General features: G+C 35.0%; 127 protein-coding genes and 5 pseudogenes (1 of these 132 running past the window's edge). 90 read left to right on the top strand and 42 right to left on the bottom strand.

The window, feature by feature from the left end; genetic code table 11:
- Both OK414_RS19765 and OK414_RS19760 read left to right on the top strand, forming a co-directional pair.
- Positions 1–445: the 3' portion of an alpha-glucosidase gene (locus tag OK414_RS19765; RefSeq protein ID WP_205661796.1), read on the top strand. The gene continues 1,265 nt to the left of window position 1, outside the view; only the last 445 of its 1,710 coding nucleotides appear in the window; its start codon lies off the left edge, out of view; its stop codon occupies positions 443–445.
- 54 nt (positions 446–499) lie between these two features.
- Positions 500–2,008, top strand: a complete 1,509-nt coding sequence (locus OK414_RS19760; RefSeq protein WP_205661795.1) for a glycoside hydrolase family 32 protein — start codon at positions 500–502, stop codon at positions 2,006–2,008.
- Positions 2,009–2,148: 140 nt separating this feature from the next.
- Here OK414_RS19760 and OK414_RS19755 read toward each other — a convergent pair whose 3' ends face one another.
- Entirely contained in the window at positions 2,149–2,559 is a 411-nt protein-coding gene (locus OK414_RS19755; RefSeq protein ID WP_034649771.1) for a YvaD family protein, read from the bottom strand.
- 4 nt (positions 2,560–2,563) lie between these two features.
- Positions 2,564–2,926: a DMT family transporter gene (locus OK414_RS19750; RefSeq protein ID WP_016765090.1), complete on the bottom strand. Its 363-nt coding sequence runs from the start codon at positions 2,924–2,926 to the stop codon at positions 2,564–2,566.
- Positions 2,927–3,107: 181 nt separating this feature from the next.
- On the opposite strand from OK414_RS19750, the gene OK414_RS19745 reads away from it, so the two are divergent.
- Positions 3,108–3,740, top strand: a complete 633-nt coding sequence (locus OK414_RS19745) for an esterase/lipase family protein (protein ID WP_205661794.1) — start codon at positions 3,108–3,110, stop codon at positions 3,738–3,740.
- A gap of 218 nt (positions 3,741–3,958) precedes the next feature.
- Here the strand turns inward: OK414_RS19745 and OK414_RS19740 are convergent, their stop codons facing one another.
- The 4 genes from OK414_RS19740 to OK414_RS19725 all read right to left on the bottom strand — a co-directional run bounded on the left by OK414_RS19740 (position 3,959) and on the right by OK414_RS19725 (position 5,166).
- Complete coding sequence (locus tag OK414_RS19740; RefSeq protein ID WP_013084443.1) at positions 3,959–4,117, bottom strand: hypothetical protein; 159 nt, start codon at positions 4,115–4,117, stop codon at positions 3,959–3,961.
- An 83-nt stretch (positions 4,118–4,200) separates the two neighbouring features.
- Positions 4,201–4,410, bottom strand: a complete 210-nt coding sequence (locus OK414_RS19735) for an alpha/beta-type small acid-soluble spore protein (RefSeq protein ID WP_034649774.1) — start codon at positions 4,408–4,410, stop codon at positions 4,201–4,203.
- 342 nt (positions 4,411–4,752) lie between these two features.
- A complete protein-coding gene (locus tag OK414_RS19730; protein ID WP_016766362.1) occupies positions 4,753–4,959 on the bottom strand; it encodes a hypothetical protein in 207 nt (68 codons plus the stop codon).
- A 42-nt stretch (positions 4,960–5,001) separates the two neighbouring features.
- Positions 5,002–5,166: a hypothetical protein gene (locus OK414_RS19725; RefSeq protein WP_016766361.1), complete on the bottom strand. Its 165-nt coding sequence runs from the start codon at positions 5,164–5,166 to the stop codon at positions 5,002–5,004.
- A gap of 186 nt (positions 5,167–5,352) precedes the next feature.
- On the opposite strand from OK414_RS19725, the gene OK414_RS19720 reads away from it, so the two are divergent.
- The 8 genes from OK414_RS19720 (at position 5,353) to OK414_RS19685 (ending at position 9,163) form a co-directional block, all read left to right on the top strand.
- Entirely contained in the window at positions 5,353–5,559 is a 207-nt protein-coding gene (locus tag OK414_RS19720) for a hypothetical protein (protein ID WP_016766360.1), read from the top strand.
- 132 nt (positions 5,560–5,691) lie between these two features.
- Positions 5,692–5,874 carry a hypothetical protein gene (locus tag OK414_RS19715; RefSeq protein WP_025749972.1) on the top strand — a complete coding sequence of 61 codons (183 nt, stop codon included), beginning with the start codon at positions 5,692–5,694 and terminating at the stop codon, positions 5,872–5,874.
- 220 nt (positions 5,875–6,094) lie between these two features.
- On the top strand, positions 6,095–6,838 hold the full coding sequence (locus OK414_RS19710; RefSeq protein ID WP_016766358.1) for an HAD family hydrolase: 744 nt from the start codon (positions 6,095–6,097) through the stop codon (positions 6,836–6,838).
- Positions 6,839–6,968: 130 nt separating this feature from the next.
- Positions 6,969–7,157 (top strand): hypothetical protein, encoded by a 189-nt coding sequence (locus tag OK414_RS19705; RefSeq protein ID WP_013084436.1) that lies wholly within the window; start codon positions 6,969–6,971, stop codon positions 7,155–7,157.
- A gap of 186 nt (positions 7,158–7,343) precedes the next feature.
- A complete protein-coding gene (locus tag OK414_RS19700) occupies positions 7,344–7,682 on the top strand; it encodes a CotD family spore coat protein (protein WP_053215337.1) in 339 nt (112 codons plus the stop codon).
- A gap of 201 nt (positions 7,683–7,883) precedes the next feature.
- A complete protein-coding gene (locus OK414_RS19695) occupies positions 7,884–7,991 on the top strand; it encodes a YjcZ family sporulation protein (RefSeq protein ID WP_016766356.1) in 108 nt (35 codons plus the stop codon).
- 287 nt (positions 7,992–8,278) lie between these two features.
- Positions 8,279–8,431 (top strand): YjcZ family sporulation protein, encoded by a 153-nt coding sequence (locus tag OK414_RS19690; RefSeq protein WP_013058439.1) that lies wholly within the window; start codon positions 8,279–8,281, stop codon positions 8,429–8,431.
- A 261-nt stretch (positions 8,432–8,692) separates the two neighbouring features.
- Positions 8,693–9,163 carry a DinB family protein gene (locus OK414_RS19685; RefSeq protein WP_013084435.1) on the top strand — a complete coding sequence of 157 codons (471 nt, stop codon included), beginning with the start codon at positions 8,693–8,695 and terminating at the stop codon, positions 9,161–9,163.
- Positions 9,164–9,532: 369 nt separating this feature from the next.
- Here the strand turns inward: OK414_RS19685 and OK414_RS19680 are convergent, their stop codons facing one another.
- Entirely contained in the window at positions 9,533–10,723 is a 1,191-nt protein-coding gene (locus OK414_RS19680; protein WP_095378562.1) for a DHH family phosphoesterase, read from the bottom strand.
- Between the two features lie 326 nt (positions 10,724–11,049).
- Here OK414_RS19680 and OK414_RS19675 point away from each other — a divergent pair, with 326 nt between their 5' ends.
- Entirely contained in the window at positions 11,050–12,765 is a 1,716-nt protein-coding gene (locus OK414_RS19675; RefSeq protein ID WP_034649780.1) for an NAD-dependent malic enzyme, read from the top strand.
- 240 nt (positions 12,766–13,005) lie between these two features.
- On the opposite strand, the gene OK414_RS19670 is transcribed toward OK414_RS19675, so the two are convergent.
- Together OK414_RS19670 and OK414_RS19665 are read right to left on the bottom strand one after the other, a co-directional pair.
- Positions 13,006–13,140, bottom strand: a complete 135-nt coding sequence (locus OK414_RS19670) for a hypothetical protein (RefSeq protein WP_258357258.1) — start codon at positions 13,138–13,140, stop codon at positions 13,006–13,008.
- 187 nt (positions 13,141–13,327) lie between these two features.
- Positions 13,328–13,738 carry a YndM family protein gene (locus tag OK414_RS19665; protein WP_013084432.1) on the bottom strand — a complete coding sequence of 137 codons (411 nt, stop codon included), beginning with the start codon at positions 13,736–13,738 and terminating at the stop codon, positions 13,328–13,330.
- Between the two features lie 236 nt (positions 13,739–13,974).
- Between OK414_RS19665 and OK414_RS19660 the strand changes: the two genes are divergently transcribed.
- Entirely contained in the window at positions 13,975–14,388 is a 414-nt protein-coding gene (locus tag OK414_RS19660; RefSeq protein WP_013084431.1) for a general stress protein, read from the top strand.
- A gap of 88 nt (positions 14,389–14,476) precedes the next feature.
- Here OK414_RS19660 and OK414_RS19655 read toward each other — a convergent pair whose 3' ends face one another.
- The 4 genes and pseudogenes from OK414_RS19655 to OK414_RS19640 form a co-directional block, all read right to left on the bottom strand.
- Positions 14,477–14,758, bottom strand: a complete 282-nt coding sequence (locus tag OK414_RS19655) for a YrhK family protein (protein WP_013084430.1) — start codon at positions 14,756–14,758, stop codon at positions 14,477–14,479.
- 235 nt (positions 14,759–14,993) lie between these two features.
- Positions 14,994–16,163: an MFS transporter gene (locus tag OK414_RS19650; RefSeq protein WP_095378561.1), complete on the bottom strand. Its 1,170-nt coding sequence runs from the start codon at positions 16,161–16,163 to the stop codon at positions 14,994–14,996.
- A gap of 81 nt (positions 16,164–16,244) precedes the next feature.
- Positions 16,245–16,537 (bottom strand): annotated as a pseudogene (locus OK414_RS19645) (cyclophilin-like fold protein).
- A 50-nt stretch (positions 16,538–16,587) separates the two neighbouring features.
- Positions 16,588–16,758, bottom strand: coding sequence for a hypothetical protein (locus tag OK414_RS19640; RefSeq protein WP_234943460.1), 171 nt, complete (start codon positions 16,756–16,758; stop codon positions 16,588–16,590).
- A 178-nt stretch (positions 16,759–16,936) separates the two neighbouring features.
- On the opposite strand from OK414_RS19640, the gene OK414_RS19635 reads away from it, so the two are divergent.
- On the top strand, positions 16,937–17,839 hold the full coding sequence (locus OK414_RS19635) for a LysR family transcriptional regulator (RefSeq protein WP_205661793.1): 903 nt from the start codon (positions 16,937–16,939) through the stop codon (positions 17,837–17,839).
- A 154-nt stretch (positions 17,840–17,993) separates the two neighbouring features.
- Here the strand turns inward: OK414_RS19635 and OK414_RS19630 are convergent, their stop codons facing one another.
- Positions 17,994–18,245 (bottom strand): hypothetical protein, encoded by a 252-nt coding sequence (locus OK414_RS19630; RefSeq protein WP_141235302.1) that lies wholly within the window; start codon positions 18,243–18,245, stop codon positions 17,994–17,996.
- On the opposite strand from OK414_RS19630, the gene OK414_RS19625 reads away from it, so the two are divergent.
- Complete coding sequence (locus OK414_RS19625; protein ID WP_205661792.1) at positions 18,229–18,576, top strand: aldo/keto reductase; 348 nt, start codon at positions 18,229–18,231, stop codon at positions 18,574–18,576. The genes OK414_RS19630 and OK414_RS19625 overlap by 17 nt on opposite strands.
- A gap of 529 nt (positions 18,577–19,105) precedes the next feature.
- On the opposite strand, the gene OK414_RS19620 is transcribed toward OK414_RS19625, so the two are convergent.
- Positions 19,106–19,639, bottom strand: coding sequence for a hypothetical protein (locus OK414_RS19620; protein ID WP_095378553.1), 534 nt, complete (start codon positions 19,637–19,639; stop codon positions 19,106–19,108).
- Positions 19,640–19,752: 113 nt separating this feature from the next.
- The gene (locus OK414_RS19615; protein ID WP_234943459.1) at positions 19,753–20,517 is read right to left on the bottom strand and encodes a hypothetical protein; all 765 of its coding nucleotides are present in this window, start codon (positions 20,515–20,517) and stop codon (positions 19,753–19,755) included.
- A 510-nt stretch (positions 20,518–21,027) separates the two neighbouring features.
- Here OK414_RS19615 and mreC point away from each other — a divergent pair.
- The 9 genes from mreC to OK414_RS19570 all read left to right on the top strand — a co-directional run bounded on the left by mreC (position 21,028) and on the right by OK414_RS19570 (position 29,026).
- The gene (gene mreC / locus OK414_RS19610; RefSeq protein WP_170943765.1) at positions 21,028–21,819 is read left to right on the top strand and encodes a rod shape-determining protein MreC; all 792 of its coding nucleotides are present in this window, start codon (positions 21,028–21,030) and stop codon (positions 21,817–21,819) included.
- 187 nt (positions 21,820–22,006) lie between these two features.
- Complete coding sequence (locus OK414_RS19605; protein WP_095378548.1) at positions 22,007–22,702, top strand: response regulator transcription factor; 696 nt, start codon at positions 22,007–22,009, stop codon at positions 22,700–22,702.
- Between the two features lie 261 nt (positions 22,703–22,963).
- Positions 22,964–23,647 (top strand): response regulator transcription factor, encoded by a 684-nt coding sequence (locus OK414_RS19600; RefSeq protein ID WP_205661791.1) that lies wholly within the window; start codon positions 22,964–22,966, stop codon positions 23,645–23,647.
- Entirely contained in the window at positions 23,648–25,066 is a 1,419-nt protein-coding gene (locus OK414_RS19595) for a HAMP domain-containing histidine kinase (RefSeq protein ID WP_263044954.1), read from the top strand.
- Positions 25,067–25,205: 139 nt separating this feature from the next.
- A complete protein-coding gene (locus OK414_RS19590) occupies positions 25,206–25,874 on the top strand; it encodes a phosphatase PAP2 family protein (protein ID WP_095378542.1) in 669 nt (222 codons plus the stop codon).
- A gap of 728 nt (positions 25,875–26,602) precedes the next feature.
- A complete protein-coding gene (locus OK414_RS19585; protein WP_034649788.1) occupies positions 26,603–26,932 on the top strand; it encodes a PadR family transcriptional regulator in 330 nt (109 codons plus the stop codon).
- Entirely contained in the window at positions 26,919–27,482 is a 564-nt protein-coding gene (locus tag OK414_RS19580) for an HAAS signaling domain-containing protein (protein ID WP_095378541.1), read from the top strand. The genes OK414_RS19585 and OK414_RS19580 overlap by 14 nt, the downstream gene beginning before the upstream one ends.
- Positions 27,472–28,335 carry a DUF4097 family beta strand repeat-containing protein gene (locus tag OK414_RS19575; protein WP_095378539.1) on the top strand — a complete coding sequence of 288 codons (864 nt, stop codon included), beginning with the start codon at positions 27,472–27,474 and terminating at the stop codon, positions 28,333–28,335. The genes OK414_RS19580 and OK414_RS19575 overlap by 11 nt, the downstream gene beginning before the upstream one ends.
- 304 nt (positions 28,336–28,639) lie before the next feature.
- Entirely contained in the window at positions 28,640–29,026 is a 387-nt protein-coding gene (locus OK414_RS19570) for a hypothetical protein (RefSeq protein ID WP_034649794.1), read from the top strand.
- 152 nt (positions 29,027–29,178) lie between these two features.
- Here the strand turns inward: OK414_RS19570 and OK414_RS19565 are convergent, their stop codons facing one another.
- Positions 29,179–30,291, bottom strand: a complete 1,113-nt coding sequence (locus OK414_RS19565) for a type II asparaginase (RefSeq protein WP_205661789.1) — start codon at positions 30,289–30,291, stop codon at positions 29,179–29,181.
- 259 nt (positions 30,292–30,550) lie between these two features.
- Between OK414_RS19565 and OK414_RS19560 the strand changes: the two genes are divergently transcribed.
- From OK414_RS19560 to OK414_RS19550, 3 genes are all read left to right on the top strand, one after another.
- Positions 30,551–30,814, top strand: coding sequence for a hypothetical protein (locus OK414_RS19560; protein WP_013084420.1), 264 nt, complete (start codon positions 30,551–30,553; stop codon positions 30,812–30,814).
- Between the two features lie 1,197 nt (positions 30,815–32,011).
- Complete coding sequence (locus OK414_RS19555; RefSeq protein ID WP_263044953.1) at positions 32,012–32,932, top strand: CPBP family intramembrane glutamic endopeptidase; 921 nt, start codon at positions 32,012–32,014, stop codon at positions 32,930–32,932.
- A 43-nt stretch (positions 32,933–32,975) separates the two neighbouring features.
- On the top strand, positions 32,976–33,122 hold the full coding sequence (locus OK414_RS19550) for a hypothetical protein (protein WP_016766343.1): 147 nt from the start codon (positions 32,976–32,978) through the stop codon (positions 33,120–33,122).
- 53 nt (positions 33,123–33,175) lie between these two features.
- Here OK414_RS19550 and OK414_RS19545 read toward each other — a convergent pair whose 3' ends face one another.
- The gene (locus OK414_RS19545) at positions 33,176–33,889 is read right to left on the bottom strand and encodes a hypothetical protein (protein ID WP_016766342.1); all 714 of its coding nucleotides are present in this window, start codon (positions 33,887–33,889) and stop codon (positions 33,176–33,178) included.
- 226 nt (positions 33,890–34,115) lie between these two features.
- On the opposite strand from OK414_RS19545, the gene OK414_RS19540 reads away from it, so the two are divergent.
- The 3 genes from OK414_RS19540 (at position 34,116) to OK414_RS19530 (ending at position 35,561) form a co-directional block, all read left to right on the top strand.
- Entirely contained in the window at positions 34,116–34,718 is a 603-nt protein-coding gene (locus OK414_RS19540; protein WP_013084414.1) for a type 1 glutamine amidotransferase family protein, read from the top strand.
- A 95-nt stretch (positions 34,719–34,813) separates the two neighbouring features.
- On the top strand, positions 34,814–35,197 hold the full coding sequence (locus OK414_RS19535) for a hypothetical protein (RefSeq protein ID WP_205661788.1): 384 nt from the start codon (positions 34,814–34,816) through the stop codon (positions 35,195–35,197).
- Between the two features lie 196 nt (positions 35,198–35,393).
- A complete protein-coding gene (locus OK414_RS19530) occupies positions 35,394–35,561 on the top strand; it encodes a hypothetical protein (protein ID WP_165572880.1) in 168 nt (55 codons plus the stop codon).
- A gap of 399 nt (positions 35,562–35,960) precedes the next feature.
- Here OK414_RS19530 and OK414_RS19525 read toward each other — a convergent pair whose 3' ends face one another.
- Entirely contained in the window at positions 35,961–36,152 is a 192-nt protein-coding gene (locus OK414_RS19525) for a hypothetical protein (protein WP_016766338.1), read from the bottom strand.
- A 683-nt stretch (positions 36,153–36,835) separates the two neighbouring features.
- Between OK414_RS19525 and OK414_RS19520 the strand changes: the two genes are divergently transcribed.
- The 3 genes from OK414_RS19520 (at position 36,836) to OK414_RS19510 (ending at position 39,216) form a co-directional block, all read left to right on the top strand.
- Positions 36,836–37,177, top strand: coding sequence for a hypothetical protein (locus OK414_RS19520; RefSeq protein WP_205661787.1), 342 nt, complete (start codon positions 36,836–36,838; stop codon positions 37,175–37,177).
- Between the two features lie 234 nt (positions 37,178–37,411).
- Complete coding sequence (locus tag OK414_RS19515; protein ID WP_047933132.1) at positions 37,412–37,921, top strand: GNAT family N-acetyltransferase; 510 nt, start codon at positions 37,412–37,414, stop codon at positions 37,919–37,921.
- Positions 37,922–38,013: 92 nt separating this feature from the next.
- Positions 38,014–39,216, top strand: coding sequence for an iron-containing alcohol dehydrogenase (locus OK414_RS19510; RefSeq protein WP_034649808.1), 1,203 nt, complete (start codon positions 38,014–38,016; stop codon positions 39,214–39,216).
- 357 nt (positions 39,217–39,573) lie between these two features.
- Here OK414_RS19510 and OK414_RS19505 read toward each other — a convergent pair whose 3' ends face one another.
- From OK414_RS19505 to OK414_RS19495, 3 genes are all read right to left on the bottom strand, one after another.
- Complete coding sequence (locus OK414_RS19505) at positions 39,574–40,374, bottom strand: DUF2935 domain-containing protein (RefSeq protein WP_205661785.1); 801 nt, start codon at positions 40,372–40,374, stop codon at positions 39,574–39,576.
- 425 nt (positions 40,375–40,799) lie between these two features.
- On the bottom strand, positions 40,800–41,573 hold the full coding sequence (locus tag OK414_RS19500) for an alpha/beta fold hydrolase (protein ID WP_034649813.1): 774 nt from the start codon (positions 41,571–41,573) through the stop codon (positions 40,800–40,802).
- A gap of 649 nt (positions 41,574–42,222) precedes the next feature.
- Positions 42,223–43,170, bottom strand: a complete 948-nt coding sequence (locus OK414_RS19495) for a DMT family transporter (protein WP_034649816.1) — start codon at positions 43,168–43,170, stop codon at positions 42,223–42,225.
- Positions 43,171–43,327: 157 nt separating this feature from the next.
- Between OK414_RS19495 and OK414_RS19490 the strand changes: the two genes are divergently transcribed.
- The 4 genes and pseudogenes from OK414_RS19490 to OK414_RS29925 all read left to right on the top strand — a co-directional run bounded on the left by OK414_RS19490 (position 43,328) and on the right by OK414_RS29925 (position 47,493).
- A complete protein-coding gene (locus tag OK414_RS19490) occupies positions 43,328–44,170 on the top strand; it encodes a TrmB family transcriptional regulator (protein WP_034649819.1) in 843 nt (280 codons plus the stop codon).
- Between the two features lie 447 nt (positions 44,171–44,617).
- Entirely contained in the window at positions 44,618–45,508 is an 891-nt protein-coding gene (gene murQ / locus OK414_RS19485; protein WP_263044951.1) for an N-acetylmuramic acid 6-phosphate etherase, read from the top strand.
- Positions 45,509–45,540: 32 nt separating this feature from the next.
- Positions 45,541–46,932: pseudogene (locus OK414_RS19480) on the top strand (PTS transporter subunit EIIC); the annotation flags it as partial.
- Between the two features lie 78 nt (positions 46,933–47,010).
- Complete coding sequence (locus tag OK414_RS29925; protein ID WP_053215331.1) at positions 47,011–47,493, top strand: PTS glucose transporter subunit IIA; 483 nt, start codon at positions 47,011–47,013, stop codon at positions 47,491–47,493.
- A gap of 108 nt (positions 47,494–47,601) precedes the next feature.
- Here OK414_RS29925 and bioC read toward each other — a convergent pair whose 3' ends face one another.
- The 4 genes from bioC to OK414_RS19460 form a co-directional block, all read right to left on the bottom strand.
- A complete protein-coding gene (gene bioC / locus OK414_RS19475) occupies positions 47,602–48,426 on the bottom strand; it encodes a malonyl-ACP O-methyltransferase BioC (RefSeq protein ID WP_095378524.1) in 825 nt (274 codons plus the stop codon).
- Complete coding sequence (locus tag OK414_RS19470) at positions 48,419–49,165, bottom strand: alpha/beta fold hydrolase (RefSeq protein WP_205661784.1); 747 nt, start codon at positions 49,163–49,165, stop codon at positions 48,419–48,421. Before OK414_RS19470 ends, bioC begins: the two co-directional genes overlap by 8 nt.
- Positions 49,162–50,340: an 8-amino-7-oxononanoate synthase gene (gene bioF, locus OK414_RS19465; protein ID WP_016766327.1), complete on the bottom strand. Its 1,179-nt coding sequence runs from the start codon at positions 50,338–50,340 to the stop codon at positions 49,162–49,164. Before bioF ends, OK414_RS19470 begins: the two co-directional genes overlap by 4 nt.
- A gap of 309 nt (positions 50,341–50,649) precedes the next feature.
- Positions 50,650–50,787, bottom strand: a complete 138-nt coding sequence (locus OK414_RS19460; protein ID WP_013084380.1) for a hypothetical protein — start codon at positions 50,785–50,787, stop codon at positions 50,650–50,652.
- Between the two features lie 218 nt (positions 50,788–51,005).
- Between OK414_RS19460 and OK414_RS19455 the strand changes: the two genes are divergently transcribed.
- Positions 51,006–51,239, top strand: a complete 234-nt coding sequence (locus tag OK414_RS19455) for a cyclase (protein WP_095378520.1) — start codon at positions 51,006–51,008, stop codon at positions 51,237–51,239.
- 270 nt (positions 51,240–51,509) lie between these two features.
- Here the strand turns inward: OK414_RS19455 and OK414_RS19450 are convergent, their stop codons facing one another.
- Positions 51,510–51,989: a hypothetical protein gene (locus tag OK414_RS19450; RefSeq protein ID WP_016766325.1), complete on the bottom strand. Its 480-nt coding sequence runs from the start codon at positions 51,987–51,989 to the stop codon at positions 51,510–51,512.
- Between the two features lie 164 nt (positions 51,990–52,153).
- Between OK414_RS19450 and OK414_RS19445 the strand changes: the two genes are divergently transcribed.
- From OK414_RS19445 to OK414_RS19435, 3 genes are all read left to right on the top strand, one after another.
- Positions 52,154–52,969, top strand: coding sequence for a DUF2935 domain-containing protein (locus tag OK414_RS19445; protein ID WP_013084377.1), 816 nt, complete (start codon positions 52,154–52,156; stop codon positions 52,967–52,969).
- A 495-nt stretch (positions 52,970–53,464) separates the two neighbouring features.
- Entirely contained in the window at positions 53,465–54,097 is a 633-nt protein-coding gene (locus tag OK414_RS19440) for a TetR/AcrR family transcriptional regulator (protein ID WP_034649830.1), read from the top strand.
- A gap of 135 nt (positions 54,098–54,232) precedes the next feature.
- Entirely contained in the window at positions 54,233–55,918 is a 1,686-nt protein-coding gene (locus OK414_RS19435; protein WP_263044950.1) for an MFS transporter, read from the top strand.
- Positions 55,919–56,478: 560 nt separating this feature from the next.
- Here OK414_RS19435 and OK414_RS19430 read toward each other — a convergent pair.
- A complete protein-coding gene (locus tag OK414_RS19430) occupies positions 56,479–56,673 on the bottom strand; it encodes a hypothetical protein (protein WP_034649834.1) in 195 nt (64 codons plus the stop codon).
- Between the two features lie 563 nt (positions 56,674–57,236).
- Between OK414_RS19430 and OK414_RS19425 the strand changes: the two genes are divergently transcribed.
- From OK414_RS19425 to OK414_RS19335, 19 genes and pseudogenes are all read left to right on the top strand, one after another.
- Positions 57,237–58,682, top strand: coding sequence for a DHA2 family efflux MFS transporter permease subunit (locus OK414_RS19425; RefSeq protein ID WP_216874618.1), 1,446 nt, complete (start codon positions 57,237–57,239; stop codon positions 58,680–58,682).
- 95 nt (positions 58,683–58,777) lie between these two features.
- Positions 58,778–59,227: pseudogene (locus OK414_RS19420) on the top strand (hypothetical protein).
- Positions 59,228–59,735: 508 nt separating this feature from the next.
- Entirely contained in the window at positions 59,736–60,749 is a 1,014-nt protein-coding gene (locus OK414_RS19415; protein ID WP_216874620.1) for an SIS domain-containing protein, read from the top strand.
- A gap of 302 nt (positions 60,750–61,051) precedes the next feature.
- The gene (locus OK414_RS19410; RefSeq protein ID WP_051975562.1) at positions 61,052–61,888 is read left to right on the top strand and encodes a YitT family protein; all 837 of its coding nucleotides are present in this window, start codon (positions 61,052–61,054) and stop codon (positions 61,886–61,888) included.
- 160 nt (positions 61,889–62,048) lie between these two features.
- Positions 62,049–62,846 (top strand): substrate-binding periplasmic protein, encoded by a 798-nt coding sequence (locus OK414_RS19405; RefSeq protein ID WP_095378514.1) that lies wholly within the window; start codon positions 62,049–62,051, stop codon positions 62,844–62,846.
- Positions 62,847–62,867: 21 nt separating this feature from the next.
- Positions 62,868–63,542: an amino acid ABC transporter permease gene (locus OK414_RS19400; protein ID WP_034649845.1), complete on the top strand. Its 675-nt coding sequence runs from the start codon at positions 62,868–62,870 to the stop codon at positions 63,540–63,542.
- Complete coding sequence (locus OK414_RS19395; RefSeq protein WP_034649848.1) at positions 63,520–64,287, top strand: amino acid ABC transporter ATP-binding protein; 768 nt, start codon at positions 63,520–63,522, stop codon at positions 64,285–64,287. The genes OK414_RS19400 and OK414_RS19395 overlap by 23 nt, the downstream gene beginning before the upstream one ends.
- A 150-nt stretch (positions 64,288–64,437) precedes the next feature.
- The gene (locus OK414_RS19390) at positions 64,438–65,280 is read left to right on the top strand and encodes a PfkB family carbohydrate kinase (RefSeq protein ID WP_034649850.1); all 843 of its coding nucleotides are present in this window, start codon (positions 64,438–64,440) and stop codon (positions 65,278–65,280) included.
- A 284-nt stretch (positions 65,281–65,564) separates the two neighbouring features.
- Positions 65,565–66,296 (top strand): GntR family transcriptional regulator, encoded by a 732-nt coding sequence (locus OK414_RS19385; protein WP_034649852.1) that lies wholly within the window; start codon positions 65,565–65,567, stop codon positions 66,294–66,296.
- Between the two features lie 92 nt (positions 66,297–66,388).
- A pseudogene (locus OK414_RS19380) lies at positions 66,389–66,484 on the top strand (DUF2262 domain-containing protein); the annotation flags it as partial.
- A gap of 225 nt (positions 66,485–66,709) precedes the next feature.
- Complete coding sequence (locus OK414_RS19375; protein WP_034649855.1) at positions 66,710–67,075, top strand: DUF2089 domain-containing protein; 366 nt, start codon at positions 66,710–66,712, stop codon at positions 67,073–67,075.
- 11 nt (positions 67,076–67,086) lie between these two features.
- On the top strand, positions 67,087–67,476 hold the full coding sequence (locus OK414_RS19370; RefSeq protein WP_016766321.1) for an SHOCT-like domain-containing protein: 390 nt from the start codon (positions 67,087–67,089) through the stop codon (positions 67,474–67,476).
- Between the two features lie 10 nt (positions 67,477–67,486).
- On the top strand, positions 67,487–67,768 hold the full coding sequence (locus OK414_RS19365; protein WP_263044949.1) for a hypothetical protein: 282 nt from the start codon (positions 67,487–67,489) through the stop codon (positions 67,766–67,768).
- Between the two features lie 535 nt (positions 67,769–68,303).
- Complete coding sequence (locus OK414_RS19360; protein ID WP_205661777.1) at positions 68,304–68,702, top strand: DoxX family protein; 399 nt, start codon at positions 68,304–68,306, stop codon at positions 68,700–68,702.
- A 142-nt stretch (positions 68,703–68,844) separates the two neighbouring features.
- Positions 68,845–69,783: a ring-cleaving dioxygenase gene (locus OK414_RS19355; protein ID WP_263044948.1), complete on the top strand. Its 939-nt coding sequence runs from the start codon at positions 68,845–68,847 to the stop codon at positions 69,781–69,783.
- A gap of 155 nt (positions 69,784–69,938) precedes the next feature.
- On the top strand, positions 69,939–70,505 hold the full coding sequence (locus OK414_RS19350) for an NADPH-dependent FMN reductase (protein ID WP_029323469.1): 567 nt from the start codon (positions 69,939–69,941) through the stop codon (positions 70,503–70,505).
- A 174-nt stretch (positions 70,506–70,679) separates the two neighbouring features.
- Positions 70,680–71,324 (top strand): isochorismate family cysteine hydrolase YcaC, encoded by a 645-nt coding sequence (ycaC, locus tag OK414_RS19345; RefSeq protein WP_025753100.1) that lies wholly within the window; start codon positions 70,680–70,682, stop codon positions 71,322–71,324.
- Between the two features lie 258 nt (positions 71,325–71,582).
- The gene (locus OK414_RS19340) at positions 71,583–72,674 is read left to right on the top strand and encodes a low temperature requirement protein A (RefSeq protein WP_263044947.1); all 1,092 of its coding nucleotides are present in this window, start codon (positions 71,583–71,585) and stop codon (positions 72,672–72,674) included.
- 36 nt (positions 72,675–72,710) lie between these two features.
- Entirely contained in the window at positions 72,711–73,547 is an 837-nt protein-coding gene (locus tag OK414_RS19335) for an alpha/beta fold hydrolase (RefSeq protein WP_263044946.1), read from the top strand.
- 353 nt (positions 73,548–73,900) lie between these two features.
- Here the strand turns inward: OK414_RS19335 and OK414_RS19330 are convergent, their stop codons facing one another.
- Both OK414_RS19330 and OK414_RS19325 read right to left on the bottom strand, forming a co-directional pair.
- A complete protein-coding gene (locus OK414_RS19330) occupies positions 73,901–74,518 on the bottom strand; it encodes a methanogen output domain 1-containing protein (RefSeq protein ID WP_095378509.1) in 618 nt (205 codons plus the stop codon).
- Between the two features lie 303 nt (positions 74,519–74,821).
- Positions 74,822–75,721 (bottom strand): alpha/beta hydrolase family protein, encoded by a 900-nt coding sequence (locus tag OK414_RS19325; protein ID WP_095378508.1) that lies wholly within the window; start codon positions 75,719–75,721, stop codon positions 74,822–74,824.
- A gap of 208 nt (positions 75,722–75,929) precedes the next feature.
- On the opposite strand from OK414_RS19325, the gene OK414_RS19320 reads away from it, so the two are divergent.
- From OK414_RS19320 to OK414_RS19310, 3 genes are all read left to right on the top strand, one after another.
- Positions 75,930–76,712 (top strand): GNAT family N-acetyltransferase, encoded by a 783-nt coding sequence (locus OK414_RS19320; RefSeq protein ID WP_263044945.1) that lies wholly within the window; start codon positions 75,930–75,932, stop codon positions 76,710–76,712.
- A gap of 155 nt (positions 76,713–76,867) precedes the next feature.
- Complete coding sequence (locus OK414_RS19315; protein WP_258357235.1) at positions 76,868–77,299, top strand: terpene synthase; 432 nt, start codon at positions 76,868–76,870, stop codon at positions 77,297–77,299.
- A 151-nt stretch (positions 77,300–77,450) separates the two neighbouring features.
- Positions 77,451–77,969 (top strand): GrpB family protein, encoded by a 519-nt coding sequence (locus tag OK414_RS19310; RefSeq protein WP_028409911.1) that lies wholly within the window; start codon positions 77,451–77,453, stop codon positions 77,967–77,969.
- A gap of 622 nt (positions 77,970–78,591) precedes the next feature.
- On the opposite strand, the gene OK414_RS19305 is transcribed toward OK414_RS19310, so the two are convergent.
- Positions 78,592–79,176 carry a LysE family transporter gene (locus OK414_RS19305; RefSeq protein ID WP_034649876.1) on the bottom strand — a complete coding sequence of 195 codons (585 nt, stop codon included), beginning with the start codon at positions 79,174–79,176 and terminating at the stop codon, positions 78,592–78,594.
- Positions 79,177–79,232: 56 nt separating this feature from the next.
- Between OK414_RS19305 and OK414_RS19300 the strand changes: the two genes are divergently transcribed.
- Positions 79,233–79,844: a helix-turn-helix domain-containing protein gene (locus tag OK414_RS19300; RefSeq protein ID WP_080743151.1), complete on the top strand. Its 612-nt coding sequence runs from the start codon at positions 79,233–79,235 to the stop codon at positions 79,842–79,844.
- A 748-nt stretch (positions 79,845–80,592) separates the two neighbouring features.
- On the opposite strand, the gene lepB is transcribed toward OK414_RS19300, so the two are convergent.
- On the bottom strand, positions 80,593–81,147 hold the full coding sequence (lepB, locus tag OK414_RS19295; RefSeq protein WP_034649879.1) for a signal peptidase I: 555 nt from the start codon (positions 81,145–81,147) through the stop codon (positions 80,593–80,595).
- 569 nt (positions 81,148–81,716) lie between these two features.
- Positions 81,717–82,121 carry a hypothetical protein gene (locus OK414_RS19290; RefSeq protein ID WP_016766301.1) on the bottom strand — a complete coding sequence of 135 codons (405 nt, stop codon included), beginning with the start codon at positions 82,119–82,121 and terminating at the stop codon, positions 81,717–81,719.
- A 704-nt stretch (positions 82,122–82,825) separates the two neighbouring features.
- On the opposite strand from OK414_RS19290, the gene OK414_RS19285 reads away from it, so the two are divergent.
- The 8 genes from OK414_RS19285 to OK414_RS19250 all read left to right on the top strand — a co-directional run bounded on the left by OK414_RS19285 (position 82,826) and on the right by OK414_RS19250 (position 87,399).
- A complete protein-coding gene (locus OK414_RS19285; protein WP_205661768.1) occupies positions 82,826–83,038 on the top strand; it encodes a hypothetical protein in 213 nt (70 codons plus the stop codon).
- 384 nt (positions 83,039–83,422) lie between these two features.
- Positions 83,423–84,094: a hypothetical protein gene (locus OK414_RS19280; RefSeq protein ID WP_051975564.1), complete on the top strand. Its 672-nt coding sequence runs from the start codon at positions 83,423–83,425 to the stop codon at positions 84,092–84,094.
- Positions 84,095–84,111: 17 nt separating this feature from the next.
- Positions 84,112–84,411, top strand: a complete 300-nt coding sequence (locus tag OK414_RS19275; RefSeq protein ID WP_034649883.1) for a hypothetical protein — start codon at positions 84,112–84,114, stop codon at positions 84,409–84,411.
- A 61-nt stretch (positions 84,412–84,472) separates the two neighbouring features.
- Positions 84,473–84,772 carry a hypothetical protein gene (locus OK414_RS19270; protein WP_051975565.1) on the top strand — a complete coding sequence of 100 codons (300 nt, stop codon included), beginning with the start codon at positions 84,473–84,475 and terminating at the stop codon, positions 84,770–84,772.
- A gap of 181 nt (positions 84,773–84,953) precedes the next feature.
- On the top strand, positions 84,954–85,274 hold the full coding sequence (locus OK414_RS19265) for a PadR family transcriptional regulator (protein ID WP_028414817.1): 321 nt from the start codon (positions 84,954–84,956) through the stop codon (positions 85,272–85,274).
- A 70-nt stretch (positions 85,275–85,344) separates the two neighbouring features.
- The gene (locus OK414_RS19260; protein WP_095378486.1) at positions 85,345–85,698 is read left to right on the top strand and encodes a DUF1048 domain-containing protein; all 354 of its coding nucleotides are present in this window, start codon (positions 85,345–85,347) and stop codon (positions 85,696–85,698) included.
- Positions 85,699–85,887: 189 nt separating this feature from the next.
- Entirely contained in the window at positions 85,888–86,649 is a 762-nt protein-coding gene (locus OK414_RS19255) for an ABC transporter ATP-binding protein (RefSeq protein WP_263044944.1), read from the top strand.
- Complete coding sequence (locus tag OK414_RS19250; RefSeq protein WP_034649887.1) at positions 86,650–87,399, top strand: ABC transporter permease; 750 nt, start codon at positions 86,650–86,652, stop codon at positions 87,397–87,399. It begins immediately after the preceding gene.
- Positions 87,400–87,437: 38 nt separating this feature from the next.
- Here OK414_RS19250 and OK414_RS19245 read toward each other — a convergent pair whose 3' ends face one another.
- Positions 87,438–87,980 carry a hypothetical protein gene (locus OK414_RS19245; RefSeq protein ID WP_252342881.1) on the bottom strand — a complete coding sequence of 181 codons (543 nt, stop codon included), beginning with the start codon at positions 87,978–87,980 and terminating at the stop codon, positions 87,438–87,440.
- A 332-nt stretch (positions 87,981–88,312) separates the two neighbouring features.
- Here OK414_RS19245 and OK414_RS19240 point away from each other — a divergent pair, with 332 nt between their 5' ends.
- From OK414_RS19240 to OK414_RS19220, 5 genes are all read left to right on the top strand, one after another.
- The gene (locus tag OK414_RS19240; RefSeq protein ID WP_034649889.1) at positions 88,313–89,071 is read left to right on the top strand and encodes an IclR family transcriptional regulator; all 759 of its coding nucleotides are present in this window, start codon (positions 88,313–88,315) and stop codon (positions 89,069–89,071) included.
- A 17-nt stretch (positions 89,072–89,088) separates the two neighbouring features.
- Positions 89,089–90,042 (top strand): sugar kinase, encoded by a 954-nt coding sequence (locus OK414_RS19235; protein WP_047933474.1) that lies wholly within the window; start codon positions 89,089–89,091, stop codon positions 90,040–90,042.
- Positions 90,043–90,059: 17 nt separating this feature from the next.
- Positions 90,060–90,722 (top strand): bifunctional 4-hydroxy-2-oxoglutarate aldolase/2-dehydro-3-deoxy-phosphogluconate aldolase, encoded by a 663-nt coding sequence (locus OK414_RS19230; protein WP_095378485.1) that lies wholly within the window; start codon positions 90,060–90,062, stop codon positions 90,720–90,722.
- On the top strand, positions 90,709–91,857 hold the full coding sequence (dgoD, locus tag OK414_RS19225; RefSeq protein ID WP_028409932.1) for a galactonate dehydratase: 1,149 nt from the start codon (positions 90,709–90,711) through the stop codon (positions 91,855–91,857). The genes OK414_RS19230 and dgoD overlap by 14 nt, the downstream gene beginning before the upstream one ends.
- A gap of 94 nt (positions 91,858–91,951) precedes the next feature.
- Positions 91,952–93,271, top strand: coding sequence for an MFS transporter (locus OK414_RS19220; RefSeq protein ID WP_221778069.1), 1,320 nt, complete (start codon positions 91,952–91,954; stop codon positions 93,269–93,271).
- A gap of 452 nt (positions 93,272–93,723) precedes the next feature.
- Here the strand turns inward: OK414_RS19220 and OK414_RS19215 are convergent, their stop codons facing one another.
- The gene (locus OK414_RS19215) at positions 93,724–94,293 is read right to left on the bottom strand and encodes an MEDS domain-containing protein (protein WP_263044943.1); all 570 of its coding nucleotides are present in this window, start codon (positions 94,291–94,293) and stop codon (positions 93,724–93,726) included.
- A 547-nt stretch (positions 94,294–94,840) separates the two neighbouring features.
- Between OK414_RS19215 and OK414_RS19210 the strand changes: the two genes are divergently transcribed.
- The 3 genes from OK414_RS19210 to OK414_RS19205 all read left to right on the top strand — a co-directional run bounded on the left by OK414_RS19210 (position 94,841) and on the right by OK414_RS19205 (position 96,473).
- The gene (locus OK414_RS19210; RefSeq protein WP_263044942.1) at positions 94,841–95,215 is read left to right on the top strand and encodes a hypothetical protein; all 375 of its coding nucleotides are present in this window, start codon (positions 94,841–94,843) and stop codon (positions 95,213–95,215) included.
- 178 nt (positions 95,216–95,393) lie between these two features.
- Complete coding sequence (locus OK414_RS29980; protein ID WP_404932047.1) at positions 95,394–95,576, top strand: hypothetical protein; 183 nt, start codon at positions 95,394–95,396, stop codon at positions 95,574–95,576.
- A 78-nt stretch (positions 95,577–95,654) separates the two neighbouring features.
- Positions 95,655–96,473 carry an STAS domain-containing protein gene (locus tag OK414_RS19205; RefSeq protein WP_013084325.1) on the top strand — a complete coding sequence of 273 codons (819 nt, stop codon included), beginning with the start codon at positions 95,655–95,657 and terminating at the stop codon, positions 96,471–96,473.
- A gap of 381 nt (positions 96,474–96,854) precedes the next feature.
- On the opposite strand, the gene OK414_RS19200 is transcribed toward OK414_RS19205, so the two are convergent.
- Genes OK414_RS19200 through OK414_RS19180 form a run of 5 tightly spaced genes read right to left on the bottom strand, consistent with a single transcriptional unit; the run spans position 96,855 to position 99,170 of the window.
- Positions 96,855–97,154 carry a spore coat protein gene (locus tag OK414_RS19200; protein ID WP_016766281.1) on the bottom strand — a complete coding sequence of 100 codons (300 nt, stop codon included), beginning with the start codon at positions 97,152–97,154 and terminating at the stop codon, positions 96,855–96,857.
- Positions 97,155–97,172: 18 nt separating this feature from the next.
- Positions 97,173–97,367 (bottom strand): hypothetical protein, encoded by a 195-nt coding sequence (locus OK414_RS19195; protein ID WP_013084323.1) that lies wholly within the window; start codon positions 97,365–97,367, stop codon positions 97,173–97,175.
- Between the two features lie 17 nt (positions 97,368–97,384).
- Positions 97,385–98,521: a zinc-dependent alcohol dehydrogenase gene (locus tag OK414_RS19190; protein WP_016766280.1), complete on the bottom strand. Its 1,137-nt coding sequence runs from the start codon at positions 98,519–98,521 to the stop codon at positions 97,385–97,387.
- Positions 98,522–98,539: 18 nt separating this feature from the next.
- The gene (locus tag OK414_RS19185) at positions 98,540–98,908 is read right to left on the bottom strand and encodes a spore coat protein (RefSeq protein WP_013084321.1); all 369 of its coding nucleotides are present in this window, start codon (positions 98,906–98,908) and stop codon (positions 98,540–98,542) included.
- Positions 98,909–98,924: 16 nt separating this feature from the next.
- Positions 98,925–99,170 carry a spore gernimation protein GerQ gene (locus OK414_RS19180; RefSeq protein WP_263044941.1) on the bottom strand — a complete coding sequence of 82 codons (246 nt, stop codon included), beginning with the start codon at positions 99,168–99,170 and terminating at the stop codon, positions 98,925–98,927.
- A gap of 258 nt (positions 99,171–99,428) precedes the next feature.
- Here OK414_RS19180 and OK414_RS29920 point away from each other — a divergent pair.
- The 9 genes and pseudogenes from OK414_RS29920 to OK414_RS19135 form a co-directional block, all read left to right on the top strand.
- Positions 99,429–99,708: pseudogene (locus OK414_RS29920) on the top strand (arsenate reductase); the annotation flags it as partial.
- 309 nt (positions 99,709–100,017) lie between these two features.
- On the top strand, positions 100,018–103,005 hold the full coding sequence (locus tag OK414_RS19170) for a substrate-binding domain-containing protein (protein ID WP_263044939.1): 2,988 nt from the start codon (positions 100,018–100,020) through the stop codon (positions 103,003–103,005).
- Positions 102,980–103,690 carry a LytR/AlgR family response regulator transcription factor gene (locus tag OK414_RS19165; RefSeq protein ID WP_034649929.1) on the top strand — a complete coding sequence of 237 codons (711 nt, stop codon included), beginning with the start codon at positions 102,980–102,982 and terminating at the stop codon, positions 103,688–103,690. The genes OK414_RS19170 and OK414_RS19165 overlap by 26 nt, the downstream gene beginning before the upstream one ends.
- Before the next feature lie 193 nt (positions 103,691–103,883).
- Entirely contained in the window at positions 103,884–104,885 is a 1,002-nt protein-coding gene (locus OK414_RS19160) for a LacI family DNA-binding transcriptional regulator (protein ID WP_263044938.1), read from the top strand.
- 353 nt (positions 104,886–105,238) lie between these two features.
- Positions 105,239–106,060 (top strand): sugar phosphate isomerase/epimerase family protein, encoded by an 822-nt coding sequence (locus OK414_RS19155; protein WP_034649933.1) that lies wholly within the window; start codon positions 105,239–105,241, stop codon positions 106,058–106,060.
- Positions 106,061–106,191: 131 nt separating this feature from the next.
- Positions 106,192–107,373: a Gfo/Idh/MocA family protein gene (locus tag OK414_RS19150; RefSeq protein WP_263044937.1), complete on the top strand. Its 1,182-nt coding sequence runs from the start codon at positions 106,192–106,194 to the stop codon at positions 107,371–107,373.
- 187 nt (positions 107,374–107,560) lie between these two features.
- A complete protein-coding gene (locus tag OK414_RS19145; protein ID WP_016766272.1) occupies positions 107,561–108,739 on the top strand; it encodes a Gfo/Idh/MocA family protein in 1,179 nt (392 codons plus the stop codon).
- The gene (locus OK414_RS19140; protein WP_047933505.1) at positions 108,736–109,707 is read left to right on the top strand and encodes a sugar phosphate isomerase/epimerase family protein; all 972 of its coding nucleotides are present in this window, start codon (positions 108,736–108,738) and stop codon (positions 109,705–109,707) included. Before OK414_RS19145 ends, OK414_RS19140 begins: the two co-directional genes overlap by 4 nt.
- 129 nt (positions 109,708–109,836) lie before the next feature.
- On the top strand, positions 109,837–111,114 hold the full coding sequence (locus OK414_RS19135; RefSeq protein WP_263044936.1) for an MFS transporter: 1,278 nt from the start codon (positions 109,837–109,839) through the stop codon (positions 111,112–111,114).
- A gap of 780 nt (positions 111,115–111,894) precedes the next feature.
- Here OK414_RS19135 and OK414_RS19130 read toward each other — a convergent pair.
- Positions 111,895–112,383, bottom strand: coding sequence for a CBO0543 family protein (locus OK414_RS19130; RefSeq protein WP_034649939.1), 489 nt, complete (start codon positions 112,381–112,383; stop codon positions 111,895–111,897).
- Between the two features lie 374 nt (positions 112,384–112,757).
- On the bottom strand, positions 112,758–113,543 hold the full coding sequence (locus OK414_RS19125; protein ID WP_016766268.1) for an SDR family NAD(P)-dependent oxidoreductase: 786 nt from the start codon (positions 113,541–113,543) through the stop codon (positions 112,758–112,760).
- Between the two features lie 425 nt (positions 113,544–113,968).
- Here OK414_RS19125 and OK414_RS19120 point away from each other — a divergent pair, with 425 nt between their 5' ends.
- On the top strand, positions 113,969–115,069 hold the full coding sequence (locus OK414_RS19120; RefSeq protein ID WP_263044935.1) for a major royal jelly family protein: 1,101 nt from the start codon (positions 113,969–113,971) through the stop codon (positions 115,067–115,069).
- The last annotated feature ends 274 nt before the right edge of the window (positions 115,070–115,343 follow it).

The following is a 115,343-nucleotide window of genomic DNA, read 5'->3' as shown; positions in this document are numbered from 1 at the left end:
CAGTCGTGATAATTCTCGAACACCTATGCAGTGGAATCATTCTGAATATGCAGGATTTAGCCAAGGTACACCGTGGCTAGAGATAAATTCTAATTACTCTTTTATTAACGTCGAGAATGCTTTAAAAGATCGTAATTCTTTATTTTATTTCTATAAAAAGTTAATTAGTTTAAGAAAAAGCAGTCCATATTCAGATGTTATTGCTTTTGGTAAATACGAAGACATGTTTAAAGATAGCCTGCAAATCATGGCCTACACGAGAGAGTTGAACGATAAAAAAATAGCGGTGATTGCTAACTTTGATAATAAAGAGTTGACTCTAAACTTAGATTTTAATATAAAAAATGTTATTTTATCCAACTATGATTATTTAGAATTACACCTAAACCAGATAAAATTACGACCTTACGAGTCCATCGTTTGTGAAGTCGATTTATCATTTTAATCTGTTTTTATCACAATTGACTGATTCACGTATAGAAAGGCAGGGTGAAATCTTTTGAAAACATTAAGAAATCAACATCAAGAAAAAATCTCAAAGGCAATAGAATCTGTGTTAAACGAGCAGGAGTCTGTTGATCAGAATCATTGGCGACTACAATACCATGTGTCTACACCAGCATTCTGGATGAATGACCCAAACGGATTCAGCTTTTATAAAGGTGAGTATCATTTGTTTTATCAACATCATCCTTACTCTCCCGAGTGGGGGCCAATGTATTGGGGGCATATAAAAAGTAAGGATCTTACTTACTGGGAACACCTTCCTATCGCTCTTGCTCCGAGTGAAGAATACGATAGGGATGGATGTTTTTCAGGAAGTGCAATTGAAAAAGACGGGAAGCTTTATGCAATGTACACAGGGAATGTGTGGATAGGGGATAACTATGATACGGACTTACGACAGGTTCAGTGTCTTGCTGTAAGCGAAGACGGCGTTCATTTTAATAAAGTACCTCAAAATCCAGTTATTGATTTAGCGCCTGAAGGAGATATTCACCCTTATCATTTTAGAGATCCAAAAGTATGGAAGAAAGACGACTATTATTATTGTGTTCTTGGATCACGTACAAAGGATCATGAAGGGCAAGTTCTTTTGTATTGTTCAAGAGATCTGTTGAATTGGGAGTTTATGAATGTAATGGCCAAAAGCCAAGGAAATCTTGGTTTTATGTGGGAGTGTCCAGATCTTTTTAGTCTTGATGGACAAGACGTGCTTGTCATGTCACCTCAAGGAATGAAATCAGAAGGGGATCTCTACCATAACTTACATCAAGCTGGATATGTAAAAGGGAAATTGGACTATAAAACAGGGCTGCTTCAACACGAAGACTTTCAGCTTTTGGACTACGGGTTTGACTTTTATGCTCCTCAGACGGCAGAAGATGAACATGGCAGACGCATTATGATAGCGTGGATGGCTATGTGGGAAAGCAGCATGCCTGAACAAAAACACAATTGGGCAGGCGCAATGACTATTCCGCGTGAGCTTTCTACTAAACAAGGGTATATAATTAGTAAACCAATTCCAGAGCTTAAGCAGCTTCGTCAACATCACGTGCAGTATAAAAATATCACGGTTAACGGAGAACAAGAACTTGCAGGTATTTCAGGTGATTGTTACGAACTTGAAGTGGAAATTAACGCAAAAGCTGCTTCACAGTTCGGAATAAAAGTGAGAACAGATAATGACACTCACCAGGAAACGCTCTTAACTTATGATAGGCTAGAAAGTTTGTTTATCTTTAATCGTGATAAATCAGGTGAAGGTGATGGGGGAATAAGAAAAGCACCTGTTGGATTAAATGATAATCACTTGCATCTTCATCTGTTTGTTGATAAATCTTCCATCGAAGTTTTTATTAATGAAGGCGAGAAAGTGATGACAAGCAGAATCTATCCCGCAGACAATGCAAAAGGTATTTGTTTCTTTGCAGATCAAGAAATTGAATTGATTACCTTAAATAAATGGAACTTAAGCAAGGGCGTTTCTCCACTGATTTTTTAAAGGCTAATAGGAATTGGATAAAGATAGTAGCCAAGCAACGTAAAAGAAAGAAATTACAACAATTTATGTAACTAGATTAACTTGAAGAACAGATCCCCTTAAGGGGATCTGTCCCTTTTATATGTACATTAATATCTTTATTACATGGAAAAGTGCTTTTTTTGATTACTGTTATCTTTTATAAATAGTTTTATAAAGAATAGAGGGTAAATCATCAAGTATAAATTAAAAGCCCACCATGTTAAATCGAAATCCTTAATAAATGCCCAATATGCGATGGCTTGTAGTCCTGAGCAAAATGTTAAAACTAAAGAAATTAAAGCGTATCCCTTCCATGATTCCTTATTTAACTTATATAAATATAGACTAAATAATCCAGTGAATGAAATAAGAATATCTAGAGGGAAGAACGACCAATTCCAAGCTATGATTATGCGATTATTATAATCTTTAAAAGCCGCACTTTGAGGTATAAGCTGAAAATAAGTAGCAATCCAATAGATAATAAATCCTATATCTGTGACGAGAAAAAAAGGTTTTAAATATTTCATCTTTTTATCTAATGTGTTCTTCTAAAGTGGATTTACTAGCATTAGCTTCTTTTTCCCCAGTCATATTTAATGTCACTACACCGATAATGATGAGAGCTATAGCAACGATCTTTAGCAGACTTACACTTTCATTGAAGTACATAAATCCAATTAGCGTAATAATTATAATCCCCATACCTGACCAAATAGCGTAAGCAATTGAAACTTCTATACTTTTTAACGTTAATGTCAAAAAGTATAAACTACAAATGTAAAAAAGTATAAGCAATACACTTGGTATAACTTTGGTAAAACCTTCTGATAATTTCATGGTCGTAGTTCCAGCAACTTCAAAAAGAATAGCTAAACATAGATAAATCCAATACAACTTTCTTCGCCTCCTTATTTTTTACAAAAAAGCTTAGGTGATGATTTTTGTCATAAAAATACTCATAGATAACAAATAAATATAACTTTAAACACCTTATAAGTATAAGTTTACCATATTAGGATTTTTATATATAATCTATAGATGTTGTTACTTATATATTTTGAGGAGGAGAAAAGAAATGAAGAAAACGTTTGTCGCATTAATTCTTGCTTTATCCCTGGTTGTATCTGCATTAGGAATTCAGCCTTCGAATGCTAAAGCTGAATCAAATCACAATCCGGTTGTTCTTGTTCATGGAATCAGCGGTGCGTCCTATAACTTTATTGCTATCAAAAACTATTTAATTGCTCAAGGTTGGGATCGCAATGATCTTTATGCTATTGATTTTGTAGATAAGACAGGCAACAATTTAAATAATGGACCTCAGCTTGCTCGATACATTGATCAAGTGTTGAAAGAGACGGGAGCTAAGAAGGTAGATATTGTTGCTCATAGTATGGGCGGAGCAAACACGCTGTATTATATTAAATATCTAGGGGGAGGGAATAAGGTTGAAAATGTCGTGACGTTAGGAGGAGCGAATGGTTTAGTTTCTTCGACAGCACTCCCAGGTACAGATCTCAATCAAAAAATTCTTTATACGTCGATCTACAGCATAAATGATCAAATTGTTGCTAATAGTCTCTCTAGGCTGCAAGGAGCAAGAAACATTCAACTTTATGGCATTGGACATATTGGATTGCTTTCAAATAGTCAGGTTAACGCGTACATAAAAGAAGGGCTGAATGGCGGGGGACAAAATACAAACTAGTTATTTTTCAGGTGAACAAGGCAGGATCGACTTTTACATATTTAGAATCAGAATGTTTGCCTTTGTGTTTCACCAGCATGTACCCGATGAAACAATCGAAGTCAAAGCAGCTCCCGCGCCGAAATAGAATAGAGTGCTAAAAGTACCTCAGTTAATCAAGGTACTTTTTTAGGTTTTTGTACAAAGAATCGATGATTAAAAAGCGCTCAAATTGATTTTTAATCGCGCATTGCGCCTGCTTCTCGAGAAGTCATTGCGCCTTGTCCTTCATTTACGTCTCTTTGGATTTCTTGTTTTACTTTTTGTGCATTTGTTGCAGAAGCTGCTGGTTTCTCAGTAAAACCCGCATTTTCTTTAGCTGATTGATGTTGCTGCATATGATCTCTCCTTCCTTTTTTATTCGTACAAAAAGGAAGAATGGAGCCCCATTCTTCCTTCAGCCATCAATTATAAAGTTGTCTTAGAAACGTCCGCCGCCAAGTTGTTGCTCAGCCATTTGTACAAGACGTTTTGTGATTTCGCCACCTACTGATCCGTTTGCACGTGCAGTTGTATCAGCACCAAGGTTTACACCAAATTCGCTAGCGATTTCATATTTCATTTGATCGATTGCTTGTTCAGCACCGTTTACTAATAATTCGTTACGGCTACCACTGTTGTTGTTTGCCATGTTGTGTCACCTCCTTGTTTTTCTTAAGTTTCCTATTGTGGAAGAGATGTATTCGTGGTAAATAATGGATGTATATTTTCTTGTTAGGATGACATACTAATTTTTAGAAACAACCGACACTGTAAAAAGTGGGATTAGATGTTTCATTTCCTTGTGACTAAAAACTAAAAGCTTGCCATGTGTAGGAGAGAGAATGACAACTCGTTTGTCATTCTTTTTTCATGTCCATGGGTATATTATTTGAAGGACAAAAGACTAACTCTATAAAGAGTTAGTCTTTTGCTTGATGAAAACGATCAATATTCAAAAAGCTGCCTCAAAGGATTGCTTTTTATATCTATTTTAAGAGTTAGGTTTATTGATTCTATCCATTGCTTCTTGAACTGCATTTACAACAAAAGGATCTTTTTCCTTCAAATCATTCACGCTGATTTCACCTGATTGTAAACCTCTGCAGATTTCATGGATATCTTCTTCAATTGTAATCGGCAGCTTATTTTCTGTAAGCATGTTACTTAATTCATTTGCTAACATTTTTTGTTGATCCATGGGATGCCCTCCTCGTCATGTAAAAGTATAAAATGATCAAGCTTATTTCTTTTCTTTTCCTTCTTGCTGATTCTGTACTTTTTCAATTCCAGTGTTTGATTCAAATCCAACTCGATAAGTTCCAGATTTTTGTTGTTTTACTGAATCTGGCATTTGATACTGCTTTAAATCATCCTGAAACTGTCTTGTGCTTGGATTTCCTTCCACTTATATTCCTCCTCAGTAAAGTAAGTTTTGACGATTTAGTTTCCCCAGTTCGTAAAACAATTAAGCATGTTGTACATGGCTCTTTGCAACAAGTATCTAATTAATTCTCGGGAAATAAAAATATAACTTAACCTTCCACTTATTTTATCTTCAAATTTTCAAACAATAGGGCTAGGAGGTGTTTTTATGCCAAAGAAAGACTTTAAAGGCGTTGATAATTCAGGAATTGCAGAAAGAGTTGATTATAACAACTATAAAAATAAAGATAGCAATAATGACCCTACGCTTAACCGTATTGTCGAAGAAGATGGGCGTGCTCTTGATCCGAGGGAAACCTTAGAAAATTTCTTCACTGACCTTGAAGGCGAAGATCCACAAGAAATTACAACTTAATAAAAAAAGTAGAAAACGGCGGTCTTTTTAAGCGAAAAGACCTATGAAACGCAGATATTTTCATTAAAGAACCTGCTGTAAACGAGTTAACATGATTTAAAAAAATGAGGACTATTAATAGAGGTGAAGTTAATGTCGCACACAGAAACTGAACGAACAACGTATATGTATGATCCTTTCACTATACAAGGTCTTGAAATGAATATACCTAAAGAAGGCGAAGGCAGCCAACCGCTAATAAATCGTTCAGGACTGAGTACCTCTACGTTCAAAACGAACATGAATAGAAAGCATTTTGAACGTTATATTTATTAGCAGGAATATCCTGCAGCTTTTTACCTTATAAAAAGATCCTTCTATTTTATACGCTAGAAGGGTCTTTCCACTAAATATTTTCATTTCAGTATAGTAATCAATTGCTTGTGCCTAACGTATTGGGAAATTCACCTTCGTGTTAGGTGTGGATAGGTAATAAAAATGGTTAGTGTTTTTTCATATATTGTCTGTACATCCATTGTAGAAAGGATTTAACGAAATGCAGAAGCAAACCCTACTTTTTAATTTAGACGATACGCTTGTTCACTGTAATAAATATTTTAGAGACACCATAAATGCTTTTGTGGCTCAATTGCAGGAATGGTTTGAGAATCTGACTAAGGAAGAAATAAAACAAAAGCAGTTAGAGATAGATTTAAAAAGTATCGAAAAGCATGGCCTTCACTCTTCCCGATTTCCAGAATCATTAGTAGCTACTTATTTATTTTTTAGTGAACAAAATCATCAAGATATCCATGAAGATAGAGTCCAAAGAGTCAAAAAAATTGGTCAAAGTGTATTTGAAGTACCGATAGAGCCTTTGCCAAATATGTATGAAGTATTAGATAAGCTTAAAGAACAAGGACATGATCTCTACTTACACACAGGTGGAGACGAGGAAAATCAAGGTAGAAAAATTGTTCAGCTAGAGCTAGCTAAATACTTTGAAAAAAGGGTATTTATTTCTGAACAAAAAGATACAGCTGCATTAAAAGAAATACTAAACCAAATTAAGTACGATCCAAAAAAGACTTGGATGATTGGCAATTCATTAAAAACCGATATAAGACCGGCAGTAGAAGCTGGAATACATGCGATTCACGTACCTTCTGAACTGGAGTGGAGCTACAACCAAGTTAAAATTGATGTTGCGCCAAAAGGTAAATTGATAACCGTTAATTCGTTGCTGGAAGTTCCAGAAATCATTCAAAAGCATGCTCAAGAAACGGTTGTGTCCACCTAATATTAGGTCATATGTAAACACAATATATAGAAACAGCTAACCGTTGATTAAACCTTACCCAACGGTAGCCAGATAAAGTTCTTATGTTTTTTCTAATCAACTCACATACTATACAGAGGAGGTGACTGATATGGCAGATCACTCTAAAGAATCAGAAAAAATGATATGTGAAGATCATAATTCTCCAGTTGATGAAAGAAGCTACGATTTATACGAAGCGACGCGTAATTCACTTTTACGTAATGAATTAGACGATAAAAACAAAACCATTTTAAATAATATTGATAACGGAGCGATGGATGTTAATCTTGAGGAATAATGGGCATTAAAAAACCTTTTATTTCTTAGTCTCATAGCTATGTTACTAAGGATACACATTTCTTTTTCTCTTAGTAGAAAAGACCCTAAATAATTAGGGTCTTCTTTAGGTATTTGTCCAAACATTCTATGGTTGTTTCACATACAGTAAGAGGAGTCTACTAACAGAAAGGAGAAGATTTTTAATATGAGAAACAACTATCCTTATCAGCACTCTAATTATGGTGGTTATCAAGGGGCTATGTATCCTCAGCAAGGTAACTGCGGTTATCCTCCAGCTAAACCATGTGGCCAATTACCTCCTCAAACTATGCCTGCTCAGTATGACCCAGTTAAACAAAATACATCTTTTACTGGTCAAGATGTGTTTGTGCCAGTGGTGCATCCTAGTCATACCACAAATGTTTATCAAAAAAATTATAAATATATGCACTCATTCCCGCATACAGAATCCGTTGTATGTCAGGAAACGCATCAACATTTTTGTGCTCCAAGCTGCCCTCCTAGACCTCGTCCTTGGTGCTGATAGCCAAAAAAGCCCCTTCATTTTAACAATGAAGGGTTTTTACTATGTGAAATTTATAATGTTATCTAGCAATCGTTAAACAAAGTAGCCTATTTTTGACCAAAATCCAATCGATATGAGCTATGTCTACATATAATACCTTAACCCATGTATATTTAAAGTCTTTTCCTTTAGTTAAATACCACGAAAAGAGGTGTTTGTATGTCTAGTTATGGTGGAGCTGGTTCTGGTTTTGCTTTATTAGTTGTCCTGTTTATTCTTCTTGTCATTATTGGATGCAGCTGTTACGGCCGCGGATTTGGCTATTAATAAGAATAAAAAAGTCTTTCTCTAATGTGAGAAAGACTTTTTTATTCTAGGTTGTGCGGGGCAGCTTTTATACGCAATAGAACTGATTGGGCGGAATACAAACAATCTATTGCAGAGGGAGTAAAACTCATATATGGGATCTGAGGATGCTTCATTGTATGTAAAAGAAACTAAAAGGTTATTATTTTTTTATTTATAGTGATATAAAACGTAGTCTATCCACTTCGTGGAGCAAATTTCGTTTTTCATCATATGCTAAATGTATGAACGAGAAGGAGGTGAAGTTTATGTTCTTTGGCGGTTATGGCGGAGGTTGTGGCTATGGTTATGGCGGCGGCTGCGGTTACGGCGGTGGCAGTGGTTTTGCTTTAATTATCGTGCTGTTTATCTTATTAATCATTATTGGCTGTGCTTGTTGGGGAGGATTTGGCGGTTGCTAATTATTAGCCTGCCTTTCTCTCTAACTTAAAAAAGTTAGCTTTATGCTAGCTTTTTTTATTTGTTAAATAGGGACATGTATAGTGATTAGTACTAATACCTGCTGTTTTAACCAATGGTATACAGCTTGTTATTAAGCGTTTAAGGATGAAAGTTATTATACTCAGCATAAGAACCATGAATATTTGAAATAAGTTTAGTTGAAAATTCACCTCTTTGTTTTGGGGAAATGATGTAAAATGATGATAAGAGGAGGTATGGAAATGAATGGAACAGATGCGATAGTATTAAATATAAAAGAGATTAGAAGAAGAAGTATAAAGGTTTGGCAAGCAATTCCTGATGATAAACTCGATTGGAAGCCGGATAAAGAAGCTATGACATGCATAGAAATGGTTCGTCATGTCTTGGAGTCAGAATACTATTATCATCTAGCTATCGAAAATTTGGGCAGCTTAAAGGAATTTGATTCTCCTTTTGAAAAAAGACCCTTACAATCTATAAAGGATGAATTGGAGTTTGCAGCATCCTACCATCAACAATTTTTAGACATGATTACTACTTTTTCTGAAGAAGATTTAACTAATATTAAAATAGACCGTTCAGATGTTGGTTATATTCGTTCTTTAGGGGATATGTTGATGCGGATAGGCTATCATGAATCCGTACACGCTGGACAACTCTTACAGTATTTGAGAATCATGGAGGTTGATCGACCTAGGATATGGGATTAAACCAATTAGATAATATGTATATCATAGATAAAACTAGTTACCATAATGTCCCTATTTTCTAAGAAACATTTTTGGGCATTTATAGAAAGCTCAGTGTTTGCAATCTGTGAATTTGACCAAACATCACTGCAATATCTTTCCGAATAGACGAGCCAATTAATTAGCTATAAGCAACTATACCAGCGGCTATCTCCATGAAGATAGCCGCTGCGACTTCTGGATCTTGAAAACATGCTCCGCATGGAATATTATCCAAACCTGATCCTGAACGTTCAAGCGGAGCTGGGGGAAAGGAAAGCTACTTCATTTTCGTTTAATAGCTTTTCTGGGTCTTTCATTCATTAGATGAATCAAAATATGTTTCGGTGCTTATTCTCCGTGCTTTAGTTTTTTTATATACCTTATTAAATACTTTACAAAGATATCATCTCTTACTAACCAGGCGGCATAATTCCTTTTTAAAAAGATTTCTGCTTCCTTAAAGCTTTTAAATGTATGAATCGATAGCCCTTTGCTATTTTCAATTATCCATTCATCTTCATTCTGAAGAGAAACAAGGAACATATCATCATTTTGAGTTTCGTAGAGAGAACCAGATGAAGATTCTTTCAAATTATATCGGTTTCTTCTTGCATCCTCTCGTACAGAATCTAGATGAAATGTATCTGTTACAAACTGGTTATAAGCTTCATTAGTTAACGAACATCCAGCAGCTTTTGCGTGACCTCCGCCTCCATAGTGACCAGCAACTTCTGATACATCCACATGATCATGAATGGTCCGAAGACTAATTCGTTTTCCTCCCATATTTAACATGGCAATGTAATCAAGGTGAGGATATTCTTTTCCTAATTCGTTTCCAAGTTCTGAATGATACGATTCAGCGTACACGATCCCTGCCAAATAGTCATCTATAGAGGTTTGCACCAATTCTCGTCTTTTCCGACGAATATAACGTTCTACTTTATCTTCTTCCATATCTAATATCTTCTGTTCAAACTCGTCAAAAAAGAAGTGGTCACTGTTTTGAAGTCTGTTAACCATTTTTTCTTCAAACTCGTCAATAGATATTAAAAAGAAGAGAGCATTTAGCCTGTGTGCTTCTTGGTTGTTGTTCTTTTCCCATTCCCAAGTATCATACTGCCTTACTAGTTCTACAAATTCATCAACCGCATTGGAAGTCTGGATAAGTTCATTTTCTATAAGGTATTCATAAAACAAGGACGTTCCCGAGGCTAAGCTCCCTTCGTTGTCTTCTACGACAACGTGTCCCCATTCATATTCGTTGAAATGAAGAGCTGTTTTATGATGATCAAGCAGCTGGACTTTTCCTCCTGTTTGATAAAACTCTTCAAGTCTTTTTTCATTCTCTTCGTTTACTGATAAATCCGTGATAAATAAATGTGTATTTCTTTCTTCATTTTCTAAAAACCATTCTACTTCACGGTTAAGCGATGCAATAGAGTTATAACGAATTTTTATTCTATCTCCAAAAGCTAACTTTGCTAAAACTCCGCATCCAACTCCATCTAAATCCGTATGTGATAACAGTTTATACATATCTTTCACCTCGAAATTATTATGATACGAGAGAAAGGTTTTTAACCGCTGAAGCTTTAGTTTGCTGAAGAGGACTATGGTAAAACTAATTTTTCTTTAGGTAACTATGTTAACGTCCAAAAAGCATAACATATAAAGCTTCTTTCCACTTGACCTATCTGAATACAAACTAGAGTGCTGCCTTAATTATATGTTTAGGGAAGAGCATCTTCGTTTAAAGGTATTGTATGTAACAAGAAAACATCTTGGTTACCCATAATGAGATCTATGATATAAGAAAAACATTGGTTTTTTACATTCTTTTAAGAACAGAAAGGGGATAACATATGAGATCTTCTGCTGAAGCACAAAAGAGTTTCGTTCAAACACCATTAAAAGGGAAAAATATTTTATCGAGACCTTATCTAAACAAAGGATCTGCATTTACAAAAAGAGAAAGAGAAGAACTCAAGTTAGATGGATTATTACCGCCCACCGTACTGACATTAGAAGAACAAGTACAGCGTGCTTATCAACAGTTTAAGAATGCATCAAATGATTTGCAAAAAAATAATTTATTAAACGATTTGCATAATCGAAATGTGGTATTGTTTTATCGATTATTAAAAGATCATTTAAGTGAAATGCTACCGATTATTTACACACCAACCGTTGGAGAAGCTATTCAAGAATATAGCCATCAATATCACCGTCCTGATGGTCTATATTTGTCTATTGACGAAGCGGACAAAATGGACAAAGCGATAGAAAATGTAGAATTAAGCTCAGAAGATATTGATTTAATCGTAGTTACAGACTCTGAGAGCATTCTTGGAATAGGAGACTGGGGAGTAGGCGGAATTAACATTGCAGTGGGTAAGTTAGCGGTATATACAGCAGCTGCCGGTATTGATCCGAGCCGTGTTCTTCCCATTGTGTTAGACGTAGGAACCAATAATAAAGAATTACTTAAAGATCCGCTTTATTTAGGTAATCGCCATGAGCGTGTAACAGGCGAAGCTTACAATCAATTTATTGATCAATTTGTAAATAAAATAATAAATAAGTTCCCAAAAGCATTGTTACATTGGGAGGACTTAGGGAATAAAAATGCCAGACGCATTATAGAAGAGTATGGAGATCATCTTTTAACATTTAATGATGATATTCAAGGTACGGGTGTGATTACATTAGGGGCTGTATTGACTGCTTTAAAAATTACAAAGACCTCCCTAAAAGATCATCGTATTGTTGTCTTTGGACCAGGTTCTGCCGGTATTGGAAACGCTGATCGAATCCACAGTGCGATGGTTCTTGAAGGTCTTTCAGAAGAGGAAGCATATGATAGGTTTTGGGCCTATGATTATAGAGGGCTGTTAACGGAGGAGATAAATGATTTAGCTTCATTCCAGCAGCCTTATGCCCGTAAAGTAGAAGAAATAAAAAATTGGAAAAAAGATAATGACAATAAAATACCTTTGTTAGAAGTAATCAAACAAGTAAAGCCTACTATTCTAATTGGAACATCGGGAGTAACAGGGGCATTTAAGGAAGAAATGATTAGAGAAATGGCTCGCCATGTAGAAAGACCTGTGATTATGCCTTTATCTAACCCTACTAAGTTAGCTGAAGCTATCCCGAAAGATATTATACATTGGACAGATGGCAAAGCATTAATTGCAACAGGAAGTCCCTTTGATTCAGTGGAGTATAGAGGAACAACATATGAAATTGGCCAAGCTAATAATGCATTTGTATTTCCCGGTCTTGGTCTGGGCGCAATTGCTGTAAAAGCTGAAAAATTTACAGAGACGATGTTCGCTGAAGCTGCAAATGCAGTCGCCCATATGGCCGAAACTCAAACCAAAGGTGATACGTTACTTCCTCATATTAAAGATCTTCAAAACGTATCCAAAACAGTGGCTATAGCTGTTGCAAAAGCTGCTATTAAAGATGGTGTATCGAAATTTCAAGAACAGGATGTAGAAAGGTTAATAGAAAAAGCTATGTGGAAACCAGAATACAAGACTATCCGACCAATAAGTAAGGCAAAAGCGAATTGATCTCTTAGTGAATTTTTTCAAGGTTATTCCTTTCTCGAGTTGATGTAAACATATACATCCAACGTTAAGAAGAGCCCATCTCTTTCAACTGAAAGGGAGTGGGCTTTTTCTTAATATAATATATGAATTCTCTACCATAAATACATCTCTCAGAATTAAAAAAAGAAGGTTGAGACATAACTAAATCACTTCAATCTAAAGACGAACAACTCGGATGAATGCTTTGGTATGAATTACTTATTACAGCGCTGTTAATTTCCGTGCAAGGCTTCGCTTTTCGCGGGCGGCCGGTGAGCCTCCTCGTTGCTTGCGCTCCTGCGGGGTCTCATCTGTTCCGCTTTTCCCGCAGGAGTCTTCGCCTTGCCCTTCAATCAACAGCTAGAAGCAAATATATATATGAAATCTACGTTCAACATACCCATAAAAAAATCCGAACGAAGTTGATTCTCTATCAAGAATCTCAATTCATCGTTCGGATCTTCCTTTGACTACAATACTTTTATTCCAGTCTTTCTTTTTACTAATTTGTCTATTTTTGATATTTGCTCTTCTTGTTAATAAGTTATTTATTATATGTCGCATCGGTATGTTTATCGTTATCGGTGTTAAGAACATGTTTATCTAGATACTTATGGAAGAACCATTCACTAACGGCTATAACAATAGCTGATACTACAGAAGCCTGAATAACGGTTATGGTATTTCCAAAAAAGGATGCCCCCATTATCCAGATGACTAAAAAAGATAAAATAAGATCAGAAATTGTAGCGACAATGTTTCTTTTTTTATAGTCTGAATCATCAGCAGCATTGCGATATACTAACAAATCGCCAAGGGCATAAGCGACAACTGTGAGGACTAAACCGATTAGTATAGTGTCACTAAAATTGTAATTATAAATGCCTGTAAATACTATGCCTAAGACTACAGCGCTCATTACAAACTTTATAATAAGAGCCTTTACATGTTTCATCTTTTTTCATCTCCCTTTTATTATCTTTTAATGAATATATACCCAGTATTAGGGGAGGTAATCTTTTTTAGATAAACGTTTTGCCTTAAGCAAGCTAGCATTTATTTAATCGAATTCCTTAAAAAGGGAAAATCATTTGATTCACTCCTTTAACTACGGCTCCATTGTTAAGAAGGGTAGAATAGCGGGTACATAAAAAATGAGGAGAAAAGATCTTAATGAAGGAGGAAGGTTTTATGAGTAAAAGTATTATAGGTGTATATGAGTCGCCGGAAGAAACATTAACTAGAATTGAGAAATTAAGAATGATAGGGTATGAGGATAATGAAATTACAGTTCTAACTAATCAAGAGACCGCAGCGGGCAACCTAGCTTATAGAACGAATGTAAACGTGGATAAGCTATCTGCTGCTGACCAAGATAAGGTCACTCAGGAAGATATGACTGGAGGGGCCCAGCCGGATTCTTTTTTAGATAAATTAAAGAAATTTTTTGTGGTCCAAAATTACTCAAATGAAGAAGACCGTGCAACAAATTTAGGTATTCCCACAGAGGAGCTAACCTCTCATAAAAAAGATTTGGATGATGGAAAGTTTGTAATTGCTGTGACTTCTCATAAATTGAATGAAAAAGGGTTAGACCTAGGGTGATATATTTGATTTAAAAGAGGGTGTACGCTAACGCGTACACCCTCTTTTGATATATAGAATTCACAAGAAAAATTGTTTGCAAAGAAGATTATTTATTGCGATAACCTTCCTTTAAATATTTTCGTAAGTGAAAATCGTGTACTAATTTAATCGTTGGACGAATGAGCAATTGCACGCTTCCAAGAATAAATAACCAAATCCCTATATTTTTTAAGGAATCATAGAAGAATAAAATACTGCCAATTAGGAACCAGATGCCTATCAAGAAGTCATTAATCGTATTTATAACTTTATAACTCTTTTTAAAGAACAATTCGTATTTACCTATTTCAATCTCCCCGTAGTCTTCTTTTCTTCCCATTTCTGACATTGTAACTCCCTCTTTTTCTTGAATTTCCTTTTTTTTATTCCCTTAGCAAGTCATAAAAAAACGTCTTTTGTAACAGGTATATGATGGTAAGGAAACAAGCGTAACTTTAGTGTATTTTTCCATCTCAAATCTCCATTTTTATCTATTAATGGTGTAAGCATTGATTAGAATAGATTTCTGCTCTTCATAGATGCAATAAAAGAAAACACAGGAATCCCTAAAAAGAATTGATGCCTTATTTAGAAAGCTGTTTTATAGGACGATTCATGTAGCTTCTTGGTAAAATAAATACTACGCTCAATACTAATGACAAGATCCCCACTAGTACGACGTATTCTGTACCCAGCCCTGATATAAATAGTCCACCTACAGCTGTACCAATCGTTGTTCCTAAGTTAACGGATGATAAAAATAGTCCGTTTGCGAAATCAGGAGCTTTTGGAGCTGCTGATGAAATCCAATATTGATTAATATTCGTTCCTATCCCAGCGAATATTCCCCAAACTAAAGTCATAATAGCCATAGGCCAAGTGAACTGTCCGGTGAAGAATAAAATGATGTAAACCACTCCCAATGCAAAAGGAAAAACTACTACCGTTTTGATGGCATTTTTCGTAAGCAGCTTCCCTGCGATAATGTTTCCAATAATATTGGCCACACCGAATAGAATTAATATAAAGCTAATTAGTTTTCCAGAGATGTTCGTAACGGTTTTAAGATACTCAGCAAGATAGCTGTATACTCCAAATACTGCTGAATTCAGTAAAAGGACGGCCATAATGGAAAGCCAAGTAACGGGGTTTTTTAATACGCTGAGCTGCGCTCCGTAGGAAAGTCTTTCTTTAACAGGCATAGAAGGGAAGAATGCCCATGTAGCAATAAATACTATAGCGTTAATAACAGCGAAAAATGCCATTGATAGTTGAAACGAAACTGTGCTTGCAAGAAAGCTTGCGATTGGTACACCAAGTACCATACCTGCAGATACGCCAATAAAGACTTTGGAAACAGCTTTTGGAGCGTCTTCCTCGCTGACGGAGTTCGCAGCCATTGTAAAAGCTGCTGAAAAATAAATTGGATGAAAGATAGCTGGAATCACACGCGCAATTATGGCAACAGCAAAGTTAGTGGTGAATATAGAGATAATGTTACCTAAAACGAAAATACCAAGTACAAGCAACATCGCTTTCTTGCGATTGAATCCTGAAAATAATAACGGCATAGTTGGACCGGATATTGATACAGTAAGAGCAAAAAGACTTACCAGCCACCCGGCCTTCGATACACTGATATGAAAGTGATCCGCAATGTAGGGCAATATCCCTATAACCCCCATTTCGGTATTTATAATCCCGAAAGCTCCTAAGGTTAAGACAAATATAAGTAGCTTATGTTGTTTAGACATACAATCAATTTCCTTCTTTCTAAAAAGTGTTCTGTTCTAGCTGCTTCAAAGCGGGCTGTTTAAAGACCAATTGTCATGTTTTTACTTAGTCACTTTTTCAATGGTAACTGTAAAATCACCATGAATATTTTCAACGTTTTCTTTTCCTGATTCAATCTGACCTAGTATGATAAGGTCATTTGTGGCATCCTCAAAACCTTTATAAAAAATAGCTACATTTCCCCAAGGAGCGTAATAAGCAAAGTCGCCTTTTTTGATGGATCTCCAGCTTGTACATCATCTGCTGATAATCTCTTTTGTAAAATACTAATTTTTTCTTTACCTATATAATCTTCAAAAGTTATGGTTAAAGGCAGTTGAGCTAAAAAAGCCATACTTCCTGAGTTATCGTACATCCTAATCAAGACTTCTTTATCGTTAAACGTTAATTTGATTCTTGTAGCTGAAATAGAATCTTTTTTGGTTGTTCTGGTGCTTGGTTTGAAGGATTACTTGCATTATGATCTCTGTCCGCTGCAGATGAATTATTGTTGCTGCAAGCAGAGAGGCAAAGGCTTGTTACTAAGATAGAAGACAGACATAAAAATTTTTTCATTTTAAGCTCCTTTCAATTTTGAATAATTAAAAATGGTGCTTTCGTGATATGAACTTCGTTGCTATTTATTCTAATGGCTCCTTTTAAATATAGAAAATACTTATATCTTATATCATGATATGCTTGATAAGCATTTCTGGGATGTATATACTAAAGCTTGTGAAAGGAGAAGCGGTATATGGAAGTTCGAGTTTTGCGCTATTTTCTTACGGTTGCAAGAGAAGGAAACATCACGAGAGCTGCTGATTTTTTGCATGTGACACAGCCAACTTTGTCGAGACAATTAAAAGATCTTGAACAAGAGTTAGGTAAAAAACTATTTATTCGCAGCAGTCACAGTATCATTCTGACAGATGAAGGAATGCTTCTGCGAAACAGGGCAGAGGAAATCGTTAATATGATGGATAAATTAGAGGCGGAATTTAGTTCGATGGAAGAAACAATAGGTGGTGATGTCTATATAGGCGGCGGGGAAACTGAAGCTATGAAACACATTGCACGAGTAGCAAAAGATGTACAGGTACGTTATCCCAATATACGATATCACCTTTACAGCGGAAACGAAGAAGATATAACAGAACGGCTAGACAAGGGTCTGCTTGATTTCGGTATTTTAATTCAGCCGGCCGATATTTCAAAATACAATTATCTTAATATGCCTGCCAAAGATGTTTGGGGCGTCGTTATGAAAAAAGACAGCTCTCTTGCCGTCAAAGAAAGCATTCAAGCTGCGGATTTAGTAAACGTTCCACTGATTTGTTCACGACAGGCCATGAAACAGACGTTTTCAAAAAATGAATTTGCGGATTGGTTTGGCGAAGATTTTCATAAATTAAACATCGTCACTACATACAATCTTGCATATAATGCGGGCATTATGGTTGAAGAAGGCGTTGGATATGCCATAACACTTGATAAAATAGTCAATACATCTACTACTAGCAACCTTTGTTTCAGGCCGTTACAGCCAAGACTTGAATCAGGTTTAAATATTGTGTGGAAAAAGCATCATGTTCTTTCAGCTGCGGCGGCTGCGTTTTTAAAAGAACTGCAGGAGGAATTTTCACACATTCGAAACTAACAGGGCATCGGTCTAGCTCAAACAAGTGGAGTAAAACAGCTGTAATTGCCCGGGACATGTTAAATAGAGTGAAAGTTGAAAAACGAGGATAGTAAAAGGGCGTATCTATGCGGTATGATAGATACGCCTTTTTGCTGCTGATATAGAGGTGATGTTAAGATCCTTGGAATGGTTTATTATATAGCAGCTCCCATTCGCCAGGATTCGTATCATCTGGAGATAAACCGTTCATAATGTCAAGATAGTGATTTACTTTCTCTTCCATATATTTTACAGTTTTTTTCGCTTCCTCTAACTGAGCTTGAGCGATCTCTTTTTGCTTTAAAATGATCTCATAGCGCTCACGGATGGTACTTCCACCTTCTAAACACAAATTTACATAGGTTTTAATGTCTTCTACTGTCATTCCACATTGTTTTAAAAATTTTACACCTGTAAGATTTGCAGAAGGCCAGAATAATATCTTTCAAAATGAATTACTTTCCGGTATTGGGGCGAAATACGGAAAAACAGTCGCACAAGTTATTTTGCGCTGGCATATTCAACGCGGTGTTGTGACCATTCCAAAATCTGTTCGCAAAGAACGTATTGCGGAAAACTTTGACGTCTGGGATTTCACTTTAAGTGAGGAAGACATAGCCGCAATTACTGCTATGGACAGCGGGAAAAGTGAAATCATTGGCCATTTTACCGCGGATACGGCTAAAGCCTTGAATGGATGGAAGATTCATCGATAACTAATAATGAGAAATTTGCATAGCTGCATATCTAATACGGGTAGCTATTGAAAATAAAAGAGACGAAGCGAAAAAGAGCGGGATTGAACGAGTAAGCGATGATTATAGACCGGTTAACTTTCATAGATCTTAATGGAATATAGATGTATAAAAGCGTGGACTGTCACGAGTTCATGCTTTTATAGTGAGAGCTTAAAACGTAGATTTCATTTTTAAAAGAAGAAATTTTTAAAAGATAAGTGTGACGAACATTTCATCAATTTTTCACTATTAGATGCTAGTATATATATCAGTAATGCAATACAACATTTTCTATAAAACTCCCCTATTTAGGCTGACCTTTTAAGGTGAGCTTTTTTTGTGTCTGCAATCTCCATAGAATATTGTACATACAGGAAATAAAACAAACGACTAACATTCATATTAGTCGTTTGTTTTAGGAGAGGAGCCTACTTGTTTGGGTTTAATATATAGTATATCTTTCTGCTATTCATTTATTCATATAGAGCAACAGTCATTAAGAAATATGCTACTTTTGTTGACTAGAGTAGACAAAATCACTAATAACTTTGATGAACAATCCAATGGGGTAGACGGTTATAAATGCCTTCCATGTATTCCAATGATTCAAATCATACAAATGGAAAAAAGTAAATATAGGAACTCCAATAAAAGCAATAAAAGCGGAAGCAATAAGAGAAGCGATCCAATAGAACTTCCATTTGCTAAAGAATTGGTATACTAATGTAAGAATAATCGGGATAACTGCAAAATCAACGGAATTAAACCGATGGGTAAAGATTAAGAATTGGTGAGGGTAGCTCCACTTCCCAAAGAACTTCCCGAATTCATCCACAGTACCGACTAAAACAAAGCTAATGAAAAATACTAAGAGAATAAATACCATTCGCTGTCGGTCAATGAGCAGATAAAAAACGAATAGAAAGAGCGCACTTAGAATTACAATTAGCCACCATTGAATACTAAATAAATCGTGATGAAGCCAGTAATCGTATTGTTTATCATTGACATGCTGGCTAAGAATTTCTAATTGATTAACCATAAACACCACCTCGCTACGAGTATGTGCGAAAAAGAGGGAATTCATGCAATCAGTCACTTCATTAGATTATTTCTTTTTATGAATTTTATAATGTATTAAATAAAAAAGAAAACCTACAGCGCTTGTTCTGAGCTTACGTTATTTTGTTTAAATGTCGTATAAATCATAAAGGCAATAAGAATAGAAGCTAGGACTAGAGAAGAGCCTGTCGTACCCAAGTCTAAACCACCTTTTTCATGTGGCTTTGTCAAAAGATCTCCAAATGTTGCTCCGAAAGGGCGAGTCAAAACGAATGCTATCCAAAATAAAAATACACGAGAAATCTTTGTATAGTAGGTACATATAACGATGAATGCTAGTAAGCTGCCGATTAAAATAGCTCCACCTATATATCCAAGGCCAGACGTATCAGACAAAAAATCTCCTAAAGCTGTACCTAATGTGTTTGAGAAAAGGATGGCAATCCAATAAAGTACTTCAGCCTTGCGGCTTCTAATATAATTGATATTTAATGAACGCTCGCTAAAATACCAATATGCAAATATCGACAACAATATAGTGATTAATATCATCGAGCCTTTTGCGTAACCTAATGCCAGTGTACGATCCATAAAATCAGACATAGTTGTGCCAGCTACGCTAGTTGACAGAATAACAGTCCAATAAAGGGCCGGAATATACCTCTTAGAGCTTAGTTGAGCTCCAAGTGTAATTAAAAATATGCTAAAAAAGATCAGCGTACTAACTGCATATCCAACTCCTAATGTTTGTGCTAATAAGTCACCTGCGGTTTCACCCAGTGTCGTAGCAGAAATCTTCATAATCCAAAAAACAAGTGTAATTTGTGCAATTTTATTCATTGGCGAAGATGCTTGCATTTTTAATTTTTCTCTCCTTCTTGTGCTAACTGTTTATTCTCTTAAATAAACGGCACACTTGCCTAACGTTTTTCTTAAAGAAATTCTTTAAAAGCTTCATCGCTGCAATTCAAACTGTACAGTCTTTTTCTAAAATCAAAATGAAAAATAAATAAGAATTTAATGAGATTTTTATAAAAAACTTTTTATTAATGTTTTAATTAAATGTTTTATCAACTCTGTTGCACCATGATGTTTTTATAAAAATAAAATATTTATTTTTTATCGAATTCTCATTTTAATTTCATTTAAATTTCATTACACAGTATTAAATTTAAATTATGTGAGCCAAGTTTTTTAAACATAACGTTATGCCTTCAGCTTTTGAAACTAGAAAATAAGTACAATTCATTAAAAGAAGGAGAACGTTGAACAGTTGTTAAGAGGTCAAAGATGATGATACTTAAGAAATTTTTAAGAAACAGCTAGTAATATTATAAATAGCATGACTATTGGTAGGAAGGTGCCATTTTGATACGTTTTCAAAGAAAGAAGAAAAGACATACATATATTTTGATAGGAGGGATTCTTACTGTAGGAGGACTTATTTTTGTTGGAACCTTGTACAAAGGTAGCTTACCTTCTTTAGACAAGCTTTCTTGGAGTGTACCTCAACAAGTGAGTCAATTATTTTCCACTTACAAAGAAAACTCTATCTTAAAGAATAAGCTAGCCACTGAAAACCAGGAGGAAGCAAATGCTTATAAGTGGGAATATGAAAATAAAGTATTAAAAGAAATTTTAAAAGCAGAAGATAAGGTGAAAGCCTATAACCCTTTAACAGCTACTGTAATTGGCCGCTCAACGAATAATTGGAACAATGAAATAACAATTGACAAGGGAAAGAAGCAGGGGATGAAAGTAGACATGAATGTGCTTGGAACAAATGGAGTTATTGGGAAGGTATCGAAAGTTTTTTCGTCAACCTCTATTGTAGAACTAATTAGCTCAAACCTTAGGACAAATCGTATGGCGGTAATGTTAAAGGATAGGAAAAGCGTGAATGGAACATTAGAAGGCTACGATGATAAAAAAGGTAATTTAATTATTAGAAACATCCCTAGTGAGGCTGAGGTTAATGTAGGAGATAAAGTTCAAACCTCTCCTATCAGCTCGATCTTTCAAGGGGAATTAGCCTTAGGAAAAGTCATCAAAGTAAAGCCTGATGAATATGGACTAACGCAATTGGCCGTTGTGAAACCCTCATCCAACTTTAATGATATTAGTGAAGTAATTGTTATTAAAGCACGGAACAATGGGTAGGGAATTTGATATCATACCTTAATAGAAATAGAAGTCTTTTACCTTATATTTTTATGTTCAGCACTTAAAATTTCTTATTGTCCACTGAGATGTTGGTTTGTGATAGCTATACACTTCTCTTTATTATTGGAAAGAGCGATCGATATGGAAAGCAAAAATATAGAGATTGAAAAAAGGGGTTAGTTAGATGAAAGAAAGTATTTTAATTGTGGAAGATGAAGTAGAAATAGGAAATATATTAAAAATGGAACTTGAACATGAAGGTTACCAAGTGAAAATTAAAAACAATGGAAGAGATGGTCTCGAAATGGCCTTATCAAATATGTTTGATTTAATTTTACTTGACATTATGCTACCGGAAATGAGTGGTATAGAGGTCTTGCGTAAAGTAAGAAAGAGAGAAAATTACGTGCCTATTATTCTTTTGACAGCTCGCAATTCAACTCTAGACAAAATACTGGGGTTAGATCAGGGCGCAAATGATTATATAACTAAACCATTTAAAACTGAAGAATTGCTGGCTCGAATACGTTCTTTACTACGTTATAAGCACCTTGTTATTAGGAATAAGGTAGAAAAAGACTCGTTATTATTAATTAAAGATATGGTTATAAATACTGAATCAAGAGAAGTAACTAGAGCTGGGCAAAAAATCAGCTTAACCCCTAAAGAGTATGATTTATTAATTTACTTAGTCATCCATAAAAATAAGACGGTTACTCGTGAAGGAATCTTACTAAATGTATGGGGATATGAATACGAAGGAGATACAAATATACTTGATGTTTATATAAGTTATTTGAGAAAGAAAATTGAAGAAGGATTTAGTCCCTCACTTATTGAGACTGTTCGAGGTATAGGATACAGTATTAAAGAAAGTTAAAGGAACAAGGAAAGCAACTTTATATGATTCATTAAAGAAGATTAAGAAATAAATTCATTTATTCTTAATCTCTTTTTTATTCAAATCTAATTTTTATTTGATAAATTGAAGAAAAGCCTATAAAGAAGAAAGTCATAGAAAACTTATTTCATATTTTTTCTTATTATCTTTCGAAATTGAGGGATATAGTATTAGTATTCATATTCATTTGTAGAAGAAGTTTTTACGTTTTTAATTTTTAAACAAAGGAGAGTACTTTATATGCAAAAGGTACTAATTGTAGAGGATGAAGAAGGATTAGTAGAATTTTTAGAATTAGAACTAAAATATGAAGGATATTTAGTTGACATAGCTTACGATGGTCGTACTGGTTTAGATAAAGCAACCAAGCAGGATTATGACATTATATTACTTGATTTAATGATGCCCGGACTAAATGGAATCGAAGTATGTAGAAGGCTAAGAACAACTAAGAATACCCCTGTTATTATGTTAACGGCCAAGGATAGTGTTATGGACAGAGTAATGGGTCTTGATAATGGCGCTGATGATTATTTGTCTAAGCCATTTGCGATCGAAGAGTTATTTGCAAGGATGCGAGTCATTTTTAGACGCCAAGAGAACAACAAGATACTGGATCAAAAACGAATATTAGCATTTAAAGAGATTGAGCTTGATATGGAATCAAGAATAGTGATAAAAGAAAAAAATCTGATTGAACTCACGAATAAGGAATTTGAACTTCTAGCCATTTTTATGCGTAACATTAATAAAGTATTGACAAGAGATATACTCCTAGAGCAAGTGTGGGGATACGATTCAGTTGTTGAAACGAATGTTGTAGATGTATATGTTAGATACCTAAGAAACAAATTAAGTGCAGAGGATAAAGAGTTATATATTCAGACCATCAGAGGGGTTGGATACGTGATGCGTGATGTTTAAATGAGAAAATGGATAAAATATATGAAAGACTTACCTATAAGGTGGAAGATAACTCTATGGTCTTCCATGTTTTTATTTTTTCTTTTTCTTTCTTATAACCTCTTTCAATATCTTGTGATTGATAACAGTATTTTAAATTATGAGAAGCAAAATGGTATTCATCAATTAAAAGAAGTTCTCGCTTTTATTCAATCTGATGATGAACCTTTATCTTTGAACCAAATTAAAAACAGTGAAGGGTACTTATCAAAAATTAATGAAAAAAATCAGTTGATTCGTATTCTTGATAGGAAAGGAAACGTCATAACTAGTACCACAAATAATGTTTCACCAACCTGGCAACAACCAAAAACGGTAAAACACCAAGAGTATAAAGTGATTCGAAATCATGATGAACGTCTACTTGTTCTTCGTTCTCCAATTGTCACCGCCAACTTCACTGGAACTGTTGAAATTGTCAGAAACATGGAGATGTCCGATGCTTTTATGGATAAGATTTTTTTATTAATGCTTGCTGCAGGAGTAGGCTCACTAATCTTTAGTATTCTAGGTGGAACCATTCTAGCAAAAAAAATACTATCCAACATTCAAGCGTTAACATTAACGATGAAAAAAATAAAAACAAATGGCCTTGAGGAACGAGTTCCAGTTAATGAAAAAAACGATGAGTTTGCTCAATTAGGCAGTTTATTTAATGAGTTAATGGATAGCCTAGAAGACTCCTTTTTACAGCAAAAACAGTTCGTAGAGGATGCTTCACATGAATTAAGGACTCCGTTAGCCATTATTCAAGGCCATTTGACATTGTTAAATCGCTGGGGGAAAAATGATGCGGCAGTATTAGATAAATCCTTGAGATCTAGCCTAAAAGAAGTAGAGCGTTTAACGAACCTGGTGCAAGAATTATTAGAGTTATCCCGAGCTGAAAATAGTCTGATAAACACTGTAGATGTTGAACCTATCAACGTATGGACGACTGTCCAACATGTTGTAAGAAATTTTGAAGTAGTGTATAGCGATTATGAGTTTAAAATAAAACATTTTCATGAAAATCTTTATGTGAATATTTCTTCTCGCCATCTAGAACAAATATTAATCATTTTGTTAGATAATGCAGTCAAATATTCTAAGAAGGAAGAGAAAGAGGTAGTTATAGACTGTTCTCTAATCAATGAAAAGGTATCTCTTAAAGTAATGGATAAAGGAATTGGAATTCCAAAAGAAGATATACCCTATATTTTAAATAGATTTTATCGAGTGGATAAGGCAAGGAGCAGAAAGCAAGGGGGACTTGGCTTAGGACTGGCTATAGCCAAACGATGGGTTGAAAAGTACCACGGCACCATTAACATCGAAAGTAAAGAAGGCGAAGGAACAAATGTAACAATTGTACTCCCTCTGTTTGATAACTCTTTGTAAATGTGGGTATAAAACAAGCTCTTTATTTTTAATGCTCCTAAGTTTAAAAGCAAAGAAGCATCAAAATCTAAAAATAAAAAAACTTTATCACACTTCACAAAGGTAGCTTGATAAAGGACAGAAATTAGAGGTATCTAGTATGAAGTTGAAATTTCAATTTACACTTGCTTTTATGTTAAGCGTGTTGTCTCTGGTTTGTTTTAGTGGGATGGCTATTTTAATTAATGGATCAAAAATTGCGGCATTTGATCATTCTATTATAATGTTTATTCAAGGATTCGAATCTCCTGGCTTAACGACTATTATGAAGTGCTTTACTTTCATTGGCTCTACACCATCCGTTGCAGTTATCTCTCTCTTTAGTTTATTTTTTCTTTATAAAGTATTAAAACATCGAACGGAGCTTATTTTATTTATCGCGATTATTGTAGGGTCTCCAATCCTCAATAAGCTGCTAAAACTAATTTTTCATCGTGCACGTCCTGATTTCCATCGATTAATCGAAATCAATGGTTATAGTTTTCCGAGTGGACATGCCATGAGTGCCTTTGCTGTTTACGGCGTCCTTTCATTCTTGATCTGGCGTCATATTCCGGCTCGCTGGGGACGGACACTTTTAATGGTTATTAGCATTACAATGATTGTAGCAATAGGTATTAGTCGTATTTACTTAGGTGTACATTATCCTAGCGACGTTATTGGAGGATATTTTGCTAGTGGTTGCTGGCTAGCTATTGCTATTTGGTTCTATCAACGCTATCAGGAGAAGAAGTTTGAACAAAGAAGATCTACTCAAAGTAAAAAATAAATACAATTATATATCAACGCTGAAACAAACCTATAGTCTAAGGCTGCAAGTGACTGGATTCATAATTAAGTGGGTGAGAGGGTGGATCATCTAAAATACTGATATTAACAGGCGACGGTTTTAAAATCAGCAAAAATATAGTTCGGTACATATTCATTTTATTTTCGAAACAGGCTATAAAAGACGCTGTAAACCTTCAGTTTGTGAATGTTCACTGTTTTGAGGCGATAACATCTTGAAAGCCTGCATTGGTTTACCAACGTTTTCTCAGTAGGGGGAATGAAAAACTAATGTATAAAAAAATATCGTTTATACAGGTAATGCATCACCTAGAGATTTAAATGTTTTGTAGCATTCTACTTTAAAACAGTCATAAAATTGACTGTTTTTTATGATTTAAAAATGTAAAATAACGGTTTTCTTTTTATTTATCCAACAAGCAAAAGAAAAATAGCCTGGCATGATCGCTGCTGTGTAGTCTATAGCTATAGGCTGCTTTTTCTTTTGGGTACGTTAAAATAATTTTATCTACAAGCTAATTAGAAAAGAAGGTTGAACCTTGCTTTATAAAAAACACCTTACGACTGTAAAAATGGCTAAAATTTAAAAAATATTAAACAGTACCTTGCAATAAACAATAGTTGGTGATATATTGTAATTATTAGGAAGAAATTATAAATCAGTACTATACAATAAATAGTAGTGGACTGTGAAAAGGGTGAAGAACAGTGAACGTACAATTTAAAAAAGGAGTTTTAGAGCTTTGTGTCCTTGTGTTGCTTGATAAAAAAGACCGCTATGGATATGAATTAGTTCAAAAAATCTCCGATCAAATTGAAATATCAGAAGGGTCAGTATATCCTCTTCTGCGCCGATTAACAAAAGAAGAATACTTCACAACGTACCTAAAAGAATCTACAGAAGGTCCCTCAAGGAAATATTATCAGCTTACCGATAAAGGAAGAGATTATTTATACAAGCTTGTCGATGAATGGCACGAGTTTTCAAGAGGTGTTAATCAATTAATTAAAGAAGGTGTGAACAATGTCGAAGAGTAAATTTTTACAGCAATTAAATGAATCCTTAAAACCATTATCCGCAAAAGAACGGGCAGATATTTTACAAGATTATGAAGAACATTTTTCCATTGGCTTAGAAGAAGGAAAAACAGAAGAAGAAATTGTAGCGTCGCTAGGTTCTCCGAATCAAATAGCTAAAGAATTGCTGGCGGATTACCATGTTGAGCAAGCAACAGCTAAGGCAACAACTCAAAATATCTTAAGAGCCACGTGGGCCGTAATTGGTTTAGCTTTTTTTAATGTAGTGATTGTTCTTGGACCCGCCGTCGCATTAGCTGGCTTCATTTTGTCAGCTTGGGCCATAGGTCTATGTTTCTTGCTATCTCCGATTCTAGTTCTTGGTGAGGCTATTGTACATTCGAGCGGCTTTTTTCTCTTTAATTTATTTATGTCTTTAGCATTTTGCGGAATTGGCTATTTTATTATGTTAGGTATGTTAGTTGTAACGAAGCTAGCTATAAAAGGCTTTGTACGTTATCTAAAATACAATGTATCACTTGTGAAAGGCGGTTTAAAACGTGCTGAATAAAAAGAAACTCTCCATTCTTGCAGGTATTCTCATCCTTATTGGGATTATAGGAGGCCTCCTTACGTATCGTGCTATTGATCCTGAACCTATTTCAAAAGAGAAAGTTATTAAAAGCAATCAAGTATCAAAGGTAAACATCGATACGGATAATACTCGTGTTCATGTATACCCTATCAAAGGCGATAATATCAAAGTAACATTAAAAGGCGAAACATCTCCTAATATAAAAAGAGACTTCACTACTGACGTTAGAAATTCAACGCTTTTTGTCTTTTATAGTGAAGAACAGCGCAGCTGGGTCAATTTTGACATTGTTAGTGTATTAAAACCGCTATCTATCAACGTTTATCTGCCTGAAAAACAATATAATTCATTGGGGATTTCCAGCAACAATGGGTATGTGTCTGTTGAAAAATTACGCGCAGCAGATGTTTCCATTCGTGCAAACAACGGACGTGTAGAATTAGAGAACATTGATTCACAAAACTTGAACACCAGCGTACACAATGGATTTACAAGCATAAAAAATGCTGCAGCAAAAACGGTTCAAGCAAAAGGAAATAACGGGAAAATAACGCTCAGTAACGTGGAAGGTAGTTTAGAAGGCGAAACGCATAATGGAAGTATCGCTTTAGAAACAGAAGAACTTGATCGAGATATTGACCTTAAAACGAACAATGGAAAGATTAAAATTAAGACGGAAAAAGAACCAAGTAACGTTCAATTTAATGTTTCCGTGGACAATGGAAAAGTCGATATTCTAAATAAATATGATAGGGACGCTGTTATTGGAAAAGGAAAGAATATTATTAAACTAGCCACTCATAACGGCAGTATTTCTGTAACAAAGTAGCCTGTTAGCTCTACGGCACAAAGCTCATCTGCAAAAAAGCAGAGGCACAGCTAGCAGCAGATAATCAAAAAAAGGTTTCACTCATTGAACGTTGATGAGTGGAACCTTTTTTAATTTAGTTTATGGTAAAGTAATAATGGCAGCTAAAAATGAGCCGTATACAAATCTCTCTTGGTTCTTGTAATTTGAGCATGGAAGGTCTAGAAAAAATATATCTTCTTTTATGCTAAAAAAGGAATATTTCTTTAAATGAAACGATACTATTTTCTGATACAACCTATTCCTGCGAAAGGAGCAAAAATAAATGAAACGATATGTTGCCTACGGTTTGTTACTCACAGTGTCTTTAGTATTTGCGGTTTTTTTAATTGTTGATTGGCGCCAATACGAAACTGGGTTAGAACACGCTATTAAGCCTGCTGCTAAGAACTATGAGAACAGCAAAAACTATGTTTCTGACGAACGTATGATAAATGTCATTGTAAAGCTAACGGAAGAAAGTCCTGCAACATTTGGAACAAGATTAAAAAGTGCGCAAAGAATAGATGAGGGGCGTGTCCATCTGAATACCAATAAGCTAGAGGGCATTATGGAGTTAAAAGATATAGAAGGCAAGACCTTGGTATGGCGTGTACTAGACAACACATCAAATCATTTAATTATAGAAAGCAAGAACTGGGGAAATGAATAAGGGACCTGCTGATAGTTTCTTTCATTTTTAAAAGAGGGTGAGGCAAAAGTATGTTAGTGATGTCTCAACCTCTTTATGTCCTTCTTATAAGCTGTCGTTACCAATTGTTCTTAAAAAATTTAGTCAAAATAGAGAATGAAAGATATTTTTGATTAATACTCATTAAAATATTCTTGAATCTTTTTAGGGTCCTTTGTTTTCGTTAAAGCAAGCATTAAAAGAATACGGGCTTTTTGTGGGTTTAGCGAATCGGATGTAACAAACGTATCTTTATCATCTGATTCTTCATGTGTCACAACTCCGCTTCCTACCCGGCTAGATCTAACAACAACTATGCCTTTTTTTACCGCATCTCTAGCACCTGTTAGGGCAGCATCGGATAGCAGTCCATTTCCTGCTCCTGCAACGACGATTCCTTTTGCTCCAGCTTTTACGGCTGTGTCATAAAAGTTCCTAGAATCGTTTTGATACCCATATATGATGTCTACTTGAGGAAGCTTATCTAGTTTTGATACATCGAATATTGATTGTGTGGTATGCTTGCGAGTTGGTTTGTTATAAAATATTACCTTATCTCCAGCTATTTCTCCTACATATCCTTGTTCAGGGGATTTAAACGTATCTACTGCCGTTGTATGTGTTTTTGTTATATAACGAGCTGCACCAATTCGATCGTTGAGCGCTACTAAAACACCGGTATTTCGTGCTTCTTTTGTAGAAGCAATTTTCACTGCATTATACAAGTTTAGCGGTCCATCTGCACTTATAGCGGTAGCTGGTCTCATTGAACCAACCACAACCACAGGTTTGTCACTCTTTACTACTAAATTTAGAAAGTAAGCCGTTTCCTCCATCGTATCAGATCCGTGTGTCACGACAATTCCATCAATCTCCTTAGAAGCTAATAATGTATTAATTCGCTTCGCTAACTTTAACAAAATGCTGTTATCTATATTTTGACTTCCGATATTTACGACCTGTTCTCCGCTTACATTCGCTATTTTTTTCAACTCAGGAACAGCTTTGATAATTTTTTTAATGTTAAGAGCTCCTGATTCATATCCAGTGGTGTCTGTGGTGCTTTCAGAAGAGCCTGCAATCGTACCTCCAGTGGCCAAAATCTTTATATTGGGCTGCTCTGCTTTCACTGAATTTTTTACAGTCATTTTAGAATCATTTACCGATGCATTGACCAATGATAAAGGCCCCGAAAATAAGATAACGCTTGATAAAAAGGTGATGCTTACTATTCTTTTCAGTTTCATCGCTACTTAGCTCCTTTTAGGCAAAAGACATGTAACGGTATTATGAGTAATTTGAATTCAAAATATCCAAGGTGCTGTTTTATTAAGATCTGCATTTGAAATATCTTTCTCCAAACAAATAAAGTAGAACAAAAGGTACACGCTGTATGGTAAAATGAGTCAATAATGTAACAAATGAAGAAATTTATGGAAGTGAACTATTCTAATATAGATGATGGAAATATCTAAAATACATAAGGGTTAAAAGGGAGCGGTTAAAGTGAAGCCGATCATTGTAGATGAACTAATAAAGAAGTTTTCCTTACTTGATTCAAAAAAAGAGTATGTGGAATTAGCAGTTGATTTAAACGACATTTACGAAAGCAGTAATAAACTTGATCGCTTAATTAGAGAAACTCTTCGTTTTTCACTAAATCAAGAAAAGCTAATCGAACAATTAATTGAAATAGAGATAGAACTTGATCATATTCATTGGCATTATAAAAGCTTAAAAAAAGAATTAAAACAATTACTTAATACTTAAGATGGTAGGAACCTTTCTAAATACAATGAATTATTAAGGGTTATTTCTTATAATAAAATAAATCCCGCTATTAATAAAACAGCACCAAGCATAACCCGGAATCCTGAAGATAACACTGGATCAGTTGCTATATCCGATGCTACTGCTAAAAAAACTAAAGCTTTTTTAGTTTTTCCTTTTATATTTTTATCCCTTATGAAGCTAACAGATACAAACCAATTATTAAAGATAATATAGGTATAAAAATCATTTTATTTCCACCTTCTTCTAAAGTCCTATAATATAGTTGTTTTCTATGCTTTTTTGTTACGGTCTAAACTTCTGGACTGTGGCATTAGTACTTTGCACCGCTAACATATTCAACCATATTAAATCCACCTTTTTCACCAGCCTCTTTAGTTCACCTTCACTATTATAGAATATAAAACCAAAAATTCAATTAAAATCCAAAATTATACTATATCAGTCCATAATGGGATGAAAAGAGTTAAAAACACTTTTATTTAATATTTAAATATTCCTACCAGAAAACGTGTGCACTTTTGCATAATGTTTTGATTTATTTAGATGCATTATAGTAATCTAGCAATTTTATTTGTGTTACTAAACACTTCATATTGATTATCCTCTTTTTCTTCGTTATAATGTAATTGTTACATTTGTAATAATGATGTAATATATTTGTAACCTATATCATTTTTTCGATGTTAGATAGAATGGTAGCTAATTTAAAAAAATGAAAAGCTGTTTATGGATAAGCTCTTAGCGGTTGTGGTAGCAGCCTTGAGGGGAAAACTTTAGATAAAAAGGTGAGGACGATGTTGAAAAAAATATTTATTTTAGTTGTTCTAGGATATATATTCTTGAGTAGCAAGTATTTTCTTCAAAATTATGTGTATGCGGGCACGTATGAGCAAGATATAAAGGTTAACGATGACTTGGTGTCGAGTCTTCTTTTAGAAAAAGCTGTTTTTTAACGGCTTTTAAGACGCTAAATTTTATATAAACAGGTAATGGGTAGAGTTGTGATTTCTTAATATTGTCAGTCTCTTTCCTTATCTTCAAAGGTGAAAAGCAGGCGGTAGTTAAAATGATTGCAGGACTTCGGGTCCTAATATATTTTTACATTGTCTAGACAATAACGAAGTAGAGAAGAACGATGCAATTGAGAAGAGAAGGCTGAGGGAGTAAGAAGAAATGAAAAACTATTTAAATGTGGAAGAAGGAAAAAATAGCTGGAAGCGTTATGTAAGTACAATAATCCTTGCTTCTGTGTTTATGCTGTTAGGATCAGTTATATATATTATTGCTGATATGATAATGGTTGCAGCTGATGAAAGCGGAAAATCATATGTTGATTTTGATAGCGGAGTAGCTGTAGGAATCAATGCTAATCTTGATTTTCTGTTGTCTCATATTATGTACATATGCTGGATTTTTGGTTTATGGATCGGGATTCGTTTTATTCACAAACGAAGAATGAAATCATTAATCACTGCTAACAAACGTGTAAATTGTAAAAAAATAATATGGTCTTTTGGAGCTTTTAGCCTGTTACTAATCGTTTCACAATTAATTGATGTTGTGTTTAACCATTCGGATTATTCATGGAACCATGTAAGTGTGAAAGAGTATGTACTATTAATACTTATTACATTTTTGTTAGTACCTATTCAAACAACAACGGAGGAGCTTTTCTTTAGAGGACTTCTTCTTCAATGGGTGAGTAAGAAAGTGAAGCGTCCCATTTTACTTGCGATTATTGTTGGACTAATGTTTTCAATAGGTCATTTTGCTAATCCTGAAATGAATAAATCCATTATATTGGTGGGACTAGATTATATTGTAGCTGGTTTTGCTCTTACATATATCGCGATTAAAACAAAAAGCTTAGAAATTACCATTGGCGCACACGCAGCCAACAACATGTTTCTCGCTCTGTTCCTTACAACGGACGATTCTGTTTTCGGATCTATACCGAGTTTGTTTAAGGTAGCTGACACTGAGCCAGGAGCTAATCTTATTTGGTCGATTGTTATGTTTAGTGTTTTCTATATCTTATGTAGAGGGAAGATAAAAAAGGAAGAAGCAGCTGACAAAGATCAGCTTATTGCTTAAATTAGCAGAACCAATAACTAAACAGGATAGGAGATGTAACGGAGTGAGTGGAAATCACGATGAAAATAAACCATTGACTCGTGCAGAAATGAAGCGAGGCCACTTAGCTACTCAACATCGTATTTTGAATGTACTTATCGTTCTTGCATCGATTGCTGCAGTATATCTAGTAATAAAAACCATATTTTAAAAGAGCAGCCTTTAAGGCTGCTCTTTTTATTTTGTAAAAACACGCGCACGCAACTACCAATTAAAAAAAGCTTTTAACGAAATCATTGTAGCCGCGTAGATAAGAGATGAGATTAAAAAGGTAGGCAAATGCGCATGCTTTTCAAAAGGGAGCTCTTTACTGATCACGTTGAATAACATTGCACCTGAACTAAAAGCAATCATAGATTCAATAAGCAGTCCTGATGAAGGTCCAAAGACGCCCAGAATGGACCCAAGAAAAGTTGCTCCGGCCAGCATATAGCGGCCTCTAGTTTTGTGTAAGCGCGGATGTTTTTTTCCAAGATGGTAAGACCACCCGATAAAATGAAGGCTGATAGCCAGTCCGTAGAATACTGATTCAACTCGTTTAACATCGGTTGAAAATACGACATAAGAAATGATAAAAGAATAAACCATAAAAAAACTAGCCTGTACCATGTACACGGTCAGTTCCGTTAGGTGTGTGGCTGCTTTTGTCTGAGCAAATGAATACACAGAAAAATAGACGAGTAAGCCGAGAAGACCAAGAAAATATAATTCAGTATCAAGGGCTAGCGATCCTCCAAACTCTTCTTGTTTCTTGTGAAGCGTCGGTAAGATATAAATAAATACATAGGCAATAGCTACACCGCCTGATAATGAGAGCAGCTTTTTCTCCCCGATTGGAGAACGTTCGACGATCGTTAATGCGTATAGTTGAATGAGGATAAAAACAATACCTATTATGATTGATTCAATTGTAACCATGGTGGTCTCCTTTTAAGGTTCACTTTTAGGGTTTAATTCCCTTTAACAGAAGAAGAGAAACCATGATTTAGATGGAAACATTGTTCAATTATAGATAGATGTGTTTAAACGTAATAGTTTAATATTGGTTTTATTTTACACTATATATATATAGTGGTAAATTAAAATAGGTGATTGATCATGTGCTTAGTTATATTTCTAATCAAGAATTAGGGGTGGTATGTGTATGAAAAAAGTGATGGTCTTTATTACAGATGGTTTTGCTGATTGGGAAGCCAGTTATGTGACAGCTGAGTTAAATAAACAGGGAACAGGATTTCAAGTTCAGACAATGGCAATCGACAAACACCCTAAAACTTCGATGGGAGGATTGACCGTTCTTCCCGATTACAGCCTAAAAGACTTTCCTTTTAAACTTGACTTTGCGATGTTAATTATACCTGGGGGAACGGGATGGAGAGAAAAGAAAAATCATCAGGTAAAGAAACTGGTGAGCTTTTGTTTTGAACATAACATTCCGGTTGCAGCGATTTGTGATGCAACGACCTTTTTAGGGAACTATGGGTTTCTTGATCAGAATAAACATACAGGTAATTCATTAGCTTATTTGAAAGAAGGAGCACCTAATTATCGAGGGGATGAAAATTATATAGAAAAACAATCTGTTAGTGATGGCTGTCTAATTACAGCTAATGGAAGCGGTGCATTAGAATTTTCGAAAGACATTTTAAATAAATTAAATGTTTTAAAGAGTAAAGAACTGGAAGAATGGTACGCTTTATTTAAAAATGGTTTTATTCCGATAACAGGAGAACATATCGAAAAATAACTCACTTTAAATTACTTAAAAAAAGGCCAGATAGTAATAAAAATTTACTCAATAGGATATATGGCTGCTTTTTTACCGTGTAGGAGGATTCAAAATTGAAAAGAAATTTGTTGTTTTTAGGATTCATGTCTATTCTTTTATTAGTATTGAGCAGCTGTGGTAGCAAGGAAGAAAGTGTGCGTTTCGAAGGTGAAGGAGATCATTGGAAAGCTTTATATCTTTTAACTAAAGGAGAGAATACTCAAAACGGGCAAGGCAGTATCATCTATAAAGGAAAAGACAAGGAGAAAGTAGGAAAAGTTTCTTATGTTGTAGAAGGGGAAACAAGCACATTGTCAGGTACGGATGACGAGACAGAAGGGGAAATTAATTTAAATGGGAGCTGCAGCGGATGCGCGACTCAAAGCAGCAACGCTCCTTTTCATGTGACAATAAAATGGAATGGGAAAGAAGATAAATTTGATTTAACATCAAAGTAGAACGATAAAACGTTGTATGTATATGAAACTGAAAATCTAACCACATTAATAACCTATTCTCCTTATTCCAATAAAGTTAAAAATCCTTTGCCTACACCAGGGAAGGATTTTTTTTATAAATCTTGCTTTTATCGGTTGTTAATCTAAATAAAGGGGAATTACATCTATTAAGAGCATACAAAGGGGATAAATCTTAGTGACAAATTATAGGTACTATACGGGATCCCTGTTCGTCAGGGAATTAGAACGTTTAAAAGAAGAATATATTCAACTTGATCTCGATGATATGAAAAGAATGGTTGAAGAAGATATTTTACTCTTAGAAAAAGCGGTGAATATGTTGTCTATAAATACTGTTTCTTAAATTAAGCAACTTACTTAAAATGCAATAAAGTATTATCTAACGACTACTGTTAATTCAATTTTAAAAAATGCTACCTCTTGTAACTGGGAAGAGGTGGTCTTTTTCAATTTCCAGACTGGATAGGGCACACTAAGTAAAAAAAGCGTTTGAAAGTATTTTATAACATTTCCTAGTTTCTAAGAAATGTTGCCCAAACAAAAAAGGACATTTCTTCTATGTCCTGTTCCCTCGTATCAGCCCCGCCTACGCTAAATACTATGACAGCCACTCATGCCATCCAACCTATACTTAGTATAAACGAAAGCGTTTACAAAATAAAGATATTAATGAAATATTCTGTCTATTATTTATATGAAACTTATCTATCTCGAAAAATATCAAAAAGGATAGGTGACGTTTTTAATGTCTAGAGATTAACTCACTCATTAACCTGTTTAAAGCAATGTGTAATATATCATGTTCTGTATACTCTTGTTCAAAGGCTAGACTTCTTTTTTCTTTTTTCTTCAACAACTTTCTAATTTCATCACATAAATAAATTTGAGAATCCAAAAGCTTTATTTCTTTTCTATCTTTTATTTGTTTAGACATGAAATCAACTCCTTTATGACTCTTTAAGAAACTATTCTATCTTAAAAAGTAAAAATCCTTCTTCATATTATATCGGATTGGGGTAGTGGGATTTGTCAGAAGTAAGAACTTTAGATTAGAGGAAAATTAATCCTGTTTTTTGAGAAACAATGTGTCAACGATGCTACAAAAGGATTCTTTTTCTATTTAAATATTTTTTAAGGTGCAAATCCTTAAAAGGTAACTTCCTTTAATTATAATTAATGGTAAAATAATCAATATAAAAGGAGGTTACCATGCATTCCCCACAGAAAGCCTTATTGGCTGGTTCTCTTTATTCTGTATTCATTATTCTATCTTTCATAATTAGTTTCTTTACTTGAAAAATACTTATTATAAATTCTTATAGATCAGTAGGAGAAGTTCAGGCAATTTCTCTTTTTATTCATTTCGTTTTGTTCGGAACGGATTTTAGATATTGGTGGTGGGGACACGCTATGTCTATTCTTAACATCTTTGAGTTTTTAGCGACTACGTTTATAAGCGTTCTTCTCTTTATAATTAGCGAATGTATTCTTTATTCCTGTTTGAAAAAGCTATATAGGACGAATGTACAAAAAGGTGCTTAAATCTAAAACAAAAGGAATCTTAATGCAATAAGATCCATCTCATTGTAAAAATGTCATTGAAAGAAAGGCAATAAGTTGAAAAAAGCCGTGACGACTGTTTTAGCAATTCTACTAATGGGAGCAGCGATTTTTTATTTTGTTGCATTCTTTGCCTATATCCCATCTAATAAATTTTTCAGTTTTCCTGTCCCTAAAAATGCAAAGCTAGTAAAAGGAAAAGAACGTGTAAACATATATGATTGGTCTAAAGCTTCTGAAGAAAACGGCATCCCGTCAGGATATAAATTAGTAATTAAATCAAAAGGGTGGAAGGAAAGGAACCGAGAAGGGGCCTCTACTTATTATGAAAAAGGAAATAAGATAATTGATTTAATATCTCAAACCGATAAATTAACCCTAATTAAAGACAAAGATTAAGTATACGTAAAATGTAAGAGAGGGTTTTTTTATTGATTCCAGAATTACATACAAAAGTGTTCTATTTAAACAGATTAATGGTTTCATTCAATTATGTATCTACTTATTTCAATTTGACTGTTAAGTATATTGTAATCAGAAATGTATATTTGCTTTCGCTAGCGATATTTATTGAATCAAGTATGGAATGAATTATAGTTTGTGGTTAACTTTTTAGAAGGAGTAGATAAATCAATGAGTACAAAAAGAATACACCTTACCCCATTTGAAACAACTCACATTCAATACTTACATAAATGGTTAAATGATGAACGGGCAATACGAATGATAGGCAGAACACCTTTAACTTATGAAGAAGTAGTACAAGAAGTAGAAAAGAAAAGATTGAACAGCGATTTAATTTTAGGAATTGAAAGCGATGAACAAGAATTAGTTGGATGGGTATTTCTGAAGGATATAGACTACGCACATGGAAGAGCTAGTATAGGAATTCTCCTATCTTCAGAATCTAGAGGTCACGGGTACGGTCGAATGGCTATGGAGCAAATGATTGATTTAGGATTTAAACAGCTTCGTCTAAATAAAATCTATTTAACTACAAGAGGAATAAACAAACAGGCCATTGCACTATATGAAAAAATTGGTTTTGTCACCGAAGGGAAATTAAGAAATCATGCTTATGTGGATGGGAAGTACGTAGATACATATTTTATGGGTATACTAGCTTCGGAATGGAATAAGTAAGCTTATTTTTAAAATTCATTTGCTATTATGAAATTAAAAAGCTAGTACTTCTTAAGATAGGCATTTAATTTTAGACAAAGGGAGAGATAGAAATGAAATCCTATAACTATTTTTGTTCTACTCAAATCGAGGTAGGGATGGGCAAAGCTAAAGAATTACCAGACATGCTAACATCTTTAAATATTGGTTCATCAATTTTAGTCGTTAGTGACCCTGGTGTAGTTCGTGCGGGATTAGTTTCACCAATTGTAACTGCCTTGGAGGCTTCTGGTTATCGAGTGTCGGTATTTGATTCAATTGAACAGAACCCTCGAGATACAAATTGTTTGGCAGGTGCTAAATTATTTTGTGAATTTGGTGCAGATGCAGTTGTTGCCATTGGTGGCGGAAGTGCAATGGACACAGGAAAAGCTATCGCACTGTGCGGCCCAAACGGCGGGGAACCATCTGACTATGCAGACGGTCGACTTCTGTATTCAAACATTGCACCAGTTATTTGTATTCCAACTACTTCAGGTACAGGCTCAGAAGTTACTCGTTCTGCCGTTATCACGGAAGCAGCTACACACCGAAAGATGACGCTCAAACATAGTACATTAAGGCCTGTCTTGGCGATTCTTGATGCTGAACTAACATTAAGTCTTCCTCCTTCTGTTACGGCTGCGACTGGCATTGATGCATTAGTTCATGCGATTGAAGGCTATACCTGTAAAGTCACAAATCCTATTTCACAAGCGCTTGGGGCTCAAGCAATGAGAACCATTGTTTCGGCATTGCCTATCGTTTTCCGCGATGGTAAAAATGAAGCGGCTCGTCAAGATATGCTGGAAGGAAGTCTCTTAGCTGGCCTTTGTTTTGGATCTGCAGATGTTGCCTCAGTACACTGCCTAGCAGAAGCGCTTGGAGGACTTTATGATACCCCGCATGGAGTTGCTAACGCAGTATTTTTACCATACGTATTACGATTTAATTCTACGGAGAATAAGCAGCTGCACGCAAAATTAGCAAGGTATATGAGCTTTGCTAAAGATTCAGATTCAGACGAAGTAGCTGTTGGAAAATTAATTCAAGGAATTATAGACTTAACAGAATTATTAAACATTCCTAAATTAAAAGATTTAGCGGGTGTAAAGAAAGAAGACTTTCCGAGTATTGTAAGGTTGGCCATGGAAAACAACTCATCGTCAAGTAACGTCCGTTTAATTACCGAGGCTGATTATATGCAAATTCTTGAACAAGCCTATTTTAACCATGTAGATAGAAATTGGAATTCTGAAGTAGAGAGCTTAAATTAAAAGATAAAGATTAAATACTGGCTCCCAATTGTCAGGCTGTGTCTAACAATTGGGAGCCAGTTTATAATCAGCAAAGGATTCTTTTTAGGTGCTTTTTAATCATCGCTCTCTTAATGGTTTATATTCTTCTTTTATATCTTTCACTTCTTTGTGTGTTAATCAGTAAAAGTACTCCAGAAATCAGGATAATAATACATACTAACTTTTTAATAAGTGCACGTGGCAGATGCTCAAACCATCGTCAAGCATTTCAAAGCTATCCTTTTTGTAAAATAATCAAAGGGATAGCTTTTCTTATAAAATCGGATATATTTCTCCGTTTAAATCGTTCACAAATATAAAGGGTAAAATTGGAACCTATTTGTAATGAGATGACGTAGGGTCACAAGGTGGTTTTGCAGTATTGGTTGATTGTGCTAACTTAGTTAAATAGTAGCATTCTTCCCTCATCATATGATCAGCCATTAAAGCAGAAAATGTACTAAGCATTTCGTTCGATAGTTCTAATTCTTCGATCTCATGAAGAAATACTTGAAATAACTCTATTTCTAACTTGACGTCTTTGTTCATTCTCTTTAATGCTGGAAAGGATTCAAGGTTCGTTCTTAAATAACCAGTTAATTCTACAGCCTTCAGATAAAAATGTTCAAAATGGGTAGAAAATTGCATACTCTTTTGTTTTAGTTGCTTTTCTACTGCATCAAGACTATCGGAAATAGCTCCAGCATGTCCCGCAGCATCTAATATCCATAACAAATGATGGTGAAGCTCATGAAAGATGGGTGGAATTTGTTGTTGTTCTAAGTAGCTAAGAATTAATAAATACTCATCCAGCTCATTGACCATATGGTTTAGAAAAGTAGGTGTAAGGTGAATCGTGAAGTCAGTTGTTAAATGCTTTCTTAATAAGGAAAGTTTAAATTCTTTGAGTGCTATTGTTTGAGCTTTAGCTTTCATTGTAATGCTTTCTAGGTTGTTATGGTCTGCTTTAACTTCTTCTAACAAACTATTAAAATTTTGGATGAAAGTTTTAGCCGCCTGGATTTCTTCTTGCTCTTTTTCAGCCAAGGCATCTAAGATAAATTGGGAATGGTCTTTCAAAATTTGCATCCAAAATGTATGTTCAAAAATTGCATTTTGAGTAAAGCTACTATTCATTGTTTTCCTCCTTTAATAAGATAGTCACTTTCCATACATATTAAAGAAAACTTATTTATATTAATATATAAGAGAAAATCTAGCACATTTAAGGTAAATGTTTTATCAAAACCAAACTACATTTTATAAAAAACAGTTATATTTCATTTTTCATTTCCGATTATAAGAGTAAAGTAGAAAGAGATTCTCTAATCCCATTGCTTCAAGTGGACAATACGCTAAAGGAAAAGCCTACTGATTCATTTCGTATCAGTAGGCTTTCTAATTTATAATCTTTTAAGCAAATTACTCTAGACGAACGATTACCACTATAACTACCTTTCAACAAACAGAAGAACCGCTGATTAAGATCAATAGTTTTTTCTGTTTGTTATGTATTTTATAATAGTTAAAAAACACTTAAAGAAAGGGCTTTTCGCTTTGTTTTATAAATGAGATCTATTTAAGACAAATCCTGTAATTAACTCATTAAACTGAGTCCATTGTTTGGTAGGCAGTTGGTGACCTTGATTGGGTAAAACAAAGAATTCAGCATGCTTACACTTATTTTTATACTCTTTCATATAGTGAGCAGTCCAATCCTTTTTTCCACCATATATAAACAATAAAGGCATCGTTAAGCGATGAAGCTTGTCTACACAGTTATAGTGTAATGAATGATTATAATACTGATACCAGGATTCCTGGTCTGATTTCCTCATGTAACTAACTAGATTCTTTCTTAATGTTTTGTCTCGAGTATGACTTATAGCAAGGCTTGTTGTTAGTATATTCGGATGTTCTTTTACCATATACATTCCTGTTTTATGTAATAGCCGTCCAGGTACATCTCTTACTATAGGATAAGCTCCTGAAAGTATTAATAATTCAATTCGATGGCGATAATGAATAGCTAGCTCTTGAGCAATTAGACAACCAGCAGAGTAACCACATATAATCACCTTGTCTAGATGCAGCGAATCCATAAAACGTACTAACTCGTTTGCATAAAAAGAAATTGATACAGGCTGTTTAGGTTTTGAGCTTCTTCCATGACCACTTAAATCTGGAAAGATGACTCTCATATGTTTGGATAACTCGTGTTGATATTGGAATACTTTATAGCCAAGTCCAGGGGGATGAATAAAGATGACAGGGGTGCCTTGTCCATACTCTTCATAATACAAATAGTGATTAGTGTTTGTTTCAATAAAAGCCATTATTTTTCACTCCAAAATTAGTTGATGAGTACTTTTTAGTTAAGTCTAATCTAATTTACAAAAGATATAATCCTTTACTATCTTACAGTTAATTCAATATAGTCCCTTGTTGATTCTCGACCGTTTGAGATCAACAAAATTTTTATTATTTATTATGAAGAAACTACGTTCACTATAAAAAAGTCCTGTATTCTTGCTAATAAGAATTCTAGTAACGTGAATGGTGATGACTAAAAATGTATGAAATATATCATATAAAGAGAAAAACTTCCCCGGTCTGCCGAAGGGAAGCTCTTTTTATAGGTTGCTTATACTACATAATGAGAAATTGAGAATGAACATCTCTCCATTTATTCCATAGTTTGATCAAGTTTTCATACTTTATTCATGTTAAGTGTATTTGTTGGCTTATTTCGTATAAGTGTGAGTACCCTAACTAAATCTATATATTATATACAGTTTAAAAATAGAAAAAGACCACCTCTTACCAGTCAAAAGAGATGGTCTTCTCCCATTCATTGAATTGTAGTCGTAATTGACTCTATCATAGCGTCTTTTTTAGTTTGTGCAAGCTATTGATAACTTATATATATAAAGAAAAGCTTCTGGTGCTTAATCAAGAATCTTTTGTGTACATAGTGCATATTTTTTACTTGTTTTCTAAAACATGCTTTTTACTCGGTTCTCTCATACTCAAAACTACACCTAAAAGGACAATGATTCCACCAATAAATTGGTTTATGCCTACCACTTCATTAAGGAGCAGAACAGAAAATAACACACCAAAAATAGGAACAAGATTCATTAACGTCATCGCAGAACTAGAAGATAATTTGCGTAATCCAAAATTATATAATAAAAAAGCGATAACCGAGCAGAAAACGCCTAGGTACAATAAGGTTAGAAATGATCTTATATCTGGTGTTTGCCAACTTGACTTCTCTATAAAGGCTAATGGAATAAAGGTAATGGCTCCTGCCAAAGTTTGATAAAAAGAGATCGTAATCATGGAATATTTTTTGACAACTTTACGAGTTGTGAAGTTATAGAGAGCAAAAATAAAACCTGCCGCAATTAATATAATATTGCCAATTAATTGTTTATCATCTGTCTGAGTTTCAGGACTATAGGATATTTGATATACACCTATCATCGCTACTCCAATTCCTATGGCCTTTACCCATGATGTCTTTTTTCTAAAAAAGAGAAATTCCATTAAAACCGTTATAGCAGGATACGACGCTACAATAATAGCGGCATTGGATGCTGTTGTTAATTCAACTCCTATGTTCTCCAGAGAAAAATAAAGGGTAGTGCCTAGTACACCGCTTATAGACATTAATCCTATATCCTTGAATGAAGGCTTTGTTTTATCTTTCCTGATTAAGAGAATAAGTCCTAAAATAACAGCAGCTATAACAAAACGAGCTGCTCCTAATGTAAGGGGTGGAAAAGAGGTATAGGCTATTTTTGTCCCCACAAACGATGTACTCCATAAAAGGACGGCTATTACGGAAGCACTTATGTATAAACCATTTCCTCTTCTAACCTTTCTTATTTTTAAGCTTTCTTGTTGTTTCGCTATCATTGTATCCATTAGTACACCTCCAAGCAGTATTAGAAACTATTAGGTAGCTACTTTTGTAGCAACTAAAATTAAATTATAATTTTTAAACCCAACTGTCAAGGGCACTAATGGTATACTTAGTTTGAAATTATTGACTCTATCCCGGTATTATCAAGGAGGACCAATCATGACACTAGATATAATAAAAATTTTGAAAGATGTTAATTTTACTGAATATGAGGCAAAAGCATATTTAGCTTTACTAGAAAAATCTCCTCTTTCAGGGTATGCTATTTCATTAAATTCTGGAGTGCCCAGATCTAAAATTTATGAAGTATTGGGAGGACTAGTAGATCGAGGAGAAATCATGGTCAGTCATGAAAATCCTGCTCTGTACACACCGTTACCTCCTAATGAATTAATCAACTTGAAAAAACGTAAAGCTGAATCCTCGTTGGAAGTAGCTGAGGAAGCTCTCGAAAATTATTCTTATGTATCTTTAAACAGAGAAAATATTTGGAACATTACAGGGTATGAGCCTATATTAAATCGCACAAAGGAAGCTATAAAAGAAGCTACAGGGCGTATTCTATTGGAAATATGGTCAGAAGATGCCCAGGAATTAAAAGAAGAATTACAAGCAGCAGCCAAAAGAGGCGTAGAAATTTTAATTGTGTCTTATGGAGATTTAGTATTTGATTTTGCGCAGGTTCATCAGCATGATGCAAGCGAAGAAATAACCAATGAATATGGGGGACGATGGATTGTTCTAAGCGCTGATGATCGAGAGGTAGTTGCAGGTATACTATCACTTGGTAAGGACAGCCGTGCTGCCTGGACGATGCATCCAGGATTAGTTATGCCAATTACAGAAGTAATCATTCACGACTTGTATATCTATGAAATGATGAAAAAACATCGAGAGATCTTAGAGTCAAGCTTTGGACCGAACCTTATTGAACTTCGTAATCGATTTAAATTTAACTCATCAGGTTATAGCGTAGCAGCAAAATTAGGTTTGATTAAATAGCCAGTATTAATGCATATATACTAATAATAAAATTACTTATCATATGATTTTTGGATAACTACTCAAGATGGATGAAGCATTATTTGACTACTTTTTAATAAACAGAAAAACCACTGATTGAGGTCAGTTGTTTTTCTGTTTTTAAGCGATGTATCGTATACATCTTTAGTTACCATAATGGCCTATTTAGGAACGTATGTAAAAAAGAATCCTTCCTACAGTAGGCAAGGAGTCAGTATTGGTATAAGAAATGCTTGATCTTTATACAGCGAAACTTGTCTTATTTACTAAGATTTAGTCATATGATGTTTGTTAAAAGTCACATATTACTATAGTTTTTGAAATTTAATTTTAACATTTTAAAATAATTGTTGAAATTAAATTTCAAACACGTTATTCTGTACTTGAGAACGATTTCAAACAAAAACAAAGATAGGATGATAAGAAATGCTTGAACATTTAACTACTGAGACTCGTAATGAAAAAACAATGAATCTGGATGAAATGTCCATTTTTGATTTTCTTACAACCATGAATGAAGAAGATGAAAAAGTTGCGAGTGCGATAAAAAAAGAACTTCCTTCTATTGCAAAAGCTGTAGAAGCTATTATAGAAGCTAAGAAACAAGGGGGGCGCCTTATTTATATAGGTGCAGGAACCAGTGGACGCATCGGCTTGCTTGATGCTGTTGAGTGTCCGCCTACATTTGGTACAAGTCCAGATGAAGTAATAGGTTTAATTGCCGGCGGAGAAAAAGCCTTTATTAAAGCAGTAGAAGGAGCAGAAGATAGTAAAGAGTTAGGCATGGAAGACTTACAAAACATTCGACTTACTAAGGCGGACATCGTTGTGGGGATTGCAGCAAGTGGTCGTACACCTTATGTCATTGGAGCATTAGAATATGCGAACTCAATTGAAGCTCAGACAGTAGCTGTTAGTTGCAATAAAGGTTCTGATATTGGAAAGGTAGCAAACATTGCAATTGAAGTAATAAATGGTCCTGAAGTATTAACAGGTTCGACTCGTTTAAAAGCTGGAACAGCACAAAAATTGGTTTGTAACATGCTTTCGACAGCTTCCATGGTAGGTATCGGAAAAGTGTATGGAAATCTAATGGTAGACGTTCAGCTGACGAATGAAAAGCTCGTAGAACGCGCAAAACGAATTGTGATGGAAGCAACTTCATGCACGTATGATACGGCAGAAGAGTACTTAGCAAAAGCAAATTGTAATTCTAAGCTTGCTATAGTCATGATTTTGACAGGCCTTTCATGTGAGGAATCTTTACATCGCTTAGAACAAACACAAGGATTTATCCGTCAAGCGATCGTGAATTAAGTAGCGAAACTATAAGGGAGATGGAAACAACTATGAGTAAACATCATCAAACAGCTAAAGAACTGCTTCAAGCTCTTGGAGGCAGTTCTAATATAGCGAATTATACACACTGTATGACAAGACTCCGTGTCACTCCAGTGGATCATAATAGAATCGATGAAGCAAGTATAAAACAAGTGAAAGGAGTGGTAGGAGTTGTCAATGATGATACGTATCAAATTATCCTAGGACCAGGAGTAGTTACGAAAGTTGCTGAACAATTTGGTATTGTACTTCAAGAAGATTCTGCAGCTCCTTCATCTGAAGATTTGACTTCAAAAGGTACAGATATGAAGTCTGAGCTAAAAAAGAAAAACAATACGCCATTCAAAAATTTTTTACGAAAAGTTGGAAGCATTTTCATACCTTTAATCCCAGCATTCGTAGGTGCAGGTTTAATAGCTGGTATTGCCTCTATTTTAGCCAATAGCATAACCGCGGGAGATCTTGATAAAGATACTTGGCAACAATACGTGACGATTCTTAATGTAATTAAAAATGCAATCTTCAGCTATTTAGTTATTTATGTAGGTATTAACGCAGCAAAAGAGTTTGGAGCTACTCCAGCCCTAGGTGGAGTTATCGGGGGTATCACCCTTTTAACGGGAGTTACAGAAGAATTTCCTATTATGAATATCTTTACTGATCAGCCTCTAACTGCTGGGCAAGGCGGGGTTATTGGGGTTTTGATTGCTGTATGGTTACTCTCATTTTTAGAAAAATTCTTACGTAGGTTTATTCCCGATGCAATCGATATTATTGTAACTCCAACAATTGCTCTTCTGATTGTCGGATTGTTAACGATTTTCTTTATTATGCCTTTTGCAGGTCTCATTTCTAGTAATTTAATTGGTGGAATAGATTGGACACTTGAACGTGGAGGGGTTTTTGCAGGTTTTGTACTAGGAGTGGCATTTTTACCATTGGTGATGCTAGGTCTGCATCAAGTATTAATCCCTATTCATATTGAAATGATTAACACAGCCGGTATGACCATCTTGCTTCCGATTCTTGCAATGTCTGGTGCTGGACAAGTAGGTGCAACTTTAGCACTTTGGGTTCGTTGTCGTAAAAATAAATCACTTGTTACCATTATTAAAGGGGCTCTTCCTGTCGGAATATTAGGTATTGGAGAACCACTTATTTATGGAGTTATTCTTCCATTAGGACGCCCGTTCATTACTGCTTGTATCGGTGGAGGAATTGGAGGAGCTGTAATTGGAATGTTCGGAAATGTTGGTTCCATTGCTATCGGTCCATCTGGCCTAGCTTTAATTCCATTAATTGCTCATGGTTTATGGCTGAAATATATCATCGGCTTACTTGCAGGATATGCTGGAGGGTTCATCTGCACATATTTATTTGGCATACCAAAAGAGGCTATTACAGAAGGCTCTAATAACAAAGAAGTACCTGAAGCGAAGACAAAAACTGAAGTTGCTGCAACAGGTGAGAAAAAAGAAATGAACGATACAACTTTAGGAAGCGCATTCAACCTTCCGTTTGACGGATATATTGTGCCTCTAGAAGAAGTTCCTGATGCCGTTTTTTCTTCAAAGATGATGGGAGACGGTTTTGCCATCGAACCAACTAATAATACTCTTGTTTCTCCTATCAATGGGGAGGTTGTTAGCATCTTTCCTACAAAACATGCCATAGGTCTAAAAACAGATCAAGGTCTAGAGTTATTAATTCACGTAGGGTTAGAAACAGTGAACTTAAATGGGAAAGGGTTTACATGTCTAATTAAAGAGGGAGAAAAGGTTAAACAAGGAACCCCGCTTTTAAAAATAGACCTAAACTACATTAAACAAAGTGCTAAATCACTTGTTACACCAATCATTTTTACAAATTTATCTGAACATAATCAAATACAGTTATTAAAAACAGGGTACAATGAGCAAGGTATAACAAATATTATTGAGTTAGTTTCTAAAAAACAGTAAGTTAATTAAATCTAATTGATTATTTAAGGGTACTTTTCTAAATAGAAGAGTACCCTTTTTTACGGGCGGAAATTCATCACTTCTAGAGAGTAACCAGGGCTGGATTGGCTATTGGTTCGTTTTTGTAATATTAAACATTAAGCAATGATAGGTTACTTTTACGCCATTTTCGTCACGATGATTATTTTCATATAAATTGATTAACTGACGAAAAAATGAAGGACGTTGACAGTAGTTTTCCTCGTTACTGTTACTTGCTCCAATTTTTTTTATTGATGTAAAAAATGCCTGAACGGTCGGAAAGTATTGAACCTCTAGTTTCTCCATTTTTGATAGTTTAAATGGATGCTCTCTCAATGGAACTAATGCTTGTTCACAAATTTGAGACAACTCTTCAAGAGAAAAAAACGATTGACCAGGTGAACTGTTACTGAAAAGACCAAGCTTTTGTTTCGCATGACTGTAGCATGAATGAAGCTCTTGAAATGTACCATTACCAAAGGTTGAAAATAGCAGGCTGCCTGCAGGCTTAAGTTGTTTATACAATTTTTTGATTGTCGTATGGAGACTATTAAACCACTGAAATGTTGCATTCGAAATAATAAGGTCATACTGCCTTTCTATACTTAGTTCCTCGATATCTCCGCATATGAATGAAACTCGATCTTCCGTTACTTTTTTCTTTGCTAACTCAATCATTCCTGATGACAAATCAACTGCTGTAATAGCAGCCTTAGGAAATTTTTTGCACAATAATTGTGTTAAATAACCCGTACCGCAGCCAATTTCAAGAATAGCTATTTCCTGGTTAAAGAAGTTGGTGGAAAGTTGATCTATTAACTGGTGTGCCATGCTTTTTTGTACATCGGCATAAGCATCATAAGTTTTAGCATGATTATTGAACCTTTTCTTTAAAAGTTGCTTATTAATCATAAATGAGCTCCTTTTCGAGAAATTTTTCTATAAGTTGCGTACAGTGCTGAGGCTTTGTAAAAAAAGGAATATGGCCAGCTTTTTCTAGAATACACAGCTGCGCTTTTCCACCAATTCTTTCAGCTATGAAAGAAGAAGACTCAGGTAAACATATTTGATCATCTCCTCCATGGATCAACAAACAAGGAGTTTGAATTTGATCGAGTTGCATTCTAACATCTTTTTGGAGTAAATAATCCAGCCCTGTAAGGAGGGAGTGCGTACTGTCTCCTTGATAATTACGCTGAGCAAATTCCATAAATTGATGATGAAACTTCTCTTCTTTTTCAGATTTAGTGAACATAGCGTTATAAAATGAAGTGAGGGTTTTTTCTTTATTACGCTGTAGCTGTTTTTTCATACGTTCAACGATGCGTTGCTCCCATCCAAATGTATTATGCACGTCATTTGTAAAGCGACTAGTTCCGCCAATCAATATGAGTCCTTCTATCTTGTTAGGGTATAAACTTGCAAGTTCAAGCGTTACAAGGGAACCTAATGACCAACCCATTAAATAAACAGTACCTTGAGTGGAAGTAAGCAATTGGATTGCTCGCTCTCTAAAGTCACTTAGTTCTTTTACACCTCTCCAGTCTGTACATAAAACGTTACATATAGTAGACAATGATTTTCTGATTGGGTGAAACGCTGCTTTTTCCATTCCCCATCCAGGAAATATTATAATAGTGGATTGTTTCATTGAATCACACTCATTTCTTTTCCAATTAGAGAAACTTTTTTTATGGCCCAATCTAAATCTTCTCGAGTATGATCTGCTGTTACAGTAAAACGAATTCTTGCTTTGTTTTCAGGAACAGTAGGGGGCCTAACTGCAATAGCAGCAATTCCTTCTTTCTGTAAACGCTCTGCAAACTGCATTGTTCTTTTGTTTCCTCCCGTTAAAATTGGAATGATTTGAGACTGACTTTTGCATGTGTTAAATCCTTCGTATGTAAGTGCTCTTCTAAAAAATAATGCATTTTCTTGAAGAAGTGTGCGACGCTCTATGTCTTGTTGTACCTTTTTAATCGCAGCCGTTATTGCACCGAGTATAGCAGGGGGAAGAGCAGTTGAATAAATGAATCCTCGCATTTTATTTTTTAAATAAGCTATGAGCCACTGTTTTCCAGTAACATAAGCTCCAAATGACCCTAGCGCTTTACTAAACGTTCCCATTTGAATATCAATTTTATCTTGCAGATCAAGAAAATGCGTATATCCTTCACCATTTTTCCCGTATATACCGCTTGCGTGAGCCTCATCAACCATTAGTAGGGCGTTATACTGCTCTTTCAATTTAACAAGCTCCTTGAGCTTGGCGAAGTCACCATCCATGCTGAAAACAGTATCTGTTACAATTAACTTCCGTGACTCTAAGGGAACTTTTTTTAATAAATTTTCTAGGTGGTTCATATCGTTATGGCGATAGCGTTGCAGCTTTGCACGGCTCAGCAGGGCCCCATCAATGATACTTGCATGATTTAACTTATCGCTGAAGATGAAGCCATTACGCGGAACCAAGGCTGAGATGATTCCTAGGTTTGCATTATAACCACTATTGATAATAAGTCCTGCCTCAGCTTTCTTCCAATTAACAAGTGCTCGTTCTGCTTTCTCATAAAGAGAGTGATTTCCTACTATTAAGCGTGAAGCCGTTGCTCCTATTCCATATGTCATCACAGCATCACTCATTGCTTTCTTCAGCCCCTTATCTCCTGCGTAGCCTAAATAGTTATTAGAGGCAAGGTTTAACATCCTATGGCCATTGACTGTAAGCCATGGTTGTTCAGCAAATTCTGTAGTAACAAGGTGCCGTTTTTGAAAAATCTCATCTAAATAGGCAAGTTCTCTCTTAATATCTTCTTCCCAATTCAATACACTTTCACCACCGAAATAAATATATGTTAACTTAATTATATTTAAAGTTAACAATTATATCTAATCACGCCTTTAGAACAGTGTCAAGATAAAATAGTTTAAAGAGGAGATACTAGATAATTGTCGCCACATAGCTTCCTACAGTTCATTTTTTAATCTCATGAGTAGACGTGCAACCTTACTTCAGTACTCAAATAAAACCTGAAAAATCAATACTTTGTTCACTACTCGTATTTATTAATTAACTTCTTTTCTTAATGAAAAAGCTGCCAAATAGGCAGCTAATAATACAGCTCTAATTTTTATTTAAGGTTTTGCATTGCCAGGAGGCTTGTTAGTTGGAAAAATTGCTTTTTCCACGTCTTCTGCTGCGATTACTGGATCTACCGTATTGCTAGTTGATTTGCCTTTTTGACTATTGCCTTTATCGCGTTTCTGACTCATTTTTAAATCTCCCTTCAAATATAGTTACACTGTTAAGATGAGTTAATAGAGCGGAGCTTATTCAACCCATTGTCCTTTTTAAATAACATTCTAGAACTTAAAAGTTCTTTTATCAGGACTTATCAGACAATATGCTTCCTTAGATAGTTAGATCGGGAATTTGTTTTCATAAACCGAATATATATTAGGTAATTAAAATAAAGTAAGGTGGATTAGACATGGATAAAAGAGTCATTTTTGACTTTGAAGTCGATTTTACTAATGGCGGTGGAATACAAGGGCAGGAATTTCGTCTCGATATTGAGGGTGATGATATCTCTGATGAAGAATTAGCAAAATATATTGTAAAAGATATGAGGCTGCTGATGGTGGATGAGGTAAGGATACTGAACAAAAAAATTATTAGTGAGAAACATAAACGAAAACCTGCTGAGGAAGATAGTGAAAAATAAAACACTTATATGTTATTTGTTTTAATCACATATGCATAGTAAAAAAAGAAGTTACCAAAAGGTGACTTCTTTTTTTATTTAACCTTATTTTCACTCTTTTTAAGCCTTAAGACATAGGATTCATTAGCTTCCTGAGGTAACTACAACTACATAGTATCTAAAAAATCATAATTCCACTTAGCAATTAGTATCTATTTCATTAATGTTCTTCTTTAATGTACTCCCATTTATAGACATTTTGTTTTGTTTTTTTATCTTAGACTGCAAAATTTATAAAGACGAATTCTTTGATAGGTGGCAACACTTTTCATAAACAATCTGAAACCCATACAGCACAAACGTTTTTATTAAAAAAACAATGGATAATTGAAATCTAGTCAACCGGGCTAAAGAGACGTATCCTATTTTTTTTAACCATTTTAGTCCGAAGTAAGTAAAAAAAGAATCAATAAGTATATTTACTAAAAGATATAAGTTGAACTTTCCGTAAGTATATTTTAATATCCACAAAGCTCCAACTAAAAAGGGGCCAAATATTAATGGTAATTCTGCTAGAACATTCGGCTTGATTGAGTACGGAAACCACCACCATTTTTTCTTCTCTGCAAACCTGCCTTCGGCAATAAGATACAAACTCATAAAAAGACTCCCTGGAAGGAATCTTTTTAGCGCTTTTTTACCAATAAACGGAATACTAAGCCAAGGTAAAATCGTCATTAAAATGATTAGCAATTTATCTTTTTTCTTCAACTGATATACTCCCTTTTTAAAAATATGGATATGTATATATATTCCCTTTTTTATGAGTGTTTATGTGATGAAATAAGAGATCCTGTTTTTTATTACTTTGGTTCATTTCTTCTAAAGCTTCTAATAAACATGTAGTAGTAAGGAAACCGAAGGGAGAGCTAGTAATGATTTCATTATGGGAGGAACATTTATTTTGGTTAGAAATAATTCAGGACCATGCTTATTTTGTACGAGATCACTTATCGGTGAAGGAAGTCGAATACGTCCGAACAGCTAAGCAATATATTCATTTGTTTGATGACTTGCTAAAACAACTGAACTATTTATCCCCTGATGTTATGCACAACGATCCTGCATTAATAGAATTCTCGAGAAAGGCCTGGCCAATTACCAAAGGATATTTTGATTTTGAAGGGTCTCTTCAAGCTCTTCGAATTGAAAACGCAGTGAATCTAAACTTATCTCCAACCTATCTTAATGGTACGTTAAGTGAAAATCAGGAATATTTAAGATTTTTATCTTATCTAGTAAAAGGAAAGGAGCCGGTTCCCCTTAGCTTAGTCGAATTAATGGATTTATGGCTCGAAGATCAGCTTGGACATGCTGTTTTGTTTAAAAACCTGCTTGATCCGATTGAGATTATGATATCTAAACAAGCAGATTTATATATCGGGAAATTTCAGGCATTCATTGTACAGAATCATCATTTAAAAGGTTATTTGCGGTTTAAGCAGCCAGGTTTTGCAAGACAAACAGAATTTGCTTTAGAAGTGGGGAAAACAACTATTGAGATGAGCCAGTTTGTTTATGCTATGACTGAAAAGTACAAGGAGAACAAGCTATTAAATAAGGAAACGTTAAGGTTTCTGATACATCATTTTCCTGAGACTTGTTATTTTATTAAAAAATTGAGTTACTATGCTCCGGAATTGCAGCAAGAAGCCAACCAATGCTCATTACGAAGAATTTCTTATCTTTAAGATATGGTAAACCATTTCATAGAATCTAGATTCGTTTCTATATTATATTGTACTTCTGTATGCGTTATTTATATGGATATAAAAAAGAAAGGTCTACCTTAGAAGGTAGACCTTTCTCGAGAAGAATTAATTACTGAAAACAAAGAAGATGTGGTTTGTATTTTATTAATTTGCTATATAAAAGCTAAGCAGATCTTACATCACTGGTTACAACCTTCAGTTCTTTTTCTTCATACAAAAGATTTCACTCTCAAGTTCACGCAATCCATATATAACGATCAAAAGATTTGTTCTTAACCAATTTTCGATATTGACAGATTGGTTATACTTTGTAAAACTTAATATACATAATGTTCATTAGTTTACATCGTGTATAGAATGTACATTGATGATACAGGATAGTTTAAATAGTCAATCATCAGAAAAGGTCTCAATGACTGCAACTATGCAAGTTACAATCATATATTTAATAAAAGTTATACAAGGAGACGAACGATGTCTAAAAAAACAAAAGTAGATCCTAGGATAAAAAGAACAAATAAATACTTAAGAGACGCTTTAGTCGAACTTCTTAAAGAGAAAGACGTCACATCCATTACAATTCAAGAAATTACGGAAAAAGCGGAATTAACGCGGGGAACCTTTTATTTGCATTACCAAGATAAGCAAGACTTTCTCATGCAGAGTATGAATGAAGTTCTAGAAGAGCTAATAGAGAAAGTAAAGCCTAAACAAAATAATGAGGATCCCGCAGCAGTAGAAGAAAATGATGAATCCGTTTCTTTCTTAAAGCTTTTTGAATTCATCTATGACCATTCCGATTATTTTAAAGTTATGCTAAGTGATCGAGGGTTGCCTCAATTTAGAAGTCATATGACGGAAATTGTAAAGAAAAGAGTGTATGGAGAGCTGATCTCTTCAATTGGAGAAGCAGAGGATGGACTTGATATCCCTGAAGATATTCTGATTAGCTATATCACATCAGCTCATATAGGTGTCATTTGTTCTTGGTTAGAAAGTGATATGAAATTTAGCCCTGCATTTATGGCTGATAAATTAACCAGCCTAACACTTTTAGGGCCAATTCGAGTGGCGGGTTTAGAAAATAAAATAAAGCTTCCTTACTGAAGCTTTATTTTTTAGTTTGTTCAAATGCGGATAAATATCTTTCTTCTTTATCATAGCTACCGTGATGGTTTGAAGAAACATGAACGCCGCATTTTTAGTTTTTTACAATCATGAAAGGCAGAAAGGAATTGTAGTATGAAAATAGAAAAACATCGGGGGCTTTCCTTACTGGCAGTTTTAGCTATTGGTCCTGGTTTAATGTTAAACACTTCATTAAATTCTATACGTGAAATTCTCCAACAAACGTTTAATAATCAATCTTATATTTCGATAACACCGGTTTTAATAGGGGTTATGAGCTTTGCATTTTGTATTCCGTTTGGACCTATTCTTCGACATAAGTTAGGGGAGAGAAGGACGTATGTTCTTTCGATGTGTCTGTTTTTTATAGGAGCTATTGTAAGCATTGCTTCTAACAGCTTCTTAGGAATGGGCATTGGTCGTTTTTTACAAGGAACAGGAACAGGTTTAGCACTTATGATGATGATTCCAATGCTGGTTCTTTCTTTTCCGATTCAGAAACGGAACTTGGCATTACTAATTCTTATCGGCGGATTTTATGGATCTAGCGTTGTGGGCATTTTTCTCGGAATGTTAGTGAACAGCTACGGACACTGGAGATGGTTATTCTATATAGCGGCCGTCCTTTCCTTACTGGGAATATGCTTCAGCTACAAATTTTTAACAAATGATCATGCCAAGCAACAGCACAAGCATCATGAACCATTTGACATCATCGGTGTAGCATTAATGTTTATGGTTACTGCATTTATTACGTTTACATTACTTAATCTCCAAAAATCAGGGTGGACATCTACTTATGTATGGATAGGCATAGTGGGAAGCATCATTTTTCTATGCTTTTTATTCGCCGCAGAATGGCATATTAAAAATCCTTTAATTCCCTTTCGATTAGTGGCTTCTCGAAAACCAGCTCTCGCTATCTTAATTGCTGTTATAGGCAATGTTAGTATGAGTTTAACTCTTTTATCTCTACAAGGATTGCTTAAAAGTAGATCTAGTTTTGATAAAGGAGACACTTCACTGATCTATATCGGGCTTTTTGCTGGAATAGTAATTGCCGCCATATTAAGTGCCGTATTATATGATAAAGTTGGACCGGGCGTATTAGGTATTATAGGAGCGGTCATTATTATGGGAGTGAACATACAATGGATTTATTTAGACGGTCATGCTTCAGCTTTTCTCTTTGTTAGTAGCTTTGCCGCTTTAATTGCAGGAGTGGGTTTCACAGTTGCTGCAGGTCTTATGGGTGCAGCTTTAGGCGGACCACTACCAAGTTTAGTCCCTCGGATGGTCACGGTTCAATTTATAAGAGTTACAGTATCTGCGGTCATCCCTGTAATCAGCAGTATTGTCTTTGCAAAGGTGTATAAAGGTCACTTTGCAACGGTAAGCGGAGAGAGCCAGGTGGCTAGTAAAGAAAATTTCACTCAGTCTCTACATGTAAAATCTGAAATCATTACTTATCATACATTTTCTACGTTTTCATGTGTATTAAGCATTTTAGTATTCATTCTTTCGTTTTTGATGTTCCTAACAGGTAAAGGCCACAAGCTGGCTCATAAGCCGCATGATAAAGAAAAGCAGAGTACCGAAGAGGTTCACATTAAAAAAGATACTCCCGTTTTTGAGCGTTCGCCTAAAGAGGCTGTTTCGAATCGAGTCATTGGTGACAGCGAGTATAGAGCAGCTTTAAAAAAGTTTGGTCAGCCTAAACCTTCTGCTGATAAAATGCTGCGTATGAGAGATCAAGAATATAGAAAAGCTCTTAAAAGGATGAAGGATATAGGACAATAAGTTAAACTGAAGAAATTTGAATAAAGAACAGAAAGAGCAAACTCACGTGTAAGAGAGTTTGCTCTTTTCATTTCTATACGTACTCTTTACAGGTATGTGGATTTTTATAAATTACGTTGTGACGCAGAAAATATACATAGTAAGCGAATAAACAAAACAGAACTTTCATAAAATAGGGAGTTCTGTTTTTACGCTTAATATCAATACCAAAATTTAATAGAGCCTTTTATTTAGATATATTTAGTATGTGAATTCGAGTTGTTTGTTTCAAAGATAATTTCTTCAGAGAGCTTCTCTCTGCATATTAAATACATATATTTAGCTTTTTTCTTAGTTGATCTAATATTTTTAAGGAGAAAAGTATGGAATGCGAAATTTTATCAAAAAAGGAAAATTAGTAGGCTTAAATTAAAGATACGCTTGGAGGGCGCCAAATCTATTTTGGCTTCAAGTTGGAGGAAAATTTTAGTGATAGAATGGGAAAAAGAGACTACCCTATAAGATATTACATCCATATAAAAGGACATTACTTTTGTGATAACGTCCTTTTACATAGCTAATTATTCTTTTTCAACTACCGTAAAGTATTGGACGTTCCTTTTAACAATGACCAAATCATTTGTTAGATCCAATATTTTACTTTTGTCTTCAAACCTATACTGTATGTAGTTCTTTGCACGAATAAGTGATTTAGCTTCAACTAAATGACTTATTTCACCATTAATTAGATGAAACGTTACTTCATACTTTTTCATAAGAAAACACCTCCATAGTATCAATTTTTACTATTACTTCATTTCTGATACTCTTTCTTTTGACTGATGATTAAAAAGTTAGCTGTGTTCTATTAGGGCGAACAGAACAAAAAGCATATAACAGAACCAAGTTTTAATTGTCACATGGTACCAAGTTGGGTATATAGCTGTTGTTATTTAGTATATTTTAGATAGAAACAGTACTTATAGCTGTGTTACAATATTCCTGTTATGTAAAATGAAATTCATTTTATAGTTCTATTTCGTTTTAACTTACTTATTAAAAATTCCAGATTATGAATGGAAATTAGTTTACATAGGAAGGTTTCTAAAGTTGATTTAGAAATGAAATGGAGAGGTATCTGTGGAAAGAAACGAATTTAAAAGACAAAAAGCACTTCGGTCAAAAGAGAAGAGAAAGAAAAAACTTAGTCAACATAATGCCTTAAACTTATCACTAATCTTTATATCAATATGCATTGTTTGTCTGCTAATCAACTTATCATTGAGATAGAAAAACGTTCACCAAAAAGAGTATGTAAAAGAGAGGAAGACAATTTAATATGAGTAATCAACAAACAGCAGCCGAAAGCTCTAACATCAAAGTGCTGCCGATTATTACGTCGTTTCTTATTGCTGGATTTATTGGTTTATTTAGTGAAACAGCTTTAAATATGGCGTTAAAGGAGCTAATTTCTGGCTTTGGCATTCACGAAACAACCGCACAATGGCTGACAACAGGGTATCTGTTAACGTTAGGAATTTTGGTACCTATTTCAGGTTTTATTCTTCAGCGGTTTACGACCAGACAGCTTTTTATAGCATCTCTAATTTGCTCGATTATTGGAACATTTATTGCCGCTGTTGCACCAACATTTGGGGTACTCATGATTGCCCGTGTCGTGCAAGCGGTTGGAACTGCTTTACTTTTACCGCTTATGTTTAACACGATTCTTGTTATTATCCCGCCGCATAAGCGTGGAAAGTCAATGGGGATCATCGGCCTTGTTATTATGTTTGCGCCAGCTGTTGGACCAACTGTATCAGGCTTAATTTTAAAAACATTAACATGGCACTGGATTTTCTGGATTTCACTTCCGCTGTTATTTGTTGCCTTAGTGTTTGGAGCTTTCTTTATGCAGAACGTTACCACACCAACAAAGCCAAAAATCGATATGATTTCTGTTGTTCTTTCAACAATCGGTTTTGGAGGAATCGTGTTTGGATTTAGCAGCGCCGGAGAAGGCGGAGGCTGGGGAAGTCTACAGGTTATTCTAACTCTTGTGATTGGAGCTATTGCATTAGTTGCATTCTCTATTCGTCAAACGAAGATGAAAGAGCCAATGTTAGACCTTAAAGCCTTTAAGTATCCAATGTTTACAATTGGTCTTTTATTAATTCTAGTCTGCATGATGGTACTATTGTCTGCGATGATGATTTTACCTTTGTACTTACAAACATCATTAGCTTTATCAACCTTTGCCGCTGGCCTAATGCTTCTTCCTGGAGGAGTGATTAACGGAATTCTTTCACCGGTTATGGGGGGATTATTTGACCGTTTTGGTCCCAAATGGTTAGTTATCCCTGGTCTTGTGATTGTAGCCGGCACCATGTATGGTTTTTCAACCGTAACGCTGGAAACGTCAACAGGGTTTATCGTTGCTCTGCACATTGCGCTTATGATAGCCATTTCGATGATTATGATGCCGGCTCAAACAAACGGATTAAACCAGCTTCCACCTGAGCTGTACCCGCATGGAACAGCGATTATGAACACTTTACAGCAGGTTTCTGGCGCAATTGGAACAGCTGTTGGAATTTCCATTCTTTCATCAGGTTCAAGAAGCTTCCTTGAGACGGTATCAGATAAAATGGATCCACTAAATCAAATTCTTGCCTTTACCAACGGTGTTCAACACGCGTTTGTCTTTGCGATCATTGTTTCCATTGTTGGATTGGTTATCTCGTTCTTTATCAAGAGAGTTAATGTTGAACAAAAAGCACATTAATAAAAAACACAGACCATTGGATGGTCTGTGTTTTTTTTGTAATAGGCGGACACTATAAGAAGAACTAGATAAAGTGCGTTGAGGTTAGTTCACTTATGATACCAAGAAAACACTTAGGATTTAACCTATCTATAATAGCAATCCCGTGGTTATCGTTGTTATTTATAGGGAAACGCAGCATAAGACGTTATTCGTTAGCGAGGATTTTTATTATTATCTTTGAAATTATTAATCATTTGTATGGACATCAGAAGAAATAGTGGAAATTTTATGATAAAAAAGATTCGTGTATAAAAGATGAGCTTCCTTTTAGCATTGGGCCTTATATGCCTCTTTCAATGTGGCTGCTTAAATCTTCGTATGGAAACTTTAAGAAGTTTTTATTACTGAATGTTATAGTTGATGGAATCTTTGCTTTTTACTTTATTGATGTTCTTAAAAGATTGAAAATTGTAAGTCTGAAAAGGTTAAGTCATTTTCAATTTGTTATCTACCTTCATTACAAAGCATATTTGTTATATGGAGTGCAGTATTTATTTGAATAGGTGAAAAGGTGAAAAGGTGGAGTTGATTTAAAACCTTAAGTGGAATTACGTAGGCACCATTTTTTAATTTCGTGGATATAGACATCCCCTTATTATTCAAACAATTGAAAACAAATTAATAGAAAAGAGAACTGTTTTGAAGAATCAGCTCTCCTTTTTTATGTTTTTATAAATTATTTATATAGATAGTATTTCAAATAATATAGCTACAATCTTCATAACTAACGCTGTTCCAAGGACATACTTGGCAGCAAAGCGAATATAATCATCTATATCAATACCTAGGAGTCCCACTAAGACATAAATTGAACCTTGAAGCGGGCTTAGTAGATGCAAGGGTTGTCCTAGTACTATTTTAATTATCAGAATTTTTTAATATTTATATTGAATCCTATAATTTTGCGTGTTATAATCTAAATTACAAATGGTATATACCATTATATTTTTTATACCTAATGGTATATACCATTAGGTAGCTAAATTGAAAATTAAGAGGAGAGATTGCTAAATGTTAAAGTTTAATACACAGAACTACTTAAAAGTAACAAATGGAGCAGTTTTATTAAGAGCAGAAATAGAAAAGAAAATGGATGAAGTTTCAAAAAAAGAATTTAAAAATTTATTCCTTATTGGATCAGGTGGTTCTATCGCTATTATGTATCCATTTGAATACATATGGAATTCTACTTCATCTATTCCTGCTTATGCTGAAATTGCTTCTGAGTTTATGCTACAAAGCCATAAGCAATTTGATGAAAATTCAGTTGTTATTCTCTCTTCTCTATCCGGTACAACAGAAGAGACTGTTGAAGCAGCACAATATTGTAAGGAAAGAGGAGCAACTACTATTGGGTTAGTGGGAGAAATGGATACTCCATTAGCAAACATCGTAGATTATCCAATAGCTAACTACGCAGAAAACGACTACGCTGCTGATTCAATAAATCTTCAAATGTATATGATTATCTTTAGACTAATGCACAATAATGGAGAATTCGCGAAATACGAACAATTTGTATCAGAGTTAGAGAAAATGCCTGAAAATTTAATTTCAGTAAAAGAACAGACAGAAGAAAAAGCTAAAGAATTCGCAGACAAATATAAAGATGAAGATTATCATATGTTAATTGGATCAGGAACGGCATGGGGAAGAACTTATGCATATAGTATGTGCGTACTGGAAGAGATGCAATGGATTCGTACAAAGTCTGTACATGCAGCAGAATTTTTCCATGGAACAATTGAGCTGGTTGAAAGAGACACCAGTATTATCTTACTTAAAGGGGAAGACGCTACGAGACCTTTAGCTGAGAGAGTAGAGCGTTTTGCTGAGAAATATACTGACAAGCTTACTATCTTTGATACTCAAGATTATACGCTTGATGGGATTAGTCCAGAATTTCGTCAATATTTCCCTCCACTAGTCTTAGGAAGTCTACTTCAACGAGTAAGTGTTCATCTAGAAAATAAGCGCAATCATTCCTTAGATAAAAGAAGGTATTACCGTACTGTAGCTTACTAAGAAGTAGTTAAACTTGAGGGGAATATAGGAAGTAAGTGTTCTCCTCAAGGAAGTTTCTCAAACTACTGGCTTTATTAATAAAAATCTATTAATTACTACATACGTCAATACTTTTCTGGAAATTTAAGATTTTTAACGTATGAATACATGTGTCTGATGAAGAAAGTTTTTGGAAAAGTATTGATCATAAAATAATTTCCCTTTAACATCCATTTTCATTAGACCTGGATAATAAAGAAGTTAGAGTTAATGAAGAGTTAACAGAGGATACTCTATGAGAGAGAGTGAAAGGATGTTTTAGTGTGGCTCGTAAGTATCAAATTACTTATGAACTAGCAGGAATTACAGTAGGTTGTTTTCTATTTGCTTTTGGAACTAATTGTTTGCTAACACCTTCAAGTTTACTAGCTGGCGGGTTAGGTGGAATTTGTGCAATTTTTTATCATCTATTTGAATGGGAAATGGGGATACAGTATTTTGTTTACAATATTCCATTACTGTTCTTAGGGTACATTCATATTGGTAAAAAGTTTATTATTTACACTGTATTTTCAGTAATAGTATCCTCTCTTTTTTTTGAATGGATTCCTGTCCGCTTAATATGGACTAAAGATATATTATTGTGTTGTATTTATGGAGCAATCATTTCAGGAAGTGGAGCTGCTATTATTCTTAGGCTAGGCGGATCAGTAGGGGGGCTTGATATACTTTCTCGTGTTATCGCTAAGTATACAAACATTTCTATAGGAAAATTCAGCTTAATTTTTAGCGCCGCTATTGTAGCCATTTCAGCGCTTATTTTCGATGTTCAGTCGGCTATGTATACCATCCTATCATTTTTTGTAGGAACTAAAACATATGATGCCATTCTAAACATTGCAGAGAAAAGTGCCGTCATGATTATTACAAACGAGGGGGAAGAAATCTCTTCCTTACTGGCAAAAAAATTAGATAGAGAAGTTACCTCGTGGAAGGATATCGATATATACAAGGAAAAGAAAAAAACGGTGTTGCTATGTTTGATTATCGAATTAGAGTGGATGGAAGTAACTCATGCAGTAAAAGGTATCGACCCCGAGGCCTTTATTTTATCATTACCAACTAAGAAAACGTTTGGGAAATTTAAATTGAAGTGGTAGTCTAAATAAATTCCATTTGGTATATACCATTTTATTTTTTCTGTGATATGATAATCCTATCTTTATAATTTTAGGAATTTTCATTATTGTCTAATATCTATAAGAGGGGTTGTAAGCGGTTAACAAAGAAGAACATCTTTAATATAGGGGGAAGTTTGTAATGAAAAAAATTCTAATAGCATGTGTGACTCTTATTTTACTTATGGGGGTAGTGGGGTGTGGAAAAAATACATCAACTAGTGGAGAAGCTTCAAAAAACGATAAGGAAATTAAAGTAATAACTACAGCTGGAGGATATCCATTTAATGCTACAAACCCAAAAACCAATAAAATTGAAGGTTTTATTATTGATATTGTTAATGAAGTAGCAAAGAGATCGGGTGTGAAAACTCAAATATCAACTGGGGAATGGAATTCGCTTATTCCTTCTTTACAATCAGGTAAGGCAGATGTTATTGCTGACGCTATGTATATTACTGATGAAAGAAAAAAACAAATTAACTTTACAGATCCCGTGTTCGGTTTTGGTGAAGGCCTTATTGTACCAGAACGCGACAAAACGACAAAATCATTGAAGGACTTAAAAGGAAAAGTTATTGGGGTTCAAATGGGGACGTCATTTAAAGACATGCTAGAAAAAGAAAATAAAGATTTAAATATAAAAGTGAAAACTTACCAAACACTATCCGATTTACTAAAAGATATTCAAACAAACCGTATAGATGCAGCTTTAGCAGACGCTCCTACCTTTAGTTATTTTAAAGCTAAAAATCCTAATATGAAGTATCGAATTGTTGAGGGGTATGTTCCTTCTCTTACAGGAGAAGTTGGAATAGGCGTATCCAAAGATCGCTCTGAACTAGTAAAAAAATTTAACAAAGCAATTCAAGAAATGAAAGCTGATGGCACTCTGAAAGATATTTATAAAAAATGGGGTGTGGATTGGGATTTTAATTAATGAAGAGGGAGGGGACCAACAATGAATGATTTTTTATCGAATGCGAGAGAATTTGCACCAAGGTTTCTTGAAGGTACCGTTATTACAATTGAATTAACTATAATATCATTAATTCTCTCTCTTATTATTGGTTTAGCGGTTGCGCTTGGTAAAATAACGCCGAATAAATTTATAAATAAAGTATGTGGTATTTATATCAGCATAGTAAGAGGAACACCTCTCTTAGTGCAAATGATGTATGTTTACTTTGTTTTTCCTGATTTAGGTCTTTCGTTAAGTGCTTTTCAGGCAGCTATTGTTGCTCTTTCTATTAATGAGAGTGCTTACTTAGCTGAAACATTCCGAGCAGGTATTAAATCCATTCCTAAAGGACAAATGGAAGCAGCAAAGGCTATTGGAATGAATTACTCTCTTTCAATGCGTAGGATTATTCTCCCTCAAGCAATTAAAAATGTCATTCCTGCGATCGGAAATTCAGCTATTGTATTAATCAAAAACTCTTCATTAGCAGCAGTTATTACAGTGACAGAGTTAATGCATGAAGGAAATTTATTAGCTTCATCCACATATCAAAATATACAGATATTCACGATGATCGGAATTATTTATTGGGCTCTACATTATCCACTTGCCATTCTTGTAGATTATTTAGAAAAGCGAGGTAATAAAAATAATGTTACAACTAGCCAATATTAAAAAATCTTTTAATGAAAAAAAAGTGATTAAAGGAATTGATTTATCAGTACGAAAAGGTGAAGTAGTCGTTATCGTTGGACCAAGTGGTAGTGGAAAAAGTACTCTTCTGAGAATGATGAATGCCCTTGAGTATCCTACTGAAGGAGATATCAGGCTAGAAGGGGAGTCAATTCTCTATAAAGATATAAATGGAAAGCATACTTCACGAAATGACAAGGAATTAAGCAAATTTCGAGCTGAAATTGGAATGGTATTTCAAGGTTTCCACTTGTTTGCCCACAAAACTGTTCTTGAAAATATTATTGAAGGTCCTATTTACGTAAGGAAAATAAAAAAAGAGCAAGCAATCCAGGAAGCAGAATATTTGTTAAAGAAAGTCGGTTTGTCAGATAAACGCGATCAGTATCCTCATTCTCTTTCTGGGGGGCAGCAACAGCGAATTGCTATTGCAAGAGCATTGGCTATGAAACCAAAGATGTTGCTTTTTGATGAACCAACTTCTGCCTTAGATCCTGAATTAGTCGGTGAAGTTCTTATAGTAATGAAAGAGTTAGCACTAGAAGGAATGACAATGGCTGTAGTTACCCATGAAATGGGCTTTGCTCGTGAAGTAGGTGATCGTGTCATATTCATTGATCAGGGAGTAATTGTTCAAGATGCACCACCAGAAAAGTTTTTTCATACTACCAATGGTAATGAACGTATCAGAAAGTTTTTAAGTACATTATCAAGGAATGCTGTTTGAAACTGAAAGTATATTTGAAAATAAAAAGGATCTTTAAATTGATTATAGGGTTAAAGAAAGTAATATAACTTTAAATTAAATAATAGATCCTTCACTTTTATTTAAATAACTTACTTATCAAATGAAATATAGATACAGAGGTGAAGGGAAATGAAGGTAATAGGAATAGGAGACAACGTAGTTGATTATTATCAAGACCGTGACGAAATTTATCCAGGAGGAAACGCTCTGAACATAGCTGTTTTATGTAAAAGATATGGAGTTGAGAAAAGCTCTTATATTGGAGTGATTGGAAACGATCTGGCGGCTAATCATATTGTAAATAGTTTAGTGGCTGAAGATGTTGATATTTCTAGAATCAGGAAAGCATATGGACCAAATGGAGAATCTGTAATCTCCCTTAACGAAGATAACGATCGTACCTTTGTTGGATCAAATAATGGAGGCGTACAAGCCCTAATAAAATTAAATTTCGATGAAACTGACCTTAACTATATTTCAACTCATGATCTTATGCATACAAGCTTATACAGTCATATAGAACAAGATTTACCTATGCTCTCGGATAAAATAGCTATTTCTTTTGACTTTTCTTTCCGACATGAAGAAGCATACCTTAAAAAGGTTTGCCCATATGTTGATTATGGCTTTTTCTCAGGAAGCGAATTAAACGAAACAGAGTGTATTGAGTTAATGCATTACGTAAAAAGCTTAGGAACAAAAGTTATTGGAATTACAAGAGGAGAAAAGGGCGCCTTATTTTTAGTAGATGAACAAGTTTACAAACAACCTATCGTTGAAGCAAAAGTAATAGACACTCTAGGAGCAGGGGATTCCTTTATCTCAATGTTTTTGACCCATTATCATCAACATGGCAATGTAAATGAAGCACTGAATCAATCAGCAATAGCAGCAGCAAAAAACTGTGAAAGTTACGGAGCATTTGGGTATGGATTAAGCAAAAAGACAAATCTCTCCAAAAAGTTGGTATGATCTTTTAGAGTACCTTTAAATTATTAGGGGGCGGGCCTTTTAGCATTTGAGTCCGTCTCCTATTTTATTTTATACTTACACCGGATAACAATCATATAAAAGGTTATCATTCTTGGAAATATTATAGTGTTTTTATTTTAAAGGGTGTTAACTGAAATTATAGAATCCTTATCTGACGAATTTGAGTAATTGTAGCTTTATACCAAGGTTGTAAACTTTTACTTATATATATATTATCTATTAATAACAGGTATAAATTGAAAATATAAAGAATGGGGTAGACAATGGAAAAAGAAATTGATGGAATTCCTTATTATCAAAAGTTGAAAACAATGTTTATAGAGGAAATTAAAAATGGAAACCTTAAGTACGGCGATAAGATTCCTTCAGAAAGGGAGTTAGCTGATAAATTCGGAGTGAGTAGAATGACAGCTCGTCACGCGCTTTCTACATTGGAAAGAGAGGGGTTTGTAGAGCGAAGAGTAGGCGTAGGTACATTTATATCTAACCGTAAAATTCAATGGAACTTTATAACTGTAAATAGTTTCACGAAAGGGATGGAAGACAAAGGATTAAAACCTACTACTGAGACAATCTTTGCAAAAATTGAAAAAGCAGATGAGTTTCTAGCAAATAAATTAAATATTTCTAATGGAGAAGAAGTTTTTTCTTTAAAGAGATTAAGAATTATTGATGATATTCCGGTTGCTATAGAATTAAGTCAAATACCATACAAATTCTGTTTACAAATAGAAGAGTATATATCAAACAAAATATCCTTGTACCAGGTCTTAGATGAATTCTATGGATTAAAATTGGCTAAACAAAAACAGTATATGCGAATATCTTTATCTGATTCGGTTGAAAGTAAATTACTTAGAATCGGAAATGAAACTCCGTGCCTTTCAATTGAAGGCACCACTTATGATTCTTTAGAAAGGCCTATTGAATATTATCAAACATTAGCAAGAGGAGATCTTATTGAGTTCTACTCGGAACCTACTAATCCTCAGTGAAAATGAGTTCTACTTATTTTTTATTTCTATGTACCTATTTCATAATTAATCAAAAATTACCTGCCTTATATATAAGGTAAGGTAATTTTGATTTTTACTTCTTTGATGGAGATATTTTTGCAGGACATAGCATCATTGTAGAAGGAAATATAAATGGAACTTTTACTAGGGCTCAAATTGCAGGATGAATAGATTGATTAAATGATAGTTGAAAAACAATTATGTAGTTTAAGAGAAGGGTAAAATCCTTCTCTTTTTTATTTGATTTTGTGTGTGGGTTGAAGAATAATATTAATAATATTAACATTTAACTTCATTTATTTAATTTATTAGTTAAAATAATTTAATTTTATTATTTTTAAAATTAAGTATTTGTTGTATAATCAAGTTAACTAAAAGAAGGAGATTTGATTATGGCTTATAAAGTACTTACAAATTGTCCTGTCTGCAGTGAAACATTAAAAATTACAAAGCTGCAGTGCACCCATTGTCACACGACGATTGAAAATGAGTTTGAATTATCTAAGCTGGCATCTTTATCGAGTGATCAGCTTCATTTTGTAGAAGTATTTTTAACATGCAGAGGAAATATCAAAGAAGTGGAAAAGGAACTGGGCGTTTCGTATCCAACCGTTCGAGGTAAGCTTAATGACATCATTACATCTCTTGGATATGTAGAGAAGAAGAAAAATGAAGTAGATGAGAAAAAAGTTGTGTCTATGTTAGAAAATGGTGAAATTACAGCAGAAGAAGCCATCAAGCTCTTAAAAGAAGAATAGGGGTATTGTCTATGAAAGAGGAAATTACAAAAGTGTTAACAATGGTTCAAGAAGGCAAAATTGATGCAGAAAAGGGATCAGAACTGATACAAGTATTAAAAGAAAAAGAAGAAACAGGCAATAAGCTTTTGAAGAAACCGAATGCGTATCTAGATAAAACGTTAAAAATTCGAGTTGTTTCAACTGAAAATGATAATGTGAAGGTTAATTTGCCAATAAAGCTTGTCAAGCTGGTATTGATGGCGGGACACAGCATCGCAGCAAGTATTCCTCAATCAGAAAAATATGTAAAAGATATAGACATAAACCTGATTGTTGAAGCAATTGAAAACGAGTTAGATGGCCAAATTGTTGATATTAAATCAGCAAACGGAGATACCGTTTCGGTCATCATTGAGTAATGGTTCGCTTATGATTCATGTAAAAGTGAAAACAAAAGATGTTCGATTTAGCATTCTAGTTCCATATGCTCTTTTAAACATTGCTATTAGCGTTGCTTTTTCGAAATTTATCCAGAAGCATGCGATTAAATGGACAAAAGAGCATTTTAAAAGAAAAGGGCTGAATTTCACTTTTCCGATAATAGATAAAAGCATGCTAAAGCCTATTGTTAAGGAACTGAAGAAACATAAGGGAATGGTACTAGTAGATGTCAAAGCTACTGACGGTACGGAGGTAAGAGTTAAACTATGATTTAGTATAAAGTACAATTAGCTTTAGAGAACTAAATTGCAAATGGATCCGCGTGTTTGAGCTCATTTAATAAAAGGTCTTAAATATTTAAAAGTAGAAAAAACTTTCGTTAGTTGTACACAACAAGTACTATCTAACAGTTGGGCATTCTCTATGTACCAGAAAAGAAGGAGCAAACTCCAGTGATAAGGCGTTTGCTTCTTTTATTTATGTATATGACTCTGTTTATAGGTTTTGAGGCTAGTTTTGAAACAAAAAAAGGGTCTTAATTTGGCTCAGAATCATTAAGTATAGTTGCGTCTCAAAAACTATCCTGCTTTTAACAGGATCAATAAAGTTCAGCTGTTATATTTTCCATCCTGATGTTCATATCCATACATAATAACGAATATGTTTTTAATAAGTCGCTAAATGTTTCTATAAAAAATAATAAAATTCATGTTGACAGTAGAACCATATGATTTTATAATTATCCTTAATTCGAGATATTTTAATTCGAGATTTTAAATTGATGAAAAAATAGGAGGAATAAAAAATGATGAGTATTGGTTTATTGTTAATACGTTTAGTCATTGGGTTATCTTTTATGGCACATGGAACTCAGAAATTATTTGGATGGTTTGGCGGCCACGGCTTAAAAGGAACGGGAGGATGGTTTGAATCTATCGGAATGAAGCCAGGTGTTAGAATGGCGTTAATGGCTGGATTATCCGAGCTAGTAGGAGGAGCTTTATTTGCTGCAGGACTTCTTACACCGCTAGGAGCGCTTTTGATTGCCGGAACAATGGTCATGGCTATTGTGAAAGTACACGGTCCGAATGGATACTGGGCAACACAAAATGGCTATGAATATAATCTTACGCTTTTAGTTGTAGCAATCGGTGTAGCAATTGCAGGACCAGGGTATTATGCATTAGACACGTTTATTTTCTAAAAGAGAAAATAGGTTGAAACAAGAAAGACGCTTTTATTTTTTGATTAATATCTCGAATTCGAGATATTTGCGATAAATAGTTGTAATTTTAAGAGGGATAATGAAACATATGACGAAAAATGTATCGAAGGAGATGGTAGTAATGAATAAAAAAACAGCGGGTATTCATCATATCACGGCGATTGTAGGTCATCCTCAAGAAAATGTTGATTTCTATGCGGGCGTGCTAGGATTACGCTTGGTCAAACAAACGGTAAACTTTGATGATCCAGGAGCGTATCACCTTTACTTTGGGAATGAAGGCGGAAAACCTGGAACGATTATTACATTCTTCCCGTGGGCAAATGCACGACAAGGAAAAATAGGCGACGGGCAAGTTGGGGTAACTTCCTATGTGGTTCCAAAAGGTGCGATGGACTTTTGGGAACAGCGATTAGCAAAGTTTGGGGTTCCAGCTACAAAGATGGAGCGATTCGGAGAACAGTATTTAGAGTTTGACGACCCTCATGGTTTGCATCTAGAGATTGTGGAAAGAGAAGAAGGCGAAAAGAACACGTGGCAAGCTGGTGAAATTAAACCTGATGTTGCTATTAAAGGATTCGGAGGCGCTACGTTATTATCCGTTCGACCTGATGAAACAGCTCAATTATTAGAAAACGTAATGGGTTTGGAAAAAGTAGGGCAAGAAGGTGATTTTATACGTTTTCAATCATCAGCTGACATTGGAAATGTCATCGATTTAAAATTAACAACCATTGGACGCGGGCAAATGGGTGTTGGAACAGTTCACCATATTGCATGGCGAGCAAAAGATGATGAAGATCAATTAGAATGGCAGAAATACGTAGCCGACAGCGGATACGGAGTAACAGCTGTTCGAGATCGAAATTACTTTAATGCGATTTACTTTAAAGAGCACGGAGAAATTCTATTTGAAATTGCAACAGATCCTCCAGGCTTTGCTCATGATGAGTCACTTGAAACAATGGGAGAAAAACTCATGCTGCCTGAACAGTACGAAACCCATCGAGATCAAATTGAAAGAGCTTTGATTCCTTTTGAAGTGAGAGAATTAGACTAAATTTTAATGAAAGAATTCTTTTAGTAATAGTAAAACGCTAGTTCAATCCTACATTAGGTACAAAGAAGGAATTAATTTATCTATATATAAAACTAATATCTATATTTGAAACACCGTGGTAATATGAAATTAATTCCAAGTGAGGAGGTGAATAGATGACAAAAACCATTGGTCTTATTTGTGGAAGCTTACGAAAGAATTCGTATAACCGAATGATTGCTGAGTCATTGACTACATTAGATGACTCAGCTCAATATCGCTGGATTGAAATAAGCAGCCTGCCTTTTTTTAATGAAGACTTAGAAGCTGACGGATCACCAGAATCTGTCGCATCCTTTAGAGCTGCGATTCAAGATGTTGACGGCGTTATTATAGTTAGTCCAGAGTACAATTCAGGAATTCCAGGAGTGTTGAAAAATGCCTTAGACTGGGCATCAAGACCTCGGACTTCTTCTGTTTTAAACAGAAAACCAGTTGGTCTCATTGGAGCGACTCCAGGAGGCTTCGGTACGGCTTTTGCTCAAATGCAAACGAGAGAAGTACTGGAAGCTATGCAAGTCAACGTTTTACCATTTCAAAAAATGCTGATTTCGCAAGTTCATGAAAAAATTGATGCGCAACAAAAAGTACTAACCGATGAATCAACAAAACGTTATCTTCAGCGCTACCTACAGCAGTTCATTCATTGGATTGATCAAGCGCCTGTTCCTGTTCTAGATTAAGAGAGAGAACACACCTCACGAACTTTCACCTCAGAAATAGCTTTTCTTTCTATACATGTTTTACCTAACAGATCATAAATGAAATCCAAAATACCGTTCAAATTATAGACCGCTTGTAAGGAATGGAAGAGGTACGTGTATCCTTACTTGCCTTAATTTAAGGAGGATTATAAAATGTCTGATCTTTACTCTCGCCTTTCAAAAGATGATGCTGCCGTGCTTTTAGTTGACCACCAAACGGGGCTTATTTCCGGCCTTGTACGTGACTATGGTGTTGATGAATTTAAAAACAACGTATTGGCTCTTGGTGATACGGCTAAATTCTTTGATTTACCGGTTATTTTAACAACTAGCTTTGAAAATGGCCCCAACGGCCCTCTCATGCAAGAACTCGTTGATCTGTTTCCTAATGCGCCAAAAATAGCTCGTCCTGGACAAATTAACGCGTGGGACAACGAAGAGTTTGTTAAAGCCATTAAAGCGACCGGGAAAAAACAGCTGATTATCGCCGGTGTAGTGACAGATGTCTGCGTTGCTTTTCCTGCACTTTCTGCCATTAAAGCAGGCTACGAAGTGTTTGTTGTGACAGATGCTTCCGGAACGTTCAATAAGCAAGTCGCAGATGCAGCATTAACGCGTATGGCTCACGGAGGCGCACAGCTTATGAACTGGTTTAGCGTAGCGTGCGAGCTGCAGCGTGACTGGCGCAACGACGTTGAAGGTTTTGGCAATTTAATTTCTAGTCATCTTCCTGGTTATCAAAACTTAATGGGCAGCTATAGAGGAGCTCAGCGCGATTTCAGCAAGCAGAGTGTCTAACGTAGCAGAAATTAAGTTTTGCTAAAGGTCGTTCTCTTTACATATAAGACATGAAAGTAGAATGGCATCTGTGGATCATTTATGTGACGGAGAAAACGTAACGACATAAGAGAAAATTGTTAGATAGGTGAGCCGGCTGATGAACAGCTGGCTCACCTATCTTTTACTACGCTGCCTGTCATGAAATATGCGTCTCTTGTATATAAAATAAAGTATATTAACGACAGCCTGATAGATGATAGGAAGGGATGCGGAGTAGTGGAAGAAAAAAAAGTTACGTGGCTGGAGCTTTTTTATGATTTGTTGTTTGTGGCAGCCGTTGCGACTGCTACGCATGTTTTGCTTCACGTTGAACAAGGGTATATTCATGGAGAGTATTTGTTAAAGTTTGTACTGATCTTTATTCCGATATGGTGGGCGTGGACGGGACAAACGATGTTTATCAATCGATTTGGACAAGATTTTTTGCATCAGCGCATCTTTATGATTCTTCAAATGCTGTTTGTTCTTATCATGATCTCAAGCCTGTCCGTAGATTTTGATCAATATTACGTGTCTTTTTTGATTGGCTATATCGGGCTAAGAGCGTTAACCTCGATTCAATATCTTATTGTCCAAAAATTTGAACAGAGTGAGAGAAAAAAAGTTGCTGTGTTTTTAGGAACATGCTTTGGAATTGGGATTGTTATCTCGCTTCTGTCGCTCTTTTTTGATTCATGGGTCCGCTACGCCGTGTTATATACAGGAATTGCAGTGGACATGATTTTACCTATTTTAGGACATAAGCGACTGGCGAAATTACCGACCAACACGGCTCATTTGTTAGAACGCTTTGCGTTACTGACATTAATTTTGTTTGGAGAATCCGTTGTCAGCATTCTTGCTGTGATACAGCCACAAAAAGGGGACTGGAATACCATTTTATTTTCGGTTATTTCATTTGTCCTGATCATCGCCATGTGGTGGCAGTACTTTGAGAACGTAGAAAAGAAAGTGAACAAGTCTATTCAAAGAGCCGGACAAACGATTATTTACGGACACTTACTTATCCTCATGTCTCTAAGCATGATTGCAGCATCGATTAAGCTCATGTTTTTACATGAAGTTCAGTACACATTCAGCTTATATTTTGTATTCGGATCCGTGCTGCTTTACTTCATGGCAACCACTCTTGTTTTTCACCAGTATAGATTCGAAGAACATCGTTTGAAAGTGTATCATTTAGGCTTGTTTTTAGGGATTTTAGCTGTATTTTTTATTATTAACTTATTTTTAGTCGTCCCGGGCCCCCTCATCGTAGGAGAGTTAGCCATCTTTTTTATTGTCTACGCTAAGTTTACGACCACTTAACCAAATAAAGAACGACTATATAATGGAGGTAGCGAAATGGCAAAAATTAATGTAGGAACAGAAAATGAAGCACCTATTGAACTATACTATGAGGATCATGGGACAGGAAAGCCGGTTGTCTTAATTCACGGCTGGCCGCTAAGCGGACGATCTTGGGAATATCAAGTTCCAGCTCTTGTTGAGGCTGGATACAGAGTCATAACGTATGACCGCCGAGGATTCGGAAAGTCTTCTCAGCCATGGGACGGCTACGATTATGAAACATTCGCTGCTGATTTACATCAGCTGCTAGAACATTTGGATCTAACAAATGTGACACTAGTCGGGTTTTCAATGGGCGGCGGAGAAGTAGCTCGTTATATAGGAACTTACGGAACAGATAGAGTAGAAAAAGCTGTATTTGCAGGAGCTGTACCACCATTTCTTTATAAGTCAGAAGATCATCCTGAAGGAGCATTAGATGATGCAGGAATCCAAGAATTTGAAAACGGCGTAAAAAATGATCGCTTAGCTTTTCTTGATGATTTTACAAAAACATTTTTTGGGGTAGAAGACGGAAATGACTTAGTCAGCGAACCATTTCGACTTTACAACCGGGATATTGCAGCAGCCGCATCGCCTAAAGGGACACTAGACTGTATAGATGCTTTCAGCAAAACGGATTTCAGAGACGATCTAGCCAAGTTTACAATACCTACTCTTATTATTCACGGTGATGCAGACGAGATTGTTCCATTCGAATATAGCGGAAAGCGAACGTATGAAGCCATTTCTGGTTCCAAGTTAGCTTTAATAAAAGGCGGTCCACACGGCTTAAATGCAACGCATGCACACGAATTTAACGAAGCGCTGCTGTCATTTTTAAGAGACTAAGTATAAATGATTATTTTGTAAGTGAAAATCTGACGTATGAATAAGAAAAGCGAAAAGAAGTTGCCGGAGGGCGCTTCTTTTTTATCAGTTCATGCAATTAACAAAGGCATTCTGATCGCTCCAAGGATTCTTTAGGGTGACGCATCTGATTCTTAAGCATAAGATTACAAATAAAATCCCTAAATAGCTATAATAACTTTTACTTTATTTTTTCTGCTTACCATAATAATTAAAATGAGTGATAAAAACAAAGAGCAAACCTTTAATTAAAGGCTGCTCTTTGTTTTGTACGTCTTGTTTTGCTTCTCTAATTAGAACAAAATGTCTTAATAGTTAAGTGTGGTAATACAATGCTATTTACGTAATTCTTCTAATTCCGCAAGAAGGGTTTCAATCATTTCATCGCTTCTTCGAAGTTCTTGATTAAGCATATAAATCGTTTCCTCTTCCCAATTGAAAGGGTTACCATAAGAAGGGGTAATAGGAAGATCTTCATACACATCTCCATTTTCTTCACTGTGCTTTGTAAAATATATAGCAACTTCACACATTGGATGACCAAGAGCAATACGTTGGCGCAAGCTCACTTTTCCATAGCCAAATTTACGAGCTGCAATTCCTCCAAACACACTAGACGTCATCTTACATAAATGAGGAGCATCCTGTACGACGTCACCAAATGGACATTGGGTAGCGCTTACAACCACATGATCTGGATGAACGGAAATAATTTCAAAGTGACCTCCAATTGAATTTTTAAGGTCAATTATAACTTCTGCATATTCCTCTACCGTCCACTTTTCATGCTTATCGCTATAAAAGTCTTCCATCCACTCTCCAGTACGAATACCAATTTGTTTAATATATTCTTCAGCTACGGGGCCTACCGTTTTTTCATGAATCATTGCGTACTGTGTAATAAGTTTAGCCAAAAATACATGTCCGCTTAGCTGACCTTTTTTTAAAGCCATATTGTAAATCCCCCTTTTGTTTTGTAAAAGAGCAAAAATATCAATTCAATAAGCAGCACTTTTTCTATATATCTCTATTTCTTAATTATTACAGATTAACAAGATCGCGTGTTATGTTTTTTGAATTTAAAAATATTTATTTGTAAATACTGACTTCTTTTTAAAAAGAAAGAAGGAGATTAGCATAATGGGCCTTATAAGAAATAAAAATCCCTTAGAAGCTCATCGGTTTCTAAGAGATTTTAACTTCTCTTTCTAGATATAATTGCTTCAAAAGAAAAGATGATACAACTGACTAATCTGTTAAAAAGAATGTAATAAAAAGTTCAATATAGTGTTTTGCAGGTCCTCATGAAACTCCTTGCGATTAAAGTCTTCAGGATCCTGAGAAGGGAGGAAAGAAGGAGATTTCATAAAGTCGGGAAATGGGCTGAGAAATGAAAAATGCCCTCCATTTTCTACAACGATATGCTGAACTTTTTCCGGATCAGAAACACCATTTAATACAAATTCCCCGTGAAAAGAAGGAGTAATCGTATCCTTTTCGCCTGTAATCATTAAAATAGGTATATTCACGTCTTCAAGGGCTCCTTTTTCCCTAAACCATCCGGTGGCTGGCGCTAAAAGAATCAGTGATTGAACCCGCTTGTCATGATCAACAGATAAACAATAAGGCTTTTGATCAGGAGATTCAGAAGGAAAAGAAGTGGGAACTCCACCTGCTACAGCAAGAGCTGTATATCCTCCCATGGAATGCCCAATAAGAGAAATATTATTTGATTTAATGGATGGCGAAAAGGAACTTTCTTTTAAAAACCAATCGATTATAGTACGTATATGATTAGGCCGATTTTTTAGGTTATCTATTGTTCCAGATAGTGTATTATTCTCTCGATTATTAAACGGATGTTGAGGTACCCCTACAATAAAACCATTACGTGCTAAAAACTGGGCAATGGTTCGATAAACAAGAGGCGTGCTACCATCTCCATGAGAAATAATTACTAAAGGAAATGATCCATTTGAAAGCGGAGCATCTTGCGCAGCGCTTATCGTGTAAGGTCCCATCTTTTCAACTTGTTCTTCTTGGTATGTAGGATACATGATAAGTAAAGGAAAGCCATGTTCATTTCCATCATCTTCTATATCTACGAATTGACATCCGGCATAAAATGCCTGTCTTTCATGTTTTCTTATGTGCACTTATACTCCTCCTTGCTTTTAACAATCTTTATTATAACAAACTTATATATGAAATTTTTTTGAGTTAGCTCTCCTGAAAAAGAGTAATTAACCTTTATTTTAATTATTCCTCGGGCTGTTTTTGTATCGATAAAGCACATTATGATAACTAAATTTGTGCATGCACTTATATAATGAAGACACTGATATTTATTAAGGGGGAAATAAAATGCATTGTTTGGAACCGAAAGATTATTACAAGATAAACAACATATTAGAAGCGTCATTTAAGACTCCTACATTTGCTTTTTCTGTTGTTAATCATGTTATTCCAGGAGCTGTGTACGTAAATGATATTGTGAGGCCATTATCAGGATTTCTTAGAATAGGTGCAGGTGACTATTATGTATTTGGACAAGGAAATGACGTGGTATTTAATAACTTTCTCTATCGTTATTTTGTTGAGAACGTGTATGGTAAGGAGAAACGGTTTACGGTTTTTACTCCATCCACTGACTGGGAAACTGTTTTTGACGAAACTTTCAAAACGTATGTAAAGAAAATGACGCGTTCTAAGTATAGGTTTCTTCCTTCAAAAGTTCATTCTACGTACAGCCCGTCCCATCTCTATGAGTTAAAAGACTTTAACGCTGATTCTTTAAGAAAAAGTGAGAATTTCAATGAATCATATATAGTGGAGTACTGGGGATCAGAGAGTAATTTTCTGAAAAACGGATTAGGAGTTTGTCTTATCCATAAAGAAAAGATTATCGCTGAATGTGTGTCTATTTTTCATAGTGGAACAATAGCTGAAATTGATATTGTGACTAACCCTACCTATAGAGGACAAGGATTAGGAAAGATAGTGGGCCAGGCGTTTATAAATAAATGTTTAGAAAAAAACGTTATGCCTGCTTGGGATTGCGACAATAACAATAAAGCATCTAAAGCACTAGCCAATAAACTTGGGTTTTCGAATGAAGAGGATTACGCTTTATATGTATTAAAATGAACAGGGAATGAGACATAACGAAATCAATACAATCTACAGACGAACGAATGGAATGCATGAGCGAATCGCTTGTTACACTGCGGTTGATTTCCATGCAAGACGCAATATCTAATCTATTAAAATATCCTAAATTAATATTTAAGCAGGGGGAACTTATGATAGCACTTCATAGAATTTTAAAATTGCGTGATTTAGAAATTTTTCACGTAGAAAGAGAGGGAACTATTTTATCTTATGTAGTCATTGAAGACACGAGAAATCCATTTACAGAAGAAGATAAAAAACTAGATCCATTATGTTATATGGAGGAAGAAGATATTAACGCGATTTTAAATGTGTTTAGGATTTCATTAATTAATGATGAAAAATTAAATGAAGAAGATTCATTTTTTCTAAAATCGTTCTTTTCAGATTTTGTTAATAATACAAATTTAACAAATTTTATTATTACGGAATACATTCAAGAAGATTTGTATGATCATGACGTTAATATAAAATTTTTTAATAAAATTTTAAAGGATATAGGTTCAAATTATATTATCGAAGAATTTGATGAAATGAACTGGATTTACTTATCTCAAGATTAAAATATAACGATGTATACCATATAGAAAGCTAGTTTACATAAATACTTTTCTAAGAAGGCATATATTATAATTTAGAAGATACTAAGATTTTTGCAATCAATTTAATCCTTTAATATATTGTCCATGTGATCAAGGATTAAGGGGGAGAAAAATGAATATTACAGTAGTTGAACATAATCCAAATTGGAAGTACGAATATCTAAACGAAGAATACTCAATTAAGGAAATGCTTCAAAAAGAATTGGTAAATATTTTTCACATTGGAAGTACTTCTATTCAAAACTTAAAAGCAAAACCTATTATTGATATTCTATTGGTAGTTAATGACATTAGAAGGTTAGATAATTACTCAGACCAATTTGAGAAGCTCGGATATGAAGTAATGGGGGAGTTTGGAATCAAAAGAAGAAGGTATTACCGTAAAGGTGGGGATAATCGCACCCATCAAATTCACGCTTTTCAGTATGATAATATTCAAGAGATTGAAAGACACTTATCTTTTAGAGACTATCTTCGTCAAAATCAAATGATAAGCAATGAATATGGAGCATTAAAAGCTGAGTTAGCTCATAGATTTCCCAATGATATCGAGGGCTATAGTGATGGTAAGGATGCATTTGTTAAAAGAATCGAAAAAGAAGCGCTTAAATGGCATTGGCTTAATCGTTGAAATTAAAGAAAAAGAGTTAAACTAGTTAATATAATATTGTGTCTCAATACATTGTATACTCCATCAAAGTTAGTTACCATGATCATTCTTTCCCTAATTTATAAAAGAACGATCCCTTAATACACAGGGGGTCGTTCACTTTTTGACTCTCTCATTTATACACGACCTTATACATTGTTAAATTATCAACATTTCGATCACTCATGAAACTGGAAGACTTGCATGAAAAACACTCTTTTTTATAAATATGGTAGTATTTTATATCTCGTCTTATATCTACCCTGAAATTTTCTAACCTAATTTTTGTGTAGAAATGGGCTGCTGTAGCTAAATATTAAATAACTATTGAAATTTCATAACAAATTAATATTGATCATATTTTATAAAATTAAAAAGGTAAGCAAATCAATAGATACATAAGAGTATCCTTCTCGAATTATGCATAACTGGTCAATTTATATTTTTAAGTAAAATAGTGATATAAAGTACAATATGTACGTTATAACGTTCAAGGAGGGGTTAATATTTCGCATAAGAGAAGTACTGACTCTTTAATAAAACGAATATTTCTAACGTTAAAATGATTCCATTGTTAAAATGGATCCTTAATCAAATAAGCAAGTTATTTGATAAGAATGGAGACTGCACTATACATTAATAATAAAGCCATAACTATATTAAACTGGCTTTTATACTTTGAGAGAAATTTTTGAAAAACCGAACCAAATAAACTCCAACAGAAAGTACTTACAAAGCCCACAAAAGCTAGAAATAAAGAATACATTATTAAACTAAAATTCGAGTTGTGATATGGAAGAATAAAGGTTGCTATAGCCGTTATACCATACAGAATACCTTTTGGATTTATAAATTGTAAAAGCATCCCCATGAAAAAACTGTTATTCCTGTTTTCATCGTTATTTTTATCATCATCTTTACTCAAAATAATTTTTATAGCTAGATAGACCATATAGATTGCTCCTAAGACCGTCATGAAAAACTCAATCTTTGGGATGGAATTTTGGAGTAAAACATTAAAATAACTACATAACAACATTACTACGAGAAAGCCTGCACCTACTCCTAAACAAAATTTTGTAGTCTTTCTCAAACCGTATTTGTTAGCAAATAACATGGCCATAATATTGTTAGGACCAGGGGTAAAACTGGTCACAAAAATATATAGCAAAAATGATAATAATGGCATATTTGTACCTCCTCTAATATGTATATTATAATGTTCAAAAAGGACGATATAACGTCGTGCTTTTTATTTTACATTATGGTCGTTATATTGTATATAGTGATAGGAGTGTATTTATGGAGGAAATAAATCTTATTATCGCCAAAAACCTAAAAAATTTTAGAGAAAGTAAGAAATTAAGTCTCGAAAAAGTTGCAGAATTAACTGGGGTAAGCAAGACAATGATAGGGCAAATTGAAAGAGGAGAATCGAGTCCTACAATTACAACTATTTGGAAAATAGCTAATGGATTAAAAATTTCTTTTACTTCATTAATAAATAATCCTCAGCCAGACACCAAAGTCATTTCAAAAACCGACATTCAAATATTATCTGAAGACAACGGAAAATATCAAGTCTACCCTTATTTTCCCTTCGAGGATGATAGACGCTTTGAAGTTTATTCTGTAGAAATAGAAGAAGGTGGATCTCTAGACGCTGATTCGCATAGGGAAGGGACTGAAGAGTTCATAACTGTCTTTGAAGGTGAACTCACTATAAGTGTAAATAGCAATGAATATACGATAAAGAGTGGGAATGCTATTAGGTTCAAAGCTGATAGAGCTCATTCTTATTATAATCGCGGAAAAACATTAGCTAAATTAAGTATGATCATATATTATCCAGTTTAAATAGCGTTCTTCAAGAACGCTATTTTATTTTTGTATTAAACCGGTACAACTAATGAAAGATTTAATGGCCAACCAATAAAGCATTGAATCGTTAGATACTATGTAGAGCGGTTAACCAGTAGCGGCATAGAAAGTGGAAAGACTACTTCCTATGATTCTTAGACTTTTGTATTATATAGGTTTTTATGTTAGGTTATGGATATCCTTCTGTTGTGTTAGAAAGGAGTGAATTCATATCTTAAAAATAGCAATTGCTTCAATCATTGCAGGCGTTTTGTTTAGTCTTTGTACAAAATTAGTGATGTATACAAGATGGTCCAAGCTGTTTGTAAAGGCTAATGAAGATACTCATAGGCCACTTAACTTTGCTCTTCTGGGGGCTTTATTTACCGTTATTATGTTCATTATGTTTTTAATTGTAAAACCTTTTACATAGGAATAACGTTATAGCTGGAGTTATCAATTATTAATCTTTCATATTTAGGAATAGGTTTTGTAGCTATTTTGCTATCTGCATTTTTGGTGAAGATGTTTGTTGCCAATGATACGCTATCTACCATTTTTTCAGTTTTGATTGCTGCTGTAGGAGCGTCAGCTATTTCTCACTTTCGCAGAAAATATAAGGAAAAGTGAATTTAAACAGGGGCTACAGTTAGTGTGGGACTTAAAGCAACAATGCTTCATTTCATGTGACAGACTGGCAAAGAAATAGAAAAAGCTCCCTTTCATAAGGGAGCTTTAAGAGATTTTACTTAATCCATTGAAATTCTTTTAAAGGCCAATAAGCTAATTTGGCTTTTCCTACGATTTTGTCTACGGAGATTGTTCCTACTTTAGGTGATCTGCTATCTAAGCTGTACATTCTATTATCTCCCATGACAAATAATTGACCCTTTGGAACGGTTTTGCTGCCTGTATAATCTTCAAGTTTAAAATCCTCAGTTAATGGGCCTGTTCCTATTTCTTTTTTATATTGGTCTAGATAAGGCTCTTCATATTTTTTACCGTTTATATATAGCGTGTCATTGCGATATTCTATATGATCACCAGGTAAACCGATTACTCTTTTAATATAGTCTTTTTCCTTTGTAGCATGAAAAACGATAATATCAAATCTTCTTATATTATTTACTTTATTTTTACCTACTTCATTAAGAATAATATGTTCACTGTCTTTTAAAGTCGGCATCATCGATTCACCGTCTACTATTATAGGTGTAAATAGGTACTCTCTTACCACAAAAGCCAGAATACAGGCAATAATAATGGATTTAATCCACGAAAAAATCTCTTTCTGTTTCAATTGAAAACTCCTCTACAACCGTAATACATGTTTAAAAGTATAACACAATATATAGAAATAAACCTTTAATTTAACAATTGAAGGTTATATATGCTAGAGCATTTACAACGGAAAAGAAGTAATTAATTCTGAGTATATTCGAAACTATAATTATGCATATACAGGAGAATTGGTATTTAGTAAAAAATCCTTACTTATGGGTGACGGTGGAGTAGGAGTTAGACGACTAGAAGACTCTAAAGATAAGGATACAATAAAAAGAGGTTATAATGCTGCTATCGTTCGTACTCGGATAAGTATGAATGAACCCTTATAAAGAGCAACTTCGTCATTGACAAACGAGGCTGCTCTTTATTTTTTTGATACTTGTCATACAAATTTCACTTTTTATCTTCACATGCAGAAAAGTTTGTGATACAATTCACATGTGAAGATATCCATAAGGATCTAACACACTCTTGAATGTAAAGTAGAAAAAGCTATTTCACTCCGATGCCAATACGATTGAAATAGCTTTTTTTGCGTTCAGATTATAGATGCGACAAAATTGTTAGCATAATAAGGGAAGTTTATTTCTCGATTCTAACTAATGTTTTTTCAGGCATTTTAATAGCATCTATATCAAAATAATTGATGTTTAACGTTAGTTCTCCTTCTCGCTCTTCAGCTTCTTCTCCTATCCAACAACTATACAATTCAAAAAAATCTCCTGATTTAAGATAGTGATCCATCAATTGACACAGTGCAAGTAGTTTCTCTTTTGATTCTTTCAGTCTGCTTTTATTCATATATTCCGTAATTTCAATTCCCCAGTCACTTGACACTTCATAAACATAAGAAGTAGTAAAATGATGTTTCTTTATGTTTAATCGATGCATTTCATCTGAAAAGCAACTTCCAATAGTAACTATATCATCCAGTTCGTCATTAATAGGTAATTCTACATTCGAACCTATATAGGTGGCTAAACTCATTTGTATTCACTCCTTTTTCCATCTGAATAATCTATTACATTTCATAGAATTAACCTAATGAAAACTTACATCGTATGATCAAAAAGGTTTTTCCTTAAATTTTATTATAGATGATCAGGTTTTATTCGAGCTTGACTATTATTCTATTTAATATAAAGGGTAAAATTCTAATTTTTATAAAAAGAAAATTAAGAAAAACGTAAGATTTAAGTAAGAGAAAAGAAAATTTCATTTTATACAATAACAATATAAATTGAAAAGGGGAAAATAGCAGTATTTTTTCAGGTATCTACGACTTGTTTGACGAGATTGAAATGTATAGTATACCTGTTGACAAAGAAGATGGATTTTGGGCGTTCTATAAAACTTCCCCACAGGAAATATAGGAAGGTGAAACAAAAGCCATTGTAGAATGGTTTGTAGAGTGTCGAAATAAGGCAGACGGAAAAGGTAGTACGTTAGCTACCTATTTTAGTTTTCATGATTATGATACATGCTATGATTTGCAAAATGATAAGTGGATTACGGATGGAGATAAATGGGAGGGTTAAACTCTAGCATTTGTTCACTCTTATGTATGGTCATTTAATAAGAGATAGAGCAGCAAGGAATAGATCTTGATGATATGCTTTATACAGAGATGAGGCACCAGCTTTTTCATATGAGAAGGCTGCCAATAACAATTATAAAAAGGAGAGACTTAAATGAAATTTGATGTAGCTGAATTAGTTGAAGCAAAGCGTCAAATCGATTCAACTTTACATAAACTCAGACAGACAGTAAAAACGTTTGAAGCTAAAGAAAATGCTGGTAGATATAAATCTCAAATTACTTTAGCTAAAAGACGGATACAAGCATTTGAGCTTTCAGTGGCTCTTATTGAAAGAGAAATAAATGAGGCTGAGAAAAAAATCTAGGTATCAGCTTTTACAAAGTGTGTATTCAACGACGTTATTTACTTTATGAATTACAAAACGTCGGAAAATGCTATATCGCGGTAAAAGCATTTTAATTCATCTTCAAATAAAAAAATTTCAGTTTGAAAAAAATTATCTGAAGGCAACTAGCAATAACGTAGAATTATTGTTCCTCCTAGAAGATACACTTTATATGTTAAAATTCGGTGATTTTAGACTCTATATATGAATTTATTTGAGCCTTAAGAATCACAATGAAATTCCTGGTTTTTGAATAATTCTAGTATGTTATTTTCAAATTACTAGAAATACAATTCAAGCTTTTGAATATCTGGTAGGATAATACATATAAAGTATTTTTTAGGGTTGGGGGATTTTATAGATATGCAATTTGCAAAGAAAATTAAACTTTCCATATGTACGACTTTAACAGCTGGTGTATTACTTACGTCTACTGCTGTGGGAACGCCGGTAAGCGTAAATGCAGCAGAAAGTCAGGAACTTTCTACAGCAGAACAACAAGAACTTAATACTATATTAGAGCATTTAGAGTTCAGTAAAGAAGATAATCAAATAACCATTGTTAATGAAGAGGAATTAAAAAATGATCTTAATGATTCTGATGCTTATAACCAGTTAGAAGGTTCAGTTGAACAACTTAATAATATTCTAAAGTATGTAAAATTCGACGAAGATAAGAATCAAGTAATCATTGAAAATAAAGAGAGAGTAAAAGATAACCTTGATTCTCCTTCATACAATCAACTAACAGCTACAGTAGAACAATTCAACGAAATTATTGATAGCCCAGAAGGTAAAGAACTAAAAGAACAAATTTTTAAAGAACTTGGCGCAAGTAAAACGTCTTCTGGTACAGTTTCAATTCAAGGAATTAGTGGCTGTGGAGCAGCTTCGATTGCTGGATTTGCTCATACTGCTGCTTTCAGTGGCCTAATGACTGTTGCTGGGGTAAGTGGACCTGCAGGATGGGCTATTGGCACCGGAGTTGGTGCTGTATGGTTAGGTGCTAGTGCTGCTGCTGGTTGTTTATCATAATAAGGTGGTGATATAACATGAGTCCTGATAACACTTTCAAAGATTTTTTAGGCGGTAAAATAGACTTGTTCTCAAGAGGATCTTTTCAAATGTTTACTTTTTTGATTTTATTCTCTCCACTATTTACGCATATGTTTAAAGAAAACGTTTTGCTTTATGTAATGTTTGCTTTACTAATTACAATCAACAATTTAGGAGTAGAATTCTTCTCAATTAAGAAGAGAGGTCCAGAACCTAAAAAATATATTTTGCTTTTTCTAAGTATTAGTTTGCCTGTTGATATTTTATTACTATGCTTATTCTACATTTTAGGCTAACTGTTTTAAAAAGTTCTCTATTATCTTGATAGAGGACTTTTTTCATTTAGGGAGGGACGTTATGAATTGGTTTTTGAAATTAAATTTCTCAAGTATACTATATGCTGTTTTGATTTTTATTAATATCAAACTAATTTTCAATATTTATCTTATTAGTAGAATAATAAAAATTGATGTAGCAGTAGCACGAAAAATTGGAGTTGTAGTTATGTTGATTTTGATTATCGTATTTAGTTTCATTTATTATTTACTTAATCGTCAATACTTAAAAGATAGTAAACTAAATTATTTTGGGACTGTATTATGGATTCCATACTTTGTAATTATGCTTATCTTATTTAATAAGCTTTTCCCAAAATAAAAAACATAAATAATTTTGAAAATATTTTAAAAAATAGTTGAAATGCCCAGTACTAAGTATTACAATCTACATATACTAAGTATTACTTAATAGCTTAATTTTTAAAAGTTATTAAGTGAAAATTGGCTTGGTACTAAGTGATACAGAATATAAGTCAGACGATATAGAGGAGGTTCTGAAGATCGAAAATTTAACTGAAATGCTGAAGGGTTCGCTGGAAGGCTGTGTGTTAGAAATTATCAGCCGGCATGAAACCTATGGCTATGAGATTACACGCCGTCTGAACGAGCTTGGATTTATCGAGGTCGTGGAAGGGACGGTCTACACTATTCTCGTACGATTAGAAAAGAAAAAACTTGTGAATATAGAAAAAAAACCATCAGATATGGGCCCACCCCGCAAATTTTATTCGCTTAATGAGGCAGGCTACAAGGAGCTTGAGCTGTTTTGGAAAAGGTGGGATTTTGTATCATCAAAAATCAACGTCTTGAAGTCAAACTAACTTCATAAGATAGACCGTCGGATAGTTTTAAAGCATCTTATGAAGTTTTATAAAAAGGAGGAAAAATGACATGCTGGAAATATTTAAAAAAATGATTGGTGATAAAAAAGAGTATAAAATGATGATGGCACGGGTTGAAGCCTTGCCAGAGGACTATCAGTTTGTATTTAAAAAAATTCAAAACTACATGTGGAATTTCTCATCGGGCAATGGAATGGATATGCTACACATACAGTATGAATTAATTGATTTATTCGAAGCAGGTGCTGCAGAAGGTAGACAGGTGCTCGAAATTACGGGAGACGATGTGGCTTCCTTTGCTGACGAATTAGTGGCAAATGCTAAAACTTATATGGTTAAGTATCGTGAAGATTTGAATCAGAGTATTAAGGAACGATTAGGAAAAAATAAATTTAATCAATAACATCGACTGAATAGCTAGTTACTTTCGCTATTCGGTCATTTTTTAAACTCGGTACTAAGTAATACAGAATATAAGTCAGACTTAATAGTAGAGTATAAAAAAACTAGCTCTACGAGACGCTCAGCTTAGTTACATCATGACAGTTCTAGCGAGCAGACTTGTGGAGCTTTTTAAAAGGAGGAAAAACGCATGAGAAATACAGCTATTTTTGTAAAAGAGTTAAAAAAGTCTTTTAAAGACAAAGAAGTTTTAAAAGGGGTGAATATTGAGGTGCAGCGCGGTGAAATTTTTGCACTGCTGGGTTCAAATGGAGCAGGCAAGACGACGACAGTTAACATTCTTTCAACACTGATGAAGGCTGATAGCGGCGAAGTAAGTATTTGCGAATTTGACGTCCAACGTCAACCGGCTGACGTCCGCCAGAACATCAGCCTAACGGGGCAGTTCGCAGCGTTAGACGGCATGCTTACTGGGAAGGAAAACCTGATCATGATCGCCAAATTGCGAGGGGTATCTAATCCTAATGAAGTAGCTGACAATCTTCTTGCAAGATTCAGCTTGACCGATGCAGCCAATCGCCGGGCGGATCAATATTCCGGTGGAATGAAGCGCCGACTTGATATAGCTATGAGTCTGATTGGCAGGCCAGCCGTTATTTTTCTCGACGAACCGACGACCGGACTTGATCCGGAAGCCAGGATTGAAGTCTGGAACACCATCAAAGAGCTTGCTGGCGATGGTACGACCATCTTGCTCACGACTCAGTACCTGGAGGAAGCTGAACAACTGGCAGATCGGATAGCCATCCTACATGGCGGAAAAATCATCAAAACCGGTACCCTTACCGAACTTAAAGAGATGTTCCCGCCAGCAAAAGTGGAATACATTGAGAAACAGCCAACATTGGAGGAAATCTTCCTCGTAATCATCGGCAAAAAGGAGGAAATATAAATGAAAAACAATACAGGTGTATTACTAGGACGTTTGATGCGAAATATTATGCGCAGCCCGGATACGATCATTACGGTGGCAATTACGCCAATTATGATGATGCTACTGTTTGTCTACGTGTTTGGTGGCGCTATAAATACAGGAACAGCCAATTACGTCAATTATTTATTGCCGGGAATCCTGCTGATGGCTATCGCATCCGGAGTCGCTTACACTTCCGTGCGGCTATTTAATGATGTGAAAAGTGGACTGATGGCCCGTTTCATTACTATGCCTATCAAACGTTCTTCGGTATTATGGGCTCATGTGTTGACATCTTTTGTTTCCAATGCGCTTACTATCGTAGTAGTTATCCTCATCGCGCTCTTGATGGGTTTCCGCTCCAGCGCTGATATCCTAGATTGGTTTGCGGTAGCCGGGATACTCGGGCTGTTTACGCTAGCCCTGACATGGTTGGCCATTATTCCAGGATTGACAGCAAAATCTATGGAAGGAGCCACAGGCTACTCGTACCCGCTAATCTTCCTGCCTTTTATTAGTTCCGCCTTTGTTCCCACTGAAACGATGCCTAAAGCTGTTCGTGCATTCGCTGAGAACCAGCCCGTGACTTCAATCGTGAATACAATTCGTGCACTCTTGTATGAAGGATCAGTTGGCAACGATATCTGGAGTGCCCTCGCCTGGTGCCTAGGTATCATGGTCATCGCTTACTTTTTAGCTAGTAAAGGATTCAAACGCAAATTAGGGTGAATTTTATAAACTGAGCAAGCTACCCAAGGTATATGGAATCATCTAAATTTTAATGTGAAGTATTGATAGCATAAAATAGGGTTACTTCTAGTTATCGTAATGTGAATTATCCGTAGAAATAAAGAAGACCTTGAACAAGGTCTTCTTTTATTCATCATCTTCCCATTCATTTTGTTGTTTTTTCTTAAATGGTACGCATAGTTCATGGCTATAAGACCGCATACAAAAATAATGCCTCCAAATAATACTCCATTACTCCAATTAAATCCTGAAGTCACAGATGTTAAATAGGCAGTAATTGAACCGATTACTAACAGGACGAATAAACTCAGCAAAAAAGAGCGAAAAGGTCTTTTTATTTCTTTTTCCTGTTCTACGCTAATACTTAGAGATAAATAGCCGTATACAACGCTAGATAGAATGAACAAAACCCATAGTGAATTTGCCTTCATCTTTTCTAATCCACCTTTTAAGAAATCATGACCAAGAATAAGTAAAACTCCAAGTGTTTGAATAATATATGCAATTTTAATATGCTGCAAATTTAAAAAGGTGAACCTCTGATCAACTATCTTTTTCATTCAAAATCACTCCTTGTCTATCCAAAATAATTCGTCCAATGTTTCTTTAACGACATAGAAAATTCTTCATGTTAACCCATTCCAGGTCATAATTAATATTATTAAAGCTGCTTTGGAAGAAGTGAAAAAATAAGTTAGGTTAATATAATACCTGTTTCAGCAATTAAAACGGCTTTTAGATCAATAAATCTAGTTTTTCATTTTCTGTCATAAATATTTTTGTTGGATTTATAAAAATATTTTGAATTAATGATCTGTCTATGATAATATTTAAATCAGTAAATCATATATAAAATTTAAAATCACATATGTGATTTAGAGAGGATTTCTTTATGTCGGTAAAATCAGCAGAACGTGTATTAAGGGTATTTGAATTGATTGCTCAACATCCCGAGGGGTTAACAGTAAAAGAAGTTAGCGATTTACTTTCGCTTCCGCAAAGCAGTACGTTTAATCTTGTGGGAACACTTCATAATGAAGGGTATTTAAATCAGGACTCATTAAAGAAGTACAAGCTAGGGCCAAAGCTAATTCAAATTGGAGCAGCGGCTATGGAATCGTTGGATATTTCTTCAGAAGGAAAACCGTATTTAAAGAAGCTGATGGAGGATGTTCAAGAAACTGTGTTTATGGCCTTGCTGTCGGATGGAGAGTTGGTCTATGTTGTTAAGATTGATAATAATCGCTCTATTAGAACAACAGCTCAGCCTGGTAACCGAAAGCCGCTCTATTGTACTGGATTAGGAAAAACCTTTTTAGCTTTTCTTCCTAAAGATCAGCGAGAACAGCTGCTTGAACATACGGAGCTGCTACCTATTACGGATTATACAATTACAGATAAAAAAGTTCTTAATGACAATCTAGACTCTTTTATCCAAATGGGCTATGCAATTGATGATGAAGAAAATGAGGAAGGGTTGTTTTGCCTTGCTGCACCTGTATTTGGAGCAAAGGGAAGCATTCAAGCTGCTATTAGTGTAGCTGGTCCTAAGGAAAGAATGCTGAAGCATAAGGAGTTTATTGTAGAAAGGCTGCTTCAAACAGCAACTAACATATCTTTTATTGCTGGATATGAAGAGGCGAAGAGATAAATGAAAAGAGGGGTAAAATGGATGTGATAAGCATGGGGGAAACAATGATTCTGTTTACCCCACACTCGAATGGAAAGATGCGATACGCTAAAGATTTTTCTTCGAAAATTGCAGGGGCAGAAAGCAATACGTTAATTGCCCTGTCAAAACTCGGTTATCAAACGGGATGGGTTAGCCGATTAGGAAAAGATGAGTTAGGAGAGCGAATTCTTTCAAGTATAAAAGGAGAAGGAATAGATGTAAGACATGTGATATTTGATGATCATGCTCCTACAGGTCTTTTTTTAAAGCAAAAAACAAATGAAATGAACAGTAAAGTGTTTTATTACAGACAAGGTTCAGCAGCAAGCTTTATGAATCCACATGATATGAATGAAGAGTACATCTCTTCTGCCAAATACTTATACGTGACAGGGATTACACCTGCACTAAGCGATTCCTGCCACGAAGCTGTATTTCAAGCGATGAAAGCAGCTAAAAAAAATGGTGTAAAAATAGTGTTTGATCCGAATTTACGCAAGACGCTTTGGGATGAAGAAACTGCGCGTCAAACACTCATTAAAATGGCTACATATGCAGATGTTATTTTACCAGGAGTGAATGAAGGTCAGTTTTTATTTGAGAAAGATAACCCTGAAGACATTGCATCAGCGCTTCATCAATTAGGTGCAGAGCTAGTCGTTATTAAGCTAGGCGAGGAGGGAGCTTATTATTCAACTGAAAATGAATCCGCTTACGTAGAAGGCTTTAAAGTTGCTAGAGTGATAGATCCAGTAGGAGCTGGCGATGGGTTCGCCGCTGGGATACTATCGGGACTAATAGATAATTCTTCTTTGATAGAAACAGTTAGAAGAGGGTGCGCTATAGGAGCTATGGTCGTAACCGTAGAGGGTGATATTGAAGGCTTGCCTGATAAGAAAGAGCTTTACGAATTTATGAATGCGATTACAAGAGAAGACGTTATACGATAAAAGAAAGGGGCTTACCCATGACGGATAGTTTATCACATTTATTAGAGCATAAAATCGTTGCGATTATTAGAGGAGCCAAACCGCAGGATGTAGTGAAAATTGCCTCTGCGCTGAATGACGGCGGTGTAAAAAATATAGAGATTACTCTCAATTCGCCGGACGCACTTTCAGCCATTAAAGAGGTTTCTACAGAGCTTGGTGATCAAGTGCTAGTAGGAGCGGGTACAGTGCTTGACCCTGAAACAGCACGGTCAGCTATTTTAGCAGGTGCAAAATTTATCCTTTCTCCAACTGTTAACACGGAAACGATTAAACTAACAAAAAGATACGGTGCGGTTAGTATCCCTGGTGCTTTTTCACCTACTGAAATCCTAACGGCATTTGAAAATGGGGGAGATATTATCAAAGTATTTCCTGCTAGGCTGGGGGCTAGCTATATTAAAGATATTCGAGGGCCGCTTCCTCATATTCCACTTCTTCCAACAGGAGGAGTGAGCTTAGACAATATTCAAGAATTTGAAGAAGCAGGTGCTGTAGGGTTTGGGATTGGAAGTTCTTTAGTAGATACAAATCGTGAAATTACTCATGCATACCTGCAGGAGCTAACACAAAAGGCTAAAGCATACGTAGCCGCAGTGAATGGTATAACGAAAGGGGAAAAATTACATGAAAATTACTAATTATGAATTGTTTCAAGTGCCGCCACGCTGGTTATTTTTAAAAATAGAAACGGACGAAGGAATTGTTGGGTGGGGAGAACCAGTTATTGAAGGAAGAGCCTCTACCGTTAAAGCTGCAGTAGACGAGCTAATGGAGTATCTTATTGGCAAAGATCCGTTAAATATTGAAGACCATTGGAACGTTATGTACCGAGGTGGTTTCTATCGAGGTGGACCTATTTTAATGAGTGCCATATCCGGGATTGACCAAGCTTTGTGGGACATAAAAGGAAAATATTACGATGCTCCTGTACATCAACTATTAGGCGGAAAAGCAAGAGAATCCATTAAAGTGTATTCGTGGATTGGAGGAGACCGGCCTTCAGATGTAGGCGAAGCAGCCAGAGAAGTTGTCTCACAAGGATTTACAGCAGTAAAAATGAATGGAACAGAAGAGCTTCAATACGTGGATTCATATGAAAAAATTGATCAAGTAGTAGAACGTATCGCTGCTGTCAGAGAAGCAGTGGGGCCTTATGTAGGAATAGGTATTGATTTTCACGGACGAGTACATAAGCCAATGGCAAAAATTTTAGCTAAAGAACTAGAGGTCTATCGTCCAATGTTTATCGAGGAGCCGGTTTTGCCCGAAAACAATGAGGCATTAAGAGAAATTGCCAACCATGTATCCATTCCTATTGCGACAGGAGAAAGAATGTTTTCAAAATGGGAGTTTAAAAAGCTCTTAACAGACGGCTACGTTGATATTATTCAGCCTGATTTATCACATGCAGGAGGAATTACAGAATGTAAGAAAATTATTTCAATGGCTGAAGCCTTTGATGTAGCAGCTGCGCCTCATTGCCCGTTAGGACCTATTGCATTAGCCGCTTGTCTTCAAGTAGATGCAACGTGCCACAACGCATTTATTCAAGAGCAAAGTTTAGGCATTCACTATAACCAAGGCAGTGATTTACTAGATTATATTGTTGATAACCACGTATTTAAATATGAAGAAGGATTCGTAAAGATTCCTGACGGACCTGGCTTAGGTATTGAAATTAATGAAGACCATGTTAGAAAAATGGCTGATATCGGTCATAATTGGCGTAATCCAGTATGGCGTCATAAAGATGGTTCTGTAGCAGAATGGTAATGGGGAAACCATTTTAGCAGGAAAGGTCTGATTGATAAATAACGGTCAGTCAGATCTTCTTTTTAAACTAGTCATATACAGGGGGGATAAGGGAATGAAGGGGTATAGCGAAAAGCCGACTCGCGTTAGATTTCGTGTTTTAGCATTTATTTTCGTAAGCGTTGTCATCAACTATATGGATCGAAGTAATATTTCTGTAGCCGCCACAGCCATGTCCAAGGATTTAAAGCTATCATCAGTAGAACTGGGCCTTATATTTTCAGCCTTTGGATGGGCTTATGCCGCTTTACAAATACCAGGAGGGGTAATGGCTGACCGTTTTGGTGCTCGTGTTACGTATGCCGTTAGTCTAATTACCTGGTCTATTGTTACGCTGCTGCAAGGATTTACTAAGGGATTTGTGAGTCTTTTTGGTCTGCGTTTAGCCACAGGAGCATTCGAAGCACCGGCTTTTCCTACCAATAATAAAGTAGTTACCAGCTGGTTTCCAAATCAGGAAAGAGCATCAGCTATTGCTTTTTATACTTCAGGACAGTTTGCAGGGCTAGCATTTTTAACACCTACATTGGTGACCATTCAGCACTTTTTAGGCTGGAGAGGTCTGTTTATTACTACCGGAATTATCGGTATAGCATGGGGCATTATATGGTACATTTTTTACCGTGATCCTTCTCAGCATAGCAAAGTAAATAAAGCAGAGCTACAGCATATCGAAGAAGGTGGAGGCTTAGTTAAAGCTGCGGATAAGAAAGGAGAAAGAGCAAAATTTGAATGGGGAAATCTTAAAGAAGCTTTTTCTCACCGGAAGCTATGGGGCATCTATTTAGGTCAGTTTGCCGTAAACTCTACTTTATGGTTCTTCCTTACCTGGTTTCCAACATACCTTGTGGAATATAGAGGGTTAGATTTCTTAAAATCAGGCTTCCTAGCATCTGCTCCGTTTTTAGCAGCGTTTGTAGGGGTATTATTATCAGGCTTTGTATCTGACGCCTTAGTGAAAAAAGGAGTATCACTAGGGATTGCAAGAAAAACACCGATTATCGTAGGGCTGCTTTTATCAACTTCAATTATCGGAGCCAATTATGTAAATAGCACATCTCTCATTATCATGTTTATGGCTATTGCGTTTTTTGGAAATGGCCTGGCTTCTATTACATGGGTGTTTGTTTCAACCTTAGCGCCTAAACATTTAGTCGGTTTAACGGGTGGAGTGTTTAACTTTATCGGAGGTTTAGCTTCTATTATTGTTCCAATTGTTATTGGTTTCTTAGCAAAAGGAGGAAACTTTGCCCCAGCGCTAGTATTCATAGCGGCATTGGCTCTTCTAGGAGCACTTTCTTATATCTTCCTTGTAGGAAAAGTAGAAAGAATTAAAGTGGTTAAAGATGAAAAATTGAATCGAGATATTGTGTAAGAAACTATCAAGAGCGATTTACATTTAGTAAAGATTGACGAATAAGCAAATCAAAGACCGTCCACAATTTCTAAAATTATGGACGGTCTTTTTTATAGATTGCTTCGTAAGCTACATATATGACGAATAGGGCTATAAAAGTAATGCCTATTTCTATAAACGATCCGCAGATTATCCCTTCAACGCATATTTGGCCATTATAAAAAGATATACCCATACTTAACACCCTTATATATAGCGGTGTTAAAGTATATGTTTAAGTAGTCTTTTCTAATTACCATAAAACCAATTATCGGGAATAATACAAAATTAGCTACTGTTATAATCTTTTTAGTAAGTAAATAAGAAGGATGCTGTAACCCAGTTGGTTCATAAAACTCTTCACGTGGTTACCATAATGTCCTATATAGGAACCAAAAAAGCCATGAATATGTAGATTCATGGCCAAGACTTTAACAACTTCCTCCCTTGTAAAAGGGGGAAATAAAAAAATTATGATCTGTCATAATGAATTGATGTAATTGCTGCAGAGTAGTATCCAAAGTAGAAGATAAAGAATCAGCAGCATATGCACAAACTGAAACTATACCCTCCTCCTCAACAAAATTATCGGCAGTTGATTCAAATTCTTCTAGTAAAAGAATATCTGGTTTCTCTGAAGCCCATTCTACGTGAGCCCATGTTCTTATCATCGTATTTTTCATTTTCAATATAGACAAATCTTCTTGAAAATGAGTAAGAATAGTTTTTGTGTGAAAATCACCATTTGCCAAGTAATAATCAAAATTATTAACTAAACGAATAGATTCTTTTTGTTTATGATTAAACTTTTTATCAATAGTAGCTTTTATTAGGGGAAGTGCTCTCATATTCTCAATTATCAATATACATTGTTTACTCTCTAATCCATTCTTAATAAAACGCATTAAATTATTTATGTAAAATTGTTTATCTTCAAAACGGTAAAAGACATGACCTTTATCAAATTTTTTAGAACTAGATATAGAGTTAATTGTTTTCATAGTTCACCTCAGAGTGGTTTTAGTAAAATTTCTAAAAAATCTACAGAGTAATAAGGTATTCTTATTTGTGTGAATTTTACATATTCCGACGTTAAATGTCCTTTAATATATTGAGTAAACTATTCAAGCAGCCATAAGGCATCAGCTTAATGTCTATATTTTAATATACAGAAAAACTACTGGATTAGTAGTTTTCTGTTTTATGATGTGTATAACATACAAGATTTCTATTTATTGGATTAATCATATCCCAGAAGGCGAATTCGGCTTTGATTTTTTTAATCCTTTGTAACAAATTGTTTAATAAATTATGAAGATTAGAGTAGAGAACTTTATACTGAGAAATTTACAAAAAAATAAGTGTTTTGACACGTGGTGGTATAATTAGTATAAAAACTGAATAATAGCCTCAACAGGATTTTCGGAGGAGACCATGAAAGGTGCAATAGGATTTTTAGGGGATAAAATCTTAGAATATAGATTTGAAATCGCTAATGAAGTACATGAAAATAGAATAGATGGTATTACAGAAGAATAAAAGAAACAATTGTCTCCTCTTGAAGTGGAACTTATTAATATCCGAGCTCACTTTATAATTCTATTTGGTGAAGTTCTTAGGGATTACTTAAATGAAGAAAGAGCACTTCAAAAATTTACCCAATGGGGAAAAGAAACAGAGGAAATGTTTTGCAATTTGAAGGTGTCATTGGATGAAGCATTAAAAGATACAAAAGATTATCGCACTTTCTTATGGAAGATATTGAAGGAAGTAATAAAGGAAAATAATCTATCAATAGATACGGTATTTGAAGTCGGCGGAATTATTGATCCTTTGCTAGATCATGCTGCTTATTCCTTTAGTTTAAGTTATGTGCATTTCTATCAATTAACCCTTGAACGTGCGCAAAGCCGCCTTTCTTGAATTATCGGTTCTAGTTGTCCCTTTAGCTAAAAGAATGACTATTTTTAGTTTGCCTCTCATTGGAAATATAGATACGGAAAGAGCCAATTATCCAATGGAGGAAGCGTTGAAATCAGCGAACAGACTACAGTTTCAACGTTTAATAGTAGATTTATAGAGTGTTTATATTATAGATACCATGGTAGCAGATGGGATTTTCAAAGTGATAGACGCGTTAAAGCTTCTAGGTGTAGAAACAGTCTTAACAGGAATTCGTCTGGAAGTTGCACAGACTATTGTAAGTATTGCTATTGATTTCAATAATTTGACTATAAAATCAAGTTTACAAAAGGCGACAGAAAATCTCCTTATTCGTTTTTAAAACAATAAATAGGAAAGCAAGAAATAAAACGACTGCCTAAATGCATTCATGAATAAGAAAATGAGGGAGTGACAATTATTGAAAGGGATTATAGGCGTTGCTAAGTACTTAGATGATAATGCAGAAATGTTAGCAAATGAAATTGTGCAAGAAATTTCTCAGAAACCTAATTTTGAGGCTTTACAAGAGGAACTTGAACAAGCAATTATCGTCTATACTGAATTTATTAAGTTTTTAGGAAAGAGTCTCTTTAGTAGTGAAAACAACGTACCTGAAGGGCTTGTTGAATGGAGTAAGACCAATGGTAAGCGTACAGCATCTCAAGGGGAGAGAGTCTCTATTATTATTGCACGCTATCCTCCTACGCGCCTAGTCTTTATCGATTACCTTACTAAAATAAGTATAGAGCATGGACTTTCTTCAGAAGAATTGGTATTTATTAATAAACGATTTAACTATTTGCTCGATATAAGTATTAATGAAACCATTATAATATTTGAACAAGTGAAAGATAAAATTATTCAAAAGACGCAACAAGAAGTATTGAAATTATCTGTTCCTGTGGTCCCCATTCAAGATAAAACTGCCGTTCTCCCATTAATTGGATCTATTGATTCAGAAAGAGCGGAATATATCTTGAATAATGTTATCTTGAAAATTCTTGAAATGAGGGTAGAGTATCTAATTGTTGATTTCTCAGGTATCTTAACTATAGACGCTATAGCTGAACGTTACCTCTTTGATATTTACAGTGTTCTCCGCTTACAAGGTATTGAGGTGATGATGACTGGTATAGGACCTGAATTGGCCCAAACCATTGTTAGAAATGGAATTGATTTCTCATCTATTAAAACCTATGCAACGGTTAAACAAGCGATAGAAACTCAAAAAAGCTAGGGAATTACGTGTCTCGGCTTTTTTATAATAAGTTGATTTAATTGGTATGTCATTTTGACTCAATTAGATCTGCAGGCTAGATTTCATTCTAGAAAAGATTTAGGACACGAACCTTATAGTTTACTTAATATGAAAATTGATTAATTTCCTTATACTACTATTTGGTATAAAGAATAATTGGTTCATTTTTTTATATTTGAACGGGTAAGCATGAAGCCAATAATTCGTAATTGGCTTAATTTATCTCTAATTCTAAAAGAAAAGACATCCAATTTGTAATCGTATTGGATGTCTTTTCTTTAAAGAATTCCATTATTTAAATATAAACGGTTTATTAGGAACAGTTTAGGTTGGTAATGTTAAACTGCTCCTATTTTATTTTTATAGAGTGGGTAAGTTCAACGCTGTATCGATATTATTTAAATCTAAAGTGATTTGTTCATTTGTATCCCAAGCGTGGTACCATCCTTTTTCCACCATGTATGCAGATATTTGTTCATGCATATCAAGAGCTTCCACTAAATGGTGAGTGAGCATTTCTTTAATTTCAGGCGTTCCGGCCTCCGTAACTGCCATGGCATAATTTCTAACTCCACTTTTAGCTGCAATCAATAAATCCATTGCAACCACTTGATCCGATAGGGCATTCATGCCAGTTAAATTTTCAATAATTGGATTCATGTTCATTCATCTCCTCTTTTACTGCTTAGCGTTGGAAAGGATAGAAGTATATTCTTGTAACTGTCTCGTAGATACATCTATGTCTTGCTGCATAATATCTTTTAATTGCTGATCTGTAACTAATCCTCTCATCGTTTTGGACTTAGTCAAACAATTGGTCTTAAATGCAGCCATTTCATGGACCTCAAGAACTTCATGTAAAGCGTAATTCATTTTTTCTACCTCCTTCCTCAAGGTTTTAACAAGACTTTTATACAATTATCCATTTTAGTGTCAAAAATCTCATAGCCACGCTTTGCTTCACTAAGTGGAAGTACATGACTCACGACATCTCCTGGATCAATTTTTCCGGTCGAAACTAATTCAAACATATATGGCATATAGTGGATCACAGGTGCTTGTCCAGAGCGAATATTGACGTTTCGGTTCATAATATCTCCCATTGGGAATCCATTATATTTGCCACCGTAAACGCCTGTAACTTGGATTGTCCCGCCTTTACGTACTGCTTGTGAAGCCATGATAAACGCACCAAATGCTCCGCCCTGCAGTTTCATTCCACTCGCAAGGAACTCCATATCAGTCATTTTACCGTCCATACCAACGGCATCGATGACAACATCAGCGCCGCCCTTCGTCATTTCTTTCAAATGCATTCCTGCATTTTCAAAATGTGCGAAATTTACAATTTCAACTTTGTTGGTACGTTTGGCGTGTTGCAAACGATAATCTACATAATCAACGGCAATGACACGCTTTGCTCCTTTTAGCCAACAGAATTTTTGAGCAAAAAGGCCAACCGGACCACAGCCAAGAACAATAACTGTATCTCCACCCTTTACGCCTGCATTGTCAACACTCCAATAACCAGTAGTCATTGCATCGGCAATAACTGCTAACTTTTCATCTGGTTCTTCACAAGTCTCTGGAATTTTGAAATGAGTAAAGTTAGCAAACGGTACTCTTAAATATTCAGCTTGCCCACCTGGATAGCCACCCGTCGTACCAGAATATCCGAAATAGGCACCCATATCACCATTATCATTGGAATTATCACATTGGCTTTCCAAATGGTTTTTACAGTAAAGACATTCACCGCATGCTATATTAAAAGGAATAATAACACGATCTCCCTTTTTTACTTTCGTCACATCTGGACCAACTTCTTCGACGATTCCCATTGGTTCATGGCCAATCACATAGTTTTCCTGCAGGTTAGGAATCATGCCATGAATTAAATGCAAATCAGACCCACATATAGCTGTACTGGTTACTTTAATAATCATGTCATCTCGTTTTTGAATCTTTGGATCTGGAACTTCTTTGACTACAACATTTTTAATACCTTGATACGTTACTGCCTTCATGATAGATATCCTCCAGTGTTAGTGTTCATCAGGTGTTCGGTCAAACAGACCTTTTCTATTGGTCTCAACAGGAAATAGATTCATTTTGCCAATCATCAATGTATTGTTGGCAGAGAGTTGGTCTAATTGATATTGTTCACTTAATTCGTATGGATGGAACCATTTTTTACTAATCATTAGTTCTGTAATTTCTTGGTGCATGGCAATCCCTTGCATTAACTGTTTTCGTAAGAGGGTTCTAACATCAGGTGATGCGGACTCCGTTAATGCAACAGCAATATTGCGAACGCCTTCCTTGGCACGAAGAAGAAAATCCATCGCAAATGTGGTATCTGCGAGCTCTGGTACGTGTAGCGAGTTTATAGGATCTAAATAGTCATGATTCACTGAATTTGCCTCCCTTTCAATCGATTATTGGTGTTGGCCGGTTTTGAGGAACAGGGGCTTCAAAAGGTGCACGTTGATAAACTGCCTGTAATTCTTCCAGCGATTGTATCGATTGTTCAACATCTTTTTTCATCAATGCTCTCAAATCATCATCAAATACAAGTCCTTGCATTAGTTTTGATTTCGCTAAGCAAAGGGTTTTAAAGTTAATAACTTCATGTAGATCCAATGACTCATGATCGGCTAATTTTTGAATATCCATTTCTGATTACCCTCCTTTTTTACGTGAATACAATGTTAGTGTTCCGAATATGGGAGGAAACATTCTATAATGTTTTTATAGGTGAATTATATTAAGTAGTTATAATGTACATATAATCCGGAAAATTAATTGGTAATAGTTAGGGTTAAACGCTTTGGTAGTCCTTTTTCTTGTTAGCTAACAGATGGGTTAGTCGAACAAGAACTCTTTTAATTACATCAAACTTTTTGATTTAAATATGACATGGAAGAAGGTTAGGCTAAAAAGTATAAAGGGAAATAGTGGGAGGTAAAAAGTGCTGGACTTGAAGTTCATGCTTTAAATCCTAATGCCGTAAAAACAATGAATGAAGTAGGAATCGATATCTCAAACCAAACATCTCATGTAATTAATCCTGAAATTCTTAATAATGCTGCTTTAGTTGTGATACTATGCGGACACGCAGTAGAATACCTATATGTAAATTATTTACATGTAGAACGAATTCACTGGGGGCTTTGATAACCCGTCAACAGCAGCAGGAACAGATGAAGGAAAATGACATGCTCTATAGAAGGATTAACAACATCCATATCTTTCCTTTTAAGAATGTTAAAAAGACGCCCCCCTGTTTTGATCCATTCCTTCTTTAATAAAAGCGTGACAGCCTTATGGGTAAGTATTGTTAGACTAATCAATATAGTGAAGCTTATAATAATAAAAGTATAATTTGTAAAGCGATTACAATAATCATTAGAATGAATAATTGGTTTCAAATTAATCTTCAAGCACTGTAAAGAACGTAAAGTAAGGGATTTATCATATAGAATCCATATTATATTTTTTAAACTAACTAGGGGCGAAACAAATGAAGGATTTCAGATATATTTCACAGCCAGGCTTTACTGATACCGGGATGATTTTTAAGTTTGTACAAAGAAGTAACGAGTTTATTCATACTTTTGCCGAGGGAGAATTATTGTATACGTTAGGGGTTAATCGAGAGGATATCGTCGGAAAGACGCTTCATGATTTGTATTGGGATGATATTGACACTGCCAATTTGCTAAACAGTTATTACAAAAAAGCATGGGCAGGACAGTACATTGAATATGAAGGTAAATTTAGAGGTATTTATTATGTAATTTATTTAAGACCTTTATTTCATAAGGATAAAGTAGCTGAAGTAGTCGGAACTTGTGTGGACATTACTAATAAAAAGATTATGGAAGAGGAAATTCTTCAAAAAGAACAAGAACAAAAATTAATGAATTCCTATGCATTCCAGCGTAGTTTGATTGATTGGTTAGATAATGGGATTGCAGTAACAGATTGCAATAAAAAAATAAGGCTCTTAAATAGGAAATTTTACGAACTTTTCCAGTTGAAGGGTGAAATTGATTGCCATATTGGGATGCACGCTTCGGATTTACATTACCTTTTTGATAAAGAAATTAATAAAATTAAGCTCGAAAATACAGAAAAACTAACAAAAATTACGAAAGAAATTAAAATAGATACAGGTATGACACTACGCTACAATTGTTTTCCCTTAAATGAGAAAAATAATTTTGTAGGCTACTTGTGGGAGTTTGAGGATATCACAGAACAAAAAAAAATGGAAAGAGTTATTGTTCAGGCAAAAGAAGAAGCTGAAAAAGTGAACATGGCCAAATCAAGTTTTTTGTCTAAGATGAGTCATGAACTGCGTACTCCGTTGAATGGAATTCTGGGTTTTGCTCAATTATTGGAGATGGATGAATCTTTAAATGAACAACAGCGTGATTTTGTACAGGAGATTTTAAGTGGAGGAAGCCATTTATTAAGTTTAATTAATGATATTTTAGACGTGTCAAGAATAGAAACGGGAAATTTAAAGATTTCTGTAGAGGAAGTTCATCTTTTAACTGTCATCAAGGAATGTATCAATATTGTACAACCATTGGCTAAGAAGAAGAATATTAGTATTTATAGCCAACTGGATCAATGGGAAGATATGATGGTTCTTGCTGATCCTATACGTCTTAAACAAATATTGCTGAATTTACTTGATAATGCTATTAAATACAATCAAGAAAATGGAAAAGTCATTGTTTTCTGTCGTTTACAAGAGAATAAGCAGTACATTCATATCGTAGATACAGGTGTAGGTTTTTCTGTAGAGGAATATACTAAAGTGTTTGTTCCATTTTATCGAATCGAAAATACAAAAGAAGAAGGTACAGGGATTGGGTTATCTTTAGTTAAACAGCTGGTGCATCTAATGGGTGGGGATATTAATGTAACAAGCAATAAAGGAACAGGAAGTGAGTTTTGTTTTAGCCTTCCTCTTCCAAATGATTCAAAGACTGTCATACAATGGGGTGAACAAACTGAATTTCCTCCAACAAATAATAGGAAGGAAGATAACTATCGTTTGCTATATATAGAAGATAACGAATCCAACTTGCACTTAGTAAGTAACATCATTAAATCGCAGCCTTCCTATACGCTCTTATCAGCTCGTACAGGAAAAGAAGGAATAGAAATTGTAGCAAACGAAAAAATAGATTTGGTTCTTCTTGATATTAACCTCCCAGATATTAATGGATATGAAGTATTTGAAATTTTAAAAGCAGGCAAAGAAACGAAAGATATTGCTGTCATCGCTGTAAGTGCGAATGCAATGCCAAAGGATATTCAATATACATTAGATAAAGGATTTGATAACTATTTAACAAAGCCCATTCATGTACAAGAGTTTTTGACAATCCTAAGTGAAACGCTAAACAATACAATTAATCAAAATATTCCAGATCATAAAATTTTAAGTACGGGACCACATGGCGAGGAAGCTGCCTCAGCAAAAACACTTCGTTTATCTTTGAAAGAGCTAAAAAAAATTAAGAAAAAGAAATATAAGGCTGCTATTGCTATGCATTATACTGGAAGTGATTGGTCAAGGTCTCAATTGGAAGGAATGCAAACTACTTTTGAGAAAATGGGCATTGAGGTAGTAGCGGTGACAAATGCAGAATTTAAATGGAAAAAGCAAGTAGCTGACATTGAAAGCATTTTAGCCAAAAAACCGGATATCCTGGTGAGCATTCCAGTTGATCCAGAATTAACTGCAAGTGTATATCAAAAAGCAGCCCAAGCTGGTGTCAAGCTGGTGTTTATGGACAATACACCGAATGGTTTGCAGCATGGGAAAGATTATGTAAGTATTGTTTCTGCTGACAATTATGGAAATGGCATTGAATCGGCTAATATCATGGCTGAGAAATTAGATAGAAAGGGTAAGGTCGGGATTATTTACCATGATGCTGATTTTTTTGCAACCAAACAAAGAACGGAAGCATTTGAAAAAACTATAAAGGAAAGGTACCCTGACATTCAAATTGTCGATCGCAGGGGAATTACTGATTCGAATGATGGAGAAAAAGTGGCATCCGGTATGATTGCTGAACATCAGGATTTAAATGGTATTTTTGTTGTATGGGATGTACCGGCTGAAGGAGCTTTGAGGGCAACTCGTACTGCAAAAAAAAGCAATTTAGTCATTACGACAATGGATTTGGGTATGAACGTCGCCTTGGAAATTGCACAGGATGGACCTATTAAAGGGCTAGGTGCCCAGCTACCATACCAGCAAGGAGTCGCCGAAGCGATTCTAGCAGGGTATGCCCTACTTGGAAAACAAGCGCCACCCTATGTAGCCGTTCCGTCTCTAAAAGTAATGAAAGAAAATGTAATTGATGCTTGGCAGCTCGTTTATAATGAAGATGCTCCAGATATTATTCAAAGTGTTGCGAAATCAAGAAACGCTAGGGAAAAGGGGGAACAACAAGATGAAAGTATTGATCGCAGACGATGATGTTACCTCAAGAAAATTGTTAAGGTACTTTATTGGGAGTTTATCCAAATATAAAATTGTTGGAGAGGCCGCCAACGGTGAAGAATTGATACACTATGTTACGAAAGAAAAACCGGATCTTGCTTTAGTCGATATCGGAATGCCCTTATTGAATGGGATGGAAGCGGTTAAAGCATGTAAAGAACTTTTCCCGACTTTACAAGTTATTTTTATTACTGGTCATGATAATTATGCACTTGAGGCATTTAACGTAAAGGCAGTAGACTATATTTTAAAGCCAATTGATAGAAATCGTTTATATGGTGCTTTAGAGAGAGCTTCCCAAGTGTCTATTTCACTAGTCGATAAAGAACATTCATTTAAAAAGGATTTAATGATTAAACAGCAGAAAAATATAATGTTTATTCCATTAGAAGAAATTATCTTTATTGAAAGACTTGATCGGAAATCTGTTATTCATACTAAAAATGGTAAATTCGAGACAAATGAAGCTTTAACTAGCTTGGAAGGTGCCGTTGATTCTAGGTTTATGATATCTCATAGATCTTATATTATAAATGTGGAACTTTTAACAAGAATTGAAGCAACGGGTCAAATGTATAAAGCCTATTTTAAAGATTATAAGGAAACTGCAAGGATTTCCAAGCATAAAGTAGACAATCTGCAAAGGTACAAATTATTATAAAACATAGAGCTCAGCAATAATTGCTGAGTTTTTTTAATTTGTTGTTTTTTTGTTTATATGGATAAAAACGACGCTTAAAAGGATTTTTAAAGAGTTTGAACCTCAGAAAATGTTGTCTGAATCCAATTAGACAATATTTTTGTATGCGATTACAATTCTGTTATAGAGAAGAACAAGAAAAGAGAGTCGTAAAATGGTGCGAATAATAGATGTAGCAAAAAAAGCAAATGTTTCAACTGCTACAGTGTCAAGAGTGCTAAGTAAACCTAACACTGTAACGGAAGAAACGACTGAGAAAGTATTACAAGTAATTAAAGAATTAAACTATCAGCCAAATGCATTAGCTCGCCAGTTAAGAACATTAGAAACGAAAACCATTCTAGTCATTGTACCTGATATAACAAATCCTTTTTTTTCGAAGGTATTAAGAGGAATTGAGTCTGTAGCTGTCATAAACGGATATCAAGTTCTGCTTGGGGATACGGGCAATGATTTAGAAAGAGAAAATGGGTATTTAAATATACTTCTGCAAAAAAAAGCTGATGGAATGGTTTTACTAACGGCGAGAATGAAATCGAAGAACATTGAGGAAATGGCTCTCAAATATCCTGTAGTTTTGGCATGTGAATATATAGAAGGTTCAGCCATCCCCACCGTTTCTATTAATAATATCAGCGGGGCTCAAAAAGCAACAGAATATTTGGTTAAGCTGGGACATAAAAGGATAGGATTTATATCAGGTCCCCTAGGTGGAGTGATAGGCCAAGATCGATTAAAAGGATTTTATCAGACAATGACACGATACAACCTGACAGTTGAGTCCATTCTAGTGCAGGAGGGTGATTTTTCTTATGAAAGCGGTTTTAATATAATGAATCAATTATTGGATCTTAATCATCCTCCGACAGCCGTGTTCGCAGCCAATGATGAGATGGCATTTGGAGCTATAAATGCTATTTCTTCAAAAGGATTAAGTGTTCCACATGATATTTCCGTAGTAGGATTTGATGATATAAAATTTTCATCTATTTTCAAACCGGCTCTTACAACCATCTCACAGCCAGCTTTTGAGATGGGCACGATGGCAATGAAATTACTTATAAAGTTGATGAATAAGGAAGAAATTGAAAGACATCAATATTTAATGGAAGATCAGCTTATCATACGCGATTCATGCTCAACACATCTTTCATAAGGGAATAAGAGTTCTTTTGAAAATGTATCTGATGATTTAAATCTTCTTATTTTTTAAAAATTAAGATGTAATCGATTACAAATGGTTGGAAAAAGAATTGCTTAATATCCGATTAAAAAGGGATTTTTAGTTTGGGTTCTTGATAAGTACAATCAATTACAAATACAGGTAGTAAACACAGCTTCTTCTTATAATAAATTAAAAAATATAGTCTTTTTCTAGAATACTTTGTAATCGATTACATGTATTTTGATTCAATTATTTCTTATCTAAATTAATTTAAGGAGGTGATGAAATCCCAGTATTAATACACCATGTACTCATAAGGAATCTTTAAAGATAGGAGAGAAACCATGAAACTAGGATATCAGACAAATACGTGGGGCGGGGTAGTAGGGCATCCTGCCGGAGTCACTTCGATAAAAGACCTTTATTACCTTGCAAATGGATCAACAGAAGAAGCTTTAAAGGATATTGCAGAAGTTGGATATAAAGGATTTGAAATGTTTGACGGAAATCTAATGGAATTTAAAGATAGAAAAGAAGAATTTAGAGCATTGCTGAACCGTTACTCTTTAGACTTTATTGGAGTTTACACTGGAGGGAATTTTATTTTTCCAGATATTTTGGAAGAAGAATTATTAAAAATTGAAGAGGTTGCAGCTCTTGCTTCTGAACTAGGAGCGAAGCATCTAGTAATTGGCGGAGGAGCTATCCGTGCGAATGGTATTTTAGAAAGCGATTACACTGATTTAGGCAATGCTCTTAATCGAGTAGTAGTAATTGCAGAGAAATATAATCTTATTCCAAGTTATCACCCGCATTTAGGAACAAACGTAGAGGCCCCAGACCAGCTGGACAAATTAATGGCACTAACAACGATTAATTTATGTCCGGATACAGCGCATATCGAAGCAGGTGGAGGGAATCCGGTAGAAGTAATTAAAAAATATGCAGATCGCATTAAATATATTCATTTCAAAGATTATTATAATGGAGAATTTCTTCCTTTAGGAGAAGGACATCAAAAGTTTGATCAAATGATCCAAGTTCTGGATGAAATTGGATATGATGAATGGCTTACAGTAGAATTAGATAGCTATAATGATCCGAAAAAAGGAGCAGAAATCAGTTTTAACTTCTTATTAAGTTTTGAAACGGCAAATAAGTCTTAAGGTCAAGAAGAAAGTAGCAGAGATAATATATTAGAAACTTGAAGTCTAATTTACCATAACGATATAGAAAATGTTATTTAAAAGATAATAGATCAGAATAAATAGACTACTTTCATAGGAGGAGAATAAAAATGAAAAAGTTAAACGTAGGTATGATTGGCGGAGGATTTATGGGGAAAGCGCATGCACTTGCTTATGCAGGTATGCCAATGTTTTTTTGGCCGGCGCCAGCAGTTCCTCAACGACACACAGTGGTTGATGTGACCGAAGAGTTAGCAAAAGATGCAGCAGAACGTTTAGGATTTGAAAACTATTCATCTGATTGGAGAAAGGTAGTAGAAGATCCTGAAATTGATATTATTGATATTGTAACACCAAATGACTCTCATGCAGAGATTGCCATTGCAGCTGCCAAAGCAGGTAAACATATCATTTCAGAAAAACCGTTAGCACGAACTGCAGCAGAAGCAAAAACAATGCTTGACGCAGTAAAAGAAGCAGGTGTTAAACATATGGTCGCATTTAACTATCGCAGAACACCAGCCGTTGCTCTAGCAAAAAAATATATTGAGGAAGGAAGAATCGGAAAGATTTTAAACTTCCGAGGCACATACCTGCAAGACTGGTCTGCGGATCCTAACTCGCCTTTATCATGGCGCTTCCAAAAAGAGCGAGCTGGTTCAGGTGCATTAGGTGATATCGGAACACATGTGATTGACTTTGCAAGATATCTTGTGGGTGACATTTCAGAAGTAATGGCTATTGCAAAGACATGGATTGGTGAAAGACCGATTCAAAGTGGCGGGGTAGATAAACTAGGAACTGTAAAAGCAGAAACTGATGTACCAAAAGGTAAAGTTGATGTAGACGATGAATTTTCAACTTTAATTAAATTTGATAACGGCGCAGTTGGAAGCATTGAAGCGACTCGTAATGCCTGGGGTCGCAACAACTTCTTAACATTTGAAATTCACGGAGAGAAAGGTTCATTATACTTTAACTATGAACGCCGTGATGAGCTTCAAGTATGTTTCTCCAATGATCCAAGTGATAGCCGCGGATTCAGAACGGTTTATACAGGACCTGCACATCCATATGGAGAAGGTCTATGGCCAATCCCAGCATTAGGAATTGGGTACGGGGAAACAAAAATTATTGAAACATATGATTTCCTCAAATCAATCGCTGAAGATACAAGCGTATCACCAGATTTTGAAGACGGTTATCAAATCGCCGTTATTTCAGATGCTATCCTTGAATCAGCTGAAAAAGGTGTATGGGTTAATCTTACAGAAAATTTAGTGAAAGCTTAAGCAATAGTTTAGTAGTGGCTAGTCCTAGTAGACTAGCCTTTATTAGAAATAGAGTTGTTGATTTGTGATTCAGATCAATAGAGGCAAGTCAGCAAACGGCTATATATAAAGGTTTTAATTCTCTTTTTAGCTACTACGTAAGTAAAAGAAATCATGGAAAATACAGTTTATTAAGGTGGAGAAAGAAATGGAAAAAATAAAAGTTGGAGTTATTGGGACAGGGTTTATTGGACCTACTCATATTGAGGCTATCAGAAGACTCGGTTTTGTAGAAGTAGTTGGATTAGCAGAACATGGCCAGGAAGTAGCAGAACAAAAAGCGGTTGAACTTGGAATTCCGAAAGCTTATGGGGATTATCGTGACATGTTAAAAGACAGTGAGATTCAAGTTGTTCATAACTGTACACCTAATCACCTTCACTTTCAAATTAATAAAGAAATTATTCAAGCAGGCAAACATGTGTTATCGGAGAAACCATTAGCTATGTCTAGTGAAGAATCAGCCGAGCTATTGAAATTAGCTAAAGAGCACCAGGTCGTACATGGCGTAAACTTTAACTACCGCCAATTTCCGATTGTAAAACAATTAGAAACAATGATCAGAAACGGTGAGTTAGGGAAAGTCAACTTAGTGCACGGAAGTTATTTACAAGACTGGTTATTGTTCGAAACAGACTTTAATTGGCGTTTAGCTCCTGAAGTCGGAGGGAAATCACGAGCGGTAGCGGATATCGGTTCTCATTGGTGTGATACAGTTCAATATGTAACAGGTAAAAAAATCGTCGAAGTTTTTGCTGATTTAGCAACTGTTATACCAGTAAGAAAAAAATCTACTTCTCAAGGATCTACTTTTGGGGGACAAAAAGGACAAGAAGAAGCATATGAAGATGTTCCGATTAACACAGAAGACTATGCATCTGTTCTTGTACGTTTTGAAGACGGGGTAAAAGGCTTATTTACTGTGTCTCAAGTAAGTGCAGGGCGAAAAAATAGACTAAGCTTCGAAATCGCTTGCAGTCAAAATTCTGCTTTTTGGAATCAAGAAGAACCAGAAAAGCTGTGGATTGGCTATCGAGATCAACCAAATCAAACTCTTCTTGCAGATCCTACTTTATTTAATCCTGAAGCAAAATCGTCCATTCATCATCCGGGGGGCCATAATGAAGGCTGGCCAGATGCATTAAAAAATGGATTGTTGAATTTCTATACCTTTATTCGAGAAGGTAAAAATCCTTTAAGTGATAAAGCCACTTTCGCGACATTTGAAGATGGACATATGTCCATGTGCATTACCGACGCCATTTTGGCAAGTCATGAACAACAAAAATGGATGAAAGTGAAGGTAAAGCAGGAGGTACGTGCATGAAATTAGGGGTGTTTACAGTTCTTTATCAAAACTTGCCTTTTGAAGAGATGCTGGACAAACTATGTGAAATGGGTGTAGAGGCCGTTGAATTGGGCACAGGCAATTATCCAGGAAACAGTCATTGTAATCCCGATGAATTACTAGAGAGCCCAGAGAAATTAAAAAGATTTCAAGCTGCCCTTACAAGTAGAGGACTTACAATAAGTGGTCTAAGTTGTCATGGAAATTTACTGCATCCAAATAAGATAGTTGCCAAAAAGGCTCATGATGTGTGGAGAAAAACAGTTTTATTAGCTGAACGTTTAGAAGTGCCGGTGATTAATGGATTTTCTGGGTGCCCAGGTGACCACCCAGGTGCCAAAAATCCGAACTGGGTAACCTGCTCTTGGCCACAGGAATATACAGAAATCCTAGATTGGCAGTGGAATGAAGTAGTCATTCCTTACTGGAAAGAGGAAGTGAAATTTGCAGAGTCACACGGTATCCATCAAATTGCGCTTGAAATGCACCCGGGGTTTGTTGTGTATAACCCTGAAACTCTCTTGAAATTAAGAGAGCATGCTGGGCCAAGTATTGGAGCTAATTTTGATCCAAGCCATTTGATTTGGCAAGGGATTAATCCAGTAGAAGCCATTAAAAAACTTGGTCGAGAAGAGGCTATTTTTCATTTTCATGCAAAAGATACGTATTTGGATCAGGCAAACATTAGTGTTAATGGGGTATTAGATACAAAACATTACAGTGATACTTTGAATCGTTCGTGGACATTTAGATCCGTAGGATATGGGCAAAACGAAAAAGTATGGAAAGATATGGTGAGTGCGCTTCGTGCGGTAGGATATGATTATGTGATATCCATTGAACATGAAGATATGCTAGCTTCGTTAGATGAAGGATTAAGTAAGGCCATCTCTTTATTAAAAGGCGCACAATTTAAAGAACAATTAACTGAAATGTGGTGGGCGTAATAGTATATTTTCTATATAATTAACGATAAATACCCAATCGGGTATTTATCGTTAACCATTGAAGAGAACCATCTAATGAGTAAATGTGACTATCAGCATTGTTAAATATATAATTTTGAGGTGATTAAAATGAATGCGATTTCAAAAAGAGAGCAAAACACCAAAGGTCTTCCATCAGCTATGATTTGGGGCTATATCGCAACTCTAATTTTTATGGTAGGAGATGGTCTCGAACATGGTTGGCTTTCACCATATCTTATTGAACATGGCTTAACCGTTCAACAATCTTCTACTCTCTTTGCAGCATACGGAGCTATATTAGCAATCGCCTCCTACTTTTCGGGTGTCCTTACAGAAGCATGGGGACCAAGAAAGGTTATGATAGCAGGCTTGGTTATCTGGTTAGTAGGTCAAATTCTTTTTATTGAATATGGTCTAAAACCGCATAATTATGCAGTTATGTTACCGACTTATGCTATTCGAGGATTTGGTTATCCTTTATTTTGCTATTCGTTTTTAGTTTGGGTTACGTATCGCAGTCCTGAACGTATTTTAGCTACGGCAATAGGGCTATTTTGGGCAGCATGGAGTGGCGGTCTTTATGTTGTTGGAAGTTATTTTCCAGCTTATATGATTCCGAAAATCGGATATATTGGATTAATGTGGAGTGCGGTCGTATGGGTGTTAATCGGTGGATTAATTGGAGTTGTTGTTGTAAAAGGCCAAGTACATGAACGTAAGGGTAATGGCAAGGAAAAATTGAAAAGTTTACTCAGTGGACTAACTATTTGTATTGAAAAGCCAAAAATCGCAATAGGCGGAGTTGTTCGTATAATAAACTCCACCGGCGTAGGTGCTCTTCCAATCTTTTTCCCTCTATACTTGTCCTCTGAATATGGATACAGTACAGAAGAATGGTTACAAGTATGGGGAACTATGTGGGTGGCCAATATCTCTTTTAACTTAGTCATTCCTTATATCAGTGACAAATGGTTAGGTTGGCGAAAGACAATTATGTGGATTGGCAGTGTCGGTTGCGGTGTAATGACTCTGGTTATGCTTTATACTCCTCAAATGTTCGGGCATAATTTCTGGGCATTAACTGTGGTAGGCATAATTTTTGGAATCGTTCTATGTGGTTATGTACCACTCTCTGCTCTAGTAAGTTCATTAGCACCCGAAAAGAAAGGCTCAGCTATGGCTATTGTAAGTTTTGGGGCTGGAATGTCTTACTTTATTGCACCTGCAATTGTAGGAACATTCATTGGTAGCATGGGTGTACACGGAGTCATGTGGATATTTGCTGGTTTGTATTTTGTTAGTGCTATTTTGATGATATTTATGAAATTACCAGGTGAAAAAAAACAAAACAAGAGCAGTTATTCACCTGAGAAACAAGTCGGTTGAAAGTAAGGACAATCAATATGGCAGACAGGATTTTATACTGTTTTAACGAATTACTAAAGTGAGTGGATATCATATAACAAACATAATAAAAAAGTCCTTGAAATTCAAATGATTTCATGGATTTTTTTATTTTCCTAATGGACAAGTTAACAGGTGAATTCTTTAGAGATGTTAGCAATGCATGAGTTATTTTATACTCCCATTTAAAGAATCTCTGCCTAAAGTGTGTGAATCAAATGAGATAATTGCAGAAATAAAGTATCCCTTGTATTAAGGTTGTTCATATGCAAAATTAATAAATAACTCTTCTTTCTTAGCCCTGCTGCTCTAATTCTTAGTCAGCGATCTCCTCCACATTTAATAAAGCAATTACCTATTTGCTCTTGTAGAGTAAAGCTCTCTTTTTTGATGTGTTTCTTCTATTGATGATAAAGAAAGAATAAATAAACTCTAAGATTGTAGCTAAAGCTAGAATAGGCACAGTAACCTTAATTATAATACCAAAAGTACTTGCTGTATCAACTGATAAAAGAAACAATCGAATTGTAACTACATACAAAATTATCGAAGTGACTAAAGAAACGATTGATATCTTTAACGCATTAAAAAAAATTCTCCATACAACTGACCGTTTTTGGTGTTTATTAACAGAAAATCAGTAGGATATTTAAGTTAATGTAGAGAAGAAATTGCGAATAATTGAAACAAATAGGCAGATTTAATCATTCTTCAAATGTTCCTATATTTTTTTGCCTCTTGTTGTTGATTAACAAGCACTATCTAAGATAAATCGTACTCATTATTAAAAATATGTCTTATAACAGACATTGTAAATCTAACCAATAATAAGGAAAAAGAGAGAGAATAAAAAGTAGTTGTCCAATTCCATCCATTTTTATATTTAATAAGGCGTGTATTTTTTTCTAGCCACAGCTCAGCAATAGTCATAGGTATACTGAAATACAGAACTTTTAAAAGGCACTGAATGATGCGGGAATCCTTAGTTAGTTGATTATAAAAGACACAAGTAATTGGGAAAAGTATGTAATCAAACAACACGCTTGTTTTAACTTGTCTTGGAAATCGGGTGGGATATTGAACATAGCCTCTTTTTACAATCAGATTATCGACCAATGATGCATAGTAACTTTTTATAAAGAAAACAAGGAGCCATTCCTTTGCAAGTGGTTTTTTTATTAAATATATAAAAGAACTAATACCAAAGAGATAAAGGAATTTTATAAGGTTTATTTCAAATTTTCGACCCAATGTTTAGCACCTCCACAAAGATAGTTTATCTTTAATGCAGAAGGTTATACTAAGGAAATTCCATAATTAGATTAGTAAACAGTGAATAAGCAAGGTTCTATTTTGATATAAAATTGTTTCCAGGTTATGAACATTTTCACTTAAACTAACGGGTAGCAAATGCTTAATATGTACAACCGCTTTCTCACTTATTTGAAATAGAAACGGTCACCGTGACTCTAGACAAGCTGGCGAGAAGGTTTGCTCTTTAGTCTTCTTGACGGATTGGCTGATACCCGTGCTGGAGCTGGACATTCTATAAAATATAAAAGAATAATCATAGGGACAGCTCTACTTTTTCAAAGAGGAAAGGATCCGCCCCTGTGATTAAAAACTTATTTTCTTTTAAGAAGCCAGTCTTGAAAATCGGTGGCAATTATTCTTTCACCTGTGATTCCCTCTGCAGCAGCTGAGGCTAAAAAAACAATCGGCTCGGCCATAACCTTTGGATCTAATAGCTGGAATTTTGATTCAATCTCTTTTCGAACTTCGTCCGGAATCATCCCGGTAGTAGTGGCACCACCCGGTAAAAGCATATTCACCATAATTCCATATTCCTTTAAATCTTCGGCCATTATATATGAGAGTGATTCAGTAGCTGCCCTCGATGGTCCATAGGGTACAAAACCCTTTCTTTTCATAGTCTCATGGTTCATAGAAATATTAATCATTCGCCCATGACCTTGTTCCATCATTAAAGGAGCAAACCCTCGAGCTACTAAAAAATAGCCTGTGAGATTGATGTCAATTAAATCTCGAAACCCCTCTGGTGTTACTTTGAAAAATGGCTGAGGCTCGACTAAAAAACGCGGGTTTACTGTCCTCATTCCAATTCCCGCATTATTGACGAGAACATCGAGTTTCCCCCATTCTCTTTTCACCCATTCGACCGCGTTATTGACGGATTGTTCTGATCGAACATCTAAAGGAATTCCAACAGCAGGATAACCCTCGCGCTTTAATTTCTCTACTGCTTGATCCAATTTAGTTCCACCTCTAGAAGCTAACGCCACCGTGGCGCCACCTTGAAGCAAAGCCTCCGCCATGGAAAATCCTAGGCCGCTTGAAGCACCTGTTACGAGTGCATGGATATTTCTTAACTCTTTTGTATTCATTGGCATTTTCCCTCCGAAATGTTATTAAACCACTGACTGATACAGTATTCTATGTAATCATCACTTTATACGAAATTTCTTTAAAAAGCAAAGCTATGATAAAAGAGTAGGGGACTTAAATTGCTAAAGAGGCGGTTTAGCTTAAATACATTTCTTCATAAAGTTAAAAAAGAAAATTTTCCTAATTTCTTATTTATAACAGCTTACCGTTGATTTGGGAATATTGAACTTCACTACCTGCTAATTGAATTCTACTTCATCTGGAGACCTTTAAATTAAAATGTTTCCTTCCTTCTGAGAGACTTATTAAATTTCGAAAACAATCAATTCAACCATCTTTTCGTATAGAAAACCTTATTAAGAAACATGCATTAGAAAAAATATAAATCATATATATGAGATATCCCGTTTGAATGTTTGAGGAGGATATTATGAAACCTATGTTACCTAGTGAAAAATATTTCGGTAATTTAGAACTAGTTTATGCATTTTATGGGGCTATGCCTACAGGTGTTACTGTTTCAGAAACCGGTCGTATTTTCATTTGCTTTCCGAAATGGGGAGACGATGTTAAATTTACAGTGGCGGAAATTGTTCAAGATAAATTGCAGTCTTATCCCAATTTACAAACCAATTTGGTTAACTCCGAAAATATCACAATGACTTTCATCAGTGTCCAAAGTGTAGTCGCTGATGGAAGGGGAACGCTTTGGATATTAGATACAGCAGCACCCAATTTTTCTGAACCTATTAAGGGGGGAGCGAAATTAGTCGCTGTTGATTTAGAAACCAATACAATAAGAAAAGTATATACCTTTACAGAAGATATTGTTCTACCTACAACTTATCTGAATGATGTCCGTTTTGATTTTCGTGTTGGAAAAGCAGGTTATGCCTATATAACAGATTCTTCTTCAAAAGGACCAGGAGCTATTATTGTCGTAGATTTATCAAATGGAAACGCGTTTAGACGGTTAAATGGAGCAAAATCAACTTCACCCGATCCCTATTTTTTACCGAAGGTAGAAGGTGAAATTTTGATGAATAGAAACATAGATGGCTCAACTTCCCCATTTAGATTGGCTTCTGATGGAATAGCGATTTCTCCCGATGGCAAAGTTTTATTTTTTTGTCCACTAACCAGTCGTCATCTTTTCTCGATTCCAACAGAAGTTCTAAGGAACCGAACTATACCAGACAAAGATTTAATTTATCATGTGGAGTATTGGGGAGAAAAAGGTGCTTCTGATGGAATGATCACCGACGCAAAGGGAACTGTTTATGCTGGAGATTACGAAAACAACAGTATTCGTAAGATATTTCCAAATGGCATAATGGAAACTATCGCACATGATCCGAGAATTTTGTGGCCGGATACTTTTTCAATCGGTCCAGATCAATATTTGTATGTCATTGTGAACCAATTACATCGACAGCCTAGATTTCATTATGGAAAAGACTTACGAGAGAAACCTTATAGTTTACTTCGTATCAAAATTGATGAATTTCCTGCTCCAACCTTTTCATCATAAAAATAGTCAATTAATTGTTTTCATTATATAGTGTAAAACAAACACGAGTAAGCAAGAAGTATTAGCTTTATTTACTTCTGCCAAATAACATCAAAATGGTTTAATAGAAACAGTTTATTTGGTTAGTGTTAAACTGTTTAAGGGAATTTTTTACAATATCGGTAAATTCAATGCAGTATTAATATTATTTAAATCCAAACGGGTCTGTTCGTTTGGATCTCAAGCATGGTAATCCTTATAAGCTTATTTAATAACATGAATACTGCATACATAT

Origin of the sequence: Priestia sp. JV24 (assembly GCF_025910025.1) — a bacterium.
GTDB lineage: Bacteria > Bacillota > Bacilli > Bacillales > Bacillaceae_H > Priestia > Priestia megaterium.
This window is presented reverse-complemented; position numbering and strand designations above follow the sequence as displayed.

What these genes read in the sequence shown, in the direction of transcription:
- OK414_RS19150 (WP_263044937.1), top strand. Translation starts at nt 106,192, where the DNA reads ATGAAAAAGTTAAACGTAGGTATGATTGGCGGAGGATTTATGGGGAAA.
- OK414_RS19695 (WP_016766356.1), top strand. Translation starts at nt 7,884, where the DNA reads ATGTCTAGTTATGGTGGAGCTGGTTCTGGTTTTGCTTTATTAGTTGTC.
- OK414_RS19385 (WP_034649852.1), top strand. Translation starts at nt 65,565, where the DNA reads ATGGAAAAAGAAATTGATGGAATTCCTTATTATCAAAAGTTGAAAACA.
- OK414_RS19260 (WP_095378486.1), top strand. Translation starts at nt 85,345, where the DNA reads ATGCTGGAAATATTTAAAAAAATGATTGGTGATAAAAAAGAGTATAAA.
- OK414_RS19490 (WP_034649819.1), top strand. Translation starts at nt 43,328, where the DNA reads ATGACACTAGATATAATAAAAATTTTGAAAGATGTTAATTTTACTGAA.
- OK414_RS19310 (WP_028409911.1), top strand. Translation starts at nt 77,451, where the DNA reads ATGAATATTACAGTAGTTGAACATAATCCAAATTGGAAGTACGAATAT.
- OK414_RS19440 (WP_034649830.1), top strand. Translation starts at nt 53,465, where the DNA reads ATGTCTAAAAAAACAAAAGTAGATCCTAGGATAAAAAGAACAAATAAA.
- OK414_RS19305 (WP_034649876.1), bottom strand. Translation starts at nt 79,176, where the DNA reads ATGCCATTATTATCATTTTTGCTATATATTTTTGTGACCAGTTTTACC.
- ycaC (WP_025753100.1), top strand. Translation starts at nt 70,680, where the DNA reads ATGTCTGATCTTTACTCTCGCCTTTCAAAAGATGATGCTGCCGTGCTT.
- OK414_RS19595 (WP_263044954.1), top strand. Translation starts at nt 23,648, where the DNA reads ATGAGAAAATGGATAAAATATATGAAAGACTTACCTATAAGGTGGAAG.
- OK414_RS19735 (WP_034649774.1), bottom strand. Translation starts at nt 4,410, where the DNA reads ATGGCAAACAACAACAGTGGTAGCCGTAACGAATTATTAGTAAACGGT.
- OK414_RS19160 (WP_263044938.1), top strand. Translation starts at nt 103,884, where the DNA reads ATGGTGCGAATAATAGATGTAGCAAAAAAAGCAAATGTTTCAACTGCT.
- OK414_RS19145 (WP_016766272.1), top strand. Translation starts at nt 107,561, where the DNA reads ATGGAAAAAATAAAAGTTGGAGTTATTGGGACAGGGTTTATTGGACCT.
- OK414_RS19230 (WP_095378485.1), top strand. Translation starts at nt 90,060, where the DNA reads ATGACGGATAGTTTATCACATTTATTAGAGCATAAAATCGTTGCGATT.
- OK414_RS19255 (WP_263044944.1), top strand. Translation starts at nt 85,888, where the DNA reads ATGAGAAATACAGCTATTTTTGTAAAAGAGTTAAAAAAGTCTTTTAAA.
- OK414_RS19320 (WP_263044945.1), top strand. Translation starts at nt 75,930, where the DNA reads ATGCATTGTTTGGAACCGAAAGATTATTACAAGATAAACAACATATTA.
- OK414_RS19280 (WP_051975564.1), top strand. Translation starts at nt 83,423, where the DNA reads ATGCAATTTGCAAAGAAAATTAAACTTTCCATATGTACGACTTTAACA.
- OK414_RS19755 (WP_034649771.1), bottom strand. Translation starts at nt 2,559, where the DNA reads ATGAAATATTTAAAACCTTTTTTTCTCGTCACAGATATAGGATTTATT.
- OK414_RS19445 (WP_013084377.1), top strand. Translation starts at nt 52,154, where the DNA reads ATGATTTCATTATGGGAGGAACATTTATTTTGGTTAGAAATAATTCAG.
- OK414_RS19195 (WP_013084323.1), bottom strand. Translation starts at nt 97,367, where the DNA reads ATGAATTACGCTTTACATGAAGTTCTTGAGGTCCATGAAATGGCTGCA.
- OK414_RS19165 (WP_034649929.1), top strand. Translation starts at nt 102,980, where the DNA reads ATGAAAGTATTGATCGCAGACGATGATGTTACCTCAAGAAAATTGTTA.
- OK414_RS19170 (WP_263044939.1), top strand. Translation starts at nt 100,018, where the DNA reads ATGAAGGATTTCAGATATATTTCACAGCCAGGCTTTACTGATACCGGG.
- OK414_RS19140 (WP_047933505.1), top strand. Translation starts at nt 108,736, where the DNA reads ATGAAATTAGGGGTGTTTACAGTTCTTTATCAAAACTTGCCTTTTGAA.
- OK414_RS19365 (WP_263044949.1), top strand. Translation starts at nt 67,487, where the DNA reads ATGATTCATGTAAAAGTGAAAACAAAAGATGTTCGATTTAGCATTCTA.
- OK414_RS19270 (WP_051975565.1), top strand. Translation starts at nt 84,473, where the DNA reads ATGAATTGGTTTTTGAAATTAAATTTCTCAAGTATACTATATGCTGTT.
- OK414_RS19200 (WP_016766281.1), bottom strand. Translation starts at nt 97,154, where the DNA reads ATGAATCCAATTATTGAAAATTTAACTGGCATGAATGCCCTATCGGAT.
- OK414_RS19555 (WP_263044953.1), top strand. Translation starts at nt 32,012, where the DNA reads ATGAAAAACTATTTAAATGTGGAAGAAGGAAAAAATAGCTGGAAGCGT.
- OK414_RS19580 (WP_095378541.1), top strand. Translation starts at nt 26,919, where the DNA reads ATGTCGAAGAGTAAATTTTTACAGCAATTAAATGAATCCTTAAAACCA.
- OK414_RS19605 (WP_095378548.1), top strand. Translation starts at nt 22,007, where the DNA reads ATGAAAGAAAGTATTTTAATTGTGGAAGATGAAGTAGAAATAGGAAAT.
- OK414_RS19430 (WP_034649834.1), bottom strand. Translation starts at nt 56,673, where the DNA reads ATGAAAAAGTATGAAGTAACGTTTCATCTAATTAATGGTGAAATAAGT.
- OK414_RS19390 (WP_034649850.1), top strand. Translation starts at nt 64,438, where the DNA reads ATGAAGGTAATAGGAATAGGAGACAACGTAGTTGATTATTATCAAGAC.
- OK414_RS19360 (WP_205661777.1), top strand. Translation starts at nt 68,304, where the DNA reads ATGATGAGTATTGGTTTATTGTTAATACGTTTAGTCATTGGGTTATCT.
- OK414_RS19375 (WP_034649855.1), top strand. Translation starts at nt 66,710, where the DNA reads ATGGCTTATAAAGTACTTACAAATTGTCCTGTCTGCAGTGAAACATTA.
- OK414_RS19570 (WP_034649794.1), top strand. Translation starts at nt 28,640, where the DNA reads ATGAAACGATATGTTGCCTACGGTTTGTTACTCACAGTGTCTTTAGTA.
- OK414_RS19455 (WP_095378520.1), top strand. Translation starts at nt 51,006, where the DNA reads ATGGATAAAAGAGTCATTTTTGACTTTGAAGTCGATTTTACTAATGGC.
- OK414_RS19415 (WP_216874620.1), top strand. Translation starts at nt 59,736, where the DNA reads ATGTTAAAGTTTAATACACAGAACTACTTAAAAGTAACAAATGGAGCA.
- dgoD (WP_028409932.1), top strand. Translation starts at nt 90,709, where the DNA reads ATGAAAATTACTAATTATGAATTGTTTCAAGTGCCGCCACGCTGGTTA.
- OK414_RS19740 (WP_013084443.1), bottom strand. Translation starts at nt 4,117, where the DNA reads ATGCAGCAACATCAATCAGCTAAAGAAAATGCGGGTTTTACTGAGAAA.
- OK414_RS19235 (WP_047933474.1), top strand. Translation starts at nt 89,089, where the DNA reads ATGGATGTGATAAGCATGGGGGAAACAATGATTCTGTTTACCCCACAC.
- OK414_RS19180 (WP_263044941.1), bottom strand. Translation starts at nt 99,170, where the DNA reads ATGGATATTCAAAAATTAGCCGATCATGAGTCATTGGATCTACATGAA.
- OK414_RS19240 (WP_034649889.1), top strand. Translation starts at nt 88,313, where the DNA reads ATGTCGGTAAAATCAGCAGAACGTGTATTAAGGGTATTTGAATTGATT.
- OK414_RS19120 (WP_263044935.1), top strand. Translation starts at nt 113,969, where the DNA reads ATGAAACCTATGTTACCTAGTGAAAAATATTTCGGTAATTTAGAACTA.
- OK414_RS19620 (WP_095378553.1), bottom strand. Translation starts at nt 19,639, where the DNA reads ATGGTTAATCAATTAGAAATTCTTAGCCAGCATGTCAATGATAAACAA.
- OK414_RS19685 (WP_013084435.1), top strand. Translation starts at nt 8,693, where the DNA reads ATGAATGGAACAGATGCGATAGTATTAAATATAAAAGAGATTAGAAGA.
- OK414_RS19615 (WP_234943459.1), bottom strand. Translation starts at nt 20,517, where the DNA reads ATGCAAGCATCTTCGCCAATGAATAAAATTGCACAAATTACACTTGTT.
- OK414_RS19350 (WP_029323469.1), top strand. Translation starts at nt 69,939, where the DNA reads ATGACAAAAACCATTGGTCTTATTTGTGGAAGCTTACGAAAGAATTCG.
- OK414_RS19220 (WP_221778069.1), top strand. Translation starts at nt 91,952, where the DNA reads ATGAAGGGGTATAGCGAAAAGCCGACTCGCGTTAGATTTCGTGTTTTA.
- OK414_RS19680 (WP_095378562.1), bottom strand. Translation starts at nt 10,723, where the DNA reads ATGTATAAACTGTTATCACATACGGATTTAGATGGAGTTGGATGCGGA.
- OK414_RS19355 (WP_263044948.1), top strand. Translation starts at nt 68,845, where the DNA reads ATGAATAAAAAAACAGCGGGTATTCATCATATCACGGCGATTGTAGGT.
- OK414_RS19565 (WP_205661789.1), bottom strand. Translation starts at nt 30,291, where the DNA reads ATGAAACTGAAAAGAATAGTAAGCATCACCTTTTTATCAAGCGTTATC.
- OK414_RS19250 (WP_034649887.1), top strand. Translation starts at nt 86,650, where the DNA reads ATGAAAAACAATACAGGTGTATTACTAGGACGTTTGATGCGAAATATT.
- OK414_RS19405 (WP_095378514.1), top strand. Translation starts at nt 62,049, where the DNA reads ATGAAAAAAATTCTAATAGCATGTGTGACTCTTATTTTACTTATGGGG.
- OK414_RS19435 (WP_263044950.1), top strand. Translation starts at nt 54,233, where the DNA reads ATGAAAATAGAAAAACATCGGGGGCTTTCCTTACTGGCAGTTTTAGCT.
- OK414_RS19630 (WP_141235302.1), bottom strand. Translation starts at nt 18,245, where the DNA reads ATGACAGTAGAAGACATTAAAACCTATGTAAATTTGTGTTTAGAAGGT.
- OK414_RS19720 (WP_016766360.1), top strand. Translation starts at nt 5,353, where the DNA reads ATGCCAAAGAAAGACTTTAAAGGCGTTGATAATTCAGGAATTGCAGAA.
- OK414_RS19495 (WP_034649816.1), bottom strand. Translation starts at nt 43,170, where the DNA reads ATGGATACAATGATAGCGAAACAACAAGAAAGCTTAAAAATAAGAAAG.
- OK414_RS19640 (WP_234943460.1), bottom strand. Translation starts at nt 16,758, where the DNA reads ATGAAAAAATTTTTATGTCTGTCTTCTATCTTAGTAACAAGCCTTTGC.
- OK414_RS29980 (WP_404932047.1), top strand. Translation starts at nt 95,394, where the DNA reads ATGGTAGCAGATGGGATTTTCAAAGTGATAGACGCGTTAAAGCTTCTA.
- OK414_RS19635 (WP_205661793.1), top strand. Translation starts at nt 16,937, where the DNA reads ATGGAAGTTCGAGTTTTGCGCTATTTTCTTACGGTTGCAAGAGAAGGA.
- OK414_RS19370 (WP_016766321.1), top strand. Translation starts at nt 67,087, where the DNA reads ATGAAAGAGGAAATTACAAAAGTGTTAACAATGGTTCAAGAAGGCAAA.
- OK414_RS19715 (WP_025749972.1), top strand. Translation starts at nt 5,692, where the DNA reads ATGTCGCACACAGAAACTGAACGAACAACGTATATGTATGATCCTTTC.
- OK414_RS19400 (WP_034649845.1), top strand. Translation starts at nt 62,868, where the DNA reads ATGAATGATTTTTTATCGAATGCGAGAGAATTTGCACCAAGGTTTCTT.
- OK414_RS19285 (WP_205661768.1), top strand. Translation starts at nt 82,826, where the DNA reads ATGAAATTTGATGTAGCTGAATTAGTTGAAGCAAAGCGTCAAATCGAT.
- OK414_RS19655 (WP_013084430.1), bottom strand. Translation starts at nt 14,758, where the DNA reads ATGTCAGAAATGGGAAGAAAAGAAGACTACGGGGAGATTGAAATAGGT.
- OK414_RS19215 (WP_263044943.1), bottom strand. Translation starts at nt 94,293, where the DNA reads ATGAAAACAATTAACTCTATATCTAGTTCTAAAAAATTTGATAAAGGT.
- OK414_RS19275 (WP_034649883.1), top strand. Translation starts at nt 84,112, where the DNA reads ATGAGTCCTGATAACACTTTCAAAGATTTTTTAGGCGGTAAAATAGAC.
- OK414_RS19675 (WP_034649780.1), top strand. Translation starts at nt 11,050, where the DNA reads ATGAGATCTTCTGCTGAAGCACAAAAGAGTTTCGTTCAAACACCATTA.
- OK414_RS19690 (WP_013058439.1), top strand. Translation starts at nt 8,279, where the DNA reads ATGTTCTTTGGCGGTTATGGCGGAGGTTGTGGCTATGGTTATGGCGGC.
- OK414_RS19315 (WP_258357235.1), top strand. Translation starts at nt 76,868, where the DNA reads ATGATAGCACTTCATAGAATTTTAAAATTGCGTGATTTAGAAATTTTT.
- OK414_RS19700 (WP_053215337.1), top strand. Translation starts at nt 7,344, where the DNA reads ATGAGAAACAACTATCCTTATCAGCACTCTAATTATGGTGGTTATCAA.
- OK414_RS19395 (WP_034649848.1), top strand. Translation starts at nt 63,520, where the DNA reads ATGTTACAACTAGCCAATATTAAAAAATCTTTTAATGAAAAAAAAGTG.
- OK414_RS19500 (WP_034649813.1), bottom strand. Translation starts at nt 41,573, where the DNA reads ATGGCTTTTATTGAAACAAACACTAATCACTATTTGTATTATGAAGAG.
- OK414_RS19710 (WP_016766358.1), top strand. Translation starts at nt 6,095, where the DNA reads ATGCAGAAGCAAACCCTACTTTTTAATTTAGACGATACGCTTGTTCAC.
- OK414_RS19290 (WP_016766301.1), bottom strand. Translation starts at nt 82,121, where the DNA reads ATGAGTTTAGCCACCTATATAGGTTCGAATGTAGAATTACCTATTAAT.
- OK414_RS19545 (WP_016766342.1), bottom strand. Translation starts at nt 33,889, where the DNA reads ATGGTTACAATTGAATCAATCATAATAGGTATTGTTTTTATCCTCATT.
- OK414_RS19540 (WP_013084414.1), top strand. Translation starts at nt 34,116, where the DNA reads ATGAAAAAAGTGATGGTCTTTATTACAGATGGTTTTGCTGATTGGGAA.
- OK414_RS19650 (WP_095378561.1), bottom strand. Translation starts at nt 16,163, where the DNA reads ATGTCTAAACAACATAAGCTACTTATATTTGTCTTAACCTTAGGAGCT.
- OK414_RS19660 (WP_013084431.1), top strand. Translation starts at nt 13,975, where the DNA reads ATGAGTAAAAGTATTATAGGTGTATATGAGTCGCCGGAAGAAACATTA.
- OK414_RS19625 (WP_205661792.1), top strand. Translation starts at nt 18,229, where the DNA reads ATGTCTTCTACTGTCATTCCACATTGTTTTAAAAATTTTACACCTGTA.
- OK414_RS19125 (WP_016766268.1), bottom strand. Translation starts at nt 113,543, where the DNA reads ATGCCAATGAATACAAAAGAGTTAAGAAATATCCATGCACTCGTAACA.
- OK414_RS19335 (WP_263044946.1), top strand. Translation starts at nt 72,711, where the DNA reads ATGGCAAAAATTAATGTAGGAACAGAAAATGAAGCACCTATTGAACTA.
- OK414_RS19515 (WP_047933132.1), top strand. Translation starts at nt 37,412, where the DNA reads ATGAGTACAAAAAGAATACACCTTACCCCATTTGAAACAACTCACATT.
- OK414_RS19155 (WP_034649933.1), top strand. Translation starts at nt 105,239, where the DNA reads ATGAAACTAGGATATCAGACAAATACGTGGGGCGGGGTAGTAGGGCAT.
- OK414_RS19745 (WP_205661794.1), top strand. Translation starts at nt 3,108, where the DNA reads ATGAAGAAAACGTTTGTCGCATTAATTCTTGCTTTATCCCTGGTTGTA.
- OK414_RS19590 (WP_095378542.1), top strand. Translation starts at nt 25,206, where the DNA reads ATGAAGTTGAAATTTCAATTTACACTTGCTTTTATGTTAAGCGTGTTG.
- OK414_RS19705 (WP_013084436.1), top strand. Translation starts at nt 6,969, where the DNA reads ATGGCAGATCACTCTAAAGAATCAGAAAAAATGATATGTGAAGATCAT.
- OK414_RS19600 (WP_205661791.1), top strand. Translation starts at nt 22,964, where the DNA reads ATGCAAAAGGTACTAATTGTAGAGGATGAAGAAGGATTAGTAGAATTT.
- OK414_RS19460 (WP_013084380.1), bottom strand. Translation starts at nt 50,787, where the DNA reads ATGAGTCAGAAACGCGATAAAGGCAATAGTCAAAAAGGCAAATCAACT.
- OK414_RS19190 (WP_016766280.1), bottom strand. Translation starts at nt 98,521, where the DNA reads ATGAAGGCAGTAACGTATCAAGGTATTAAAAATGTTGTAGTCAAAGAA.
- OK414_RS19135 (WP_263044936.1), top strand. Translation starts at nt 109,837, where the DNA reads ATGAATGCGATTTCAAAAAGAGAGCAAAACACCAAAGGTCTTCCATCA.
- OK414_RS19730 (WP_016766362.1), bottom strand. Translation starts at nt 4,959, where the DNA reads ATGGATCAACAAAAAATGTTAGCAAATGAATTAAGTAACATGCTTACA.
- OK414_RS19525 (WP_016766338.1), bottom strand. Translation starts at nt 36,152, where the DNA reads ATGTCTAAACAAATAAAAGATAGAAAAGAAATAAAGCTTTTGGATTCT.
- OK414_RS19425 (WP_216874618.1), top strand. Translation starts at nt 57,237, where the DNA reads ATGAGTAATCAACAAACAGCAGCCGAAAGCTCTAACATCAAAGTGCTG.
- OK414_RS19510 (WP_034649808.1), top strand. Translation starts at nt 38,014, where the DNA reads ATGAAATCCTATAACTATTTTTGTTCTACTCAAATCGAGGTAGGGATG.
- OK414_RS19330 (WP_095378509.1), bottom strand. Translation starts at nt 74,518, where the DNA reads ATGGCTTTAAAAAAAGGTCAGCTAAGCGGACATGTATTTTTGGCTAAA.
- OK414_RS19470 (WP_205661784.1), bottom strand. Translation starts at nt 49,165, where the DNA reads ATGAAACAATCCACTATTATAATATTTCCTGGATGGGGAATGGAAAAA.
- OK414_RS19665 (WP_013084432.1), bottom strand. Translation starts at nt 13,738, where the DNA reads ATGAAACATGTAAAGGCTCTTATTATAAAGTTTGTAATGAGCGCTGTA.
- OK414_RS19505 (WP_205661785.1), bottom strand. Translation starts at nt 40,374, where the DNA reads ATGAATAGTAGCTTTACTCAAAATGCAATTTTTGAACATACATTTTGG.
- OK414_RS29925 (WP_053215331.1), top strand. Translation starts at nt 47,011, where the DNA reads ATGAACGATACAACTTTAGGAAGCGCATTCAACCTTCCGTTTGACGGA.
- murQ (WP_263044951.1), top strand. Translation starts at nt 44,618, where the DNA reads ATGCTTGAACATTTAACTACTGAGACTCGTAATGAAAAAACAATGAAT.
- OK414_RS19245 (WP_252342881.1), bottom strand. Translation starts at nt 87,980, where the DNA reads ATGAAAAAGATAGTTGATCAGAGGTTCACCTTTTTAAATTTGCAGCAT.
- bioC (WP_095378524.1), bottom strand. Translation starts at nt 48,426, where the DNA reads ATGATTAATAAGCAACTTTTAAAGAAAAGGTTCAATAATCATGCTAAA.